The 115,343-nt window shown below is 41.8% G+C and carries 117 protein-coding genes, 3 pseudogenes, 1 riboswitch and 1 other annotated feature; of the genes and pseudogenes, 89 read left to right on the forward strand and 31 right to left on the reverse strand.

Annotated elements, in window-relative coordinates:
• Positions 1-281: 281 nt before the first annotated feature.
• The 18 genes and pseudogenes from IRB43_RS07390 to IRB43_RS07475 form a co-directional block, all read left to right on the forward strand.
• Positions 282-680 (forward strand): DUF4279 domain-containing protein, encoded by a 399-nt coding sequence (locus IRB43_RS07390; RefSeq protein WP_203362825.1) that lies wholly within the window; start codon positions 282-284, stop codon positions 678-680.
• Between the two features lie 125 nt (positions 681-805).
• On the forward strand, positions 806-1,306 hold the full coding sequence (locus tag IRB43_RS07395) for a hypothetical protein (RefSeq protein WP_203362826.1): 501 nt from the start codon (positions 806-808) through the stop codon (positions 1,304-1,306).
• A gap of 147 nt (positions 1,307-1,453) precedes the next feature.
• Positions 1,454-1,678 (forward strand): annotated as a pseudogene (locus IRB43_RS07400) (transposase); the annotation flags it as partial.
• A gap of 73 nt (positions 1,679-1,751) precedes the next feature.
• The gene (locus IRB43_RS07405; RefSeq protein WP_203362827.1) at positions 1,752-2,231 is read left to right on the forward strand and encodes a hypothetical protein; all 480 of its coding nucleotides are present in this window, start codon (positions 1,752-1,754) and stop codon (positions 2,229-2,231) included.
• Positions 2,232-2,604: 373 nt separating this feature from the next.
• Positions 2,605-3,483 carry a radical SAM/SPASM domain-containing protein gene (locus IRB43_RS07410; protein ID WP_203362828.1) on the forward strand — a complete coding sequence of 293 codons (879 nt, stop codon included), beginning with the start codon at positions 2,605-2,607 and terminating at the stop codon, positions 3,481-3,483.
• Positions 3,484-3,536: 53 nt separating this feature from the next.
• Positions 3,537-5,027, forward strand: a complete 1,491-nt coding sequence (locus tag IRB43_RS07415) for an MDR family MFS transporter (RefSeq protein ID WP_203362829.1) — start codon at positions 3,537-3,539, stop codon at positions 5,025-5,027.
• Between the two features lie 330 nt (positions 5,028-5,357).
• The gene (locus tag IRB43_RS07420) at positions 5,358-6,320 is read left to right on the forward strand and encodes an Rpn family recombination-promoting nuclease/putative transposase (RefSeq protein WP_203362830.1); all 963 of its coding nucleotides are present in this window, start codon (positions 5,358-5,360) and stop codon (positions 6,318-6,320) included.
• A 179-nt stretch (positions 6,321-6,499) separates the two neighbouring features.
• Positions 6,500-6,652, forward strand: coding sequence for a Fur-regulated basic protein FbpA (locus tag IRB43_RS07425; protein WP_203362831.1), 153 nt, complete (start codon positions 6,500-6,502; stop codon positions 6,650-6,652).
• Between the two features lie 80 nt (positions 6,653-6,732).
• On the forward strand, positions 6,733-7,347 hold the full coding sequence (locus tag IRB43_RS07430; RefSeq protein ID WP_203362832.1) for a PH domain-containing protein: 615 nt from the start codon (positions 6,733-6,735) through the stop codon (positions 7,345-7,347).
• A gap of 100 nt (positions 7,348-7,447) precedes the next feature.
• A riboswitch (cobalamin riboswitch) is annotated at positions 7,448-7,645 on the forward strand.
• Positions 7,646-7,868: 223 nt separating this feature from the next.
• Positions 7,869-8,093: a hypothetical protein gene (locus IRB43_RS07435; RefSeq protein WP_203363198.1), complete on the forward strand. Its 225-nt coding sequence runs from the start codon at positions 7,869-7,871 to the stop codon at positions 8,091-8,093.
• A complete protein-coding gene (gene mmgD, locus IRB43_RS07440) occupies positions 8,090-9,202 on the forward strand; it encodes a citrate synthase (protein ID WP_203362833.1) in 1,113 nt (370 codons plus the stop codon). The genes IRB43_RS07435 and mmgD overlap by 4 nt, the downstream gene beginning before the upstream one ends.
• 100 nt (positions 9,203-9,302) lie before the next feature.
• A complete protein-coding gene (gene prpD, locus IRB43_RS07445) occupies positions 9,303-10,739 on the forward strand; it encodes a 2-methylcitrate dehydratase (RefSeq protein ID WP_203362834.1) in 1,437 nt (478 codons plus the stop codon).
• A 39-nt stretch (positions 10,740-10,778) separates the two neighbouring features.
• The gene (gene prpB, locus IRB43_RS07450) at positions 10,779-11,687 is read left to right on the forward strand and encodes a methylisocitrate lyase (protein ID WP_203362835.1); all 909 of its coding nucleotides are present in this window, start codon (positions 10,779-10,781) and stop codon (positions 11,685-11,687) included.
• A 93-nt stretch (positions 11,688-11,780) separates the two neighbouring features.
• The gene (locus IRB43_RS07455) at positions 11,781-13,148 is read left to right on the forward strand and encodes a sigma-54-dependent Fis family transcriptional regulator (protein WP_203362836.1); all 1,368 of its coding nucleotides are present in this window, start codon (positions 11,781-11,783) and stop codon (positions 13,146-13,148) included.
• Positions 13,149-13,271: 123 nt separating this feature from the next.
• Positions 13,272-14,927, forward strand: a complete 1,656-nt coding sequence (locus IRB43_RS07460) for an acyl-CoA dehydrogenase family protein (protein ID WP_203362837.1) — start codon at positions 13,272-13,274, stop codon at positions 14,925-14,927.
• Between the two features lie 12 nt (positions 14,928-14,939).
• Positions 14,940-15,827: an NAD(P)-dependent oxidoreductase gene (locus IRB43_RS07465; RefSeq protein ID WP_203362838.1), complete on the forward strand. Its 888-nt coding sequence runs from the start codon at positions 14,940-14,942 to the stop codon at positions 15,825-15,827.
• Positions 15,828-15,842: 15 nt separating this feature from the next.
• On the forward strand, positions 15,843-17,297 hold the full coding sequence (locus IRB43_RS07470; RefSeq protein ID WP_203362839.1) for a CoA-acylating methylmalonate-semialdehyde dehydrogenase: 1,455 nt from the start codon (positions 15,843-15,845) through the stop codon (positions 17,295-17,297).
• 18 nt (positions 17,298-17,315) lie between these two features.
• Positions 17,316-17,603, forward strand: a pseudogene (locus IRB43_RS07475) (type 1 glutamine amidotransferase family protein); the annotation flags it as partial.
• Positions 17,604-17,691: 88 nt separating this feature from the next.
• On the opposite strand, the gene IRB43_RS07480 reads toward IRB43_RS07475, so the two are convergent.
• From IRB43_RS07480 to IRB43_RS07500, 5 genes are all read right to left on the reverse strand, one after another.
• A complete protein-coding gene (locus IRB43_RS07480; protein ID WP_203362840.1) occupies positions 17,692-18,735 on the reverse strand; it encodes an enoyl-CoA hydratase/isomerase family protein in 1,044 nt (347 codons plus the stop codon).
• A 14-nt stretch (positions 18,736-18,749) separates the two neighbouring features.
• Positions 18,750-19,535, reverse strand: a complete 786-nt coding sequence (locus tag IRB43_RS07485) for an enoyl-CoA hydratase-related protein (RefSeq protein ID WP_203362841.1) — start codon at positions 19,533-19,535, stop codon at positions 18,750-18,752.
• Between the two features lie 316 nt (positions 19,536-19,851).
• Positions 19,852-20,265, reverse strand: coding sequence for a MarR family winged helix-turn-helix transcriptional regulator (locus tag IRB43_RS07490; RefSeq protein WP_203362842.1), 414 nt, complete (start codon positions 20,263-20,265; stop codon positions 19,852-19,854).
• An 84-nt stretch (positions 20,266-20,349) separates the two neighbouring features.
• The gene (locus IRB43_RS07495; protein ID WP_203362843.1) at positions 20,350-21,078 is read right to left on the reverse strand and encodes an SDR family NAD(P)-dependent oxidoreductase; all 729 of its coding nucleotides are present in this window, start codon (positions 21,076-21,078) and stop codon (positions 20,350-20,352) included.
• A 15-nt stretch (positions 21,079-21,093) separates the two neighbouring features.
• Positions 21,094-21,843 carry an SDR family NAD(P)-dependent oxidoreductase gene (locus IRB43_RS07500; RefSeq protein ID WP_203362844.1) on the reverse strand — a complete coding sequence of 250 codons (750 nt, stop codon included), beginning with the start codon at positions 21,841-21,843 and terminating at the stop codon, positions 21,094-21,096.
• Positions 21,844-22,118: 275 nt separating this feature from the next.
• Between IRB43_RS07500 and IRB43_RS07505 the strand changes: the two genes are divergently transcribed.
• The 7 genes from IRB43_RS07505 to IRB43_RS07535 all read left to right on the forward strand — a co-directional run bounded on the left by IRB43_RS07505 (position 22,119) and on the right by IRB43_RS07535 (position 27,198).
• On the forward strand, positions 22,119-22,268 hold the full coding sequence (locus IRB43_RS07505; RefSeq protein WP_203362845.1) for a hypothetical protein: 150 nt from the start codon (positions 22,119-22,121) through the stop codon (positions 22,266-22,268).
• Between the two features lie 2 nt (positions 22,269-22,270).
• Positions 22,271-22,558 (forward strand): ABC transporter permease, encoded by a 288-nt coding sequence (locus IRB43_RS07510; protein WP_203362846.1) that lies wholly within the window; start codon positions 22,271-22,273, stop codon positions 22,556-22,558.
• A 21-nt stretch (positions 22,559-22,579) separates the two neighbouring features.
• Positions 22,580-23,143: an SF0329 family protein gene (locus IRB43_RS07515; protein ID WP_203362847.1), complete on the forward strand. Its 564-nt coding sequence runs from the start codon at positions 22,580-22,582 to the stop codon at positions 23,141-23,143.
• 28 nt (positions 23,144-23,171) lie between these two features.
• Positions 23,172-24,134, forward strand: coding sequence for a nuclease-related domain-containing protein (locus IRB43_RS07520; protein WP_203362848.1), 963 nt, complete (start codon positions 23,172-23,174; stop codon positions 24,132-24,134).
• 45 nt (positions 24,135-24,179) lie between these two features.
• A complete protein-coding gene (locus tag IRB43_RS07525) occupies positions 24,180-25,145 on the forward strand; it encodes a hypothetical protein (RefSeq protein WP_203362849.1) in 966 nt (321 codons plus the stop codon).
• A gap of 168 nt (positions 25,146-25,313) precedes the next feature.
• Positions 25,314-25,946, forward strand: coding sequence for a spore coat protein (locus tag IRB43_RS07530; RefSeq protein WP_203362850.1), 633 nt, complete (start codon positions 25,314-25,316; stop codon positions 25,944-25,946).
• 73 nt (positions 25,947-26,019) lie between these two features.
• Positions 26,020-27,198: a DEAD/DEAH box helicase gene (locus IRB43_RS07535; protein ID WP_203362851.1), complete on the forward strand. Its 1,179-nt coding sequence runs from the start codon at positions 26,020-26,022 to the stop codon at positions 27,196-27,198.
• A 93-nt stretch (positions 27,199-27,291) separates the two neighbouring features.
• On the opposite strand, the gene IRB43_RS07540 is transcribed toward IRB43_RS07535, so the two are convergent.
• The 5 genes from IRB43_RS07540 to IRB43_RS07560 all read right to left on the reverse strand — a co-directional run bounded on the left by IRB43_RS07540 (position 27,292) and on the right by IRB43_RS07560 (position 33,425).
• Positions 27,292-28,092 (reverse strand): PepSY domain-containing protein, encoded by an 801-nt coding sequence (locus IRB43_RS07540; protein ID WP_203362852.1) that lies wholly within the window; start codon positions 28,090-28,092, stop codon positions 27,292-27,294.
• A gap of 87 nt (positions 28,093-28,179) precedes the next feature.
• Positions 28,180-29,073, reverse strand: coding sequence for a PepSY domain-containing protein (locus tag IRB43_RS07545; RefSeq protein WP_203362853.1), 894 nt, complete (start codon positions 29,071-29,073; stop codon positions 28,180-28,182).
• Between the two features lie 12 nt (positions 29,074-29,085).
• Positions 29,086-30,450: an ATP-binding protein gene (locus IRB43_RS07550; protein WP_203362854.1), complete on the reverse strand. Its 1,365-nt coding sequence runs from the start codon at positions 30,448-30,450 to the stop codon at positions 29,086-29,088.
• Between the two features lie 4 nt (positions 30,451-30,454).
• Positions 30,455-31,138, reverse strand: coding sequence for a response regulator transcription factor (locus tag IRB43_RS07555; RefSeq protein ID WP_203362855.1), 684 nt, complete (start codon positions 31,136-31,138; stop codon positions 30,455-30,457).
• A 139-nt stretch (positions 31,139-31,277) separates the two neighbouring features.
• The gene (locus IRB43_RS07560) at positions 31,278-33,425 is read right to left on the reverse strand and encodes an MMPL family transporter (protein ID WP_203362856.1); all 2,148 of its coding nucleotides are present in this window, start codon (positions 33,423-33,425) and stop codon (positions 31,278-31,280) included.
• 323 nt (positions 33,426-33,748) lie between these two features.
• On the opposite strand from IRB43_RS07560, the gene IRB43_RS07565 reads away from it, so the two are divergent.
• The 6 genes from IRB43_RS07565 (at position 33,749) to IRB43_RS07590 (ending at position 38,326) form a co-directional block, all read left to right on the forward strand.
• Positions 33,749-34,192 (forward strand): MarR family winged helix-turn-helix transcriptional regulator, encoded by a 444-nt coding sequence (locus tag IRB43_RS07565; RefSeq protein WP_238941895.1) that lies wholly within the window; start codon positions 33,749-33,751, stop codon positions 34,190-34,192.
• 162 nt (positions 34,193-34,354) lie between these two features.
• Positions 34,355-35,305, forward strand: coding sequence for an ABC transporter permease (locus IRB43_RS07570; protein WP_203362857.1), 951 nt, complete (start codon positions 34,355-34,357; stop codon positions 35,303-35,305).
• Positions 35,298-36,248: an iron chelate uptake ABC transporter family permease subunit gene (locus tag IRB43_RS07575; protein WP_203362858.1), complete on the forward strand. Its 951-nt coding sequence runs from the start codon at positions 35,298-35,300 to the stop codon at positions 36,246-36,248. The genes IRB43_RS07570 and IRB43_RS07575 overlap by 8 nt, the downstream gene beginning before the upstream one ends.
• Entirely contained in the window at positions 36,242-37,000 is a 759-nt protein-coding gene (locus IRB43_RS07580; protein ID WP_203362859.1) for an iron ABC transporter ATP-binding protein, read from the forward strand. Before IRB43_RS07575 ends, IRB43_RS07580 begins: the two co-directional genes overlap by 7 nt.
• 12 nt (positions 37,001-37,012) lie before the next feature.
• On the forward strand, positions 37,013-37,954 hold the full coding sequence (locus tag IRB43_RS07585; protein ID WP_203362860.1) for a siderophore ABC transporter substrate-binding protein: 942 nt from the start codon (positions 37,013-37,015) through the stop codon (positions 37,952-37,954).
• A 216-nt stretch (positions 37,955-38,170) separates the two neighbouring features.
• The gene (locus tag IRB43_RS07590) at positions 38,171-38,326 is read left to right on the forward strand and encodes a DUF1540 domain-containing protein (protein ID WP_203362861.1); all 156 of its coding nucleotides are present in this window, start codon (positions 38,171-38,173) and stop codon (positions 38,324-38,326) included.
• A gap of 147 nt (positions 38,327-38,473) precedes the next feature.
• Here the strand turns inward: IRB43_RS07590 and IRB43_RS07595 are convergent, their stop codons facing one another.
• From IRB43_RS07595 to IRB43_RS07610, 4 genes are all read right to left on the reverse strand, one after another.
• Positions 38,474-39,892 (reverse strand): sensor histidine kinase, encoded by a 1,419-nt coding sequence (locus IRB43_RS07595; protein ID WP_203362862.1) that lies wholly within the window; start codon positions 39,890-39,892, stop codon positions 38,474-38,476.
• The gene (locus tag IRB43_RS07600; RefSeq protein ID WP_203362863.1) at positions 39,876-40,568 is read right to left on the reverse strand and encodes a response regulator transcription factor; all 693 of its coding nucleotides are present in this window, start codon (positions 40,566-40,568) and stop codon (positions 39,876-39,878) included. The genes IRB43_RS07595 and IRB43_RS07600 overlap by 17 nt, the downstream gene beginning before the upstream one ends.
• Positions 40,569-40,646: 78 nt before the next feature.
• Positions 40,647-41,018 (reverse strand): hypothetical protein, encoded by a 372-nt coding sequence (locus IRB43_RS07605; RefSeq protein WP_203362864.1) that lies wholly within the window; start codon positions 41,016-41,018, stop codon positions 40,647-40,649.
• A gap of 178 nt (positions 41,019-41,196) precedes the next feature.
• Positions 41,197-42,645: a catalase gene (locus tag IRB43_RS07610; RefSeq protein ID WP_203362865.1), complete on the reverse strand. Its 1,449-nt coding sequence runs from the start codon at positions 42,643-42,645 to the stop codon at positions 41,197-41,199.
• A 193-nt stretch (positions 42,646-42,838) separates the two neighbouring features.
• Between IRB43_RS07610 and IRB43_RS07615 the strand changes: the two genes are divergently transcribed.
• The 18 genes from IRB43_RS07615 (at position 42,839) to nagB (ending at position 58,270) form a co-directional block, all read left to right on the forward strand.
• Entirely contained in the window at positions 42,839-42,985 is a 147-nt protein-coding gene (locus tag IRB43_RS07615; protein ID WP_203362866.1) for a hypothetical protein, read from the forward strand.
• Between the two features lie 554 nt (positions 42,986-43,539).
• Complete coding sequence (locus IRB43_RS07620) at positions 43,540-45,048, forward strand: 4-hydroxyphenylacetate 3-hydroxylase family protein (RefSeq protein WP_203362867.1); 1,509 nt, start codon at positions 43,540-43,542, stop codon at positions 45,046-45,048.
• A 37-nt stretch (positions 45,049-45,085) separates the two neighbouring features.
• The gene (locus tag IRB43_RS07625; RefSeq protein ID WP_203362868.1) at positions 45,086-45,562 is read left to right on the forward strand and encodes a flavin reductase family protein; all 477 of its coding nucleotides are present in this window, start codon (positions 45,086-45,088) and stop codon (positions 45,560-45,562) included.
• 15 nt (positions 45,563-45,577) lie between these two features.
• On the forward strand, positions 45,578-46,402 hold the full coding sequence (locus tag IRB43_RS07630; RefSeq protein WP_203362869.1) for an FAD synthetase family protein: 825 nt from the start codon (positions 45,578-45,580) through the stop codon (positions 46,400-46,402).
• Between the two features lie 12 nt (positions 46,403-46,414).
• The gene (locus IRB43_RS07635) at positions 46,415-46,843 is read left to right on the forward strand and encodes a GlcG/HbpS family heme-binding protein (protein WP_203362870.1); all 429 of its coding nucleotides are present in this window, start codon (positions 46,415-46,417) and stop codon (positions 46,841-46,843) included.
• Positions 46,840-47,754, forward strand: coding sequence for a catechol 2,3-dioxygenase (locus IRB43_RS07640; RefSeq protein ID WP_203362871.1), 915 nt, complete (start codon positions 46,840-46,842; stop codon positions 47,752-47,754). Before IRB43_RS07635 ends, IRB43_RS07640 begins: the two co-directional genes overlap by 4 nt.
• Before the next feature lie 15 nt (positions 47,755-47,769).
• Complete coding sequence (locus IRB43_RS07645; protein WP_203362872.1) at positions 47,770-48,549, forward strand: 2-keto-4-pentenoate hydratase; 780 nt, start codon at positions 47,770-47,772, stop codon at positions 48,547-48,549.
• Positions 48,546-49,427, forward strand: a complete 882-nt coding sequence (locus IRB43_RS07650; protein WP_203362873.1) for an acetaldehyde dehydrogenase (acetylating) — start codon at positions 48,546-48,548, stop codon at positions 49,425-49,427. The genes IRB43_RS07645 and IRB43_RS07650 overlap by 4 nt, the downstream gene beginning before the upstream one ends.
• 12 nt (positions 49,428-49,439) lie before the next feature.
• Entirely contained in the window at positions 49,440-50,450 is a 1,011-nt protein-coding gene (gene dmpG / locus IRB43_RS07655) for a 4-hydroxy-2-oxovalerate aldolase (protein WP_203362874.1), read from the forward strand.
• 70 nt (positions 50,451-50,520) lie between these two features.
• Entirely contained in the window at positions 50,521-51,318 is a 798-nt protein-coding gene (locus IRB43_RS07660) for a 2-keto-4-pentenoate hydratase (protein WP_203362875.1), read from the forward strand.
• A 5-nt stretch (positions 51,319-51,323) separates the two neighbouring features.
• Positions 51,324-51,527: a 2-hydroxymuconate tautomerase gene (locus tag IRB43_RS07665; RefSeq protein ID WP_203362876.1), complete on the forward strand. Its 204-nt coding sequence runs from the start codon at positions 51,324-51,326 to the stop codon at positions 51,525-51,527.
• Positions 51,528-53,003, forward strand: coding sequence for an aldehyde dehydrogenase (locus IRB43_RS07670; protein WP_203362877.1), 1,476 nt, complete (start codon positions 51,528-51,530; stop codon positions 53,001-53,003).
• A 96-nt stretch (positions 53,004-53,099) separates the two neighbouring features.
• Entirely contained in the window at positions 53,100-53,360 is a 261-nt protein-coding gene (locus IRB43_RS07675; RefSeq protein WP_203362878.1) for a 2Fe-2S iron-sulfur cluster-binding protein, read from the forward strand.
• 28 nt (positions 53,361-53,388) lie between these two features.
• Positions 53,389-55,242 carry a XylR N-terminal domain-containing protein gene (locus IRB43_RS07680; RefSeq protein WP_203362879.1) on the forward strand — a complete coding sequence of 618 codons (1,854 nt, stop codon included), beginning with the start codon at positions 53,389-53,391 and terminating at the stop codon, positions 55,240-55,242.
• Positions 55,243-55,268: 26 nt separating this feature from the next.
• On the forward strand, positions 55,269-56,240 hold the full coding sequence (locus tag IRB43_RS07685) for a S66 family peptidase (RefSeq protein WP_203362880.1): 972 nt from the start codon (positions 55,269-55,271) through the stop codon (positions 56,238-56,240).
• A gap of 268 nt (positions 56,241-56,508) precedes the next feature.
• The gene (locus tag IRB43_RS07690) at positions 56,509-56,955 is read left to right on the forward strand and encodes an EVE domain-containing protein (RefSeq protein ID WP_203362881.1); all 447 of its coding nucleotides are present in this window, start codon (positions 56,509-56,511) and stop codon (positions 56,953-56,955) included.
• Positions 56,933-57,379 carry a MarR family winged helix-turn-helix transcriptional regulator gene (locus IRB43_RS07695; RefSeq protein ID WP_203362882.1) on the forward strand — a complete coding sequence of 149 codons (447 nt, stop codon included), beginning with the start codon at positions 56,933-56,935 and terminating at the stop codon, positions 57,377-57,379. The genes IRB43_RS07690 and IRB43_RS07695 overlap by 23 nt, the downstream gene beginning before the upstream one ends.
• 162 nt (positions 57,380-57,541) lie before the next feature.
• Complete coding sequence (nagB, locus tag IRB43_RS07700; protein WP_203362883.1) at positions 57,542-58,270, forward strand: glucosamine-6-phosphate deaminase; 729 nt, start codon at positions 57,542-57,544, stop codon at positions 58,268-58,270.
• A gap of 271 nt (positions 58,271-58,541) precedes the next feature.
• On the opposite strand, the gene IRB43_RS07705 is transcribed toward nagB, so the two are convergent.
• Positions 58,542-59,138 carry a nitroreductase family protein gene (locus tag IRB43_RS07705; RefSeq protein WP_203362884.1) on the reverse strand — a complete coding sequence of 199 codons (597 nt, stop codon included), beginning with the start codon at positions 59,136-59,138 and terminating at the stop codon, positions 58,542-58,544.
• Between the two features lie 162 nt (positions 59,139-59,300).
• Here IRB43_RS07705 and IRB43_RS07710 point away from each other — a divergent pair, with 162 nt between their 5' ends.
• Positions 59,301-59,612 (forward strand): winged helix-turn-helix transcriptional regulator, encoded by a 312-nt coding sequence (locus IRB43_RS07710; protein WP_203362885.1) that lies wholly within the window; start codon positions 59,301-59,303, stop codon positions 59,610-59,612.
• Positions 59,613-59,660: 48 nt separating this feature from the next.
• On the opposite strand, the gene IRB43_RS18185 is transcribed toward IRB43_RS07710, so the two are convergent.
• Both IRB43_RS18185 and IRB43_RS18190 read right to left on the reverse strand, forming a co-directional pair.
• Entirely contained in the window at positions 59,661-60,263 is a 603-nt protein-coding gene (locus IRB43_RS18185; protein ID WP_481748130.1) for a methyl-accepting chemotaxis protein, read from the reverse strand.
• Between the two features lie 174 nt (positions 60,264-60,437).
• Positions 60,438-60,971 (reverse strand): annotated as a pseudogene (locus IRB43_RS18190) (protoglobin domain-containing protein); the annotation flags it as partial.
• A 207-nt stretch (positions 60,972-61,178) separates the two neighbouring features.
• On the opposite strand from IRB43_RS18190, the gene IRB43_RS07720 reads away from it, so the two are divergent.
• Positions 61,179-61,580 (forward strand): hypothetical protein, encoded by a 402-nt coding sequence (locus IRB43_RS07720; protein ID WP_203362887.1) that lies wholly within the window; start codon positions 61,179-61,181, stop codon positions 61,578-61,580.
• A gap of 40 nt (positions 61,581-61,620) precedes the next feature.
• Here the strand turns inward: IRB43_RS07720 and IRB43_RS07725 are convergent, their stop codons facing one another.
• Positions 61,621-61,935, reverse strand: a complete 315-nt coding sequence (locus IRB43_RS07725; RefSeq protein ID WP_203362888.1) for a thioredoxin family protein — start codon at positions 61,933-61,935, stop codon at positions 61,621-61,623.
• 160 nt (positions 61,936-62,095) lie between these two features.
• Here IRB43_RS07725 and chrA point away from each other — a divergent pair, with 160 nt between their 5' ends.
• The 12 genes from chrA (at position 62,096) to IRB43_RS07785 (ending at position 75,862) form a co-directional block, all read left to right on the forward strand.
• Positions 62,096-63,265 carry a chromate efflux transporter gene (chrA, locus tag IRB43_RS07730; RefSeq protein ID WP_203362889.1) on the forward strand — a complete coding sequence of 390 codons (1,170 nt, stop codon included), beginning with the start codon at positions 62,096-62,098 and terminating at the stop codon, positions 63,263-63,265.
• 143 nt (positions 63,266-63,408) lie between these two features.
• Positions 63,409-64,575 carry an FtsW/RodA/SpoVE family cell cycle protein gene (locus IRB43_RS07735; RefSeq protein ID WP_203362890.1) on the forward strand — a complete coding sequence of 389 codons (1,167 nt, stop codon included), beginning with the start codon at positions 63,409-63,411 and terminating at the stop codon, positions 64,573-64,575.
• A 425-nt stretch (positions 64,576-65,000) separates the two neighbouring features.
• Positions 65,001-65,759: a FixH family protein gene (locus IRB43_RS07740; protein WP_203362891.1), complete on the forward strand. Its 759-nt coding sequence runs from the start codon at positions 65,001-65,003 to the stop codon at positions 65,757-65,759.
• 232 nt (positions 65,760-65,991) lie between these two features.
• Positions 65,992-67,206 carry an efflux RND transporter periplasmic adaptor subunit gene (locus IRB43_RS07745; RefSeq protein ID WP_203362892.1) on the forward strand — a complete coding sequence of 405 codons (1,215 nt, stop codon included), beginning with the start codon at positions 65,992-65,994 and terminating at the stop codon, positions 67,204-67,206.
• Complete coding sequence (locus IRB43_RS07750) at positions 67,181-67,870, forward strand: ABC transporter ATP-binding protein (RefSeq protein ID WP_203362893.1); 690 nt, start codon at positions 67,181-67,183, stop codon at positions 67,868-67,870. The genes IRB43_RS07745 and IRB43_RS07750 overlap by 26 nt, the downstream gene beginning before the upstream one ends.
• The gene (locus IRB43_RS07755) at positions 67,860-69,104 is read left to right on the forward strand and encodes an ABC transporter permease (protein WP_203362894.1); all 1,245 of its coding nucleotides are present in this window, start codon (positions 67,860-67,862) and stop codon (positions 69,102-69,104) included. The genes IRB43_RS07750 and IRB43_RS07755 overlap by 11 nt, the downstream gene beginning before the upstream one ends.
• Before the next feature lie 181 nt (positions 69,105-69,285).
• On the forward strand, positions 69,286-71,028 hold the full coding sequence (locus IRB43_RS07760) for an ABC transporter ATP-binding protein (RefSeq protein WP_203362895.1): 1,743 nt from the start codon (positions 69,286-69,288) through the stop codon (positions 71,026-71,028).
• A 185-nt stretch (positions 71,029-71,213) separates the two neighbouring features.
• A complete protein-coding gene (locus IRB43_RS07765; RefSeq protein ID WP_203362896.1) occupies positions 71,214-71,366 on the forward strand; it encodes a hypothetical protein in 153 nt (50 codons plus the stop codon).
• On the forward strand, positions 71,363-71,902 hold the full coding sequence (locus IRB43_RS07770) for a GNAT family N-acetyltransferase (protein WP_203362897.1): 540 nt from the start codon (positions 71,363-71,365) through the stop codon (positions 71,900-71,902). Before IRB43_RS07765 ends, IRB43_RS07770 begins: the two co-directional genes overlap by 4 nt.
• Positions 71,903-71,918: 16 nt before the next feature.
• On the forward strand, positions 71,919-73,001 hold the full coding sequence (locus IRB43_RS07775) for a CdaR family transcriptional regulator (RefSeq protein WP_203362898.1): 1,083 nt from the start codon (positions 71,919-71,921) through the stop codon (positions 72,999-73,001).
• Positions 73,002-73,124: 123 nt separating this feature from the next.
• Complete coding sequence (glcD, locus tag IRB43_RS07780) at positions 73,125-74,537, forward strand: glycolate oxidase subunit GlcD (RefSeq protein ID WP_203362899.1); 1,413 nt, start codon at positions 73,125-73,127, stop codon at positions 74,535-74,537.
• The gene (locus tag IRB43_RS07785) at positions 74,534-75,862 is read left to right on the forward strand and encodes a (Fe-S)-binding protein (protein WP_203362900.1); all 1,329 of its coding nucleotides are present in this window, start codon (positions 74,534-74,536) and stop codon (positions 75,860-75,862) included. The genes glcD and IRB43_RS07785 overlap by 4 nt, the downstream gene beginning before the upstream one ends.
• A 91-nt stretch (positions 75,863-75,953) precedes the next feature.
• On the opposite strand, the gene IRB43_RS07790 is transcribed toward IRB43_RS07785, so the two are convergent.
• The 4 genes from IRB43_RS07790 to IRB43_RS07805 all read right to left on the reverse strand — a co-directional run bounded on the left by IRB43_RS07790 (position 75,954) and on the right by IRB43_RS07805 (position 78,795).
• Positions 75,954-76,514, reverse strand: coding sequence for a hypothetical protein (locus IRB43_RS07790; RefSeq protein ID WP_203362901.1), 561 nt, complete (start codon positions 76,512-76,514; stop codon positions 75,954-75,956).
• Between the two features lie 15 nt (positions 76,515-76,529).
• Positions 76,530-77,291: a hypothetical protein gene (locus IRB43_RS07795; protein ID WP_203362902.1), complete on the reverse strand. Its 762-nt coding sequence runs from the start codon at positions 77,289-77,291 to the stop codon at positions 76,530-76,532.
• A 449-nt stretch (positions 77,292-77,740) separates the two neighbouring features.
• Positions 77,741-78,376: a FusB/FusC family EF-G-binding protein gene (locus IRB43_RS07800; protein WP_203362903.1), complete on the reverse strand. Its 636-nt coding sequence runs from the start codon at positions 78,374-78,376 to the stop codon at positions 77,741-77,743.
• A gap of 155 nt (positions 78,377-78,531) precedes the next feature.
• Complete coding sequence (locus tag IRB43_RS07805) at positions 78,532-78,795, reverse strand: CD3324 family protein (protein ID WP_203362904.1); 264 nt, start codon at positions 78,793-78,795, stop codon at positions 78,532-78,534.
• A gap of 249 nt (positions 78,796-79,044) precedes the next feature.
• Here IRB43_RS07805 and IRB43_RS07810 point away from each other — a divergent pair, with 249 nt between their 5' ends.
• The gene (locus tag IRB43_RS07810; RefSeq protein WP_203362905.1) at positions 79,045-79,575 is read left to right on the forward strand and encodes a TVP38/TMEM64 family protein; all 531 of its coding nucleotides are present in this window, start codon (positions 79,045-79,047) and stop codon (positions 79,573-79,575) included.
• A 43-nt stretch (positions 79,576-79,618) separates the two neighbouring features.
• Here the strand turns inward: IRB43_RS07810 and IRB43_RS07815 are convergent, their stop codons facing one another.
• Both IRB43_RS07815 and IRB43_RS07820 read right to left on the reverse strand, forming a co-directional pair.
• The gene (locus IRB43_RS07815; RefSeq protein WP_203362906.1) at positions 79,619-80,074 is read right to left on the reverse strand and encodes an N-acetyltransferase; all 456 of its coding nucleotides are present in this window, start codon (positions 80,072-80,074) and stop codon (positions 79,619-79,621) included.
• Positions 80,075-80,153: 79 nt separating this feature from the next.
• The gene (locus IRB43_RS07820) at positions 80,154-80,801 is read right to left on the reverse strand and encodes an NIF family HAD-type phosphatase (protein WP_203362907.1); all 648 of its coding nucleotides are present in this window, start codon (positions 80,799-80,801) and stop codon (positions 80,154-80,156) included.
• A gap of 214 nt (positions 80,802-81,015) precedes the next feature.
• On the opposite strand from IRB43_RS07820, the gene IRB43_RS07825 reads away from it, so the two are divergent.
• Entirely contained in the window at positions 81,016-81,534 is a 519-nt protein-coding gene (locus IRB43_RS07825) for a hypothetical protein (RefSeq protein ID WP_203362908.1), read from the forward strand.
• A 47-nt stretch (positions 81,535-81,581) separates the two neighbouring features.
• On the opposite strand, the gene IRB43_RS07830 is transcribed toward IRB43_RS07825, so the two are convergent.
• Positions 81,582-82,034, reverse strand: a complete 453-nt coding sequence (locus IRB43_RS07830) for an OsmC family protein (protein ID WP_203362909.1) — start codon at positions 82,032-82,034, stop codon at positions 81,582-81,584.
• Positions 82,035-82,092: 58 nt separating this feature from the next.
• Entirely contained in the window at positions 82,093-82,695 is a 603-nt protein-coding gene (locus IRB43_RS07835; protein ID WP_203362910.1) for a class I SAM-dependent methyltransferase, read from the reverse strand.
• Between the two features lie 262 nt (positions 82,696-82,957).
• On the opposite strand from IRB43_RS07835, the gene IRB43_RS07840 reads away from it, so the two are divergent.
• The 3 genes from IRB43_RS07840 to IRB43_RS07850 all read left to right on the forward strand — a co-directional run bounded on the left by IRB43_RS07840 (position 82,958) and on the right by IRB43_RS07850 (position 85,659).
• Positions 82,958-84,337: an MSCRAMM family protein gene (locus tag IRB43_RS07840; RefSeq protein ID WP_203362911.1), complete on the forward strand. Its 1,380-nt coding sequence runs from the start codon at positions 82,958-82,960 to the stop codon at positions 84,335-84,337.
• A 61-nt stretch (positions 84,338-84,398) separates the two neighbouring features.
• Positions 84,399-85,016: a class A sortase gene (locus tag IRB43_RS07845; RefSeq protein WP_203362912.1), complete on the forward strand. Its 618-nt coding sequence runs from the start codon at positions 84,399-84,401 to the stop codon at positions 85,014-85,016.
• Positions 85,017-85,095: 79 nt separating this feature from the next.
• A complete protein-coding gene (locus IRB43_RS07850; protein ID WP_203362913.1) occupies positions 85,096-85,659 on the forward strand; it encodes a PepSY domain-containing protein in 564 nt (187 codons plus the stop codon).
• 65 nt (positions 85,660-85,724) lie between these two features.
• On the opposite strand, the gene IRB43_RS07855 is transcribed toward IRB43_RS07850, so the two are convergent.
• Positions 85,725-86,534 (reverse strand): hypothetical protein, encoded by an 810-nt coding sequence (locus IRB43_RS07855; protein WP_203362914.1) that lies wholly within the window; start codon positions 86,532-86,534, stop codon positions 85,725-85,727.
• Between the two features lie 88 nt (positions 86,535-86,622).
• Between IRB43_RS07855 and IRB43_RS07860 the strand changes: the two genes are divergently transcribed.
• Positions 86,623-87,309, forward strand: a complete 687-nt coding sequence (locus IRB43_RS07860) for an oxidoreductase (RefSeq protein ID WP_203362915.1) — start codon at positions 86,623-86,625, stop codon at positions 87,307-87,309.
• A 50-nt stretch (positions 87,310-87,359) separates the two neighbouring features.
• On the opposite strand, the gene IRB43_RS07865 is transcribed toward IRB43_RS07860, so the two are convergent.
• Positions 87,360-88,211: a DegV family protein gene (locus tag IRB43_RS07865; protein ID WP_203362916.1), complete on the reverse strand. Its 852-nt coding sequence runs from the start codon at positions 88,209-88,211 to the stop codon at positions 87,360-87,362.
• 471 nt (positions 88,212-88,682) lie between these two features.
• Positions 88,683-88,933, forward strand: a binding site (T-box leader).
• A 131-nt stretch (positions 88,934-89,064) separates the two neighbouring features.
• Between IRB43_RS07865 and brnQ the strand changes: the two genes are divergently transcribed.
• The 7 genes from brnQ (at position 89,065) to IRB43_RS07900 (ending at position 95,136) form a co-directional block, all read left to right on the forward strand.
• On the forward strand, positions 89,065-90,387 hold the full coding sequence (brnQ, locus tag IRB43_RS07870; RefSeq protein WP_203362917.1) for a branched-chain amino acid transport system II carrier protein: 1,323 nt from the start codon (positions 89,065-89,067) through the stop codon (positions 90,385-90,387).
• Between the two features lie 29 nt (positions 90,388-90,416).
• Positions 90,417-91,040 carry an iron chelate uptake ABC transporter family permease subunit gene (locus IRB43_RS07875; protein WP_203362918.1) on the forward strand — a complete coding sequence of 208 codons (624 nt, stop codon included), beginning with the start codon at positions 90,417-90,419 and terminating at the stop codon, positions 91,038-91,040.
• Positions 91,041-91,055: 15 nt separating this feature from the next.
• Positions 91,056-91,208, forward strand: a complete 153-nt coding sequence (locus IRB43_RS07880) for a hypothetical protein (RefSeq protein ID WP_203362919.1) — start codon at positions 91,056-91,058, stop codon at positions 91,206-91,208.
• 133 nt (positions 91,209-91,341) lie between these two features.
• Positions 91,342-92,685: an MATE family efflux transporter gene (locus IRB43_RS07885; RefSeq protein ID WP_203362920.1), complete on the forward strand. Its 1,344-nt coding sequence runs from the start codon at positions 91,342-91,344 to the stop codon at positions 92,683-92,685.
• Between the two features lie 90 nt (positions 92,686-92,775).
• Positions 92,776-93,639: an HD domain-containing protein gene (locus IRB43_RS07890; protein WP_203362921.1), complete on the forward strand. Its 864-nt coding sequence runs from the start codon at positions 92,776-92,778 to the stop codon at positions 93,637-93,639.
• A gap of 91 nt (positions 93,640-93,730) precedes the next feature.
• Complete coding sequence (locus tag IRB43_RS07895) at positions 93,731-94,405, forward strand: DNA alkylation repair protein (RefSeq protein WP_203362922.1); 675 nt, start codon at positions 93,731-93,733, stop codon at positions 94,403-94,405.
• 83 nt (positions 94,406-94,488) lie between these two features.
• Entirely contained in the window at positions 94,489-95,136 is a 648-nt protein-coding gene (locus IRB43_RS07900; RefSeq protein WP_203362923.1) for a YczE/YyaS/YitT family protein, read from the forward strand.
• 108 nt (positions 95,137-95,244) lie between these two features.
• Here IRB43_RS07900 and IRB43_RS07905 read toward each other — a convergent pair whose 3' ends face one another.
• Positions 95,245-96,651: a sigma-54 interaction domain-containing protein gene (locus IRB43_RS07905; protein ID WP_203362924.1), complete on the reverse strand. Its 1,407-nt coding sequence runs from the start codon at positions 96,649-96,651 to the stop codon at positions 95,245-95,247.
• A gap of 226 nt (positions 96,652-96,877) precedes the next feature.
• Here IRB43_RS07905 and IRB43_RS07910 point away from each other — a divergent pair, with 226 nt between their 5' ends.
• From IRB43_RS07910 to IRB43_RS07960, 11 genes are all read left to right on the forward strand, one after another.
• Positions 96,878-97,654 carry an SDR family NAD(P)-dependent oxidoreductase gene (locus tag IRB43_RS07910; protein WP_203362925.1) on the forward strand — a complete coding sequence of 259 codons (777 nt, stop codon included), beginning with the start codon at positions 96,878-96,880 and terminating at the stop codon, positions 97,652-97,654.
• A gap of 30 nt (positions 97,655-97,684) precedes the next feature.
• Positions 97,685-99,073: an aminomethyl-transferring glycine dehydrogenase subunit GcvPA gene (gene gcvPA / locus IRB43_RS07915; RefSeq protein ID WP_203362926.1), complete on the forward strand. Its 1,389-nt coding sequence runs from the start codon at positions 97,685-97,687 to the stop codon at positions 99,071-99,073.
• Positions 99,074-99,102: 29 nt separating this feature from the next.
• Complete coding sequence (gene gcvPB, locus IRB43_RS07920; RefSeq protein ID WP_203362927.1) at positions 99,103-100,674, forward strand: aminomethyl-transferring glycine dehydrogenase subunit GcvPB; 1,572 nt, start codon at positions 99,103-99,105, stop codon at positions 100,672-100,674.
• A gap of 90 nt (positions 100,675-100,764) precedes the next feature.
• Positions 100,765-101,580 carry an ABC transporter substrate-binding protein gene (locus IRB43_RS07925; protein ID WP_203362928.1) on the forward strand — a complete coding sequence of 272 codons (816 nt, stop codon included), beginning with the start codon at positions 100,765-100,767 and terminating at the stop codon, positions 101,578-101,580.
• A 50-nt stretch (positions 101,581-101,630) separates the two neighbouring features.
• Positions 101,631-102,353: an amino acid ABC transporter permease gene (locus IRB43_RS07930; RefSeq protein ID WP_203362929.1), complete on the forward strand. Its 723-nt coding sequence runs from the start codon at positions 101,631-101,633 to the stop codon at positions 102,351-102,353.
• The gene (locus IRB43_RS07935; RefSeq protein ID WP_203362930.1) at positions 102,319-103,041 is read left to right on the forward strand and encodes an amino acid ABC transporter ATP-binding protein; all 723 of its coding nucleotides are present in this window, start codon (positions 102,319-102,321) and stop codon (positions 103,039-103,041) included. The genes IRB43_RS07930 and IRB43_RS07935 overlap by 35 nt, the downstream gene beginning before the upstream one ends.
• Before the next feature lie 49 nt (positions 103,042-103,090).
• Positions 103,091-104,794: a M20/M25/M40 family metallo-hydrolase gene (locus tag IRB43_RS07940; RefSeq protein WP_203362931.1), complete on the forward strand. Its 1,704-nt coding sequence runs from the start codon at positions 103,091-103,093 to the stop codon at positions 104,792-104,794.
• 23 nt (positions 104,795-104,817) lie between these two features.
• The gene (locus IRB43_RS07945) at positions 104,818-105,567 is read left to right on the forward strand and encodes a glucose 1-dehydrogenase (RefSeq protein ID WP_203362932.1); all 750 of its coding nucleotides are present in this window, start codon (positions 104,818-104,820) and stop codon (positions 105,565-105,567) included.
• Positions 105,568-105,666: 99 nt separating this feature from the next.
• Positions 105,667-106,614, forward strand: coding sequence for an acetamidase/formamidase family protein (locus IRB43_RS07950; protein ID WP_203362933.1), 948 nt, complete (start codon positions 105,667-105,669; stop codon positions 106,612-106,614).
• 12 nt (positions 106,615-106,626) lie between these two features.
• Complete coding sequence (locus IRB43_RS07955; RefSeq protein WP_203362934.1) at positions 106,627-107,967, forward strand: APC family permease; 1,341 nt, start codon at positions 106,627-106,629, stop codon at positions 107,965-107,967.
• Between the two features lie 86 nt (positions 107,968-108,053).
• Positions 108,054-109,541 carry an amino acid permease gene (locus IRB43_RS07960; protein ID WP_203362935.1) on the forward strand — a complete coding sequence of 496 codons (1,488 nt, stop codon included), beginning with the start codon at positions 108,054-108,056 and terminating at the stop codon, positions 109,539-109,541.
• A gap of 355 nt (positions 109,542-109,896) precedes the next feature.
• Here the strand turns inward: IRB43_RS07960 and IRB43_RS07965 are convergent, their stop codons facing one another.
• Positions 109,897-111,039 (reverse strand): S-layer homology domain-containing protein, encoded by a 1,143-nt coding sequence (locus IRB43_RS07965; RefSeq protein ID WP_203362936.1) that lies wholly within the window; start codon positions 111,037-111,039, stop codon positions 109,897-109,899.
• Positions 111,040-111,246: 207 nt separating this feature from the next.
• Positions 111,247-111,606, reverse strand: coding sequence for a hypothetical protein (locus IRB43_RS07970; RefSeq protein WP_203362937.1), 360 nt, complete (start codon positions 111,604-111,606; stop codon positions 111,247-111,249).
• Positions 111,607-111,837: 231 nt separating this feature from the next.
• On the opposite strand from IRB43_RS07970, the gene IRB43_RS07975 reads away from it, so the two are divergent.
• Both IRB43_RS07975 and IRB43_RS07980 read left to right on the forward strand, forming a co-directional pair.
• Positions 111,838-114,273: an AAA family ATPase gene (locus IRB43_RS07975; RefSeq protein WP_203362938.1), complete on the forward strand. Its 2,436-nt coding sequence runs from the start codon at positions 111,838-111,840 to the stop codon at positions 114,271-114,273.
• On the forward strand, positions 114,248-115,291 hold the full coding sequence (locus tag IRB43_RS07980; protein WP_203362939.1) for a 5-methylcytosine restriction system specificity protein McrC: 1,044 nt from the start codon (positions 114,248-114,250) through the stop codon (positions 115,289-115,291). The genes IRB43_RS07975 and IRB43_RS07980 overlap by 26 nt, the downstream gene beginning before the upstream one ends.
• The last annotated feature ends 52 nt before the right edge of the window (positions 115,292-115,343 follow it).

A 115,343-nucleotide genomic window follows, 5' to 3' on the forward strand; every position in this document is an offset into this window, starting at 1 on the left:
ACTGCTTCCATATGGGAGCGTCAGTCCCCAAGACAGACGAGGGTGTTGTATACGCCTATGGACATCGTCCAGCTTTTGATGTCTTGGGGATCGACAAGAAACCCCTACCTCAAGAGCGAAGCAATAGGTAGGGGAGGTTCATTAGACGGTAAAATAACTCATAAATAAAGGAGACAATATGTTTATAAGATTATATTTAAAGGCAAAAAACAAAGACCAAGCTCCGTACGTGGGGTCAGACCTCCACTCCTAAGTATCAAATAAAAAAGGAGTAAACAATAATGGCGACAAATGTTAATGCTGAATTTGTTATAATTGGTGATATTTTTGACCCTAATGTTGTTACACAGAGACTCGGTATTGAGCCTCATGGGTATTGGATAAAAGGGGAAGAAGTTCCGAAAGAACCCATCAAAAGAAAAGATACGAATTGGTGGATTCATACTGACTACGAACACTCTTTTGATATAATGTGTCAATTAAGTAAGCTCATAAATATTCTTCAAAATAAGAAAAATATTTTAAAAGAGCTAAAAACAACATATGATTTAGATTATTTATTTCTTGTTGTTATTAATGTTGAGGAAGATGAAAAGCCTGCTATTGCTCTAGATAGTAGCTTTATAACTTTTGCGAGTGATATCGGTGCAGAATTCGAGGTAGATTTATATATTTATTAAAAAATATTTATTAAAAAATATTTGATAAAAAATGATCACAAAATGAGCTATGGGATCAGACCCCATAGCTCTCAGAAGAACAAATATTCAAAGTATAAAGGTAAATGGAAAAGGGGATCTTCTCAATGGAGAGTAACAGTTTGGAAAGCAAAGGACCGATAATAAAAACAAACGAAACACATTCTTTTATCATATCAATTGAAGGTAAGACTAAAGAAGTAGAAGCAGTTTTTTGGGAGACAGCTAAAAAAATATACTATCAACTTTCTTCTAATTATTCACTTTATCAATATCAATTTGTTAGTAAGAGAAACAATGCTCAATTTGGTATAAAAGTCAGCGGTTTACTGAATAGATTAATTAAGCTTGATAAAGTTATCTTTTGCCCTTTGAAAGATATAAATTTAACAAAAGACTTAATAAAAGAACATTCAATTATTGGTTGTAAAAATATTGATTTGTTTTTACGTGAAGTAGAACAAAGTATAGAGGCCTCATTTGAACCCGCAGACTATTTGGGTGAAATTGATGATCCCTGCTTTGTATTAGATTTTTATTATCCAGATATGATTCGAGTTGACTGCAATAATTTATCAATACTTGAGGAAATTAAAGAAATTATTTAAAGCATCAAGTAGCCCCCACATGCTTAAATGGAGGGCACTGAAAAAGTCCATATTATTTAACTAAGCGAGCCTTTCCTCGATTTTTATCGAGGAAAGGCTCGCTAGTTTTGTTGTATAGTAAGTGTACTAGTTTCAGGTGATGTCCTGATGATTTCCAATCAAAAATCTTTCAATTTTAGCCCATTTATGGCGATTTGCGATATGGTTGTGCGAAAAGATAATATGCTTCGTCCAATCAATGAACTTGTCGACTTTTCTTTTGTGCTCGAAGAATTGAAAAATAAATATTGTCTCAATAACGGTCGCAATGCAGTGCTTCCGATTCGTATGTTCAAATATTTATTACTCAAATCCATCTTTGACCTATCAAATAAACATACATGGTCTTGGAAAGACGGAAAACCAAGTAGAAGTAAGTGGCATAAATAAAAAAGGGGGGTAAAAAATGAGATTATGTGTTGAAGGATCAGAAAGCTTCAATCCTTTTTATATAGATGAATTGTTGTCATTTTTAGGAGAAGAAATCAAAAAATTCAATTGGATTTTTACTGATATTCAAGGTTACGTTTTTCACGAAGGGGAAGAAATCATATTACCTGAATTTGAAAAAGAAACATTCATGTTAACGGGAAATGAACTTCATTCTATTATTCAAAAATATAACATACTGTTAGTATTTGGAGTTGTTATGTGTGTTAAACCTGATGTTAACATAACTGATATCGAGGAGTTTCCTTATATCAACAATAACAAGGAGTATTGGGGTAAAGGGTATAGCTCGCCATTTAAAAATACTGAAATAGAATTTGGATTTTTTGATACTACCGTCGTGATAGTGACTACTGATCATGCAGATTTAGTGGATAAGTTTAGAAAGAGTGTTCACGAAGTATCTACTTTAGACTCTTTTTTGGCAGAGAATTAAAAAAGAATGCTAGGAGATTATCCCGCATTAACGGGCTGTAAGACCCCCGCCTCAACATGGCAGAAGAAGCGCAGACGTGTAGGTGGGGGATCAACAGCCCGTAAACGCCCGATCCGTTCAACTAACAATCAGTGGGGGATGAAAAAAACCCCTACTGATTGAAGTTTCACTTTATTAAGGCTATACGTTGGAGGAGACTGATTGAAAAAATGAACGTTAATTTTTGGATTCATCATTTGCCTTCACATCAACAAACCCGTCATAATAATTAGCCCCCTTCAATAGATAACATTTTCTGAAAAAGTATGTTGTAATAGAGAGAGAACAATCTCTCATCCTGTTCTAAGTAGTCAAAAAAAGTGAGGAATGGAAGTTGAAAAAATTCAAGAAGTTTTATTTAGAGATTACAAGTGTATGTAATCTTGCTTGCAGCTTTTGTCCGCCGACAGAGCGGCAGAAGCAGTTTCTTTCTGTGGAGGACTTTTCTAAGAGATTAGATCAAATTAAGCCACATACAGATTATATTTATTTACATGTAAAAGGTGAGCCGCTGCTTCATCCTAAGATCGGACAGTTATTAGATATAAGTCATGAAAAAGGCTTTAAAGTGAACATTACAACGAATGGTACGTTGATTAATAAAAAGAGGGACAAGTTATTAAATAAACCAGCGTTAAGACAGATGAATTTTTCGCTTCATAGCTTTGATGGGCATGAAGGTTCTACAGATAAGGAAGGGTATGTGAGAAGCATCCTTTCTTTTATTAAAGAGGCAACGAGCCAGTCCGACATGATTGTTTCGTTGAGGCTATGGAATCTTACCCAAGACAATGCAACGAATCTTGAAAAACAACGAAACAGAGAATTACTTGAAATGATTGAGAACGAATTTGATTTAGACTACAAAATTGAAGAGAAGGTCGTACCAGGAAGTGGCGTGAAGATTGCGGAGCGCATCTACATTAACCAAGATTACGAATTTCAGTGGCCGGCATTGCATGAAGAAGAGGACGATGGAAAAGGCTTCTGTTATGGTCTTCGAAATCAAGCGGGCATTTTAGCGAACGGAACGGTCATTCCTTGTTGCTTAGATGGTGAAGGAATAATCAACCTTGGAAATATTAATGACGCCTCATTCTCTGAGATTATTGAAGGGGATCGAGCGAAAAACCTTGTAGACGGGTTTTCACGAAGAGAAGCAGTGGAAGAGCTGTGTAGAAAATGTGGATATCGTAAAAGGTTTGGAAAATAGGTAAGGTTGCTCCATTATTCCAATAAAAAACGCAATGGGGGAGAAGAAGAAACATGGAAGCTACTATTTCAAAAGCAAGCAAAACAACGAAACGCCCCCTTGTACTGGTTGCTGTGATTTTGGCGATGTTTATGGGAGCGATTGAAGCGACGATTGTTTCTACGGCGATGCCAGCGATTGTTGCTGATTTAGGCGGTTTTTCTTTATATAGCTGGGTGTTTTCGGCTTATTTGCTAATGAACGCAGCGACGGTGTTGATTTATGGAAAGCTGTCGGATCTTTATGGACGGAAGCCGGTGTTAATTACGGGCATCGTTCTGTTTTTAATTGGTTCTTTTTTATGCGGCTTTGCGGGTTCGATGGAACAGCTGATTATCTTTCGTTTGTTACAGGGGCTTGGCGCTGGAGCGGTGATGCCAGTGGCGACAACGATTGTGGGCGATCTTTATACGAAGGAAGAGAGAGCGAAAGTGCAAGGGTATTTGTCGAGCGTGTGGGGAATTTCTGCGGTGATGGGCCCAGCGTTAGGCGGCTTGCTCGTTGAACATGTCAGCTGGCGGTACGTGTTTTGGCTGAACTTGCCGCTCGGTTTGTTAACGATTGCTGGTTTGTTGTTCTTTCTACATGAGAATATTGAAAAGAAAAAGACCAACATCGATTATTTAGGGACCTTTTTGTTTTTAGCGGCGATTTCTTCTTTGATGTATTTACTAGTAGAAGGCGGCGTTCAATTTGCCTGGCTGTCCGCTTCTACAGCTCTATTAGTGGCTATTGTAGCGCTCGCCTTGTCGCTGTTTATTTGGCAGGAAAGACGAACGGCAGAACCGATGATGCCTTTTCAGCTGTGGAAAGTGCGTTCAATCTTGATTGCGAATATCGTTTCGTTCACGACAGGGATTATGCTGATTGGGATTTCGAGCTTTTTACCAACATACGTGCAAGGTGTGATGGGGGAAAATGCGACGCTCGCCGGTTTTACGCTGACAGCGATGTCGATTGGCTGGCCAATTGCCTCTACGTTATCGGGACGGCTGCTACTTTCCATCGGTTATCGCCAAACGACGATTATTGGTGGCGTGGCCTTAATCATTGGGAGTGGCATGTTTCTATTGATGACGAAGGAGTCAGGTCCATTATGGGCGGCAGGATCTTCCTTTTTCACTGGGATCGGCATGGGACTGACATCGACCGCATTTATTGTTTCCATTCAAAGCTCTGTGGAATGGGAGCAGCGAGGAGCGGCTACGGCAGCCAATATGTTTATGCGCAACTTAGGAAACACAGTAGGTGCCGCTTTGTTAGGCGGCGTGTTAAACAGCCAATTGCAAGCTTATTTGTCCAGTCAATCAGAAGAGCGTGTCCAGACGTTGTCGCTTGACTCTATTAATCAACTATTAGGGGATGGACAAAGCGGATTTTCTGCAGAAGTGCGTCACTTATTAACGGAAGGGCTAGCGGCTTCTTTGCATAGTGTCTATTTTGTTGTGTTTCTATTTGCGATTTTGTCTTTTGCTTTTTTACTGTTTTTGAAGAAGAGGGATTGAGGGGATAAATATGGAGCAAGAGAAGCTAGAACCACAAAGTTAATATAACTTAGGGGATAGCCTCGACCTCCTCACTCCACTTCCCAAGCCTTTTTCAACAATTGCACCCCTTCGACAATTTCATCAAATGTTAAGCTGCTGAAGCCTAGTTGAATCAGCGGCTCCTTTGTTTTTGCTTCGATAAAGTAGGGAGGAGTTTAGTGTGGAAGATGATCGTGAAGATGATATTTCAAAACGTTCTACAGTTATTACGTACAAGATATGGATCTTTAGTTTAAGTTGTCTTTTCAAAAACATGCTACAATAAAGGAAAGGAGGGATGGGAAAACGATGAAAACAAGGTTACTTAAAAGAGTTCCGTTAAATCAATTAATGGACCTTAAAATTGACTACGCATTTAAACAACTTTTTGGTACGGAAAAGAATAAAGATATTACAGTCGTCTTTCTGAATGCCATCCTCAATCGAACCGGACGAGAAAGTATTAAAGATATTACATTTAAGAACACAGAAGCTGGCGGGGAGTATCAAGAAGATAAGCAATCCCGCTTAGATATTTTAGCGATAACAAATGATAACGAATCAATCAACATTGAGATTCAATTTACGAATAAATATGATATGGTGAAGCGTTCGATTTACTATTGGTCAGGCATTTATCGTACACCAATGAAGAAAAACATGGCTTACAAGCAACTACAACCTGTGATTGCGATTAACATCTTGAACTTTGAACTGATTACCCAAACAGATCGTTTTCACACCTCTTATCACTTATATGAAGATCAAGAACAATTTAAATTAACTGATGTCATGGAATTTCACTTTCTAGAGATGCCTAAGCTCATTCGTGATTGGAAGCAAGAAAAGTTAGATCCGTGGAATGACGTGCTAGCCAGATGGCTGTTGTTGTTAGGTATTGTGGATTATAGAAATGGAACAGTTTATGAGGACATTTACAAAGAATTGGAGGAGATCGCTATGAAAGATGAAACCCTCAAGAATGCTTTTCAAGGCTGGGATTTGTTGAGCGCTACTCAAGAAGAAGTATTGGCATATGAAGCTCGTCTGAAACAAGTACTAGATGAAGAAGCCGCAAGAGTAGAAGCTGAATTGAGAGAAAAAGCAGCACTCGAAAAAGGGTTGGAGAAAGGACTAGCTCAAGGTCGTGAAGAAGGTGCAACTGAAGAAAAAAAGGCAACTGTACAGCGAATGCTCCGAGAAGGAATAGAAGTAGAATTAATTGCTAAGGTTACGGATTTAACGGTGGAACAAGTGAAAGCTATAAGATGAGGTGCCTGTCACTCCCCGAATTTTGTCGAAAAAAGATAGTGCTTCATTCTGTCCCTTTTGTAGTGTCACAATATGGAAGTCATTTTAGTTTGTCAATGAATTGTCATGTTTGATCGAGCGTTAGGCGGGAATAAAGAAAAGTGAGAGAATAACCTTGAAGAAAGGATTTGGAATGAAACATGGGAAAGTTTGATGATAGCAAAGATTATCTGATCGACTGGCTACTTGACCGTCAAGTGTATAAGGCGAAGGATGGCCGTCAATTATTTGAGCTATCTCGAGAAGAATTACGGCATTTGATCGAAAGAGTAGTCACTGTTCGTTCATCATAAAAATAAGTGTGAATTCTAAAAAAATTTGTTAAACTGAAAGAGTAATTGTAAATAAATGAGATCGAAGAAGGGATGAGACGATGTTTAAGAAAATTGCTGCGGATGCGTTAGGTTTGTCCGACATTGGAACGATTATTTCTCCAGCCGATTACGATAAAGCGGATGCTGACGATTATGTCATGCATGAGGATAATGAAAAGATTTATTTCTTGATTAAGACAAAAGCGGATGAGTATTGCTTTACGAATCTAGCACTTATTCATGTGGATGGGGAAAGTGCCGTTTCATCGAAGCGAACATTGAAGCGCTACCCATATGCCCAGCATAAAGTTTCTGGTGTCTTATTAGAAACGGCTGGAAAAATCGATATGGATGTCGAAATTAAGTTTATGATCGGCGGTCAGCCTTTCGATATCGATGTGAGAAAAGATCAAATCGAGCAGCTGAAAGATCTATATAAATCACTTCTTCGCATTGCTGAAATGACGTATGAGAACGGACTGCATATGGATATGGCAACACAAAGCTTAGACAAAGCAGCAATGATTTTGCAAAGCTCTAGAACGGATGATCAAAATTTAGCTGGTACGTATAAAGGACTAACTGATTTTAGCTTTGAATGGCTAACATCTGCCCATAATAAGTATCATGTGAAAGACTTTGGTCATGTGTTTGAGAAATATATTAATAATTAAATGAATGAGGGTACTGTTCAAATGTGTGAGTGAGCAGTACCTTTTTTTGATAAAGTAATTGTAATTTTCCAAAATCTCTGATACATTTAACCATGAAAGCTGAATATGTGTAGAAACAGGTGCGGATAAAGAAGTTGTGTTATCTGCTTAAAAGGGAAGTTCGGTTAGAGACCGACGCTGTCCCGCAACTGTAATTGGGAGCGATTCGAAAATGCCACTGTTTTCAGTCAATGAAAATGGGAAGGCTCGAAGCGCGATGATCATGAGCCAGGAGACCTGCCTGTTTTAGCACACATCAATTCCTACGAGGATAGGAGGTGTTAAGTGCGAGCGATTAGACATGGGGTTTTTATGCCTTTTCACATGTTTATTTGATGTTTCCTTCGCGCATTTAACAACTTCTTAAAGAAGTTGTTTTTTTTATTGCCTATTTCTTTACGGCAATGTGGCACTCGTACATCCTATACTTCTAAGTGGCTGTTTCACAATACGTCTTGGTCTTTGCGAGGAGGGGATTTACATTGTTTGGGACCGTTAGTTATTTTGTTAATTGCTTTAAAACATCGATTATGAACAACTACAGCTTAGTTCAATCAGAATCACTTGAAAGTATTGGTGATCAGCTAAGAAATGAAATTAATCAACAGCATGTAGCACCAGCAGAGCAAGAAACATTACTTATGAATCTTGAAAAGGCTTACAAGCTAATTCAAGAGGACATATTTGGATCGGAGGAAGAAATATGAATCAAGAGGTCAATTATTTTCCGGGTCTTGAAGGTGTGATTGCAGCTGAAACGAAAATTTCTTTTCTTGATACCGTTCAAGAAGAGATTGTTATTCAAGGGTATGATCTTATTGAGTTGTCGAAAACGAAAAGCTATGTAGATATTATTCATCTTTTACTTGAAAGTCAGCTTCCTGATGAAGAAGAAAAGCAAGCATTAGAACAAATGTTGAAACGTCATTATGAAGTGCCTGATGATATGTTTGAGATGTTCAAACTAATGCCGAAGCAAACGCACCCGATGGATGGCTTGCGGACGGGAATTTCCTTTTTATCAGGATATGATGAGAACATTGATCATCGTTCTGGAAATAAAGAGAGAGCGTATCAATTGTTAGGACAAATACCGAATATCGTCGCCAATAGCTACCGGATTCTTCATAACAAACAACCAGTTCTTCCAGATGAACAGTTAAGCTACAGTGCCAACTTTTATTACATGATTACCGGCAATAAGCCTTCTATACAAGAGGAAAAAATATTTGACCGCTCTTTATTACTTTATAGCGAACATGAAATGCCTAATTCTACTTTTACTGCTCGAGTCATTGCTTCCACACAGTCTGATTTATACGGTGCACTGACTGGAGCAGTTGCTTCTTTAAAGGGGAATTTACATGGTGGAGCGAACGAGGCGGTGATGCATATGCTTCTTCAAGCAGACAGTGCGGCTGAATTTGAACAATTACTAGCCTCAAAGCTTGCCAAGAAAGAACGGATTATGGGATTTGGGCATCGGGTGTATATGAAAAAAATGGACCCGAGAGCAACGATGATGAAAGAAGCATTGAAAGAGTTATGTGAACAAAAAGGGGATGACCGATTGTACTTAATGTGTGAAGCGGGAGAGAAATTGATGGAGAGAGAAAAGGGGCTTTATCCTAACTTGGATTATTATGCGGCACCTGTTTATTGGATGCTCGGCATTCCAATTCCATTGTATACACCGATCTTTTTCTCCGCTAGAACGGTTGGATTATGCGCCCATGTGATCGAGCAGTATGATAATAATCGTCTGTTCCGTCCGCGGGTAAATTATATAGGCGAGCGGCAATTGTTAAGTAACTAAAACAACTGGGGAGTTGTTTGATCGCCCACTCGCCAAAAGGATGTTCTGCTCAACATCCCTCACTATCATAAACAAAATTTGTTAGAAAGGAAAGGGTGCAATGTTAAAAGTACAAGAAACGAATCAAGTAGATGTGTTACTAGAGGAAATCGCTGATTATGTATTAACGAAGGAGATTACTAGTTCGGAAGCATTACAAACGGCACAATACGTGTTATTAGATACGCTTGGCTGTGGAGTTTTAGCATTGAATTACCCTGAATGTACGAAGCTGATGGGACCGATTGTACCGGGGACGGTCGTGCCGAATGGCTCGCGTGTTCCAGGTACGTCGTATGTGTTAGATCCAGTGCGAGGTGCATTTAACATTGGTTGCATGATCCGCTGGTTGGATTATAACGATACTTGGTTAGCGGCAGAATGGGGACACCCTTCCGATAATTTAGGCGGCATTTTAGCTGTAGCAGATTATGTGAGCCGCGTGCGTGTATCAGAAGGGAAAGAGCCGTTGAAAATGAGCGAAGTGCTGGAAGCAATGGTGAAAGCTCACGAAATTCAAGGGGTTCTTGCGCTAGAGAATAGTTTAAACCGCGTCGGACTAGATCATGTTCTTTTTGTTAAAATTGCGACGACCGCTGTAGTGACAAAAATGCTTGGAGGCAGCCGAGACGAAATTATTAACGCTTTATCGAACGCTTGGATTGACAACAGTAGCTTACGCACATATCGTCATGCGCCGAACACTGGCTCACGTAAGTCATGGGCAGCAGGCGATGCAACAAGTCGCGGTGTACACTTGGCATTGATGGCGTTAAAAGGCGAAATGGGCTATCCGTCCGCTCTATCTGCACCGGGCTGGGGATTCCAAGAGGTGTTATTTAAAGGTCAGGAATTAACACTCGCTCGTCCGCTTGATGCTTATGTGATGGAAAATGTGCTCTTTAAAGTATCATATCCAGCAGAATTTCATGCACAAACAGCGGCTGAATGTGCGGTTAAGCTTCATCCGCAAGTGCTAGAACGCTTAGATGAAATTGATCGTATTGCAATTACGACACATGAATCAGCCATTCGCATCATTGATAAGAAGGGACCGTTAACGAACCCTGCTGATCGTGACCATTGTTTGCAATATATCACGGCGATTGGTCTTCTTTATGGTGATATTGTCGCTGATCATTATGAAGATGAATGCGCTGCTGATCCGAGAATTGATCAACTGCGAGAGAAAATGTTGGTAGAAGAAGATCAACAATACTCTAAAGATTACCTCGATCCGAGCAAGCGCTCAATCGCCAACGCGGTTCAAGTATTTTTTAAAGATGGTACATCAACAGATAAAGTGGAATGTGAATATCCACTAGGTCATCGTTTCCGCCGTGAAGAAGCGATTCCAAAGGTGATCAAGAAGTTTGCAGAAAACATTAGCACCCACTATTCGCAAAAGCAACAACAGCAAATACAAGAAGTCTGCTTAGATTCGAAAAAAATATCTGATTTGTCAGTTAATAAATTTATCGAATTGTTTTTAATATAAGTCTCTGTTAAAGAGCCCAATACTAAAGGAGGAACTTTCATGGCTTGGATTGTGGATCAACCATCGACGCAAACGGAACTAGCAAATCGATTCAAGGAAGAGATGCATGCATCTACTATTCTGCAAATTCCGGGTGCGCATGATGCGATGGCGGCTCTTGTTGCAAAGCAAGCTGGCTTCTCATCCCTTTATTTATCAGGTGCCGCTTACACCGCTAGTTGTGGATTGCCGGATTTAGGAATGGTCACGTCGACGGAAGTCGCCCAAAGAGCAAGAGAAATTGTGCGGGCGACTGACTTACCGTTGCTCGTTGATATTGACACTGGCTTTGGCGGCGTGTTGAATGCCGCACGAACAGCCGTTGAAATGGTCGAAGCGAAAGTTGCTGCTGTGCAAATAGAAGATCAGCAATTGCCAAAGAAATGCGGCCATTTAAACGGCAAAAAATTGGTGACGACCGAAGAAATGGTGCAAAAGATTCGCGTGATGAAACAAACAGCTCCTTCATTAGTGATCGTCGCTCGCACAGATGCTCGTGCGGTCGAAGGCTTGGAGGCGGCGATTGAGCGAGCAACAGCGTATGTGGAAGCGGGAGCGGATGCTATTTTTCCAGAGGCGTTGCAGTCAGAGGAAGAATTCAGTCAGTTTGCTAGTCAAATTAAGGCTCCATTATTAGCGAACATGACAGAGTTCGGAAAAACACCTTATTATACAGCAGAGGAATTCGCTGAAATGGGGTATCAAATGGTGATCTATCCAGTGACTTCACTTCGTGTAGCAGCAAAAGCGTATGAGCGTATTTTTCAGTTGATCAAAGAAGAAGGCACACAAAAAGCTGGTCTTGAACAGATGCAGACAAGAAGTGAACTGTACGAAACGATTTCGTATCATCAATTTGAGGACTTGGATCAGCAAGTAGCGAAAACCGTATTAACAAAAGGTCAATAAACACATAAAAGCGATGACAGGCATCTTAGCATAATACGTTGTGCAATGTTTCCTGTTTCATCGCTTTTTTTACGGTGAAGGAGGCGTGAATAGATGGAGACTATTGATTACTACTTTGTTTGCAATTGGCTGAAGAAGGACCGCTGGGTGTTAAACAAAGAAGCTTCGATTAAGCAAGCGTTGCACTATTTTGTTCAATCTGAGCATACGGAACTTCCTGTTGTTGAGAATGGTTGTTTGCTTGGCATTATTACGTTGCAAGATTGTTTAAGTCGATTAGAGAAGCATGGAGACTCAGATGAAGTGATCGCTTCGATCATTCAAGAAAGTAAACATACGAAGCCAGCGACTTTCTCGATGAGGGAGATTGAGCGTATTCCGCTTTATGTGATTACTGACCATCAAGAATTTCTAGGGGCAATCGGAAAGCAAGAGCTTTTAGCTTTCCACAGAAAGAGTCAACCTGCTGATAAAAAATCGAACCGTTATACAAAAGGTGGTAAAGCGGTTTATTTTCAAGACATTTTGGGAGAGAGCCCTGAATTAAAGAAGACAAAGAAAATCGCCCAAAAAGCTGCGCAATCGCTCGCTCCAGTGTTGATTACAGGAGAAAGCGGAGTCGGCAAAGAACAATTTGCTCGTGCCATTCATTATGAGGGGATCACCAATACAGGGCCTCTTGTCAGTGTCAATTGTGCAGCGATACCGGAGAATCTATTGGAATCGGAATTGTTTGGCTATGCGGATGGAGCTTTTACTGGAGCAAAAAAGAACGGAAAGCCCGGAAAGTTTGAACTTGCTCACAAAGGCACTCTTTTTTTGGACGAGATTGGTGATATGCCGTTATTGACACAAGTGAAAATTTTAAGAGTACTTCAGGAAAAAGAAGTCGAAAGAATCGGAAGCACTCAACCTGTGTCTGTTAACTTTAGACTGATCACCGCCACAAATAAAGATTTGAAGGAAATGGTTGTGAGAGGAGAGTTTAGAGAGGATCTTTATCATCGGCTCCATGTCATTCCCCTCTATATTCCTCCCCTTAGACAAAGAAAAAGTGATATCCCTGAGATTATAGAAGCCTATATGGATAGTCTGTATCAAACATATCCGTTAGAGAGGAAAATAATAGACCGCGATGTGCTGTGCCATTTTTTCAAATATGACTGGCCAGGAAATGTTTGTGAATTAATGAATGTGGTGGAAAGAATGTTTGTGCTTAGCGATCATGCGCACATTGGTGTAAAGGATATACCTAATGAGCTTCTTCATCAGTACCAAAATCGTCGATTCAATCGTCTGCATGATCGGCAAAAACATCTCATGCTCGTTCAAAAGGAAGAAGAGAGAGGACTGATTGAGAGTGTTTTAAAAGATGTGAAGGGAAACAAGTCGCGAGCAGCGGAAATATTAGGGATCTCACGTGCGACGTTATACAACAAATTAGCCCGTTTTAATGCTTAATTTTGTCAAATTGTCCAAACAATTATACAGTACTCTTATTGATTTTCTCTGGATTTATACACCTTTTAGAGTGGCATAGAATTTGCTTATGTAAAGGTGAGAAATCCATAAAGGGGGATCGCAATGTTGAAAACAGATAACAAGCAGCACATATGGAATGTTTTCTCCTCTCCAACAAAAAATGCCTTCTTTTCACCGGACGACTTTGGAGAGGAAGAACAGCTTATCGCCAAAACAGCCGAGCAGTTCGTCCAAAAAGAAATCCTTCCACAAATAGAAAACATTGAACAGCATGATTACGATATTACTCGTCGACTTTTTAAACAATTAGGGGAGTTAGGCTTGTTAGGGGTAGAGGTGGCCGAAGAATACGGCGGATTTACATTAGGCAAAAGAGTATCAGGGCTAATCGCTGAAAAAATGGGTTATGGTGGTTCGTTTAGTGTTTCTTTTAACATTCATGTCGGAGTCGGTACACTTCCTTATGTCTATTTCGGAACAGAACAGCAAAAAAGAACGTATTTACCAAAGCTAGTGTCTGGAGAATGGATCGCCGGCTATGCCTTGACGGAGCCGGATGCAGGAAGTGATGCTCTTCAGGCAAAAACGAGCGCGACGTTAGCCACAGACGGTTCTTCTTGGGTATTAAATGGTGAAAAACAATGGATTACGAATGCAAGGATCGCCGATGTGTTTGTTGTGTTTGCAAAAACAATCGAAGGGATGACGGCTTTTATTGTTGAAAGAGGTCACCCGGGTGTTTCTGTTGGGCCAGAAGAAAAGAAAATGGGGATTAAAGGTTCATCGACCGCCACGTTAGTTTTAGAGGATGCGACCATTCCTGTTGAAAATGTGCTTGGTCAAGTAGGAAAAGGCCATCTCGTTGCTTTAAACATTTTGAATTTAGCTCGACTAAAGCTGGCATTTGCGAATATTGGAACAAGTAAGCAAGCAATCGAGCTTTCTGTCAATTATAGCAAGGAGCGAAAACAATTTGGCCAGCCAATTCAACAGTTTTCGATGATTCAAGAAAAGTTAGCCGATATGGCGATCAATGTATATGGAGCAGAAAGTGCCGCTTATCGAACAGCTGGCTTGATTGATGAGCAAGAAGCGGAGGCACACTACATAGCCAAATTTGCGATGGAATGTGCCATTAATAAAGTGCAAAGCTCCGAGATGTTGGGACGCATTGCCGATGAAGCGGTACAAATTCATGGCGGCTATGGCTATATGCAAGAATATGACGTGGAACGTTTATATCGAGATGCAAGAATTAGCCGAATTTTCGAAGGGACGAATGAAATCAATCGATTGACGATTGCCAAAGCGCTATTAGGAGATTGTCCTGCGATCGAACTAGAGGAGAAGCAAAATAGCCGAAATGCTCAGTTTATCTATTCTTCCAAACAACTTCTTCATCAAGGGCTAAAAGCGTTTTCTGATTGTGGGATCCAACGGGAAGAGCAGGAATACTTAAGATTGCTAGCGGATAGTATGATCGACATTTATGTGATGGAAGCGGCTTTCCTGCGGACAGAAAACAGCTTATCTAAAGACTGTCAGCAGCTGATGACTAATATGCTTTGCGAGGAAGGATATCGTCGTGTGAAATGTAACATCCTCTCTAGTCTTGCTAGCTTAGATGTCAATGAAATGGTGAAGCAAGCACTGTTGAATGATGCGCAAACAATCGATGTGCCGATGTATTATAACAGCATATTAACGAAAAGACAGATTGCTAAATATGTGATAGACAGTGAAAAATATCCGATTTGAAGGAGGAAACTAATGAATAAGATTGGATTTGTTGGACTAGGAAATATGGGTTTTCCAATGGCCGCAAACTTAGTCGAATCCGGTTATACCGTCTATGGAGTCGATGTCAATAAAGAGTCGGAAGCCGCTTTTAAACAAAAAGGTGGGATCGTTGATGTGGATCATTCCTTTTTAACCTCCACATGCGACATTATTTTCACGAGTCTTCCATCCATTCAAGCGGTGGAGCAAGTGTATTTAGGGGGAGCTGGTTTGATTGCACACAGTCAGCCGCATAATATTTTCATTGATACGAGTACCGTTTCGCCCCAGATGAATCAAAAGGTTTTGCAGGCCGCGAATGAAAAGAATACACGATTTCTAGCGGCACCTGTTAGTGGAGGAGTCGTAGGAGCGGTGAATCGAACACTTACATTTATGGTTGGAGGAGCTAAAGGCATCTTTACTCGTACTTTACCGGTGTTAGATGTATTAGGTGAAAATATTTTTCACGTCGAAGAGCGAATTGAAAGCGGCACGATCACGAAGTTGATTAACAATTTACTGATCGGCTTTTATACAGCGGGTGTGAGTGAAGCGTTAAATTTAGCTAAAAGAAATGAGATGGATCTAGATCGATTGTTTGATATTTTAAATGTGAGCTATGGGCAAAGCCGCATTTATGAACGGAATTATCAAAGCTTTATTGCGAAAGGTGATTACCAACCAGGCTTTGCCTTAAAGCTGTTATGCAAGGATTTAGGCTTAGCGATGGACTTAGCAGAAGAGAGTCAATTAGATTTACCAATGAGTCAAGCATTGTTTGAACGTTACCAAGAAGTCGAGCAGGCTGGTTTAGGTGAGGAGGATATGTCAGTCCTCTATAAAAAAGTAATGGAACAAACAATAACTATTAAATAAGAAGAGGTGGGCGAATTGTTAACGACAAATGTAAAAGTAATGAAGAATCATATTAATGGTGAGTGGGTAGATTCAACAGCGACAACATTTGAAACAGTGGTGAATCCTGCGACAGGTGAGGCGATTGCAAGCGTTCCTTTATCAACAAAAGCAGATGTCGATCAAGCCGTGAAAGCGGCAGAGAAAGCTTATGACGAATGGGCGGCTGTCCCGGTTCCAAACCGCACAAGATTATTGTATAACTATCTCCATTCATTAAAGGAAAATAAAGAAGAGCTGGCTCAAATTATTACATTAGAAAACGGGAAAACGATCGTTGATGCGACTGGAGAAGTACAGCGGGGGATTGAAGTCGTTGAGCTAGCTACTTCTACGCCAAGCTTAATGATGGGAGAGGCTTTGCCTAATATTGCAGGCGGAATTGATGGCTCCATTTGGCGTTATCCACTTGGAGTTGTCGCCGGTGTCACGCCATTTAACTTTCCGATGATGGTACCTTTATGGATGTATCCGCTAGCGATTGCATGCGGCAATACGTTCGTGTTGAAAGTGTCAGAACGGACGCCAGTATTAGCAGAAAGATTAGTCGAATTATTTTATGAAGCTGGATTTCCAAAAGGAGTTTTAAACCTAGTGCATGGCGGCAAGGATGTCGTCAATGGAATCCTTGAGAATCCAGCGATTAAAGCGGTCTCCTTTGTCGGGTCTGAACCGGTCGCGAAGCATGTGTATGAAACCGGCACAGCCAATGGCAAGCGAGTACAAGCACTAGCGGGAGCGAAAAATCATGCGATTGTTATGCCAGACTGCGACTTAGAAAAAACCGTTCAAGGGGTGATTGGTGCCGCTTTTGGCAGTAGCGGTGAGCGCTGCATGGCCTGCTCTGTCGTTGCGGTCGTCGATGAAATCGCAGACTCATTTATGGACTTGCTTCTTTCTGAAGCGCGCAAGCTAAAAACAGGCGACGGACGATTAAAGGAAAACTTTGTCGGACCACTGATTCGCCAGTCCCATAAAGACCGAGTCGTTAGCTATATTGAAAGCGGCGTCCAAGAAGGAGCTTCCTTATTAATAGATGGCCGTGAAGTAGAGAATGATGAGGGCTACTACGTAGGAGCAACGATCTTTGACAATGTATCATCAGAAATGAAAATTTGGCAGGATGAAATTTTTGCTCCAGTATTAAGTGTCGTCAGAGTCAAAAATCTAGAAGAAGGCATTCGTCTGACGAACCGCTCCAAATTTGCCAATGGAGCCGTCATTTATACATCAAGCGGAAAAAACGCCCAACAATTCCGCGAAAAAATAGACGCGGGAATGATTGGTGTTAACGTCAACGTTCCGGCGCCAATGGCCTTCTTCTCCTTCGCCGGCAACAAAGCCTCCTTCTACGGCGACCTCGGAACAAACGGAAAAGACGGCGTGCAATTCTACACCCGCAAAAAAGTAGTAACCGAAAGATGGTTCTAATAAAAGCGGAAGGAGCCGGCGAATAGTGGATACCTAGACGCTAGAAAGCATACAAGTAATAACTTAGATTATACTAAAATGGTCTGTCCTAATTATAAAGGTGAAAAATTTTATGGGATGGGACCTGTAGCATCTGATGAGAACTTGGTTACTGCATCAGGAGTAGCTCCTCTGGAATTTGCGATGGAAGTACTGAAAGTCTTAGATGTATTTGCACCAGATACATTGCATTCATCATGGTATAACCTAAATAAGATTCATCAACCTGAATACTTTTTTCAGTTAATGGATTCGATAAATAAATGACCCAAAAAATCAATATTGAGCGCTAATGGCTCTCTTACCCTATACAAAAAGACGGTGCCCCACAAGGATACCGTCTTTTTGTATTTATCTACAGCAGGAAGAAGCGATCTACAAATTCATCCGAAATATCCGATAGCTTTTGATACTGATAGTTTGGTGCATGGTCTTTATCAATTAATACAGAGCGAACTCCTTCATAAAAATCATTTTGCTTTAAGAAGTTTTTAGCAAGCGTGTAGTCCATTTGAAAGCATTCTTCAAGTGAGCTTTCTTTTCCTCTAATCAATTGTTGTAAGGTCACTTTTAGTGAGAGCGGGGCTTTAGACAATAAGGTTTCCTTTGTTTTGATCGCAAATTCACCTTCATCACTCTCAAGAGATTGCAGGATGTCATCGATCGTATCATGGGCAAAGTGGCGATCAATCTCCGCTTGCCATTTGGCCAACTCACTAGTGACTAACGGCTGCTCGGAAAAACTATTTAATAGTATTTCTAACGTCGTTCGTACATTTTCAGTGAGCCAGTTAGTCGCCTCTATTTTAGCTAATAAAGCGGCTAACTGTTCTTGCTGGATATAATAATCCGCTCCGTTGCTATACAGAACATCCGCTGCACGAATGACAGAGGCCGTTAAAGCTATGTAGCGACCGACATTTCCAGGGGCTTGATTTAAAAAATAGGCAGCTCCCACATCGGGAAAGAAGCCAATATTCATTTCAGGCATCGCCCACTTCGTTTTATCAGTAACGATTCTATGGCTACATCCGTATGTCAGTCCAACGCCTCCCCCCATTACAATGCCATCCAAACAAGCAAGAATTGGCTTCGGGTAGCGGTACATATATTGATCTAGTTCATACTCCTGTTCAAAAAATTGCATCGCTTTTTCATAAGAGGCATCACTCGATTTCGCTTCATACAATGTCTTAATGTCGCCACCGGCGCAAAAGGCTTTTGATCCGGAGCCTTTCATAATAATGAGTTGAATTTGTTCATCGTTTTCCCATTCTTTCAGCTTGTGAAAAATTGGTGCGATCATCGACAACGAGAGTGCATTCAAAGACTCCGGGCGATTTAACGTAATCATCCCAATTCCGCGATTATTAGTAGAAAACAACACATCTTGATTCATGATATTCCACCTTTCTAACTATGAATAAATTGAGGCTTTCTTTTTTCGATAAAAGCTTGAATGCCTTCTTTTGCATCTTCGGTGATGAAAAGTTCCGCGAATTTTTTCCGTTCTCTTTCTAAGCCCGCTTGAATCGGCTCTTTGTTTCCTTTCATAATGCATTCAATCGTGCGTGTTACACTTGTCATGCTTTTTCCATCAATGAAGCTTTTCGCTTTATCGATCGCCCTTTGTCTTACTTCTTCTTGAGGAACAACAGCTTGAATGATTCCCAAATGAAGTGCTTCTTCACTAGTTAACTGCTTGCTTGTTAAAATCAGATCCATAGCGATCGCTGTGTTCGTCATTTGCGTCAAACGTTGTGTGCCGCCGAAAGTAGGAAGCAATCCAAGTTTTAGCTCTGGGAGGCCGAGAATAGCCGATTCCGAAGCGATTCGATAATGGCAGCTCATCACGACTTCTAATCCACCTCCAAGTGCGGGGCCATTGATGGCTGCGATCACAGGCTTGTTCATCGCTTCAATTTCATCGCAGAGGGCTTGTCCAGCAGCAGCCATCATTAATCCTTGATCCTCCTTTCCTAGAGCAGAAACAAATTCTTTAATATCCGCTCCAGCAATGAAAAAGCGACCTGCCCCTGTTAACACGATGGCCCTTGTATCTTCGTCGTTGGAAAGAGAGTCGAAAATAGAGCGTAATTGTGCAATACAGGCTGAGGATAATGTATTGGCGGGTGGGTTACTGATCTCTACCATGGCAACAAAATTTTCTTTTGATACTGTTACTAAGTGGTTGTTCATAATGGATTCCCCCTTTATATATTTTTACCTTGCAATAACCGTGCCAATCTCAACGCCTATTGCTAAACAATTACGTAAAACTAAAACGTCAAAGTGTCTATACAAAATCGACAGTTTGGACACCTATTAATAAAGCGAGAATGCTCCATCATCATCCGCAGCTGCCTTTGTTTCAGGGGCGATCATCATTTGTTGTCCGAAATCGGCTGTATCGCGCATGAATTCCCCTCCTTTGTTCTATACATCATATTTGATAGAAGGGAGGAATATGTGTGGGAGCCAGCACAAAAAGAGCCCCGAATGGAGGGGGCTTCTGTTATTGGTTCAATTTATCATAAATGTTGAGCAGTTGCTCTTTTTCTTCATCTGTCAGTTTTTCAAACAGCTGTTTTCGTAATTTGATGCCTTCTTCTTGAGCTTTCTGCAAAATATCTTTACCTTTATCCGTAATGTGCAAATAAAGAATGCGGCGATCTTCTTCATCTGCTAAGCGAATCGCCAGCTCTTTTTTAATCAGTTTGTCTGATAAGTGAGTTAAAGAAGGCGGAGTTAAGCCAAGGCTTTTGGCGATATCAGAAGGGCGGCTTTTTCCATGCTCATTCAAGTGGCTTAATACGAGAATGTGGGAGATGCCGAGGTTTTCATTAAAGGTTCTATTCCAATTAATAATCATTTTATTCGTGACTTGCTCCATCGTGTGAATTAATTCAAAAATCGTTTCGTTTTCCATTGTATCCCTGCTTTCTAGCTGTCTATGTTTATCCTAGCATAATGAGAAAAAGCCCCAAAAGTAAAGGGCTTTTTCTCATTGTGCTTATTGAGCGGAGAATCCGCCATCGATCACTAATTCTGCACCAGTGACAAATGAAGCTTCATCGGATGCTAAGTAAAGCGCCGCGTTGGCAATGTCTTCAGGTTGTCCTAAACGCTGAAGTGGCGTCGCTGCTTCTAGCTGTTTCAATAATTCTTTTGATGTTTCCAATCCTTTTGTCATTGGTGTCTCAATGATACCTGGGAACAGGGCATTCACGCGAATGCCTGATCTTCCGTAAAATGTCGCTGCTGCTTTAGAAATCGCACGAACGGCTCCTTTAGAAGCAGAGTAGTGGTTCAAGCCCATGCCAATTTGAGCTGTAAATGAAGAGATATTAACAATCGATCCTTGTTCTTGCATATACGGAGCGACATGTTTCATGCCAAGGAACGGACCAAACGAGTTAATAGTCATCATTAATTGCCAATCTTTCTCTGTAATTTCTTCCATTGGTTTTTCAGAAGAAATGCCGGCATTGTTAATCAAAATGTCAATTTTGCCAAAGCGTTCGTTCACTTTTTTCGTTAAATTCGCCCAGCCTTCATCAGAAGAGACATCGAGCTTCATACCATATACATTTTCTTTTTGGCTTACTTTTTCTAACGCTGCTTCATTAATATCAGCGGCGATCACGATCGCTCCTTCTTGGCTAAAACGATCAACCATTTTTTCTCCAATACCAGAAGCTCCGCCAGTAACAATCGCTACTTTATTATCTAATCTTCCCATGTTGTTCATCTCCTATTATCGTAATTTAATGGATCCGCCATCTACCATAAATGTTTGGCCGCTAATATAATTTGCATCGTCGCTCGCTAAAAAGACAGCCGTTCTGCCGATATCCGCTTCTGGATCTCCAAGACGACGCAATGGAATTTTTTGAAGCATTGCTTCATATTGATCTCTACAATTGTCGCGCCATTGTTCAACTCCTGGCGTTAGTGCAATTGGTGAAATTATGTTGACGTTAATGCCATCTGGTCCCCACTCATTCGCGGCTACTCGAGAAATGGCGCGAATCGCTTCCTTCGCCGCTGCATAAGACGTTTGTGTCAACTGTCCTTCTATGCCGGCTCCTGAAGCGAAGTTGATTACTTTTCCTTTTGTTTTTTTCAGCTCAGGATAACAAGCTTTCATAAAGTTGAACGTTGGGTAAAATCCTGTATTAAATGAAAGATCAAAATGCTCCATCGTTGTTTCAGTGAAAGGAACATTTCTTGATGCGTGCGCATTGTTGACCAAAATATCGATTTTGCCAAACTGACGAACAGTTTCTGCTACAATTTCTTCTACATTCTCTTGAACTGAAATATCTTTAATGAGTAAAGAGCTCTTCGTCCATTGGTTCACTTCTTCTAACGTGGCCTTACCTGCTGCTTCATTGACATCGACGATCATAATGTGAGCGCCTTCTTTTGCCATTGCTAAAGAAATACCTCGGCCAATCCCGGAAGCTCCGCCGGTCACGATTGCTACTTTGTCTTTTAATCTCATTATCGAGTCCCTCGTTTCAATGTTAATATTTAAACACCTAAATATTTCACAACTAAATAATAGCAGATTTATTTTAATTAAACAATTTATATGCTTCAAATTAGTATGGCATCGTGACTATTTCAGTTGTTTAATATTATTCTTCACTATTGATCGGACGTTAACACGATCTTACTAGACTCTCATTGCCTATATTTTTGACGAATGAAACGGAATTTTGTTGGAAAATTAAGAGGAACTTCCTATGTGTCGGTAGAATAAGTGATTTAAGTAAGGTGCAGGGAGGCCGCTTTTATGAATCAGATTTCGATGAAATTATTTTTGTCAACAAGATGAGAAAATTGATGATGGCGAAAGAAACGATAGCCAATCAATATGAGCAGCTGACGGTTTCTCATGAGCAATTATTTGCATCATCGGCTTAGGCTTGTTGATCGCCAGTCTCGTTCAAACGGTCGAGCAACAATCCGCCATTGGGACATTAGTCATTGTCTCCATTTTCATACTTGGAGGCGTCTATTGGCCGCTTTCTTTAGTGCCAGACTTCATGCAAAACATCGCTCAATTTATCCCGCAAACATGGGCGATGAAAGGTTACACGGAATTAATTATTAATGAAGCATCCATTTCAGACATTGCACTGCCTATCGTTGTCTTGCTTAGATTTGCAGCGGTGTTTTTAGCGGTTGGAGTGGGGAGAGTGCGGTATGAGTGAGTATCATAAGGAGTGAAATGAATGCAAAGAAAATGGAGTAAGGTCAAAAAACAGTTAGATGGTCTGATTTGTGACAGTTTAAAGGGGCGCATTTTGTTCCAAGTCACAAATTATCGCAAAGCTCATGATCAAATGGGGAGAGTTTTTATTCAAATAGATCAAAAAGAAATAATGAGTTTCTGCTCCATTAAAACCGAGATGGAAATCATGGAGAGGGAGCGGCAGTTAAGACATATACACAGTATTGAATATGATATAGAAAACAAAGGTGAAAATATAAATATTTATGAACAAGCAAAAAAATGGGCGAATGAAGAAGGTTTCTTTGAACAAAGCGATTTCTTTGACGCCCTGGAGGAGTATTTTTCTGTGACCATTGAGCAAGCTCTTTCATCAACGAACCCTCTTGTTAGAATGCTAGCCGTAATTGATCGCAGAATGGGTAAACGCACGTTGTTAAAATTGCAGGACAACATGGAAAATGAACATCCGTTTGTGCAGGAGATGTATAAATGGAGAATGGAATTTAATAAAATTTTAACACAGGCGAAGCAGGAACAAAAAGGAAGAGAGGGGAATAGATGAATGAACAAAGCCAATAAGGAGTGATTCGATGATCGTGAAACAACGGATCGAGCCGCTGTCTCTACAGCAATTACAAGTATTAGAGCGACGGCTTCCTCCGCATCATGTTAAAAAAGAAGCAGTAGTGGATTGCCTTACGAAGGAGGCGGCGGGGTACAAAGGGGAGAAGTCTTTAGACTATCCGCTCAGCTTATTGCCGCCAAATGACTATCAAATTTTTCATGATTTGCGGTTGTTTGAGCAGATGAATTATTTTCAGCTGGATACCCTCATTGTAACCCGCCAATTTTTACTCATTTTAGAAGTGAAAAATTATTACGGTACCTTAATATTTGACTCCAATTTTCATCAAATGACTCGTTTGGCAGATGGCAAAGAAGAAGGATTTCCCGATCCGCTTTTACAGGTGAACCGCCAAAAGGAGCAGTTGAAAAGATGGCTGAGTCGCCACGGGTATGAAGATCTCCCTATTCAAACTTTTGTAGTGATTAGCCAACCGCGTACGATTATTAAAGCGAGTGCTCAAGTAGCCGAGCGAATTATCCACAGCGCAAGTCTTCCTCTGAAAATTCAACAACTAGAAATGAAGCACCCTTTTCCTATCATCGATTTCCAACACCTATCCAATTTATCCCACCAATTATTAAACAGCCATTGTCCACTTAGGACGGATATACTAAAAAAGTTTCACATTTCTCCCTCTGAGCTCATAACAGGTGTCCAATGTCCAAGCTGTTCCTCTCTCCCTATGATTAGGCGACAAAGAAAGTGGTTTTGTCCCCGATGTGAGCACACGTCTAAAGACGCTCATCTCTCTGCCTTGAAAGATTACTCCTTGCTAATTGGAAAGATCATCTCTAACCGACAGGCCAGAGATTTCTTGCAAATATCCTCTGAACATATCGCGAAAAAATTGCTAAAATCAACCGGACTTCCATACTCAGGCCAAACAAAAGCAAGAAAGTATCATTTGCAGTTTGATGAGAGCTGAAAAGCGAGCGGGAAGGCCGGAAAACGAGCGGGAAGGCCGGAAAAAGTGGGCGAGGGCCGGAAAACGAGCGGGAAGGCCGGAAAAAGTGGGCGAGGGCCGGAAAACGAGCGGGAAGGCCGGAAAAAGTGGGCGAGGGCCGGAAAACGAGCGGGAAGGCCGAAAAAAGTGGGCGAGGGCCGGAAAACGAGTGGGAAGGCTGGAAAAAGTGGACGAGGGCCGGAAAATGAGTGGGGAGGCCGGAAAAAGTGGACGAGGGCCGGAAAACGAGTGGGAAGGCCGGAAAAAGTGAGCGAGGGCCGAAAAATGAGTGGGAAGGCCGGAAAAAGTGGGCGAGGGCCGGAAAACGAGTGGGAAGGCCGGAAAAAGTGGGCGAGGGCCGGAAAGCGAGTGGGACGGCCGGAAAAAGTGCGCGAGGGCCGGAAACCGAGTGGGAAGGCCGGAAAAAGTGCGCGACGGCCGGAAAGCGAGTGGGAAGGCCGGAAAAAGTGCCCGAGGGCCGGAAAACGAGTGGGAAGGCCGGAAAAAGTGAGCGAAGGCCGGAAAGCGAGTGGGAAGGCCGGAAAAAGTGGACGAGGGCCGGAAAACGAGCGGGAAGGCCGGAAAAAGTGGACGAGGGCCGGAAAAAGAGTGGGAAGGCCGGAAAAAGTGGGCGAGGGCCGGAAAACGAGTGGGAAGGCCGGAAAAAGTGGACGAGGGCCGGAAAACGAGTGGGAAGGCCGAAAAAAGTGGGCGAGGGCCGGAAAACGAGTGGGAAGGCCGGAAAAAGTGGGCGAGGGCCGGAAAGCGAGTGGGAAGGCCGGAAAAAGTGGGCGAGGGCCGGAAAACGAGGGGGAAGGCCGGAAAAAGTGGGCGAGGGCCGGAAAACGAGTGGGAAGGCCGGAAAAAGTGAGCGAAGGCCGGAAAGCGAGTGGGAAGGCCGGAAAAAGAGTGGGAAGGCCGGAAAAAGTAGGCGAGGGCCGAAAAATGAGTGGGAAGGCCGGAAAAAGCAGGCGAGGGCCGGAAAAAGAGTAGGAGGGCCGGAAAACGAGTGGGAAGGCCGAAAAAAGTAGGCGAGGGCCGGAAAACGAGCGGGAAGGCCGAAAAACGGGATCGCCACATGAGTCATTTTTTCACGAATAAGCTTCAGATTATCACACATACTACCAAGGTACGGCTATCACTTACAAGGGGGATGAATCAATGCAATTTCAAAGTGGGCAAACTCATCAGAATATGGAAACTGGGGCCGTGTCTCCTCAATTAAATCATGGCGGTCATGAGGTAATGGATGTACATGAGGTGTTATCGGGTTCAATCGGAGCGATGAATCAATATACGATGCTGCGACAGTACGTGAAGGATCAGGAGCTGCTTGGTATTCTCGATCGACAATATCAATTTATGCAGCAGGAATACAATACCACGGTGGATTGTTTCCGTTCTGGTCAAGATCCGTCGATTCCGACACAGAGCTATCAGATGACTCAGGATAATGACTTCATTTATGGACTTACGCCAACCCAACCGAAGAAGCCGATACAGTCTATTTCTGAAATCACAGATGAGAACGTGTCCGGATTGATGCTTGGAGCGGTGAAAGCTTCAGCTGCCACAAAAGCAATGGCCGCTTGTGAAGTGACCAACCCTGTCGTTCGCCGCGTACTTGCCGATTCCGTACCGAACTGCATTGAAATGGCGTATGAAATTTCCATTTATCAAAACAAACATCATTACTATCAAGTGCCGCAATTCTCCCAGCAGGATATGCAGCAAATGGTTCAAGCCTTTGCTCCTGCTCAAGGGAATCCTCAAGGTAACCCAACCGCCCATTAAAAAAACAGAAACGCCGTCCTTTTTCGAGGATGGCGTTTCTGTTTACTGTTATAATGAACAAAGAGGTGAACTAATGAATAATTTTATCGATTTAGGAATTAACGAGCGCTGGGCGAAAAAGCTTAGCGACCAAAGCGTGACAGAACCAACTTCAATCCAGCAAGAAGCGATTCCATTTTTATTAAACGGAGAAGACGTCATTGCACAAGCCAAGACTGGTACGGGAAAAACATTTGCTTTTTTACTGCCGATTCTTGAAAAAATAGATACGGAAAAAAACTTCATTCAAGCATTAATCGTGACGCCGACGCGTGAATTGGCCCTACAAATCACGAGCGAGTTACAGCAATTAACGAAAGAAGAAGATGTGAATGTGTTAGCGGTGTATGGCGGACAAGATGTCGAGCAACAATTGAAACGACTGAAGCAGCACATACATATTGTTGTCGGAACGCCGGGTCGCTTGTTAGATCATATTCGCCGAGGAACGATTGATTTAACAGATGTATCGACACTAATTCTTGATGAAGCGGATCAAATGCTGCATATTGGCTTCTTCGATGAAGTCGAATCGATCATTCGCGAAACGCCATTCACAAGACAAACTGCTTTGTTTTCCGCAACGATGCCAAAAGAGGTGCGGAAATTGGCCAAACGCTATATGCGCGAGCCGCGTTCGATTCAAGTGCAAAGTAAAGAGATGACAGTGGAAAAAATTAGCCAGTATGTCATCGAAACGACCGATCGTCGAAAACAACAGGCACTTTGTCAAACAATCGATGAAACCCAGCCGTTTTTAGGCATTATTTTTTGCCGGACAAAACGCCGAGTCAGCAAGCTTTGCGACGAATTGAAAGCGAAGGGATACAACATTGACGAATTACATGGTGACTTATCCCAAGCCAAGCGGGAGAGAGTGATGAAGCGATTCCGCGATTGTGAGCTGCATTTGCTGGCGGCGACGGATGTAGCGGCGAGAGGGCTAGATGTTGAGGGAGTGACGCACGTATTTAACTATGACATTCCACAAGATGTCGAAAGCTACATTCATCGAATCGGACGAACCGGGCGAGCGGGGGAAGAAGGAGCGGCCTTCACCTTTGTCGCATTGAAAGACAAAGACTTATTGAATGCGCTTGAAACAGGGCTTGGTCGTAAGCTCGAGCGAAAAGAAGTCGAGGTTGGGGAGTTGCCGGTTGTTAGCAATCGGGCAAAACGTCCTTCTAGTAAAAGAAATAACCGTAGAAAATAAGCAAAACCAGCCCGAGGGCTGGTTTTATTTAGTAAACTTTTTCGCTTGTAGGTGAGATTTTACATATTGCAGTCCATCTACAGCCTTCTATCATTAATCATCGTATTCTTCGTCCCAGTCGTCATCGTCATACTCTTCGTCGTCATCCCAAAAATCGTCTTCGTATTGTTTGGATAGGACGCTTCCTGTTTGGGCATCAATGTAGATGTCTACCTCGCTTCTCGCTGTTCGTACTTCGACTTCATACACCCATTTTCCACGTTTATGATCTAGGTCGATTTCTACGACTTTTCCAGAGGCTTCTTTCAAAGCAATTTGTTTTGCTTGTTCACGTGTGATGCTCACTTGATCGTTTCGTGAATCGTTCCACTGATCATCATGCCAATCTTCATTATTCGTCGATAACACTTCACCCGTTTGAGCATCGATATATACTTCATTCTCGCCATTCTTCGTTCTTACTTCCACTTCATACACCCACTGGCCACGGGCAAGATCTAAATCAATATCTGCGACAGTGCCTTTTCTATGCTTTAAAGCAATTTGTTTCGCTTGTTCATAGGTAATTTTCACAGACGCTTTCTTATTGGAGTCAACTTTAGAAAGGATCTTGCCTGTTTGGGCATGGACATCAACTTCTCTTTCACCTTTTGTTGTTTTAATTTCAACTTCATATATCCACTCGCCATTGTTGCGTTCTAGATCAATATCTCTTACAGTCCCTTTCACTTCTTTTAAAGCAATTTGTTTCGCTTGTTCATGTGAAATTTTTACGAATGAATTCTTTTTGCTTGCTTGTTGATAGACAGCGTTGCTTTCGGCTGTAGCTGAATTTGCTAAGCCGCTCACTGTTAATACACCTACTAGTGCGGTTGTCCAGACTATTTTTCTCATTTCTTCGCCCTCCTTTTAAACTATCTTTATCATAAACAAGGAAGGTTAAAGAAAAATAAGGAAAAGATTAAAATTTGATGAGAATGGTTAATCCTCATCGTCGTCATCATCATCTGCTATCGTCGTGATGGATAAGACCTCTCCAGTGACGGAATGAACACGAACGTCGACTGTTTCATCATCATGTTCAATCAATACTTGATACACAGCTCCCTCGCTTGTTTCTAGCAGCTGAAGATAGGAAATCTCCTCTCCATCTGTACGTTTTAAAGCAATCGATTTCGCTTCTTGTTCACTAATTGTTGTAGCTGATGTTGGGAGTTGGTACGTTTGTTTGATCGTTCCGGTTGCTTCATCAATCACTACCATCGTTCTCTGTTGTTTCATTTGTTGAATTTCGATCAATAATAGTTGTTGATGATTCTCTTCTTTACGCGTGATATTTTGTATCACTCCCGGGACTTCTAGCAATGCCAATTCTTTCGCTTGTTGCTCCGTCATCCGCTCAGGCTGCGGCTGCGGATCTGACTGAGAAAGTAGTTTTCCTGTTTGCCTATCAATTTCTATCGTAACGATTTCTTTATTAGGTGTTTGTACCTTGATCATATACACAGTTGGTGACGGTGCTGTGACCGCTTGTATCGTTCCAGCCACTGTCCGTTGAGCAATTTGTTTCGCTTCTTCCTCTGTGATGGCTAATGATTGTTCTGTTAATTCCACCACTGTTCCTTCATAAGCGTCGACTGTTACTTGATAGATGCCTTTCTCATTAATTAGCTCCACTAAATAAACGGATTTTTTATCGCCTTGTTTCAATTGAATCGATTCAATCGTTCCAGGGTATTGCTTCGTGATCGTCTTCTTAATTTCACTGTCAGCTAAAAGGTCCGGTTTGAGTTTAGCCATCATTGGTTGAACACTAGCTATTAGAATGAGTAAGATCAAACTACTTGATATAATCAGGATTGATTTCCGCTTCATCATGACCTCCATTTACCCTTGGTTATGAGAAGGGATAAACACGGTCATTCGTGTCCATTGTCCTTCTTCACTTTCCACTTGAATCTGTCCGTCTAGTGCATCGACCATCTTTCTAGCAATCGATAGCCCAAGTCCTGTGCCACCTGTATCTCGATTTCGTGCTTTATCTACCCGAAAGAAACGATCAAATACATGATCTAGATCCGCTTTAGGGATGCCCATCCCATAATCCATTACGGACAAAAAGATGCCGTCTACTTGCTGATCCACCGTCAATTCAATGGATTTCGTGCTGTATTTAATGGCATTGTCTAATAAAATAACAAGAATTTGCTTTAGTTTTTGTTCGTCTGTAGTGATGGGAATGGTCTCGCTCGTTGTTTGCACCTGAATCGGGCGATGATAAGCCTTTTCTAACTGTTCAGCAGTCGACCGACAAAGGGAAACTGCATCGATATCTTTCATTTCCACTTTCCATTCAGCTTGATTATTAGCCAGCATTAACATTTGATTCGTCATTTGTTTCATCCGAACGGCTTCTGAATAAATAGCTTCCACGGCTTCTTCAAGGATTTCCGGCTTCATCGTCCCCCAACGCTTGAGCAATTTAGCATAGCTTTCAATAATCGTTAAGGGAGTTTTTAACTCATGAGAGGCATCCGATACGAATTGTTGTTGCTTTTCAAAGTTTTGTTGGAGTAAATCCATCATTTTATTAAATGTGTTACCCATTTTATACAGTTCATCTTGTGAACGTTTTTCTAATGGGATTTTCTTGAAGATGCCTCGCGTTGCAATATCTTCCATCGTTTGAATGAGAGAATTAACAGGGCGCAAAATGAAATTACTTAATAATCGGCCGGCAATAAACGTTGGGATTAAGACGACGAGTGAAGCGATCACTAATACATTTTTCAACAATGCTAAATTTTTTTGTGGTTCTTCTAGACTTTCAGTTACTTCTAATAAGGCGACTTTTCCATCCGACCAGATAATGGGCACGCGAACGAAGACATAAGCAATGCCTTTGTTTTCATAAATTCCATTTGTTGAACGGTGATCAAAGTGTGTATCTTTTACAGGGATAGGCTGTTGACTATCTACTTCTTGTCGAATAATGACTTTGGATTGTTGGTTAATGACACGAATCATTCCATTGGCAGGTAGAGATGGTTGTAATAACGTAGCTGGGTCAATCGTTTCGGCCCCTTCTTGGTTTAGACCTTCCATAATATGAACAGCCTCCCGTTTTAAACGGTCAAGCTCTCCTTGTTTAGTTACTTGATCAAATACAAAGTAAATAGATCCATTAATGATGATCAAGATTGTTAATAAAGCGATCGTCGTTAAAAGTTGGATTCTATGCTTAATTTTCACTTTTTTACTCCTTTAACATGTAACCAACGCCTCGAACGGTATGCAAAAGTGGTTTACTGAAGCCATGATCCATCTTCTTTCGCAAATAACGAATATAGACATCGACCACATTGGTATCCCCATAATAGTCGAACCCCCACACATCATTTAAAATTTGTTCGCGATTGAGTACTTGTTGTGGATGTTGAGCTAGAAATAATAACAGGTCAAATTCACGAGGCGTTAGTTCAATCGTCTGTCCTCCTCTTGTCACTTCTCTCGCTTTTTCATCAATCCGTAAATCACTGATTTGAATGTCTAGCTGTTTCTCTTGGTAAAGTAAGCTAGTCATACGCAAACACGCTCGAATGCGAGCTAACAGTTCTTCAATTTGGAAGGGTTTTGTCATATAATCATTGGCTCCGTGATCGAGCCCGTTGACCTTGTCAATGACAGAATCACGGGCAGTTAGTAAGATAACAGGAACAATAGAGTCGTTTGAACGGATGCGCCGCAATACTTCCATGCCGCTTAAGCCAGGAAGCATGACATCAAGTAAAATCAAATCCCATTGACCTTTATGAAATTTGTCCAAAGCCTCTGTACCTGTTGAAGCGGTTTCCGTTTCATAGCCTTCGTAAGTCAGTTCCAACTGTATGACGCGCGCAATTTTTTCTTCATCTTCGACAATTAAAATTTTATGTGACATGATTTACCTCTCAGTGGGTGACTATTTTACTATTAATTTTAGCAGAGATTATATGCATCTTAAAGAATAAGGACATATAGGCTATCAACTACGATGGGAATGGGGGTCGGAAGCAATGAACTTCCGACCCCCATTCGTCTTACAAGCTTTTCTCTTTTCTCTTCCCACCAAACGGATACCACCAGTTCCAATCACCCAACAGCTTCATCAAACTTGGCACGAGCAGCAAGCGGATGATCGTGGCATCAATGGCAATCGCAATGGCAATGCCGACGCCGATTTGTTTAACAGGGGTCACACCGGTGAAGGCAAAGGCGCCGGTGATGACGATCATAATGAGGGCAGCGGCAGTAATGACTTTGCTTGTATTCGCTAGCCCTTCGACGGTCGATGCGGTGTTGTCGCCTGTTTTTAAATAAAACTCACGAATGCGTGAAATTAAAAACACTTCGTAATCCATGCTTAAGCCAAACACCAGGCTGAACACAAGCACAGGTAACACTAAGGCAATGTCCATTTCGGGTAATCCGAAGTGACCTTCTTGGAAGATCCAGACGAGAATGCCGAATGTGGATGTTAAACCAACGACATTCATAATAATCGCTTTGAGCGGAATGATGATCGAACGGAAAGCGAGCATTAAAATGATAAACGTTGAGATTAAAATGATCGCGACCGCGAGTCCGATTTTATCGTAAATCTCGTCGTAAATTTCTTGGTTAAACTTCGGCTGGCCACCAAATTGGATATCAACTGGCCACTCTTTTTCACTCCAAGTGCGGGCGAGTGTTTGTGCTTTTTTGGAGCTTGCCTCGACACTTAAGTGAATCGGGATCAGCAATTTCTTTCCTTGCACAAATGGTTCAATCGCAGGTTCGAGCTGTTTCCGCATGGGCGGTTGGTCTAGTGCTGCCGCTAGTTGTGCAGGATCATCGATTTGGCTTGCGGCAAATAATGTATCGATCGTCGTTACTTCTTTTTCGCTGCTGAGCGTGTCTTGCAGCTGTTTCATCTCTTCTAATCCCGCTTCATTGAGCCAACCATCTGGCCGCTCGGCTATCGCATAAATGGTACTTTTATTTTCCTTCATAAATGTTTCTTCAATTTTTTCATAAGCAATGCGCGATTCAAAATGCTTTGGCAATGAATCCGTTGTCGGAATCGCTAATTGCATATCCCGAACAGGAAGCATACCGATGACTAAAATCGTGATCGCGGCAAGGGTAATCAACACCGGGCGCTTCATAACAGCTCCGGCAAATGTACGCCAACGCGCCTGAGTGTCGCGGTCGGTGCGAACGATACGCCATTTATGAATGCGATCGCCAAGCACATATAGCATCGCCGGAAGCAATGTTAATGATCCGAGCACCGCAATCGCGATGACCACCATGCCCCCAATGGCGACATTGGCGAAGATATCCACTTCAATGACAAGCATCGCGCCAAGCCCAATAAACACACAAACCGCAGAGAAAATAATCGAGCGACCCGCTGTTTGAATCGTCGTAATAATCGCTTCTGTTTTTGTTTGTTTCTTGAGCTCTTCTTTGTAGCGATTAATGAATAATAGCGAAAAATCAATCGAAAGCGCCAGCCCAATCATCGGCGTAATATTTAAAATGAAAATCGATAAGTTAACGTCTTTTCCGATAAATGTTAACAAGCCGAAACTAATAATAATCGTAATGGCCCCGACAACGAGCGGCAAAATCGAAGCCATAACGGTTCCAAAGGCAAATAATAAGACAACTAAAGCGACAGGAAGCCCAATTAATTCAGCTCGCTTTAAATCATCTTGACTCGCTTGGTTAATATCTTTGGACAGAACAGGCGAGCCAGTGACGGATACGCCCGCTTCATCCTTAATTACCTTTCTTACCTTTTGAATTTCATCTGACATATCCTCTAGCTTTTCATCAAATTGGAGAACGGCATAGGCCTTATCCGATTTCATTAAAGCAGGGTCTTTCAGCGGTGACTGAATCTTCGTTGTAGTTGTTTGTTCATCCAGAGCACTTAGCGTATCCTTGATTTTCGTTTGAAATTCAGTATCTGAGTTGTTCGTTTGTTTTTCGAATAAAATCAGTAAAGTAGACTCTGGAAACTCGAATGTTTTATTCAATTCTTTTTGAACTTGTTCAAACTCTCCATCTTTCCGAAACCCATCACCTTCAAGCAAAGAAGGCAGCTGAATGGCGAAATAACCCATCACTATGAAAAAAATAAGCCATAGCGCGAGCAGCCATTTATGGGAACGAACGAGGAGGGAAGCAATGTTGTTCATTATGATGTTCCTCCGATCTTTTTTGTATTGGCGTTGTTTCTTCGATGTTCTCGCTTTTCTTCTAATCATACGATACCGATGTTTGTTTGGAAAATGGTAAGTATTGATTTTTTGTGTTATCTGTTGACATTGATAATTGTTATCATTTAAAATGTATCTTGAGAATGAATTTCATTTGTGCCGAGGAGGGAGAATTCGTTGTTCGGGTCGTTAGGTCATTGAAATAGGGTTTGGTCCTTTTCTATTGTTTTCTTACAAGATACTTGCATAAACAAGTATATGTTTGTACAATGTGAGACGGATAGCTGTTAAAGGAGAAAGCAATGATGGAGAAGAAAGAGTATCGGTTAGAGGATTCTCTTGGTTATAAGCTTTTTCAAGCATCTCGCTTAATGACAAATAGGCTGAACCGTCATTTTAAAGAGAATGGGTTTTCGTTAACTCATGAACAATGGCAAATTTTGAGCCGGTTATATGAGAAGGACGGGCAAACGCAACATGCATTGGCTATATTGAATGAAAGAGACGAGCCGAGCGTGTCGCGCCTGATTGATAATTTGATCAAGCGTAACTTGGTTGAACGTAGAGCCCACCCGAACGATCGCCGCGTCAATTTAATTTATTTAACGGAGCATGGACAGCAAATGAAAGAAAGCTATACCATGCTGGCTGAGCAAACGATTGCTGAGGCTTCCTGTGGAGTCGATGACAAAGAGTTTGCGATTTGTTTAAAGGTGCTCGATCAAGTAAGAGCCAACTTAAAGTAATTTTTAAAAAAGAGGAAAAAAGCTGACTGATTTTTCTAAGTAAATACTTGTTGTGACAAGTATTGTCATAAGAAGAATTATTTTTTTATCCATTATTGATAATGAATATCATTTTCTGCTTTGAACAGTAAAAATCTCTGTAGGAGAGTCGCTACGATTGTTATGAAAAAAAGATATTTAATCATCGTGTTACTTGTATTATCGATTGCTTCATTGTTTGTGGGAGTTACACACATTTCTCCATTGGATTTATTCAACTTCTCGAATGAACAATCGCTTATTTTTTGGAAAAGCCGGATTCCCCGACTCATTAGTATTATTATCGCTGGAACGAGCTTAAGTATTGCCGGGTTAATTATGCAGCAATTGAGCCGTAATAAATTTGTTTCACCGACGACAGCCGGAACGATGGACTCTGCGAAACTAGGAATCTTAGTTTCTATGATCATCTTTACATCCGCTACGATGTTAGAAAAAATGATCATTGCTTTTATTTTTGCGATGGCTGGTACGTTTCTATTTATGAAAATACTAGACAAAATCAAAATGAAGGATGCCATTTTTATCCCGCTCGTCGGGTTAATGTTCGGGAATATTTTAGGTTCGATGACGACGTTTTTCGCCTACAAGTATGGCTTGATTCAAAATATTGCTGCTTGGCTACAAGGTGATTTTTCGATGGTAACTTCCGGTCGGTATGAGTTGTTGTACATCAGTATTCCGATGCTAATGATTGCTTATTTCTATGCCGATAAGTTCAATCTTGCAGGAATGGGTGAAGACTTTGCTGTTAATCTTGGGCTCAATTATAAGCAGGTTGTGAATATCGGTCTGACGATTGTTGCCTTATCAACGACTTTAGTTGTGTTAACAGTTGGGGTTATTCCATTTTTAGGATTAATTATTCCGAATATCGTCTCGATTTATCAAGGGGATCATCTGAAGAAAAGCTTAGCCCATACGGCATTGCTTGGTGCTGTGTTCGTTCTATTTTGCGATATTCTCGGCCGTATGATTGTTTACCCATACGAGGTTCCGATCGGGTTGACAGTTGGTGTAATCGGTAGCGGTATCTTTATTTACATGCTGATGAGGAGAAAAGCTTATGAATGAAAAAAAGAAATTATTAATCCTCGCGGTAACCGCGATTGCATGCATTGTCGCCTTTTTGTTTACGGATCTTGGGTACAATTGGGATTACGCTTTACCGAAGCGAGGCTGGAAAATTTTCGCGATTGTGTTAACAGGTGCATCGATTGCCTTTGCGACGTTAATCTTTCAAACGATTACGAATAACCGAATTTTAACACCGAGCATTTTAGGTCTGGATTCGCTCTATATGCTCATTCAAACTGTTCTTATTTTTATGTTAGGCTCCACCAACTTGACGATTATTAATAAGCAAGTGAACTTTCTAATTTCAGTGGTGCTGATGATGATCTTTTCTGGCATCCTGTATAAAATCTTGTTTAAAAAAGAAGGGGCGAATATTTATTTCTTATTGTTGATCGGTTTAATTTTCGGGACATTTTTTCAAAGCTTTTCCACATTCATGCAAGTGCTCATTGATCCGAATGAGTTCATGATGATCCAAGGGAAGATGTTTGCCAGCTTTAACAATGTGCAAACGGATGTGTTATCGTTAGCTGTTCTTTTGATTGTTCTTGTTTCTATGTACTTCGTGCGATTTATGAAATATCTTGATGTGTTATCGCTCGGGAAAGAACACGCGATCAATCTTGGAGTGGATTATGATTATATCGTGAAAAGGTTGCTCGTTGTTGTCGCGATTTTAATTTCAGTGTCGACGGCGTTAATTGGTCCTATTACATTTCTAGGGCTACTTGTTGTGAACTTGGCGTATGAGTTGTTTAAAACATATAAGCATTCTTACTTATTAGCAGGTTCGATCCTGATTAGTATTATTGCCCTCGTTGGCGGACAGTTCATTGTCGAGCACATCTTTACTTTTAGTACCACGCTAAGTGTCATCATTAATTTTATCGGCGGAGTTTATTTCATTTATTTACTATTAAAGGAGAATAAACAATGGTAGAAGTACAAGAAGTGTCCAAGTTATATGGAAGCAAAGCGGTGATTGATCAAGTATCTGTTCGTGTTCCTAAAGGAAAGATTACTTCTTTTATCGGTCCAAATGGTGCGGGAAAAAGTACGCTTTTATCGATGATTAGCCGTTTGATTACAAAAGATGAAGGTGACATTTTCATTGATGGGGAAGAAGTGGGGCAATCCAACAGCAAAGAATTGGCGAAAAAAATTGCAATTTTAAAGCAAACCAACCATGTCAACTTACGCCTGACTGTAAGGGAACTCGTTTCCTTCGGCCGTTTTCCTTATTCACAAGGAAAGTTAAAAAAAGAGGATTGGCAGCATGTTGATGAAGCCATCTGCTATATGGGACTTGAAGATATGCAACACAAGTATCTCGATCAATTAAGTGGAGGGCAGCGTCAGCGCGCTTTTATCGCGATGGTCATCGCTCAAGATACCGAATACGTATTGCTTGATGAGCCACTGAATAATTTGGATATGAAGCATTCGGTCCAAATCATGAAGGTGCTGCGCCGATTGACGAATGAATTAGGTAAAACTGTTATCATTGTCATTCATGATATCAATTTCGCCTCTTGTTATTCCGATTATATTGTTGCTTTAAAGGATGGAAAAATTGCCAAGCAAGGATCGGTCGACGAGATGATGGATCGTCAAGTGCTGAAAGATATTTATGAAATGGATATGAATATTGAAACCGTAAATAACTGCAAAATTTGCGTATATTTTAAATAGGAGTGAAACGATATGTGGAAAAAATTATCGCTATTATTAATGACTATGTTATTCGTTGTTGTTGCAGCGGCATGTAGTTCAGGAGCAAAAGAAGAAGAGAAAGCAAAGGAAGAAACAGAAACGATGAAGGTGACGCATGAATTAGGTGAAACAGATGTACCGAAAAATCCAAAAAACGTGGCAGTATTTGATTACGGTACATTAAGCACGTTAGATACATTAGGCATTGAGGTAGGAGGCCTTCCAAAAGATCCAGTACCAGGCTACTTATCAAAGTACGAAGATGAGAAGTATGAAAATCTTGGTGGATTAAAAGAGCCAGATTTCGAAAAAATTCATGCGATGAAACCAGATTTAATTATTATTTCAGGCCGTCAAGCGGATATGTATGATCAATTCGCTGAAATTGCTCCAACGATTTACTTAGGCGTAGATGAATCAGATTACATCAATTCTTTCAAGAAGAACACAGAAATGATCGGACAAATTTTTGGTAAAGAAGATGAAGTAAAATCAGAGTTAGCGAAGATTGATAAAGACATTCAAGCAGTAAAAGATCAAGCGACGAAGTCTGGAAAAACGGGTTTAATCGTTTTAGCAAGTGAAGGAGAAATCAGCGCTTATGGCCCTGGTTCTCGCTTTGGCATTATCCATGACGTATTAGGTGTGAAACCTGTAGACCCCAATATCAAAGTTGACAACCATGGAGATAAAATTTCATTTGAATACATCGTTGAAAAAGACCCAGATTACTTATTCCTAATCGACCGTGGAGCGGTAATCGGCGGAAAAGCGTCTGCTGAGCAAGTAGTAGCAAACGATCTGATGAAAAACACAAAAGCGGTTAAAAATGACAATGTTGTTTACTTAGACGGAAACTACTGGTACCTATCTGGCGGCGGTCTAGGATCTGTCTCTGCAATGGTGAAAGAAGTAGCAGAAGGATTGAAATAAGAGAAGAAAAGAGGCGCTCCTAGTTTGGGGAACGCCTCTTTTTTTTGAACCGGGAGTTTTTCGGCCGTTGCGCGGACATTTCCGCCGTTGCGCGAATAATCCGGCCGTTGCGCAAATAATCCGGCCTTTCCAACAATGCGTTGCCACTTCTTCAAATAGCCAAGTATCAGTTCCACAAAAACGGACAGTCTAATTGTAAAAGGGGGGTGAATTCCTTTGGCGAAAGACGTTCTTTGTGAAGTCAATAACTGCACATATTGGGCACAAGGCAATAAATGTGCCGCAGAATCGATTTATGTCGTCAGCCACCATGGCAAACAAGCGTCCGAATCAAAAGAAACCGACTGTAAAACATTCGAACCACAAATATAACAAGAAAAGCAAAGCCGACTGCCCAGACACGACAAGCAAATGCCAGAATGACGAAATGTCGCTTTTCAGCCATGCAGTCAGGCTGGCATTTGACTCGACTACCCAGACAAAAACAAAGCCCAGTGGCCATGACCACTGGGCTTTGTTTCATTCTTGATTCAGAGGCAGTTGCACGAGAAAGGTCGTGCCTAGGCTGGAGCTTTCTTTTAAAATTAAGTTGCCATCTAGCGCGTTGGCCAACAGTTTGCTGAAGGGAAGGCCGAGACCGAGACCGCGCACTTTATATTTTTTATTATCGCCTCGGTAAAAGCGTTCAAACACTAGCTCTTGTTCCGCGGCAGGAATGCCTGAGCCGTTATCTGTGACTTCAATGGATAAGACATGGTTTTTGGCTGTTAACTGAATAGTAATTTGCCCCTCTTCTTCAACGGCGTGTTTGGCGTTGTTTAATAAATTCGTGATAATTTGCTGCAGCCGCACAGGGTCTGTTTCAATGATCCGATCGCTTGTTAAGGGAGCTAAATCGACATGTATTCGCTCTAAGTCTTGTCCCATTTTCCATTGGTGGACAATTTCTGTCATCAGCTCATTCACATGATGCTCTTCTAAGGACACAGGCAAGGCATTCGCGGTGAAAGAGTTAAACTCCAATAAGTCATTGATCATTTTTTGCATTTTAGCTGTTTCTTTTAAGGATACGTGTAAAAATTCTTCCGCTTCCTCGCCGGTGACGACCCCATCTTTTACCGCCTGTAGCAAGCCGCTAATGGAGGTAACAGGGGTTTTCAGCTCGTGGGTGACCCCGGCTAAAAGTTCCGCTCGCAACGCTTCTAGTTGCTGCAGCTTTTGGGCCATCTCTTTAAATGAATGGACGAGATCATACACTTCTTGCTCTTTCGTATGTTCAGGGAGCTGCACGTTATAATTGCCTTCTTGAATTTGTTTGGCCGCTTTGGCCACTTGACTGATCGGTTTAGAGAGTCGGCGCGATAAAATATAAATCGCTGCCCAGCCAAATAAGCCAAGGCTGATGATTAAAATAGCCAATAAGCGATACTCGTCTGTTACATTTCCAAGTTCATTTTCTGGCTGAAGCATAATCACCCAACCAAACACGATATCCTCTACGTCAATCGGCTTTTTAATCATCCAAATGCGCGCCTCATCCGTCCCCGTCGGATATTTCAGCACATCACTATCCTTTTCGAGAAGAGAGAGAGGAAACTGATCCAAGCTGTATGGACCATCGGATTGATTCGTGGACAATACTTGACCGTTGGCATCGGTAATATAAATCGCTGGCGGCCGTTCAGACTGCAGAAATTTGTCGCGATTTTTCAACATATTTTTATCGATCGAAGGTGAATGGTTGGGTTGCTGACTACCGGCAATGCGGTTCGCTAATTCCTCTGCAATAAACTCAGAAACCTCTAAGCGATTTTCTAAAATCGTATGCTGGATCCAGGCAACGGAAAGGACAGTGACCACGATGAGACCGAGAACTAACGTGGCGACATAGCGAGTCGTCCAATATTTAAGTAAAGAAATTCTATTCGTCTTTTTCATAAATACAAAATTGATACCCCAATCCTCGCAATGTTTTAATTTCTCCTTCTGACTGCGGCCAGTTTTTTAATGACTTTCTGAGCCGTTTAATCGCTAAGTCAACCGCTCGATCACTGCCGTCATAGTCTTGTCCCCATACGTGTTCAATCAATTGTTCGCGCGTAAAAGTGCGGTTCGGTTGGGACGCTAAAAACAGCAGCAAAGACAAATCGCGCGGAGGCAATGAAATTTCTTTCTCCTTAATGGTTACTCGATGAGCCGTTCGGTCGATCGTTAAGCATCCATAACTTGTCACAGAAGAAGCCGTTTCGTCGCCTGTTCTTCTTAAGACGGCGTTCACTCGCGCGACAACTTCCTCGCCGTTGAAAGGTTTCGTAATATAATCGTCCGCTCCGCCATTTAAGCCGGATAGCCGGTAATTAACATCACCAAGAGCAGTGAGCATAATGACAGGACAAGAACTAGATTCACGAATCGTTTTTAATACAGTCCATCCATCTGCTTTCGGCATCATCACATCAAGCAGAACGAGGGCAGGTGGCTCTTGTTGAAATTGTTGGATCGCTTGTTCACCGTCAAACGCTTGCGTGACTTGAAACCCGCCTTTTTGCAAATACGCCTTTAACACTTGACTAATGGCCGGTTCATCTTCTGCTAATAAAATGGTTGCTGCCATTTGCTTCACCCCTTTTTTCTTCATTATATAAAAAAACATAAAGAAGCTGCCAATCGGACAGCTTCTAAAACATATCACTTAACGCTGCGCTTTTGCTGCTTGCTGCGCTTGTCGAACTTCTTTTGTTAATGTTTGATAATCTTTATGATCATGAGAAATACCGTACGCTTCTGCTTGCTGTTTCATTTTTGTTTCGCGCACTTCTTTCGCTACTGTTTCAAAATCTTTTCCGTTATGGTCAATTCCTAACTCCTCCGCTTGCTCACGGATGATCTCTGAGAAGTCTCGAATTTTTTTAATTTGTAAACCTTCCTTATATTTCAAAGAAGAAGCCTCCGTCTTAGTTACGCTAGTTGCTGGTCCTTCTGCCGCCACAATGCTATGCGCCGATCCTAAAATGCTAATGGAAAGGGCTCCGCTCATCACATAAGACATCGTTTTTTTCTTCATTTATTTATTCCTCCTATATCGGATAGACAGAAATCATTACTTGATAACTATACTGTATAGGAACAATGTGTCAGTAGAATGTCAAAAAGGAAAAAAATTATTAAATTTTTGTGGAAATAGTTAATAAAAATTTACAAATAAAAACGGCAGAGGATCGTATTCCCTCTGCCGTTAGCAACTATTTTTGAACAACAAGCTCTACTTTAGCTTGTTCCGCTAATGTTGTTCCAAGCTGCTCATCTGCTTGATAAAAATGAGAAATCACTCGTGCTACGATATCTCGATTCTCAATTTGTTTAAAATCATTGAGAATATTTTTAATCAGCGCCTGCTTCGTTGCCTCATCATAGCTGCGATAAATACGTCCTGCTTGTCCGAAATTATTTGTTTTTTCAATCGCTTGTCGGCCAGCCATTCCTTCCATTGGCTGAAGCGGTTCTTGGTATTGAGGTGCTTCTTTCGGCGTATCTTCATAGCTGTTTGGCTCATAATTAATCCGGCCTGTTTGCTGTTTCACCGGCATGTAGCCATCACGCTGATAATTATGAACATTCTTTTTCGGAGAGTTAATGTTTAGCTGCAAATAGTTCGGCCCTAATCGATGGCGTTGCGTATCAGAATAAGAAAACAGACGTCCTTGCAATAATTTATCTTCAGAAGGCAGCATTCCTGGCACAAGAACGCCCGGATTAAAGCCTACGGATTCCACTTCAGAGAAGAAGTCTTGCGTATTTCGATTTAAAGTCATCGTTCCAACTAGTTCCCATGGAATCTCTTCCTCTAACCAATCCTTCGTTGCATCTAATGGATCGAAGTCGAACTTATCCATATCAGCTGGGTCTAGCACTTGCACATATAAATCCCACTCAGGGTAATTGCCGCTTTCAATCGCTTCATATAAGTCGCGAGTAGCATGATTGAAGTCTTCCCCTTGGATTTTCGCGGCTTCTTCAATAGAAAGATTTTTAATGCCTTGTTTTGGTTGCCAACGCAATTTCACATACACCGTTTTTCCTTCTTCATTGAACCATTTAAACGCATGAACACTAGAGCCGCGCATTTGACGGTAGTTGGCTGGAATCCCTTCATCTGTGAATAAGTGGATGAGCATATTCGTTGCTTCCGGTGAAAGCGACATAAAGTCCCAATAGCGTTCAGGATGCTGAATATTCGTTACGGGATCGGGCTTTAAGGAGTGAATCACATCCGGGAATTTAATCGCATCACGGATGAAGAAGACAGGGAGGTTGTTCCCAACGAAATCATAGTTTCCTTCTTCTGTATAAAATTTAACTGAGAATCCGCGCGGGTCACGAGCTGTTTCCGGTGAATGCTTTCCGTGAATAACGGTAGAAAAGCGAGCAAATACAGGTGTTTCCAATCCTTCTTCTTGTAAAAAGGCGGCCTTCGTATATTTTTTCATGCTATTTTTTACCACAAATACCCCATGTGCGCCAGCACCTCTCGCATGAACGACACGCTCCGGAATGCGCTCGCGGTCAAAGTGGGCTAGTTTCTCAATTAATTGATAATCTTCTAATAAAGTAGAGCCTCGGCGTCCGGCTGTTTTAGAATTTTGATTATCAGCTACAGGTGCTCCTTGATTAGTGGTAAAATCTTTCTTCATTAAGAATCACTCCTTATTTATAATAATTATACTATAATCATTTATATTAAATAAGTCAAATGAAAAATAACTCTTTTGAATTGTTACAAAAAAAGGAAGATTTCATATGAATTCTTGGAAGATTCCTAACTTTGTTGTATGATAGGGCTGTCAGTAAATTGAAATAAATAAACCAATGATCGAGGTAGTGAACATGGTGCAAGAACAGAAACAGTTATTGTTACTCATGCAAGAAGCCATTAAAGAAGGGCATCGAGACGACAGCAAAGTAGAACAAGTCATGCACGTCATTATAGAAAGAATGCAAGAAATGTATAAAGAGGATCTACATAAACTTTGAAAGGAGCGGCCACTGTGCCGTTTTTTTATTTAAACGTACCGGCATACACTCGAAATTGACCAGTACCTCGCTAACCTCCCAGCTTCTCGCCCAACACGTATTATCCTTTACCCCCATTTACCGACAGAAAAACAAACCATTCGATCTTTAGACAAAAAATCCGACCTTCGTGTGAGAGAAATCGGCCGTCGCACGATTAATCCGGCCGTCGTGGTGAGAATCCGGCCGTCGCGCGACTAATTCGGCCGTCGTGGTGAGAATCCGGCCGTCGCGCGAAAAATTCGGCCTTCGCGGAAAAAATCCGGCCGTCGCGGAAGAAATCCGGCCTTCGTGGAAAGAATTCGGCCCTCGTACGAAAAATCCAGCCTTCACACTGGAGATTTGGCCGCTTCTTCCGCTCGCTAACACATACTAGCGAAAAACTTCTTTTTTTCTGACAGTTCATGTCATTGTTTCTTTCATTTCCAGAAAGTAAGATGGTACTCAAGAAATATTATTTGATATTTCAGAAAATACAAATGTAAGGGTTTACAAAAAAGGAGAGTGAATAATAGATGTTAAATGGTCAGGAGTATTTAGAGAGTTTGAAAGATGGTCGGGCGGTTTATTTGAACGGGGAGAAGATTTCAGATGTGACGGAGCATCCAGCTTACCGGAATTCGGCTCGTTCGATTGCTCGCATGTATGATGCGCTTCATGATCCGGAGATGGGGAAGATTTTGACGACGGAAACGGAGTATGGCGATCGAACACATAAGTTCTTTAAAACGCCGAAAAGTGCACAGGATTTGTTGGAATCAAGGGATGCGATTGCTCAATGGGCTAGATTGAGCTATGGGTTTATGGGACGCACCCCTGATTACAAGGCATCGTTCACTGCTCATTTAGATGCTTATTCCACATATTATCAAGGATTTGAGAATAGTGCAAAGGCTTGGTACAAAAAAGCGACGAAAGATGTGCCGTTCATCAACCACACGATTATTAATCCACAAGTCGATCGCTCCAAGCCGCTTCATGAAAATAAAGATGTCTTTGTTCGTGCCGTCAAAGAGCGGGATGATGGGATTGTCGTCAGCGGAGCGAAAATGGTCGGAACAGCGGCGGCGTTGACGCATTATAATTTCGTTTCCAATTATGGGCCGATGGATTTAGGTGATGGTGATCAAAGTCATGCCCTCATTTTCTTTGTGCCGATGAATGCACCAGGTGTGAAAATGATTAGTCGCCAGTCCTATGAACTGCAAGCCGCTGCGACAGGTTCGCCGTACGATTATCCGTTATCGAGCCGCTTTGATGAAAATGATGCGGTTATTGTTCTTGATGATGTGTTTATTCCTTGGGAAGACGTCTTAACATATAAAAATGTCAATATTACGAATAACTTTTTCGTTCAAACGGGCTTTTTCAACCGCTTTACGTTCCACGGCTGTACTCGCTTTGCTGTGAAGCTTGATTTCATGGCCGGCTTATTATTAAAAGCAACAGAAGCATCCGGTACGAAGCAGTTTAGAGGAGTGCAAGCCAATATTGGCGAGGTGCTGGCGCTGCGCAACATGTTCTGGGGACTTTCCACAGCGATGGCGACCGATCCGGAGTTTGGCATGGATGGAGTCGCGATTCCAAACGGTTTCTATGCGAACTCCTATCGTGTATTGGCACCGATGACATGGGTGCGCGTGAAAAATATTTTTGAACAAGTGGTCGCGGGCGGATTGATTCAGTTGCCTTCAAGCGCGAAGGATTTCTTGAGCCCAGAGCTTCGTCCATATTTAGATAAATATTATCGCGGTTCGGGGATTGACGCGGAAGAGCGCGTGAAGTTAATGAAAATGATTTGGGATGCGATTGGCACCGAGTTTGGCGGCCGTCATGAGCTCTATGAAGTGAACTATGCTGGCAACCATGAAAATATCCGCTTAGAGGCGTTAAAGCATGCGGAAGGAACAGGTGCAGCAAACCAATTTAAGTCCTTTGTAGATACAGCTCTCTCTGATTATGACTTACATGGCTGGACAAATTCAGTATGGCAAGCGTCTGATCAAAAAGTACCTGTAAAATAATTTTTCCTATATGAACAGTGTGAAAGGAGAAAAATAGATGGATGATCGACAGTTTCGAAATGCGATGGGCAAATTTGCGACGGGTGTGAACGTCATTTTAACAGAAGTAGATGGGGATGTGCATGGCATGACAGCGAACGCTTTTATGTCAGTATCACTCGACCCAAAGCTTGTTGTTATTTCCATCGGGGAACGAGCACAAATGCTAGAAAAAATTAAGCAAAGCCAAAAGTTTACCGTCAATATGCTAGCCGCTGATCAACAAGAGCTTTCGATGATCTTTGCTGGACAGATTAAGGAAAAGCGAGAGGTATCATTCGACCGCCTAGCGGATCAGCCAGTGCTTGCGGGAAGTGTCGCGCAAATCACATGTGAAGTAACGGCTGAACATGTCGAAGGGGATCATATATTATTTATCGGCAACGTAACGGCGATTGAACTCGCAGAAAGAGAGCCGCTTATTTATTTCAGCGGTCGCTACCGTTCATTGATGGAGGAAGTGCCAACGACTTAAAAGGGGGGAAGTCGCTTGAAAACCATTGTTTTAGAGCCACAAAAGTTAAGCGAGTGTCAGCAACAACGAAAACCTTGCGTCGTTGCTCTCGGATTTTTTGATGGCGTTCATCTCGGTCATCGCCAAGTGATTCATGAAGCAAAAAGCATGGCTCGCGAAAGGAGCGTCCCGCTGGCTGTGATGACTTTTTTTCCGCATCCGAAAACGGTGTTATCAAACGGAAAACAGCGAGTGGATTATTTAATGCCGGTCACGGAAAAACAGAGAATTTTTAAGGAACTGGGAGTGGAAATTTGCTACATCGTTCCTTTTGATCCGGCATTTGCTTCCTTGACGCCCGAGAGCTTTGTGCAGACCTATTTGTTTGAGCTTGGCGTTTGTCATGCCGTTGCAGGTTTTGACTTTACGTATGGCTGCCGCGGTGAAGGACATATGGATCGGATGAAGATGGATTCGGGCGGCCTTCTTGATGTCACAAAAGTGGAAAAAGTAGCGTGTCATGGGGAGAAAATTAGCTCCACGCTCATTCGTGAGAAAATCCGCACCGGAGCGGTAGAAGAGATTCCGGCTTGTTTAGGGGAAGCGTACCGTGTGGAAGGTCGTATCGAAGGGTCCATGATTTGTATGAAACCTTATTATATGCTGCCTTCCCCCGGACGGTATGCGGTAATGATTCACAGTCAAAAGCGGCCATTGTTGGCAGAAGCGGTAGTGACGGACGAGCCTGGATCTATTTTTTTACCGGATGTGGACAAGTTGGATGTGAGGCAAGGAGAGGATGTTTCCGTCGAATGGCAACGTTGTTTGTCTACAGTAAGAGAGGAACTGCTTGTTCGGTAAGGAGGAATGGAGATGTTTCTTGAGCAAAAAACGATTTCTAGAAATCTAGCGACTAGAATGATAGAAGCAGCTGTGGATAAAGCGAAAGAGTTGGGGATATCTGTAAATGTGGCGGTTGTGGATAACGGCGGGCATTTAATCGCTTTTACGAGAATGGATCATGCTCCGCTGTTAAGTGTGGATATCGCTCAAAACAAAGCGTACACAGCGGCGGCTTTCGGGTTGCCTACTCACGAATGGTACGAATTGATTAAAGATGAACCGTCATTAAAAACAGGGATTGTCCACACGGATCGGCTGACGGTGTTCGGCGGAGGCTATCCGATTCGCTGTGGAGATGCTTTAGCTGGCGGTATTGGTGTAAGCGGCGGTACATTAGCGGAAGATCAGGCTTGCTGTGAAGCGGCGTTAGTACAAATAAAGGAGGAGGTTAACAAATGAGCAGCATTGTGCGGATTGGACGATTGGAACTGAGAGTGATGGATTTGGAGGAGTCGGTGAAATATTATACCGACATTATCGGTTTGCAGGAAACAGGGCGAGATGGTGATCGCGTCTATTTAAAGGCATGGGATGAGTACGATCATCACAGCATTATTTTGCAAAAATCGGATTCGGCGGGCATGGACCATATGGCGTTTAAAGTGAAGGATGTGTATGAATTAGAGAAGCTCGAATTTAAAATCGAGCAATTCGGCTGCGAGCTTACGCGTGTGCCTCACAATACTAGATTAGCAGAAGGGCAGGCGATTCGCTTTACGATTCCAACGGGGCATGAGGTCGAGTTATACACAGAAATTGAACAAGTCGGCACAGGAACAGGGATCATCAATCCTCATCCTTGGCCAGATGGATTAAAAGGGATCGCTCCTCATCGCTTGGATCATGCGTTATTAACAGGGGATGATTTAGAATCAGCGACGCGCTTTTTTACCGAAGTGCTTGATTTCCATCAAACAGAAAAAATTGTCACTGTCGATGGCGAAGTGATGCTTGGAAGCTTTTTAGCGGCGACAAATAAAGCGCATGATATCGCCTTTGTGAAAGGACCGGATGCAAAGTTTCATCATGCGGGATTTTATGTGGATAACTGGTATGAAGTGTTAAAGGCCGCTGACATTTTAACGAAAAATGAAGTGCCGGTGGAGGTGACACCTACTCGTCACGGCATTACTCGCGGACAGACAGTGTATTTCTTTGATCCATCAGGCAATCGCAATGAAGCCTTTGCGAGCGGCTACATTTCTTACTCCGACTTTCCAACAATTACATGGACAGAGGACAAAATTGGTACAGGGATTTTCTATCATCGTCGTGAAATGCTCGAGTCGTTCTCGAAAGCATTAACGTAAAAAGGGGAGAAAACAATGACGGTTCAACAACGAGCAATCGCGCTGCTTGAAGCAGAAAAGACAAAGCAGCCGATCGATCCGTTTCCACCAATGACGGTCGAAGAAGCTTATCATACACAATTAGCGCAAATTCGCCAAAAAGTCGAAGCGGGCGCAAAAGTAGTGGGCAAAAAAATCGGTTTAACAAGCAAAGTGATGCAGGAGATGTTTCAAGTGAATGAGCCAGATTACGGTCATTTACTCGATTCAATGATGCATCTCGATGGAGAGAAAGTGTCGCTAGAGGATTTTATCCAACCGAAACTGGAATTTGAAATTGCGTTTGTGCTGAAAAAGGATGTAAAAGGGCCGGGTGTGACGATGCTTGATGTCATCGACGCGACCGATTATATTGTCCCGGCGATTGAAATCATTGATAGCCGGATTAAAGATTGGAAGATTCGCTTTGAAGATACGGTCGCGGACAATGGCTCTTCTGCTGGGGCAATCATTGGCGGCAAGCCAACGAAGCTTGATCAAGTCAACCTTTCTTCTATCGGTATGGCCGTGTATAAAAATGGTACATACTTCGATTCCGCCGCTGGAGCTGCGGTGATGGGAAATCCCGCAAGAGCAGTGGCATGGTTAGCAAACGCTCTCGGAGAATATGATATTTCTCTTCACGCTGGTGAAGTGATTCTCTCAGGTGCGTTATCAAAAGCGGTTCCAGTCGAAGCGGGTGATCAATGGACGGTCGAGTTTGACCACATCGGCTCGGTATCAGCCGCATTTCAATCAGAGGGGGTGCGCATGTGACCACATGTAAAGTAGGCATTATCGGTTCTGGCAATATCGGAACCGATTTAATGTATAAAATTGAGAGAAGCAGTTATTTACAGATGAGTGTCATGGTGGGGATCGATCCGGAATCAGAAGGGTTGAAACGAGCGCGTGAACGAGGCTATGAAACGATTGATTCAGGAATTGAAGGGTTGCTAGAAAGGCCGGAATTAGTCGATATCGTATTTGATGCCACAACAGCGAAAGCTCACCATATTCATAGCGAAAAGCTGGTGGCGCTTGGAAAAAAGGTGATTGATTTAACGCCTGCAGCCATCGGCCCTTTCACCGTTCCACCAGTGAACCTGAAGGCCCATCTTGCCGAACCAAATGTCAATATGGTCACTTGTGGCGGGCAAGCGACGATTCCGATTGTCGCGGCCATTGGCCAAGTGGTTCCTGTTGATTATGCAGAAATTGTGGCAACAGTCGCAAGTAAAAGTGCCGGACCAGGCACCAGAGCCAATATTGATGAGTTTACAAGAACAACGTCAAAAGCGATTGAACAAGTCGGCGGAGCCAAAAAAGGGAAAGCGATCATTATTTTAAATCCAGCAGAGCCACCGATTATTATGCGTGATACGATTCATGCCTTAGTGGCAGAGGAAGGAAAAGAAGCGGAAATTATCGCTTCCGTTGAACAAATGGTCAAAACGGTGCAGCAATACGTCCCAGGCTATCGCATGCGCGGCAAACCGCAAATCGAAGGGAAAAAGGTGACGGTTTTTATTGAAGTAGAAGGAGCTGGTGATTTCTTCCCTCCTTATTCTGGGAACTTAGATATTATGACAGCAGCGGCCGCCAAAGTAGGCGATGAGATGGCGAAGCAGTTAACAGCTGCGGCGTTGAAGTAGAGGGGGAGACGAATGGGCAAACGAGAGATTGAACTGGTCGATGTTACATTGCGAGATGGCAGTCATGCGATGCGGCATGCGTTTACCGAGGAGCAAGTAAGAGAGACGGCAAGGGGGCTCGATCAAGCCGGCATTCGCTATTTTGAAGTGTCGCATGGGGATGGATTAGGCGGTTCTTCTTTACAGTACGGCTTTTCAAAAGTAGATGAATTGAAGCTGATTGAGGCCGCTGCTGATGAATGTCAGCAAGCGCAAGTATCGGTCTTGCTTCTTCCCGGTATTGGGCTAAAAGAGGATTTGCAAGAGGCGGTTAAAGCAGGCGCGAAAATGGTTCGTGTCGCTACACATGTCACAGAAGCAGATGTCGCTCGTCAACATATTCAGCTTGGTCGAGAATTGGGATTGAAAACGGTTGGCTTCTTGATGATGGCTCACATGGCGCCTGTGGAGAAGCTGGTGGAACAAGCGAAGTTATTTGAAAGCTATGGGGCTGAAATTGTCTATGCGACCGATTCAGCGGGCGCGCTTTTGCCGCATGAAGTGAAAGAGCGAATCGGTGCGTTAAGAGACGCTCTTCAGTGTGAGATCGGTTTCCATGGCCATAATAACTTATCGATGGCCATGGCGAATACAGTCGCCGCTGTGGAAGCTGGCGCTACGTATGTAGACGGCAGTTTGCGCTGTCTTGGGGCGGGTAGCGGTAATACGCAAACAGAAGTGATGGCGGCTGTGTTTGATCGCATGAATATTGAAACAGGGACCGATCTTTACAAGCTGATGGATGTGGCTAATAACGTGGTCGCTCCGTTTATGCCTCGTCCGCAAGAAATTACCGGCTCTAGCTTAATTATGGGCTACTCTGGCGTGTACTCTAGTTTTCTACTACACACAAATGAAGCGGCGCGCAAATTCAACGTCGATGAACGAGATATTTTAGTCGAGCTCGGCCGGATGCAAGCCATCGGCGGGCAAGAAGACTTAATCTATGACATTGCCGCTCAAATTGCGGCGGCCAAAGGGTAAAAAATAAAGGCGGTGTGAGCGAAGCGTCTTTTGCCCAGCTCCGCCGGTTAACTAACAAGGGGGGAAATCGATGAAATCAATAACAGCTGAATGGATGGATCAAGTAGCAGAACAATTATTTGAAGCGGAAAGACAGGCGCAAGAAGTCGATAAAATGACCGCTCGCTTTCTGCAATTAAACGCCGAAAATGCTTACGAGATTCAAAGAAAGCTCATCGATATAAAGGAAGAAAGAGAACAAACGAGACGTTCCGGATACAAGTTAGGATTAACGAGCCGAGCGAAGCAGGAAATGATGGGCGTCCATGAACCTACATATGGCGTCCTGCTAGAAAATATGCAGTTGTTTGAAGGGGAACAAGTATCAATTGCTCCATTTATTCATGCCAAAATCGAACCGGAAATCGCCTTTATTTTTGATAAAGAAGTGAAGGGGCCAGCGATTTCAACAGCGGCGATTTTAGATGCAACCGCCTATATTGCACCAGCGATGGAAGTCATTGATAGCCGCTATCGAAATTTTAATTTTACCCTTGCGGATGTGATAGCCGATAATTCCTCCTCTTCCCGCTATATTTTCGGGGAAAAGCTGTACCGTCCAGATGAGGTGGATTTGCGGTTAATGGGCATGGTGTTTAAGAAAAATGGGGAAATTCAGTCGACAAGTGCAGGAGCTTCCGTGATGGGGCATCCGGCGAGAGCCGTTGCTTGGATGGCCAATAAACTAACGGCTGCGGGCCAATCGATTCGGCCGGGAGATGTTGTGTTATCCGGCGCTTTAGCGGGAGCGGTAACGATTGCGCCAGGCGATCATTTTTCCGTTCACTTCGATGGAATCGGTTCATTAGATATTACATTTAAGGAGTGAACAAAATGCCCTTGATTCAAGTGAATATGTTACAAGGTCGTCCACCTGAAAAAAAAGAACAGCTAATTGAAGAGTTAACGTGGAAGGTCGCTGAAATTCTTGAATGTCCTAAAGAGAACATCCGCGTAATGATCAACGAAATGCCGCCGGAACACTGGGGGATTGCCGGTGAATCGGTGAAAAAAAGGCGAGCAAAGGAGGAGAAATGAATGGAGAAGGTGCAAACAAAGGTAAAGGAAATTAAATTGTTCATTGATGGCGAATATGTAGAGTCGGGAAACGGTTCGCTGTTTGAAGTGAAAAACCCAGCGACGCAACAAGTAATCGCCCGCGTGCATGAAGCGACGAAGGAAGATGTCGATCGCGCGTGTCGTGCCGCTCGCCGTGCGTTTGAAGAAGGACCATGGCGGACGATGCCACTAGCGGAGCGCTGTGCGAAAATTCGCCGCATGGCTGAAATTATTTTAGAAAGAAAAGAAGAGCTCGCTCGTTTAGAGGCGTTAGATGTCGGCAAGCCTTATCCGATGGCGTTAGAACGGGAAATCCCACGCGCAGCGCATAATCTTAGTTTTTTCGCTGATTTTATGGAGCAGCAAGGCGGCGAAGTGTATCCGATGGGAGAAGAATATTTAAACTATACCCGCTATGAACCAGTAGGTGTGGCGGCGCTGATTACGCCGTGGAACTTGCCGTTTATGTTAACGACATGGAAGCTCGGTCCATGTCTTGCGGCCGGTAATACAGCGGTCATTAAACCAGCGGAGATCACGCCGATGACCGTTTCTCTTCTTGGAGAAATTGCGAAAGAAGCGGGCATTCCCGATGGCGTCATCAATGTGGTGCAAGGCTTTGGGCCGGGATCAGCCGGAGAATTTATGACGACGCATCCGGAAGTCGACCTCATTTCGTTTACGGGAGAAACAGCGACAGGAAAGGCGATTATGAAAAATGGCGCGGATTCATTGAAGAAGGTCGCGTTTGAGCTTGGCGGAAAAGCGGCGAATATCGTCTTTGAAGATGCCGATTTAGATAAAGCGATTCCCGTATCCATTCAAGCGGCCTTTTTAAACTCTGGGCAAGTGTGTCTCGCCGGATCGAGAATTCTTGTACAGCGCTCCATCTTTAAAGAATTCGTCGATCGCTTTAAAGAAGCGGCGCTGGCGTTAAAAGTCGGTGATCCGCAAGAGGCAGATACGAATATGGGGCCGGTAGTGAGTGAGGAACATTACCGCAAAGTCACAAGTTATTTAGAGATTGCCGAGGAAGAAAATTCGGAGCTTGTTTGCGGGGGAGCGCGTCCGGAACTACCTGATTATTTAAAGGACGGTTACTATTTAGAGCCAACCGTATATATTCAAGAAAATCCGCAAGCACGTATTTGCCAAGAAGAAATTTTCGGCCCGATTGTGACATTGATTCCATTTGATACGGAAGAAGAAGCGTTAGAGATTGCCAATAATACCGATTATGGACTAAACGGTGTCGTCTGGACGGATAACTTGCAGCGTGCTCACCGAATTTCTCACCATGTCCGCGCCGGTACGATTTGGGTGAATTGCTGGTTTGTCCGCGACTTGCGCGCTCCATTTGGCGGGTTTAAAAAGAGCGGCATCGGTCGTGAAGGCGGCCATCATAGCCTGGAATTTTTCTCGGAAGCAAAAAATATTTGTATCGCGTTAAAATAATAGTAGAGATGAGTGAAGGGCCGAAAACGCACTTTACTCATTTCTTATTTTTTGAATATTTCGGAATAATCAATTAAAATGAAGAGGTGGATAATTATGAAAGCGTTTACTAAAAATGTTACCGTTCAGTCGAGTGAAACAGACTCTTTATTAAAGGCCGCTTTAAAGCAGCAAGTGAGCATTCCTTACGCCTGCACAAAAGGCGGATGTGGCATGTGTAAAGTGAAAATCGCGGAGGGACAATTCAGCCTAGGACTATGTTCAAAGCGTGCCTTAACAGATGAGGAGCGGGAGGCAGGCTATGTACTTGCTTGTCAAACGTATCCTGAAAGCAGCACGACAATCATCCTTGCCTGACGAACTATAAAAAAGAAAAGGTGAGATCATGATGGAGACGGAGCAATCTTTATTGAAACAGCTGAATATTACATGCAAGGATGGAATGGTGTATGCCGATCATACCCGTTCCATTCTTATTTCTATTGAGGCGTTTGGCACATTGAGAAGGGATTTAATCGAAAACATCGGGTTGGATCGAATGAAGGCCTTCTTTTTTCGTTATGGCTGGCAAATTGGCTGGCAAGATGGCGAAAAAGCACTCGCTGCTGCGTTTGATTCGTTGGAGGAGCAAGTGAAATATGGCCCTGTGCTTCATTCGTTAAAGGGGCATGTGCAAGCGACGATGGATCGTATTCGGATTGTTGAGCAAGCAGGAAAAGTCCAGCAGTTTCATATGGAAGGCGTTTGGCGGCATTCGTATGAAGCGGTTGAGCATGTGACGCATTTAGGGTTGTCGGATGTACCTGTTTGCTTTACGTTAACGGGATATGCGAGCGGATATGTGACGCGTCTTGTTGGTGAAACAGTGATTTTTAAGGAAACGCAATGTATCGGAACAGGAGCGGAAGACTGTCGCTGGGTGGGCAAGCTTGCGTCAGAATGGGGGGAGGAAGCATCTGAGCAAATTGGCTATTGTGAGGAGCAGCCCATTTTAAGAGAGTTGGAGGTGGCGAATGAAAAGCTGTTAGAAGAGAAGAATCATTTGGCTAAAGTGATGCTTGTGCATAAACTGCTGACGGAGGAGATTATTAAAGGCAATCATCTCGACTCGATTGTTCAAGTGATGTATGAGCAAACTGGGATTCCTGTGTTAATTGAAAACATTCACCATCAGCCGCTCGCGTACAAAGGAATTCATGAGGAATGGTTACAGCAGGCGCAACAAGAGCTAATCGATCGAGTGCTTCTATTAGAGAAAACGAAATGGCTTCGAACAGCGAGTTGCTATCGCCTTATGTCTCCCGTCTTTTTACAAGGAAAGAAAGTGGGGTATTGTTCTTTCTTTTTAGAAGAAAATCAAGTCGCTAATCCAGAAATTTTGACGATGTTTATTGAACGGATGTGCTCGGTCTGTTCGTTAGTCTTGCTCAATGAAAAAACAAAATTTGAATCAGCCGAACGAATGAAGGGGCGCTTTTTAGATGAGATTTTGAGCGGCAAATACACCGATGAGCAAGAAATTGTCAAACGAGCTAGCCTCATTTCCCTCGATTTATCAAAAGCCTATTATTTCATCGTTGTTCATTATCAATTGGCGGCGAAAGATATTAAAAAAGAACTCACCTTCTACGAACAAATACTCGAAACGACGGCTAATTTTTTTAAACAAGCCGGCTTACACGCTCTCATTGGCCAGCGGGATTCGGCCATTATTGCCCTCGTATCCGACCCGAAAGGAGAGGTTGCTTCCCTTTGTGAAGCGTTGTTACAAGAACTGTCTAATCGCTGCGTCAAAGTGGAGTGCCAAGTGGGAATTAGCTTAAAAAATGATCATATTCTCCAAGCGAGGGAAGCGTATGAAGAGGCTTTGACGGCGCTAAGAATGGCATCGCGGCAACTGCCGATTGTTCATTTTGAGTCACTCGGGATCGTTGGAATGTTAATCAACAGCAACAATGAAGCGGCTATTGAGAAAATTGCGAAATATACGCTTGGTGCATTGTATGATACACTGGATGAGAAAAAAGTAGAGCTATTAAATACGTTGTATACATTTTTGCTCAATGGGGGCAATTTAGAAGCAACAGCCGATGAATTGGCCTTGTCTGTCAGCGGTTTGCGCTATCGCATGAGCAAAATTGACCAAATACTAGATGTGAGCCTGCGGGATGCAGAAGCGACCTTTCAGCTTTTGCTTTCCTTGAAATCTCTCAAATCCATCGGCAAGCTCGATTTGTGAGGACAGGCTAGTAAGGAGGAACATACATGCAACCTGCGCGTTTACAGCCTGGAGACGAAGTACGAATTATTGCCCCATCGACAAGCATGGCGGTAGTGAAAGGGGAACAAGTGAAGCTCGCGACCGAGCGATTAGAGAGCTTTGGCTTTCGCGTGTCGTTCGGTCGTCATGTGGATGAACACGATATGTTTTTTTCTACGTCTGTGGAAAATCGAATCGAAGACTTGCATGAGGCGTTTCGCGATCCCAACGTGAAAGCGATTTTTGCCGCGATTGGCGGCTATAATGCCAATCAGCTGTTATCGCATATTGACTATGAATTGATCAAAGCGAACCCGAAAATAGTATGTGGATATAGTGATATTACCGCTCTGCAGTTAGCTATTTATGCGAAAACAGGACTCATTACATACTCAGGGCCTGCCTTTTCAACTTTCGGCATGAAGCACTTGGCGGATTATGTCGTGCAAGGAATGCTCACCGCTTTAACCAATGATGCCCCATTTGAACTCGAAACGTCGGATCGATGGAGCGACGATAAATGGTATTTAGAACAAGATCAACGCACCTATTATCCGAATACAGGTCCTCTAATTATGACAGAAGGAAAAGCGGAAGGGCGCTTGATTGGCGGTAATTTATGTACGATCAATCTGTTGCAAGGAACGGAATTTATGCCTTCTTTGAAAGATGCCATTTTGTTTATCGAAGACGATAATGAGTCCCATCTCATGACCTTTGACCGTCAACTGCAATCGCTATTGCATTTGCCGGATGCGAAGGAAATAAAAGCGGTGCTCATCGGCCGCTTTCAAAAAGAGTCGAATGTGACGGAGTCTGCGCTTGTGGCCATGTTGAAAAACAAACCGGAATTAGCGCATATTCCAGTGGTTGCCAACCTCGATTTCGGCCACACCGACCCACTCGCTACGTTGCCCATCGGCGGCTTTGCGGAAGTGGTAGTCAAAAATGGGAAGACTGACATTTGGATTAGTTAATCGAAGCGGTTTTGTAAGGAAAAGAATTCTTTACAAAGCCGCTTTTTTATCCCGCATTAACGGGCTGTAAGACTCCCGCCTGAAAATCCGCGGGCGTATAGAGGGGATCCAACAGCCCGTAAAAGCCCGATCCGTTCAACTAACAATCATTGGGAGATGAAGAACACTCCCAATGATTGAAGTTTCACTTTATGTGGACATTATTTAATAAGTGTGCTTATTATATTAATAAGTGCACTTATTAAAAAGCGAAAAAGGGGAGAAGGCAATGAGTACGAAATTCTGGATTGGTGTCGTATCTGAAGAGCATGTTCACATAGGGGTGAATGGGGAGTTTGCTCAGCTTTGTCATGGAAAAGCAGCACCATTAAGAAGAATGAAGAAAGGCGATTGGATCATTTACTACTCTCCGAAAACTAGCTATCCTAATGGAAAGACATTGAAATATTTTACGGCGATCGGCCAAATTAAAAGTGGAGAGGTTTATCCATATGAAATGTCGCCTGAGTTCATTCCATTTAGGGTGGATGTTGATTATATCGAATGCAACGCAATGAGCTTTGATCAGATTAAATCGAAGTTGAACTTTTATCAGACGACTTCAAATGTTGGTTTATTATTTCGCAGGGGACATTTTGAAGTGAGTAAAGAAGATTTTCTAACGATTGCAAAAGAAATGGGGGTTAGTATTAATGAATTGGATGTCTACATTTGATGATCCGAATGAGAGTACAGGTTTTTTGCTGTGGCGTGTGTCTCAAGATTGGCAAAGAGCGATAACAAAGGAACTTTCCGAAGTAGGGCTTACTCATGTACAGTTTGTTCTTTTAGCCGCATGTGATTATCTGGCCACTTCAGAAGAACATGTTACTCAGAAAAAATTAGCTAGTTTCACAAAAACAAATATTATGATGGTTTCTGATGTCGTGAGGACACTTCAAACAAAAGGGTTCATAGAGAGAAGTAAAAATCCGCGCGATAAAAGAGAAATTCTGTTGACTCCTACGACAGAAGGGACTGAAAAAGTAAAAGTAGCGTTACCAATCGTAGAAGAAGTAGATCAAAAGTTTTTTAACGTTCTTCAAAATGCAAAGGCGGATTTCAATGAGCATCTATTGAAATTATTAGATGCAGAATAAGAAAGTGATATATTTCCCTTCAACGCATAGACAAGTCATTCGATAGATGCTATTCTTTTGGAAAAATGGAAAAGTTTTTAGAAAAAGTAAATGGTATACTTGTTAGTGTAATAAACATAGTGATCCGCAGCGAAGTGATTACATACAAAGGGGGAAAAGAGAATGAAAATTGTGAAAGTAAAAGATTACGAGGAAATGAGTCAAAAAGCGGCAGAACTGATTGTTGCCGAAGTGAAGAAAAATCCACAGATCGTGCTTGGGTTAGCAACGGGAAGCACGCCTGAAGGCTTGTATCAACGATTAATCGAAGACCACCAAACAAACGGAACGACATATAAAGAAGTGACCACATTTAATCTTGATGAGTACATAGGCTTGCCGAAAGAGGATCGCAATAGTTATTACACGTTTATGAAAACGCATTTATTTGATCATATTGATGTGCCAGTTGAGCAGGCTCATTTGCCGAGCGGGGAGAATGAAGACTTATCTGCTGAATGTGAAGCGTATGAGGCGTTAATTCATGAAGCAGGCGGAGTGGATATTCAAGTGCTTGGCATTGGTGGCAATGGACATATTGGTTTCAATGAGCCTGGCACATCGTTTGATTCACTGACACATATTATTGAATTGGATGAATCGACGAGAGAAGCGAATGCTCGCTTTTTTAATAGTTTAGAAGAAGTGCCGACTCAAGCAATTACGATGGGGATCCAAACGATTATGGCTGCGAAAAAAATTGTTTTACTAGCGTCCGGTTCGGCAAAAGTGGAAGCGATTTCGAAACTGTTATCGGGAGAAGTCACGGAGGCATTCCCAGCATCATGCCTGCACCAGCATCCTAATGTAACGGTCATTGTCGACGAAGCGGCCTTAAACGAAAATAAATAGTAAACCAAACTGTCGGGGGAGTGGCCCTCGGCAGTTTTTTAGTTGGAGGAAAGCGCGGGCAAAGTCAATGAAGCTGAAACAAGGCTGGTTCCGAAATCGGAGCTAGCCTTGTTTGTGTTATCCCGCATTAACGGGCTGTAAGACCCCCACCTCAACATGGCAGAAGAAGCGCAGACGTGTAGGTGGGGGATCAACAGCCCGTAAACGCCCGATCCGTTCAACTAACAATCAGTGGGGGATGAAAAAACCCCCTACTGATTGAAGTTTCACTTTATTTGAATAGTTTTACGCGTTCGTTAATTGGTTGGAACTCTTTGTCGCCAGCAGGAGCGGCTGGTTTGCCGAACGGCATTTGAGCAATCAATTTCCAGTTTGCAGGGACATTCCATTTCGTGCGCACTTGTTCGTCGATGAGCGGGTTGTAGTGTTGAAGCGTTGCCCCGAAACCTTCTTGTTCTAATGCTGTCCATACGATGTATTGAAGCATCCCTGAAGATTGCATTGACCAAAGAGGAAAGTTGTCTGCATAAGTTGGGAAACTTTCTTGAAGGCCTTTGACAACCGCTTCATCTTCAAAGAAAAGAACGCTACCGTATCCTGCCTTGAACATAGCCATTTTTTCTTCTGTTGGGCCGAATTGATCAGCGGGAACTATTTCTCTTAACGTGTCTCTGGTCAGATCCCAAAGTTGATCGTGCTGCTCGCCAAGAAGGACAACTACGCGGCCGCTTTGTGAGTTGAAAGCCGTTGGCGCATGCTTTACGGCAAACTCGATCACCTCTTGGATTCTTTCGTCTGAGACGGTTTGTTCTTTACTAATCGCATAAATAGAACGTCTAGCTTCTACAGCTGAATAAAAATTTGTCATGATTTTTTTCCTCTTTTCAATTATTTTTAATTTTATTGTTACATTTCGTAACCTAGTATAAAAATATTATATGATAAAGTCAAGTAACTTTATTTAAAAAAGTGTAAAGATATCTTTTTCGAGAAAAAAAGGGTATAATGAAAATGTAAAGAGGTGAAAGGCATGAAAGAAGTTGAGCTTTGTCCTAAGTTTGAAAAGGCGATGCAGATGATGGGAAAACGTTGGACAGGATTAATCATTCATCAGTTGTTGATGGGACCTCAACGTTTTTCAGAGATAAAATCAGGTTTTCCTATTAGCGGAAAATTATTAACAGATCGATTAAAAGAAATGGAAGAAGAGGGCTTGGTGACACGCCAAGTGTATCCTGAGGTTCCAGTTCGTGTGGAATATGAACTAACAGAAAAGGGACGGGCACTTGAAGCAAGTGTGAAAGAAATCGAGAAGTGGGCGCACCAATGGGTAGAACTATAACTAAAAAGAGAGGATGTCCGTTTTCGTTTGGACATCCTCTTTTTTTGTTCAGTTAGAATATAAATATTGCTCAGTGGAGTCGTTGAGTTTGACGGCAGAGTGCGCGACTTCTTCCGAGGCATGCTCAATTTCAGTAATAATGCTCGATAATTGTTGAAGCTGACCCTCGATATAGCGGTTTTGCTCTTTTGTGCCACTAATTAATTCAAGCAATTGATTGAAATCTTCATCAGTCTGTGCCATGCTTTTAATTCCTTTATGAACAAGGCTATTGACTGTTTCAACGGATTGACTGACTTGTCCGATGAGTGCATTTGTTTTTAAAATCAGCTCAGACACGCTTGAAGTGGATGTTTTTGTTTGATCAGATAGTTTGCGAATTTCTTCAGCGACAACGGCAAAGCCTTTTCCGTATTCTCCGGCGCGTGCTGCTTCGATAGAGGCGTTTAATGCGAGCAAGTTCGTCTGCCCAGCAATATTTCCTACAATTGTAATCACTTCTGTAATGCTTGAGGCGATTTGGTTTAATTCGGTTGAGAATGCCTGAATATCAGTAACTGCTTTTTGAATTTCAGACAGCTTTTGTCCTTGTTCTTTCAGCTGGTTTTGCCCTTGTAGAGAATGGCTCGCCGATTCATCTGCTAAGGACATGCCTTCTTTTGCTAAATGCAAAATCGAATCTGCTTGTGAACTAAGCTCTTTTAAAGAAGCGGATGTTTCTTCAGAAATGGCCGCTAACTCCTGTGAAATGGAATGGACTTGGTTTGTTAGGGCATCTTTGCGTTCGCTCTCAATAGAGCGGATGCGATCAAATTCAATTTCATACGCTTCTAGTACAAGCTGCTGTTCTAAATTTAATAGTTTAGACACAGCGCGCACAAGTTCCATTTGTTCTTCTTTAGAAATGTCCATTTCAGAAATAATACTAAAAAATGAATTTTGCAAATCTTGAAAGGCGGATAAATACCATTTCGTCTTTAGTCCGATTTTTACATGCATATTGGCAATATTGATTCGTTTTTGCAAAAAGACTTCATCAATCTCTCCATTAAACAGCTCTTGAATATGTCTTCTTAATGTTTTTTTGAGGCGATCGACGCTGCTATTTTCTTGAATGATATTCATCAAATTCGATTGCTGCATCAGTTTAGAATAAAAAGAATCAATAATCGATTCGAGATGTGTTTCAATTTGCGGGTGAAGGGATTTGATTGCCTTTAAATCGCGCTCTGTTAATTCAATCATTTTTAGTTGTTCATATAGTTCTGATCCCGGTTTGACGGATAATTTTACATTGGCTGTTGCAACGATCGATGAATGACTATAGTCATTAGACGTTTTTGATTTAAAAAATTTCATTTCCCCAACTCCTTGTATATCCCTATCTATCTATAAATTTATTTAAGTTTACCGTACTTTCAGCATTTGTGCTATGACATTTCGTACAGTTTATCAGTCCATTTACTGGGACTAAGGGATGATCGTCTACATGTTAGAAAGCTTGTATATATTCTTTTCTCTTCGTTCATGGCATACATTTTAGAAAATGAAAAGGGATGTGGTGTTATGAGACTTAGTGAATTTCTTTATAATCCATACATTGTGGGTGTGATGATGACCTGTTTGCTCACCTCATTTCTTGCTATTTTTTACGTAAGCTGGATGTTAGTCGGTGTTGCTTGTATCGGAGGAGGGTGTTTTTTTCTTTATATTCTAGCTGTTTATCGATTGGTTCTCTATCGAGGCCTTCCTAGGCATGGCAAGAAGGAAGATCATTTATTTATGTCGCTTTGGTATGCCTGGCCTTTATATGTATTAAGTACGATTGTTTTATTTTTGATTTTCGGAGAACTGGGGGCCATTTTTTATGCAGCGGGAGGATCGTTGGGCATTCTCATCAGTGAATGGAAGCAAGTGAAAAAGGTGGCGGAAAAAGCGGAGCAAGAACCGAAAGCTCAGGCGCAATAAAAATAGGGTCAGGTTTTCTCACTGACCCCATCATCAATCGTTAAACACTTTGCAGAAAGTCGATCACTTGTTCAGGTGATTTAGCATGAGCACTATGAAGGTGAGCGGTTTTTTCGCCATTTTTGTAAATCAAAAGACTTGGAATTCCCATCACTTCATACTTTTCAGCTAGTTCTGGAAATTCATCCCGATTCACTTCATACCAGTCGTATTGATTGTATTCCGCGATGATGTCATCAATGAACATGTCCATGCGGCGGCAGTCCGGACACCATCCAGCAGAAAACTTCATAATCACCGGTTTTTCCTGGGAAATTAATTGTTGAAATTGTTCTTCACTTTTCACTAGTTCCATTTGATTTCCTCCTTTGATTGAAGTTTCACTTTATTGTAGCGTTATCTTTTGAAGTGAACAAATAAAAGATTTCAATTATGTAAAGCTTTTGTTAAAGTGCTGAAATTAATGATTCATTTTTTTATACTGATGGTAATGAAAAAATAATTTTGGAGGGTATATGAGGAGATACGTAGAAATTTTTCTTGTGTCATTAAAGCTTGGCCTTACTTCTTTTGGAGGGCCGACGGCTCATCTCGGTTATTTCCAAGAAGAGTACATACGAAAAAAGCGTTGGCTAGACGATCAGCGCTATGCAGAGATTATCGCTATTTGTCAGTTTCTACCTGGTCCGGCCAGCAGTCAAGTCGGAATTGCGATCGGGATGATGCGCGGCGGAATGCTAGGCGGTTTTCTGTCATGGTTCGGTTTTACGATGCCGTCTGTTGTCATACTGATGCTGTTTGCGTTATTGTTGCAGCATTCTTCTTTTGATGCCAGCTATTTCATTTACGGGCTGAAAATTACGGCCGTTGCGGTAGTGGCTCATGCTCTGTCACAAATGAGTAAACAATTGACTCCTGATAAAGGAAGAAAAACAATCGCCATCGCTTCAGCTATTTGCATCCTTTTGTATCCGACAGCGATTGGGCAAATTGCCGTTATTTTGATAGCTGGAGTGGCAGGCGTGTTCATTTATAAAGAACAAAAATTGTCATCTGAGCTCTCCTTTGACTTTGGCATTGGCAAAAAAAGTGCGGCGCTCGCTTGGCTGTTATTTTTTGGATTGCTTATTTTACTTCCTCTTGGCCGAGAAAGTATGAATCAGCTATTTTACAGTTTGTTCGATACCTTTTTCCGAGCGGGATCAATTGTATTCGGCGGTGGACATGTCGTCATGCCGATGCTTGAGAGGGAAGTAGTTCCTTCAGGATGGATGACGGAAGAAACTTTTTTAGCGGGATATGGAATGGCTCAAGCTGTACCTGGCCCTCTGTTTACGCTCTCAGCTTATTTAGGGACAGCAGCAAGTGGCGTAGCAGGTGGGTTACTAGCGACAGTAGCTATTTTTCTGCCATCCTTTTTGCTGTTGATTGGGACACTGCCGTTTTGGGGATGGCTGCGACAAAAAAGCTATTTTCAAGCGTCCCTCATGGGGATTAACAGTGCGGTTGTCGGCATTTTATTAGCGGCGCTTTATGATCCTGTGTTCACCAGTGCGGTGAAGCGTCCGCTCGATCTTGCTTTCGTCCTTCTGATTTATGCGGCGATTGTGATTTGGAAGCTTCCAGTGTGGAAAATGGTTCTTGGAGTGCTCTCTGTTAGTTTATTGTTCACAGTTTTTGGATAATGACGCTGATCCTTTCTACATCAAGGGTCGGTAGGGTATTAGTCGAATAAAAGGATGTTTTAGCGGACGTTTCACTGTTGTTAAATTGCGTAATAAGGTTATAATGTAGTAGGCGTAATTTAATTAGAAAGAGGAATCGTTCGATGACTTCTCCAAATCAAAATTCTAGCCGACTTGATTTCGGTTTAATATTAATTCTTTTAATGATGTTTGTTGTAAGCTGTGTAGCGATTTACAGCGCGCAGACCACTGGACAGTATGGAAGTAATTTCGTTTTGAAACAGACGATTTATTATATTATTGGGATTGTGATTGTTTTTGTTGTGATTCGTTTTGACTCGGATCAATTATCAGCTATGTCATGGTATTTATATGGTTTTGGTTTATTAATGCTCATTGCTTTAATACTTGCACCAGATAGTATTGCACCGCGAATTAATGGAGCAAAAGCTTGGTTTAGATTTGGGCCATTGTCTATTCAGCCATCTGAGTTCGTTAAAGCATTTTTAATTTTGACCCTTTCAAGAGTGATGGTGACTCACCACCAAAATAATCCTGTAAAGACCGTTCAATCTGACTTTATGCTGTTGATTAAGTTAGGGCTTGTGACATTGGGTCCTTTGTTGCTTGTCATTAAAGAGGACCTTGGAACATCCCTTGTATTTATTGCCATTCTTTTAGCGATGATTTTTGTTTCAGGTATTTCGTGGAAAATTTTAGGCCCTTTATTTGGATCAGCTACAGCGTTCATTGTCGGTATTTTTTATCTTGTACTCTATAACCCTATGGTTTTAGAGAAATACCTTGGCGTGAAGCAATATCAATTTGGCCGTATTTATTCTTGGCTCGATCCATACAGTTATGAAAGTTCCACTGGCTTCCACTTGACGAGATCGTTGCTCGCCATTGGTTCTGGTCAAACAGCCGGGAAAGGCTTTGGTACTCGTGAAGTGTATTTGCCAGAAAGCCATACCGATTTTATCTTCAGTATTATTGGAGAAGAATTTGGTTTTATCGGGGCTAGCATTGTGGTCAGCTTGTTCTTTTTGTTAGTGTATCATCTAACCAAACTTTCACTGAATACGAAAATACCGTATTATTCGTATATGTGCGCAGGGATTATCGCCATGATCACATTCCACGTGTTTCAAAACATCGGCATGACCATTGGGCTTCTGCCTATTACGGGAATTCCGCTTCCATTCATTAGCTATGGGGGAAGTTCCCTTATGGGTGGGATGTTCGCCATGGGGTTGGTCTTCTCGATCACTTATAATGAACGTCGCTATATGTTTTCTTCGGATAACTAAGAGAGAGCCAGACTTGATGAAGGTCTGGCTCTTTCTTTTGCTTGTCGTGTCTAAACAGTCGTCTCCGCATTTCTTTGTCCAGCTGCAGGCGCTAGCGACTAGTGTACTTCCGCCATCCTCCTTACGATAAGTCAACATCGATTCACTAGCGTTCATCGTGTTTCCTTTATCTCATACGGCTGGCTGCAGTCCATACGTCGCTAAACAGCGCCTTCCGCTTTTCTTGTTGTCTAGCTCCGCCTCCTAGACACTCGAGTCAAATGCCAGCCTGACTGTATGGCTGAAGTACGCCATTCCGTCATTCTGTCATTTGCTTGTCGTGTCTAAACAGTCGTCTCCGCATTTCTTTGTCCATTTCATTTTTTTTTCACATTTGTGGGGTATAATGTCGGGACGCAGAAATTGTGAGGGAAAAGAGGGTTTATATGAAGAGAATGGTTGTTTTGTTAAGTGCTATGTTGCTTGTGGCGACAGGTTGTTCGAAAGAGGAGAAAAAGGTAGAAGAAAATAAAAGTGAAACTGTGGTTCCTTTAGAAGTAAAGATTCAACTGCCTGAAACGGTGAACGCTCATGAAAAGGTGAGCATTGAGGCTGTGGTTACACAAGGAAAAGAACAAGTAGAAGATGCAGATAAGGTCGAGTTCGAGGTGTGGAAAGGAGACGCGAAAGATCATGAGATGATCGCTGCGAAGCATCAAGGGGACGGCGTGTATGCCATTGAACAAGCGTTTGCTGAAGAAGGAAATTACTCCGTGATTGCGCATGTGACAGGGAGAGATCTGCATAATATGCCGAAAAAAGAGTTTGTTGTTGGAGCGCAAAAAACAGCGCCAAAAGCAGAGGAGACAGCGAAAAACACAGAAGAACATCAGCACGGTCATCATCATGGAAATGTAGCGATTGACTTTCATCCGGGTGATCAGTGGAAAGCGAATGAAGAAATTACCTTAACTACACATATTAAAAACGAAGGCGAACCGCTTCATGAAGCAAGAGTCCGTTTTGAAATTTGGCAAAAGGGCAGCGCGAAGCACACATTTGTTGATGCAACAGAAGGCGAAAATGGACAATACAATGCCCAAACGACTTTTGAAGCTGCTGGAGACTACAATGTCAAAGTCCACGTCGAAAAAGGCGAACTGCATGAACATATCGAAGTCGTGGTGCCTGTCACTCCCCGATAATTGTCGAATAGCAGGTCACATCCCCATCTGACTAGTTGGGGATGTTTTTTATCTGGATGTATCGATGCAGGTCTTTCATTAATCGGACATATTTTTAAATTATTTGTAATAAATAGAAGTGTTTGTTAGAATCATGTCGAAGCGGGTTTTTGGTTCGGAAAAAGATGGTGATAGTGGATTTTTGAAATTAATATATTAATAGGGAAGAAGATATTTAAAAGGAGGTAATTAAGTGAGTAAAAAGAAAAAATGGATCATTACGATTTCAGTCATTGTTATCTTAGGCTTAATCGTTGGTGGTTACATATTCGCAAAGTCTAAGTTTAATAGTGCTGAAGGAGAAGGGGAAATTTTCCCGATGAAGGTCAGCGATATGATGGGCGGAATGGAGGCCGGTTCAGGCGGTTTATTTGCCGGAGTGGTGGAGCCAAAGGAAACGGAGAAAATCTTTTTAGATTCTGAACGCGGAACGGTGAAAGAAGTCTTTGTGAAAGAAGGCGACGTTGTTCAAGCGGGCGCTCAATTATTTTCTTATGAGAATAAGGAAGGTGAAATGCAATTAAAGCAAAAGGGAATCGAGCTTGAAATTGCCAATAGCAGTGTCAAACAGAAAAAGAACGAAATTTGGCAGACGGAAAAACAAATTAAAAATGCATCTGCCGAAGAGAAAACGGCATTAAGACAACAAGTGACGCAAGCAGAAGGAGATTTAAAGCTAGCTCAATTTGAAGTGGAAAAAGCCAATTTAGAATATCAAGAAATGAAGAAAAAAGTGAACGATAACATTGTGAAGGCAAAAGTAAATGGAATTGTTCAAAAAATTGATGAAGAACAAAAGCAATCCACAGGTGCAAACAATCAAGGACAGCAGCAAGCTCCAGGCTCATTCATGCAAATTTACAACACAGATGCGTATTTCGTTAAAGGCACGGTGAATGAGTTAATTAAAGATGAACTTCAAGTAGGACAAGAAGTGAATGTTGTGAGCCGAAAAGATCCAGAACAAAAGTGGCCAGGAAAAATCATTGAAATTGGCAAATTGCCAAACGATGAAAATAGTGAAGAGATGGGCATGGACATGGGAATGGATATGGCGACGAATCCACAAGCATCGAACTATCCTTTCCAAGTCCAATTGACAGAGCATGAGGGATTAGAGTTTGGTTATCATGTGTTCATTGAATTAAAAGGAGAAGAAGAGGCGTCTCAAGAAGTCATGCTTCCAACGGACATGATCGTCATGGATGGCGAAAAGCCATACGTGTGGACGGTTGTGGATGAGAAGTTAAAGAAACAAGAAGTCAAACTGGGCAAAGAAATGCCAGAGATGATGATGACGGTCATTAAGAGCGGCTTAAAGAAAGACGATTACGTTGTGTATCCTGATGACACAGTAAAAGAAGGAAAGAAGGTAACTATTGATGATTCACTTGAAGAACATCAATAAATCATATTGGATTGGGAAGGAAGAAGTCCCGATCCTTCATAACATCAATCTGTCCATCGAAGAAGGCGAATACGTGTCAATTATGGGGCCTTCAGGTTCAGGGAAATCAACGATCATGAATATTTTAGGCTGTTTGGATACGCCGACATCAGGAGAATATACGCTAGATGGAAACAGCGTACTTTCACGCAAAGAAAATGAGCTTTCTAAAATTCGAAATGAATACATTGGTTTCGTCTTTCAAAACTTTAATTTGCTTCCGAGACTATCTGCGTTAGATAATGTTCAATTGCCGTTAGTGTATGCTAAGGTCAATAAAAAAGACCGACGAGAACTAGCGATTGAGGCGCTCACAAAGGTAGGGCTAGCGGATCGCATTAACTTTACACCTACGCAATTATCAGGTGGACAAAAGCAGCGGGTAGCGATTGCGCGGGCGCTCATTAATAAACCGAAATTTATTTTAGCAGATGAGCCGACCGGAGCGCTGGATACCGTTTCAAGTGAGCAAGTGATGAATTTATTTACTGAGTTGAATAAAGAAGGGGTGACTGTTGTTCTCATCACGCATGAAGAGGAAATTGCTCAATATGCCAAGCGGAGTATTTTTCTTCGTGATGGGGCGATCATCAAGGATGAAAGGAGAGAACCGCATGCTAGATAATTTAAAACTATCCTTTCAATCTATTTTTGCTCATAAAATGCGCTCTATTTTAACAATGCTGGGCGTTATTATCGGGATTGCTTCCATCATTGCGATTGTAGCGATGATTGAAGGCCAGAAAGAAAGCTTGAAATCGAGCCTTGTCGGAACGGGAAATAACTCGATTGCCATCATGTTCCAGTCGCCAGAAGCGGCCGCAATGGGTGGAGAAATGATGATGATGGGCGGCAGTGAAGAACAGCCGCCTGATGTCATCCCAACTATTACGGATGAACAGCTAGAAGCGGCGATGGTTCCCGACTTGGTGAAATCTATCGCTGTCTTTTACCAAAATTATACGCAAGCTTATCATTTAAATAATATGTCGGATTCTGAATTGTACGCGGTGGATGATAAGTATTTTTCTATTTTTCCAATTAAGATATTAGAAGGAAGAAAGATTGCGCCGGTTGAGCACGAGAATGGCAGCCAAGTCGTGATGATTAATGAAGCGGCAAGAGATGCTTTATTTCCTGAAGGAAGTGCGATTAATCAAGTGGTTGAGCTGAATAAAGTGCCATTTCGAGTCGTCGGCGTGTATGCAGAGGAGAAAAAAGAAGAGAATGATATGTTCATGATGGACATGGGAATGGGAAAAATCTTTTTGCCTAAGTCCGCATGGCCTCATTTAGGAAGCTTTAATGATATCCCTCAAGTGCTTGTTCAAGCCTATCACTCCGATGAATTAGAGGCAGCAGGGCAATCGGTGGCCGATTCTTTGAACAGTGAATTGCCTCCTACTTCTACTTGGCAGTACAGCATTCCTGACTTGCAGCAAATTATGGAAGATATCAATGAATTTAACCGCGCCTTTACGTTGCTATTAGGAGGAATCGCTAGTATTTCCTTGCTTGTTGGCGGCATTGGGGTCATGAATATTATGCTCGTATCTGTCACAGAAAGAACGAGAGAGATCGGCATTAAAAAAGCACTTGGAGCGAAGCGATCGGTGATTCTATGGCAGTTTTTAACAGAATCAGCCGTGCTTACAAGCATTGGCGGCATCATCGGTGTGCTCGTAGGGTTAGGTGGAGCTAAAGCGATTTCTTATTTTGCGAACTTGCCATTTGCGGCGCCAATCCCTGCGATCGTCGGGTCTGTTATCTTTTCCATGGCAGTCGGCATCATCTTCGGCTTAATCCCATCCATGAAAGCCGCGAAAATGAAGCCAATCGACGCGCTGAGATATGAGTAAACAGGTGCCTGTCACTCCCCGAGTTTTGTCGAACGAATATGTTTGAAAAAGCCAGTCATTGACCGACTGGCTTTTTTTGTATCATTATGTTGTTTTTGTTAGTGGGTAATGGTTCAATTAAAATGAATTGTGGTGTGTTTTTATTTTGTATCATCGCAGTAGAAAGGAGAGTGAGTACTGGATGATGAAACGCTTTTTTTCTTATTATCGCCCTCATCGGCGGTTGTTTATTATTGATTTCACGAGTGCGGTATTTGTAGCGTTACTCGAATTGGCTTTTCCGGTAGCTGTTCAGCGATTTGTGGACCAGTTATTGCCTAAAGGAGACTGGCCGATGATTGTGACGGTCAGCTGTTTATTGTTGGCTGTGTATATGTTGAGCACGTTTTTGCAATATATTGTGAATTACTTAGGGCATAAACTCGGTACAAATATTGAGACGGATATGCGCCAAGAGTTGTTTTACCATGTGCAAAAGCAATCATTTCGCTTTTTTGATAATACGAAAACGGGACATATTATGAGCCGCATTACGAATGATTTATTTGATATTGGCGAATTGGCTCATCACGGTCCAGAAGATGTGTTTATTGCTTTCATGACATTTGTTGGTGCGTTTAGCATCATGCTGACGATCAATGTGAAGCTGGCGATTGTGACCATGATTGTCGTACCGTTTCTTGTATGGGTCATGACTTTCTGCAATATTCGCATGAACCGGGCATGGACGGAGATGTTTGCGCATATTGCGGATGTTAATGCGCGAGTGGAGGATAGCGTATCGGGGATTCGAGTCGTTCAATCTTTTACTAATGAGCGCTTTGAAATGAAACGTTTCGATCAAGATAACGGAAAATTCCGATTAGCGAGATTAAAAGCATATAATGTGATGTCCTATGCGGTATCAAGTATGTACATGATGACTCGCTTTGTCACCTTGCTTGTGCTAGTTGTGGGCGCTTGGTTAAGTTTTCGGGGGGAATTGACTTACGGCGAACTCATTAGTTTTTTATTGTATGTCAATGTGTTAATGAAGCCGGTAGATAAAATTAGTGCTTTAATGGAGCTGTATCCGAAAGGGATGGCAGGTTTCAAACGGTTTACTGAATTAATCGATCAGCAGCCGGATGTTCAAGATCGAACAGAGGCAGTTGAAGTGTCCTCGTTAAAAGGAGATATTCATTTAAACGATGTTCATTTCGGTTATGAAGAGAAGCAGCCGGTGTTGAAAGGGATTAACTTAACGATTCAAGCTGGAAAAACCGTTGCTTTCGTTGGTCCGTCCGGTGCTGGAAAAACGACAATTTGTTCACTCATTCCGCGCTTTTATGATGTTACACAAGGAAGCATCTCGATCGATGGTATGGATATTCGCCAAATGACGAAACAGTCACTGCGGGAACAAATAGGGATTGTTCAGCAGGATGTTTTCTTATTTACTGGGACGATTCGCGAAAATATTGCTTACGGAAAGCTAGAGGCAACGGATGAAGAAATAGCGGAAGCCGCTCGAAAAGCTCATTTAGAAACCTATATTCTTTCCTTGCCAGATGGTTATGAGACACAAATAGGAGAACGGGGATTGAAGTTGTCAGGAGGGCAAAAACAACGGATGGCAATTGCGCGCATATTTTTGAAAAATCCGCCAATTTTAATTTTAGACGAGGCGACATCGGCACTCGATACAGAAACGGAAAAAATCATTCAACATGCCTTGAATGAACTAGCCGAAAACCGCACTACGCTCATCATCGCCCACCGCTTAGCGACCATCCAAAACGCCGATCAAATCATCGTCGTGACGGCAGACGGCATCGCCGAACAAGGAACCTATGAAGAACTCATCCGCCAAAATGGCATCTTCGCTAAACTCGCTGGAGAGGTGCCTGTAACTCCCCGAGTTTTGTCGAACGAATATGTTTGATTGTTGTCAAAACCTATGTGTTACTCTTAAAGAGTGTGCATAGGTTTTTTTCTATTGTATGATAGGTAAATTTCTTCATTGCTTTACTCGAAGATGCCACAATAAAAATGAATGAATGGAATATTTTAAATAATCAGAATTAATTTAAGTCGATCAATAGTTGACAATGAATAGGAGGCAGCACTATGAACAATGTAACAAAGCAGTCGATAGTGGATGAGAAAGAAAAGCAAAATGACAAAAGCGAGAAGCTGAAACAATGGGAGAAAGCTTTGCTGGATGACTCGCTTCGGTGCCTGTCACTCCCTGGAATTTGTCGAAGGGAGGATAAAGCATGATTGAATTCAGGGCGTTTGCTAGGGAAGATTTCAAGTGGTTGATCGAACATGTGGAAACGCCCGAGTTTTTACTGCAATGGAGCGGCTCGCAGTTTCATTTTCCTTTAACGGAGGAACAATTGGAATCGTATTGGCAGACTAGTCAAAAGGAAGAGGCGGATGTTTATATGTTTACGGTGCTGCATGAAGAACAGGGAACCGTGATTGGTCATATTTCCTTCAAAGTAGATCTCAGGAATCAATCGGCTAGAATCGGAAAAGTGTTAGTCGGAGACCCGCAGATGAGAGGGCAGGGGATCGGCACACAAATGGTGGAAAAAATATTGATGATTGCTTTTGAAGAGATGAATTTGCATCGCGTCAATCTTGGCGTGTTCGATTTTAACCATTCTGCTATTACTTGTTATGAAAAGATTGGATTCATAAAGGAAGGCTTGCTTCGCGAATGCAGAAAAATAGGCGAAGAGTATTGGAGTCAGTGGGAAATGGGGATATTATCAAGGGAGTGGAGAAAAAACAAACAATTGAATGACTAAAAGTGTGGTGTGAGGAATGATTCAACCGAAGCTGGCCCAAAAGATCATTTATGAAGTTCGGAAGTTGCTAGATGAAGAAATCATTGTCGTCAATACAGATGGTTGCATTATTGCTAGTACAGACCGCTCGCGCATTGGCCATTTTCATGAAGGCGCAGCCATGGTCAGTCAAACAGGGAATAAGCTGATCATTACAAAAGAAGACGAAAAACGATGGACAGGGGTGAAAACAGGGATCAATCTTCCCATTATGTTTCACGAGGAAGTCGTTGGGGTCATTGGAATTACCGGTTCTCCTCATAAAGTATCACGATATGGGGAACTGTTGCGGAAAATGACTGAGCTGTTTATTCAGGAAAATTATTATCACGAGGAAGAAGAATGGCATGCCCGTTCATTAGAAGCGTTCGTATTAGAATGGATCGAACAGACCGAGTGGAATGACTCCTTTCTTAACAAAGCGAAAGTGCTTGGAGTCGATGTCACCGTCATGCGTCAAGTCGTATTGATTTATTATCCAGATGTTTTGTTATTCAAGCCGGTTTGGCGCTCTTTTTCTGAGATGGTCCGGCAACAATCTCAGACGATTGTGATTCGTTGGGGAAATGACCGGTTAGCCGTGTTATTGGATGCAGAAATACATATAAAAGAATTGGAGAAATGGAAAAGCATGCTCGAAAGGCAATTATCAGGACACATCTCCATCGGCGCTGGCTCGTTCGTATCAGCGCGTCATATTCATACCTCTTTTCAGCAGGCAGAACGGGCATTAAACGTAGCGATGCTGAAGGAAGCGATTGTATTTGACCATCAATTGACGTTTGACTTAATTGCGAGTGACATTCAGCCGGACACGAGAGCTACTTACATTGAACGAACGATAGCGCCGATTATGAAAGATCAAGAATTAATGGATACACTTTCGGCTCTTTTCACCCATAATTTTTCGTATAAACAAGCAGCGGAATCGATGCCTGTCCACATTAATACGCTGCATTACCGATTGAAGAAAATCGAAGAGGCAACGGGATTAAACCCGAAAGTATTAGAGGAGCAGTTCGAGCTGTATCTCGCTTGGCGGCTATTCCATGAATCGTAGTTATTTATATGATCAAACAAAAAAGGCGGGTGAATGACCTGTTTTTTTGTTTGATCATATATAGTTTTCGTTCACAAAGCTGCCTTATACTGAAGGAAAACATGGTGAAAGGGGCTAGTTCTGATGTTTTCTCAAGAAGTAAAGCAAAAATTAGCGGCAATTGTTGGAGAGGAAAATATAGATGATTCGAAAGCGGGCCGTCTCGTTTATTCCTATGATGCAACGCCAAATTTTCAATCGATGCCCGATGCAGTGGTTGCTCCAAGAAATACGAAAGAAGTATCCGATATCGTAAAAATTTGCCAACAATACCGCGTTCCGCTCGTTCCACGAGGTTCAGGAACGAATCTCTGCGCCGGCACTTGTCCGACAGAAGGCGGTATCGTTCTCTTATTTAAACATATGAATCAAATCATTGAAATTGACGAAGAGAATTTAACCGTAACCGTACAACCAGGTGTCGTTACGCTAGATATGATTCATGCGGTCGAGAAGAAAGGCTTATTTTATCCGCCTGATCCGAGCTCGATGAAAATTTCGACGATTGGCGGCAACATTAATGAAAACTCAGGCGGTCTTCGCGGTTTAAAATATGGCGTAACTCGAGATTATGTATTGGCGCTAGAAGTCGTGTTGCCAAACGGGGATATTATCCGCACAGGAGGTAAGCTAGCGAAGGATGTAGCGGGCTATGATTTAACGCGGCTATTCGTTGGTTCAGAAGGAACGCTTGGTGTGATCACAGAAGCAACATTGAAGTTAATTCCGATGCCGGAGACAAAAAAGACGATGTTGGCTTTATATCAAGATTTAGAAGCAGCGGCGCGTTCGGTGTCGAAAATTATTGCGAACAAAATTATCCCAACCACGCTTGAATTTTTAGATCAGCCGACATTGCAAGTAGTGGAGGACTTTGCCAAGATTGGTTTGCCAACAGATGTGCAAGCGGTACTTTTAATAGAACAAGATGGACCAGAAGAAGTCGTCACTCGTGATATGAAAAAAATGGCGGATGTTTGCCGATCAGAGGGAGCTGTTTCTGTCGAAGTAGCAGAAACAGAAGAAGAAGCGAATGCGTTACGGACCGCTCGTCGCTCGGCTTTATCTGCTCTTGCTCGTTTGAAACCAACGACGATTTTAGAAGATGCGACCGTTCCGCGTTCGGAAATTGCGGCGATGGTTCAAGCGATTAATCAAATTGCTATTAAACATCAAGTCAATATTTGTACATTTGGCCATGCTGGAGATGGAAACTTGCACCCGACTTGCTTAACGGATGCTCGTGATCATGAAGAAATGAAACGAGTAGAGGAAGCGTTTGCTGAAATCTTTGCTCGGGCCATTGAACTAGGAGGAACCATTACGGGTGAACATGGCGTCGGCGTGATGAAAGCTCCATATTTAGAATGGAAACTCGGTGCAGAAGGGATTCAGGCGATGAAGGCGATCAAGCAAGCATTTGATCCTGATAATATTATGAATCCAGGTAAAGTATTTGCCAAAGATAGCCGCAAAAGAGTGGTGATCACGAAATGACGACAGTAAAAGAACAGCAACTAATTCAAACACAATTTCAATCACGAATGAATGAAGATGAATTATTGAATTGCATGCGCTGCGGCTTTTGTTTGCCTTCCTGTCCGACATATGTGGAATCGGGGTATAAAGAAAGCCACTCGCCGCGCGGACGAATTGCTCTAATGAAGGCAGTAGTAGATGGATTAATTGAGCCGGATGAAGATGTAGAACGTTCGCTAGAGTTGTGCCTTGGTTGCCGCGCTTGTGAGCCAGTTTGTCCATCAGGCGTGAAATATGGTCATTTACTCGAAGAAGCCCGCGATATTATTCAGCAGAACAAGAAACATTCCGCTCCCGTTCAAGTGTTGCGCAAGGCTGTATTTCAAGGCTTGTTCCCGCATCATGAGCGAATGATTACGGTGACTAGTTTGCTAGGCTTCTACCAGCGGAGCGGCTTGCAAACAGCGGTGAGAAAAGTCGGCTTTATGAACCTCTTCCCAGAAAACTTGCGCACAATGGAACGAGTGTTGCCGCAAGTGCCGAAGAAAAAAGACATGAAAAATCGCCCAGCCGAGCTGCAGGCAGAGGGAAAACAAGCCGTGGCGACGGTAGCCTTTTTCTCGGGCTGTTTAATGGATACGATGTTTATGGAAACGAACAATGCGACGATGAAGCTATTGCAAAAAGCAGGCTGCCACATTACAATTCCGAAAACGCAAGCTTGCTGTGGTGCTCTTCATGGTCACAGTGGAGAAAAAGAGGGAGCGAAGGAATTAGCTAGAAGAAATATTGCGGCCTTTGAAGCGTGCCAAGCAGACTATATTATTACGAATGCTGGCGGCTGTGGCGCTTTCTTAATTGAATACGATCATTTGTTGAAAGATGATCCTGAGTGGGCAGAACGAGCGAAAGCATTTGTGGCGAAAATTAAAGATATTACGCAAATTTTATACGAGTTAAATTTTCATAAAAAAGTATCGCTTCAGCTGAAGCAGCAACAAGTGATCACGTATCAAGACTCATGCCACTTGCGAAACGTCATGAACACATTCACCGCTCCGCGTGCGTTATTAACCGCAATTGAGAATGCCGAGTTCAAGGAAATGGAAGGGGCGGACAGATGCTGCGGCTCCGCTGGGATTTACAATATTGTGGAAGCGGAAATGTCCATGCAAATTCTTGATCACAAAATGGAGAAAGCGAAAGAGACAGCTGCCCATACGATCGTCACGGCGAACCCTGGTTGCTTATTGCAAATGAAACTAGGCATTGAGCGTGAAGGGCTAAGTGAAACCGTGCGTGCGGTGCATATCGTTGATTTACTTTTGGAAGCATTATCTTAAGATACAAAAAGAAAGAAGGAATTTGTCGGTTCCTTCTTTCTTTTTGTGCATATAGTCGCGTTAATAGAAGAATTGGTACGGTATTGTTTATCTATATTCTCCTATTTTCACTTTCCAGTTTTTTTAAAGTTTCTATACTAGAATGAAGAAGTGACTCTTCACTAAAAATTAATTCTTTTTCAACACAAAAATGTATAAAACCTTTATAACCTTTGAAAATGGCATCTAACAACTGTCTTGTAGGAATAACTGATGACTGTATAACTTCAGAATCCTCAACTATATCAAATTTTTTTACCTCAAAGACGTAACCATCATCTTTTTTTACCAAATCAAGTTTATTAAGATTATCTAATAATTCAATATGGTATTTTTCTTTACTAGCATGATCTTCGATAAAATAAGATAAGTCAGCCCAAGTTTCCAGTAGTTCTCCTGTTGATTCTTCTTCAGATAAAATGATCTTATTATTATAAACCACTTGTATATATCCTGGTAAATAATCATTATTCTCGTAGTTTAACAATTTTTCTGCTGCAAGTTCTGCCAAAGGATGAGTAATTTCAAGAAATTTGTCTTTCTTGTCAGTTAAAAATCCCAACTCCGGAATAAAATTAGAGATATAAGTTACCATTTCAAGTTTTCTATTCATATCAAACCACTCCGTTTAGCTTACTGGATAAGCACTACTAACATGTCCATCTTTATTAATGCGCACTTCATATTTAATGCCCTTTATTTTACTTTGAACATTAATGCCTTTACCTTGTTTTAAGCTACTATTTATTTCTTTTTTATTACTTCTAATAACATTTATTACAATATTCTTTATATCACTTACCGTCAGATCTGGATCAAACATGGACTTTCCCGTATTTCCCGTCCAATAATTAGGATGATGGTTTTTCAAAATATGTTCCATCTTTGCTTTTGTGAACTTGACATGTTTACTTCCTACATCTATTGATGCATCAACGAAGGTAGCAACAGCTTTTTTTGCTGCTTTACCACTAACAGCTTGATATGTTTTTTTCCCAATTTTAAAAACAAGTTTTTTCCCGACTTTGCTAACGGTGGCTTTAATAACAGCAGCTCCTATAATATACACAAGTACTGGTACCGCTGCCGCTTGCATTTTCCCAGTATTAATCTCGTGTTTTTTTCTAATATCAAGGTTAACCAATGTTCCTGTAAACATTTCACCATTTGCTTCAACTATCTTAACATCTAATTCTTCAAATTTACTAAATTCTGAACTTAAATCTTCAGATAGATCAGCAATATTTTCTTTAGGTACAATAATAATGGTTTCTTCACTGTTATGACTTTCAGCTTTAACTTGATTAGAGTTAGGTAATATCAAAACTAACATACACACTACAATAATCTGAATAATAAGTTTGTTGAGATGCTTATTAATATTCCTCATCAAATCACCTTCATGTTATTTTAAATAAAAGTTTTCCCTGATCTGGCTTTTTTATTATCGGTTCTTACGCTTTTTAGGTAAAGAAACTTACAATCCAAATGAGTGAAAGTAGATTCTGCGATTTTTATCTGTTCTCTTTACTTTAATAAAGAGACAACATGTGAAATCTACTTTTACGCATAAAGAATCTACTCCCTATGCATTCACCTGATGAATAAAAACCAAAAATAGGAAAAATATTAACGTTAATATAACATGTTTATCCAAATATTTCAACAAGTGTAATTGTGATTAATATAAACTCAGAGAATTTGCAGAAATACTTAATGCGTTCGTTAAAAAATTACAATAGTTTTTGTCATACAAAATCAATCTTTTTTAGTTTTATATATAATACATCTTTGGATAGTTAATATAAACATGGGTCTTTCACAGAAAGTCAGTTTTCCTTATTTATTTCTCGCTATGAACGCCTGTAATTGATCAAGCGTTTGTATATTTTTATTGCAAGTTTCTTGGTTTTGGCAGATGTAGTTTCCTCTTTTCACAAACGTTCCCGGTTGAGGTCCTTTGACTTCTGTCATAAACAGGCCGACCTCTTCATATTGATGGCAAATGGCGCAAATGCTTTTCTTCGTTACAGGACTGAATGTTCCTTGAATCCCTGTCAGTTTATTGTTGTATGGAGCAACAATAAATCTTTTTCCCGAACCAAGATCTTCCCAGCTTAAATAAGAAATCTCTTCCCAATGGACGTCCTTTAAAAAAGTCGTTTTCAGCTTCTTCGCTTTTGGGAATAATTTTTTCAGCGTTTGTTCGGTTACGGTTGGGAACGGAATGACGTAAAGTTTTAACTGCTCTAACAAGGCTTCAGCATCCGCTTTTTCCTCGATCGTCATAACAGGCGCGAGCACTTGCTGCTGTTCCTCATTCATCTCTGGAAACAAAGCGAAAATTTTCTCCTTTGCAAGAGATTTCAACGCTTGTAAAACATCTATATCAGACACGCTTGCATGGCCATTTATTAAAATTTGTGCCTGAGACTGAATGAAATGATATTGATCAATTCGAATAAACGGTTTCATAATTATCACTCCTCTTTCGTGTTAAGTGTAAAACATTGGATAACTTTTTGAAAGGGAGAAAATAAGTAAGAAACAAACTCGGCATAAAAAAGAGTGTCCAGAAAGTTAGTGAAAACGGATCTTCTGGACACTTTTTTTATTGCTCTTATGAAAAATCATTTCGTATACACGATTTTTTTAATCGTTTCTACAGAGAGGAAATAATCCTCGGCCAGCTGTTCTAGCGTTCGGCCATTTTGAAAGGCTTGTTGAATGGAGGCATTTCTATCATCGAGTGTTTTTCTGCTTCCCGAACGTGCGCCCCATCGTTGATAAGCTTTTTTTGGTTTAGGAATATAAATCGTTTCCCCTTGCACATATTTTTGAATTTCGATAATTAATTGTTCCGGTAAGACGTTAGTCGCTTTTACATAGCTCATTTTGCTCCGCTCCTTATTTACATAATGAAAAAATAAGGTGCAAAGCCAAATAGAATAGGCGATCATTAGTTAAATGAATGTCCACCCCATGCAAAGTATCGCCATGTTTCTATCAGGCTTTGCATGAGTCGCTCCAGACTGTGGTAAACAGAGATGAGTTACCATTTGACCACCTCCAAGGATTTTAATTCCAATTTATTATAAAATAAAATAAAGTTTTTTGCATCTTGCTAGGAAAGGAATTTCACAATGGAATCTATTCAATGGCTGCCTCATCATCCAGCGCTTTTGTTTCTATTAAGTATTGGCGTCAATATTGTGGTCGCGATTTCAGGGGTGTTGCCGAGTACATTTATTACAGCGGCCAATATCACTTTGTTCGGATTTAACGGTGGGCTTTTCGTATCGATCATCGGGGAAGCGGCAGGAGCAGTTATCAGCTTCACTCTTTATCGCAAAGGGCTGAAAACATTCAAGATCAAACGAGAGAACAAGTTTCTGCAAAGGCTCGAGCAAACAAAAGGGGGAGAAGCCGTCTTTTTCGTTCTGTTTCTACGAATTATTCCTTTTGTTCCTTCAGGTGCGGTGACATTGGCAGCGGCTTTTAGCCAAATGAGCTTGCTTTCTTTCAGCATAGCGAGCACGATTGGCAAAATTCCTTCTTTATTGATTGAAGCGTATTCGGTTCAGCAAGTACTGAAATTAACATGGCAATGGCAGCTCGGTTTGGCTACGTTGTTGGCAGTTAGTTATTTATTGTATAAATGGCGGAAAGGTTAATAGATAGAGAAAAAACGAACATCGGGCAAAAGCTCGATGTTCGTTAACGAATATATTTAATCATCGCTATTTCATCACAGCATTCTAACTTCGGACAGTTCATGCAATCAATCCACGTTTTTTCTGGAAGCTCTTCCCGATTAATGCGCTCAAATCCGCACTTTGTGAAAAACTCCGTTTCATAAGTTAACGAAATTACTCGCTTCACTTCTAATCTAGCAGCTTCATTCATGACATGATTCACTAATTTCCGGCCGACTCCCTTGCCTGCATGCTCAGGAGAGACGACTAACGAGCGGACTTCCCCAAGATCCTGACCTAGCACATGCAGCCCGGCTACCCCAAGAATTTGATCGCCTTCTTTCATCACATACAAGCTTTGGATTTGCTGATAAAGCGACAAAAGAGAACGAGGCAACACAATCCCCTTCTCCGCATACTCTTGAATTAACTCATAAATCGCTGGCACATCACTCGTTTTCGCATTCACAATATTCATCCTCATTCTCCTCATCGTCCGTTATAAAAAGTAATTATAATTATGCAACAAAATGATTTAATATGCAATAGGGTGCCTGTCACTCCCCGAATTTTGTCGATAATTTTTTTAGGTCGTCGATGACGAAATCGGCGTGATCGAGTTCGGCTGGTTGGGCAAAATCGAACTGTACACCAATCGCGAGTAGTTCATTGTCTTTTGCGGCTTGGATATCAGATAAACGGTCGCCTACTACCGCTCCAGAGGTAATCCCATTTTCTGTGATCACCTTCTTGACTAAGTCCGATTTATGCCCTGTGGCAATCGATTGAATACTGTATGTTTTTTTAATAAAACGATTCAACTGATATGTGTCGACAATCGCTTGTAAATATTCGACTTCTCCATTACTGGCGATGTATAAATCAAATGTTTTACTTAAATCAGCCAATGTGCTCTCTACATGAGGATACAGCGCGCCTTGATGATGTTTGATTTGTTCAATCAGTTGGATATGAAACCGTTGATTGCTTTGCTGACGAATATTTGTTGAATGCGCTGGGCATAACGTTTCCCACACCACAGGCAAAGGCACGCCCATAATTTTTCTATAGGTATCAATGGGAGTGGTGCCTTGCCATAATCCTTCTTTCCGCAATTCTGCAAATGTCGCTTCTAGCGCTGGTTCTAAAATTAAATTCGTTTGAAATAAAGTACCATCCATATCAAAAATAATAGCTGAACTCACAAAAAAGCCCCCTTGTTTCATTATTTGTAAATTGTAGCATAGGGAGGAAAGGAGGGAGTGAAAATCGAGGGATTCGGCAAAAGTAGTTAGCGTCTCAGCAAAAAAATCCCCCACCACCCATAAAGAGGATGATCATCTCGATTGGATTAATTTGTAAGAATCATATAAGTAAAGTATAATAGTGTTAAATTTTGTCATGGGAGGAGGAGAATTATTGAATAGGAAAAATAGCTTGATTGCCGTGCTTGTACTGACTAATATCATTTCACTTATATTTGTCGTTTATTTTTATCGAGAGAAGCAGTTTATTCATGATCCGGACAATGCTAGAATCATGCAAATTGCTGGTTCTAATGGAGAATGGGAAGTCGTTGGAGGGAATATCTTTTTAGATCCTACTAAATACTTAGTAACAAGTGGGGGTGTCGAATACATTGGAAATCAATCGATTGATATCAAAAGCATCGAGAAGAGAATGTTCATTATTAGAAAAGATGGAACAGAAGATTCGCTCCATACAAGTGCAGCTGAAGTGGAAGAAACGATCTCCAAAGGCTACAAAACTGGTACCGGTTCTGTCGGTGAATCACTCGATAAAGAATGGTATGAGAAAAGATTAAAAGAAAGTGGAAATGGCCAACTAGTTGTAGAGATTACATACGAAACAATGAAGGGAAAAAGAGTGACAAGCAAAATCATTACCCTTCCTTATGAATTAGTGCCATATGACTAGGGTGCCTGGCACGCCCCGAATTTTGTCGACTAGAAAAGCTCCTGAGGTTATTCAGGAGCTCTTTCGATTGTGGCTTCTAGTTGGAGGTCGACGTTGCCTTGGAGGGCACGGCTGATCATGCAGGATTGTTCTGCTTTAGCCGCTAGTTTTTCGGCTAAGGCGATGTCGCGATCGGAGGCGTCGGCTTTTAAAATTACTTTCGGACGATGGATGATGGTTTGATAGGTCACCACTCCACGCGTCACATCGACAATCCCTTCAGACTCCATCGTGAGCGACTCTTTCTCTAACTTATTGAACTCTAGCATTGCCGCAAGTGTGATCAAATAGCATGTTGAAGCCGCTCCAAGCAGCATTTCATCCGGATTCGTCCCAATCCCTGGTCCATTCATTTCTGTTGGAATCGAGACTTCTGTTTTTAAGTTACCTGATTCAATGTGTCCTACGCCATTTCGTAAACCTGGCCAGTCGGCTTTTAAATGAAAATGATGTTGTGTCATAAAAAACAGTCCCCTTTTCTTTTATTTCCACGGAAATAGTTGATTTCCGTCGATAACCCTATCCTCTTTTCACTCCATAAAACTGGATCACATGAGAAAGTCCTTGATGAAGACTTCCTTCTTGCCGTTCCACTTCTCCAACAAAAAAATGTTTGATCTGCCAGTTAGAGAAGGTGGCTAAAAATTCTTCTGGACGGTACAGCATGTTAATGTCGCGTGGTCCACCAGTTTTGTAGTGGAGTTGCTCAGTGGAATACACTTCGCAAAGAAAGCTGCCGCCTGTTTTTACCGCTTGTTCAATTTGTCTTAACGTGTTTATACGCAAGTCGTGATCGAAATGGCCAAATACACAAGTAATATGATCCCATGCGTCCTTTTCCCACGGTGCTTCCTGTAAATCCACCCATTTCGTTTCTACGTGGACCCCTTTTTCGGCGGCTAATGTCTTTGTTTTTTCTAAGCCGGCCATAGAATAATCCCAAGTAGTGATAGTGTGCCCCAAAGACGCTAAGTATACAGCATTTCTTCCTTCTCCCTCTGCAATCGCCAATACGTTGCCTTGGGGGAGAAGAGGAGCTTTTTCTCGAATAAAAGCATTTGGCTCTTTGCCATAAACAAATGCCTCTTGGCCGAACCGCTCGTTCCAATGTTCTTTCGTCATCTCAAAATACCCCTTTATGTATTTTGAAACTAGTATACACGATGCCAATTATGTCTGTCATTTTTTATGCCTTGTACAACAAATCCCTCAGCTGTAAGGACTATTTTCAAAGTTCCATTGGATGATGGGTAAATGTTTAGGAGATTCGTTTACAATATTTTTATATACTGATAAAATAATGTAATGAATGGCCTTTTAGTTTATGTTGTTCAGTTTGATTGATGTAAGGCAAAAGAGAGAAAAAAAGGGAGGGATGAGAAAGATGGCTACTATTCAAAAGAGGATGCCGGCAATCATCGGATTTCTTTTTGGGTTATGTATGATGATCAATGCCTTTCCACCTATGGCACATGCTCAAAAAACAGCGGCTGATGTGGTTAAGCAAATAAGATTATTAGACGCAAAGGGACAGTCAAAAAACAGTTTTCATGAGTATGAAGATGTGAAAATCGAAATAGAGTGGTCAGCAAAAGCAGCGCTGCAAGCAAAAGATCAAGTGGTGATTGAACTTCCAAAGGAACTAGAAGCGCATGTTGAAAAAGTTCCAATGAAAGATTCTACTGGAAAGTCGATCGGACAATGCACTTCTAGCAAAACGACCATTACCTGTGTATATGATGAGGCTGTAAAGGCAAATACAAAGGGAATGATCCTTCTTCCAGCAAAAATCAAAGAAGTGGAAGAACAAGAAGCTGACAAAAAATTAGCATTTAAAGTAAACGGTGAAAGTCAATATGTAGCCGTTCATCTCGTTGCCGATAATGGCAAGAAAGATGGAGAGAAAACGGCTGCTAAAAGCAGCAATCAAAAAGTGAAGCCGGCTGCTGTAACGGATGGAACCGTCAATGAAAACCCTAAGCCGCAAGCGCATATTCAAATTGTTAAAGTAGATGAGGAAGATCAGAATAAGCTGTTGGCGGGAGCTTATTTTGACCTTTTACAAAATGGCAAGATCGTTGATTCTTTAGTGACGGATGCTGATGGAAGAGCGACATCGAAGCAGCTTCTTGCAGGCACTTATACATTGAAAGAGACAAAAGCACCGACAGGCTATCAATTGCTGGGAAAAACAATCGATGTGAAGGTCGAAAGCGAGCGGGACGTTTTACTGATTGTTCCGAATGTGAAAGAGCTTGGCAGTTTAAAAGTGCTTAAGAAAGATGGTAAAACAGGTGCGCTCTTAAAAGGTGCCCAATTCCGATTGTATGATGAAGAGGGTCACTCTGTTTCACAGCCAAAAACAACAGATCAAAATGGAGTTGTTCTGTTTGAGAAATTAGCCTCAGGTCAATATTTATTAGAAGAAACAAAGGCGCCTGAAGGCTACAATGCTTCCAATGTGAGATACTCCGTCAAAATTGTAGCGGGAGAAGTGACGCAATTAGAAGTGAAGAATGAAAAGAAAGCCTCTCTTCCGAAGCAACCTATTTCCTCCCACGGAACAGGAGTGGGTATACCGGTAAAAAAACCAAATTCGTCCACAACAATCACAAAGAAGCCAACAACATCTAGCACAACAAAAAACAAACAGAAAAGCAATACGAATTCTTCAAAGAAATTACCTCAAACAGGTGATGCTGGCTCAATGGCTCCGATTCTTGGTGCGATCTTAATTGCAGCAGCAATTCGTTTGAAAATCTAAAAACATACATTCCCTCGTCCAATTACGAGGGAATTTTTTTCTTAAAGAAAGGAGAGAGACTATGCGAAAATGGATCGTCGGTCTATTATTCACAGCAGGCATTATTCTCATCATTTCCCCATTGATGAAGTACCAGCTCATTGACTTTAGTGCGTCGAAAGTATCGATGGATGAATATTCTGCGGAAGAATTACAACAAAATAACGAGAGGAAAGCCACATTTGACTATGAAGCGATTACTCCGCCCACTATGACAAATGTACTGAAGACCACAGTAAAGATGGATAATCCAGCCGTTATAGGGACGATTACCATCCCCGATGTAGATATCGAACTGCCTATACTGAAAGGAACAACGAATGCGAACTTGCTGATCGGTGCAGCGACGATGCGGGAAAATCAGCAAATGGGAAAAGGAAATTATCCGCTCGCCGGTCACCATACTCGCTCAAAAGAACAATTTTTTGGTCGTGTGCCGGAATTGAAAACAGGAGCCGATATCTATTTATCTGATAAAAAGAATAAGTATCACTACAAAGTGACGGAAAACAAAATCATTTCCGAAACGGAAGCCGATGTGATCAATGATACGGCGGAAAACAAAATTACGTTGATCACTTGTGATGTGCCAACAGAGACGAGTAAACGTGTGATAGTACAAGGTGTACTGGTTGAATAATTCTCATCAAATGTTAATTTTTCTCTGATTCTTTTTTTACCTTCTCCGATTATAATTAGTACAAAAGGAGGAGGATAAAATGAAGAGAAAATGGTGGACGCTCGCGTTAACAGGCGCACTCGCTTTAGGCGGCATGACGCAAACAGCGGAGGCAGCTACTCATAAAGAGAAAAACGCCGCAGTAAAAATTACGCGTGATCAAGCAAAGAAAATCGCATTAAAAAGTGTCAAAGGCAAAGTGACGGATGTGGATTTAGAGAACAAAAATAATCAATGGGCGTACGAAGTGGAAATCCGGACAGCTAAAGGTGACAAAGAAGTATCCGTCGATGCCCAAACCGGCAAAGTCGTATCAAAGAAAAACAATGAGCAACCAGCCAAAAACAAAATGAAAATCACGCGTGACGAAGCAAAGAAAATCGCGTTGGAACATGTCGATGGCAAAGTGACCGACATTGATTTAGATAGAAAAAACAACCAATGGGTCTATGAAGTAGAAGTCATCACAGTAACAGGTGAAGTCGAAGTGTATATCAACGCCCAAACAGGTGAAGTCTCATCTATTCGCCCTGAAGATGACAAATACAATGATGATCGCTATCAAGACCAAGATGATGACCATGACGAAGAAGATGATGATTGATCAATAGCCATTGCAAGAGGCGAACTTTTTGTTTGCCTCTTTTTGTTTGCGAAATTAAAAGTATTTTATGCTAAAAAAGGGTGTAGATGACCGCTGAAACAGACACACTCTTTTTCATAACCTGCTTCATCTAACACCTCGAAGTACTGCTCATCCAACAAACGATTGACGATTCCCCAGTAATAGCCAAATATTCGCTCGATCCGTTTTCCGCTTTTCAATTTGCGGAATAGAATGCTTAATGCTTGGCGACCGAGTTGAGCGCGGTTTTCTTCTGTGAAGTGAAAGTAAAATTTTGTGGATAACTGAACCACTCGATACCCTTCTTTAATCATACAAGGGTCATTCCAAATAGCTTTAGCGTAGGAAATAAATGATGCGGGTACATCGTGTAAACTACGTGTTTTTAAAGACTGATTAGTTTTTATAAGAGTACTAGTTTGAGGGGATGTCATTTGTGTCACGATTGTTTCTTGCTGTGGCGCAGGCTCGGCCGGTTTGCTCGCTGGGGTGGGGGTGTCATTCATCCAGCGCTGAAACACCCAAAGATTGCTTGATTGCGAGTGGTTCTTTCTCTCTGTGGCATGCACTTGTAAAATGCCGAGTTGGACCGCTTTTCGTCTCATGCGGTGAAACGTTGATTCAGACACGGGCCCGAATTTGCTTTTTGCCGCTTTCAATAATGTGGCAATCGAGGCGTTGCTGACACCTGCCACTTTCGCGCAAAAACGAATCAACGTTTTCAAGCAAATCAATTCACTTTTTGTAAAATCCCCTTTATGCTCAAATAAAAAGGCTTCCATGTGATGATTAAACTCTTGTAAGTTACGAAATTGGCTATGTGACTGAAATTGAGTAATTGGACCTGAACGCATATAAAGTGCCCTCCATTTTTATATCTTTATCCTTTATATAGAAAGAATGGAATGAAAAGGGCACCTTAATGAAAAAAGGAGAGTATCTATGGGAAAAATTGCGCTTGTGGCTGGAGCAACAGGATTGGTGGGAATGAAGCTTGTGCAGCAATTATTAGCCGCTCCAGAATATGAAAAAGTGATCACGCTCGTTCGGCGTGCGTCGGGAATGGCGCATGATAAGTTAGAAGAGCAAGTCGTCCATTTTGATTCTCTCAATCAGCTCATGTTGGATGGACGAGTGGATCATGCTTTTTGCTGTCTTGGCACCACCATCAAAAAGGCGAAAACGAAAGAGGCCTTTCGCGTCGTCGATTTGGATTATCCGCTACGGCTGGCTCAGCTGGCCAAAAGGCATCACGCTTCTCAATTTCTGGTCATTTCCTCGATGGGAGCGAGTGTAGCATCGCCGTTTTTCTACAGTCGGGTCAAAGGGGAGCTCGAACAGCGCTTGCAGACGCTCGAACTGAACGGGCTTCATCTTTTTCGGCCATCGCTTTTATTAGGTGAGCGCTCGGACTTTCGTTTCGGTGAAGCGGCTGCCGAAAAATTCTTCCAAGCGTTTCCGTTTCTATTTGCAGGCCCGATGAAAAAATATAAGCCGATTCATGCCGAGACGGTGGCTCGCGCAATGGTAGCGGCGGCGCTAACGGAGAAGAGCGGTGTGCATATATACGAATCTGACCAGATAGATGAAAAAAGGGTGTGTCCAAAAAGTGGGAGAAATCGCTCGTAAGGTCAAAGAAGCAGCCAGAAAGTCAGTTTCCTTGACTTTCTGGCTGCTTCTTACTCGTTTTCCCAAATGAGTGCAATCGTTCCTTCTCCTGCATGAACAGCGATGGTTGAGCTGATTTCGCCAATGACAAATTTTGCGTTTGGCAGTTCTTTTTCAAGCATTTGCTGGAAAGCTTGGGCTTTTTCTAAGACGTTGCCGTGCATAATACGAATTTCAGGGACGTGATGTGTTTCATATTTTTCCTTGACAATCTCCAACACACGCTTAAGCGCTTTCTTCTCAGAGCGCACTTTTTCGCATAATTCGAATTCCCCGTTGCTATTGACACAAATGATAGGTTTCACTTGTAAAATGGTACCGAGCAAATAGGATGTACCGGACATGCGGCCTCCTTTATAAAATTGCTCGAGGCTTCCTAACAGCACTAAGTTTTGTGAGTTAGCTGTTTCTTCATTCAGCTTTTCAGCGATTGTTTCTGGGTCTATATGCTCATCCGCATATGCCATTCCTTTATATATCAACGAAGTAATCGCATAAGACATCGATTTAGAATCGACCATATGAACGTCGATTCCGGCGAGTTCCGCTCCTGCTTTAGAAGTCGCATATGTGCCGCTTAGTTTACTAGAGACATGAATGGCTACCGCACATTCATACTCTTCTTTTAATCTTTCAAATAAATGAGCAAACACGCCCACTGGCGGCTGTGAAGTTTTTGGAATGTCCTTCTCCGCTTTAATTCTCGTATATAATTCATCGGTCGTTAACGTAATGCCGTCCTCAAATGCATCCTCACCGAAAATAATGCTCAAAGGAACCACATACACATCTGGATGATTGCGCAACTCTTCCGTAATAAAGGCTGTACTATCTGTCACCCAAGCAATCTTCTTTTTTGTCATATCTTCATCCTTTTCCAGGTACTAAATTCCCCGAATATTGTAGTATTTTGTAGAGATAATTATACCTTGATCGGGGAGTGCCTGTCACGCCCCGATTTTTGTCGATTCTGTTGACAAAATGGAGCGGTGCCAGAATTTTGATCTTCGGCTGTTGAAAGGATAAAGCTGTGGATAATATGTATGGAGGACTGGAGGGGAAGTGGGTGAAGAATAACATGTAGGTGGGGGCAACAGCCTATAAATGCCCGATCGGTTCGGGCCTGCACGATGCAGGTTACAAAAGTGTTGCAACTTTATCTTTTGTTCCTCTTTTCATCAGTGGGAGATGAAGAAAACTCTCATTAATTGAAGTTTCACTTTATTTTGATAGACAAGGTTTTTACTATATCGAAAAAATAATATTTTTTTAAATCTAAATTATTAAAATATATTGACATAATGATTAGTGTCTGATAATTTATTAATCAATTAATAAAGTCTATGACGAGAAAGAGTACGAGAAGACCCCTGTTCTCCAGAGAATCGGCAGTTGGTGAGAGCCGATGTTCAGGACTTGTCTGAAAATCATCTCTGAGATGCAAAGCTGAACAATAGTAAGCTTTGACGGGATTTCCGCCGTTATCATGGAGCGCGTATGATTGTACGTGACTGGAGAGCTGTTCGTGTCTTTACAGATATGAACGGAATAAGGGTGGTAACGCGAGCACAAACTCGTCCCTATTTTTGGGGACGGGTTTTTTTATTTTTCCAGAATCGGTACATACGCATTTTTTGTTCAGCTGCAGGTGCTAGCGACTAGTGGACAGCACCTTCCGCATTTCTTATTTCACAAAAACAAAAGGAGAGATCTGCAATGAAAAAATTAGACACTTTATTTATTGGCTTAATGTTATTTTCAATGTTTTTTGGAGCAGGGAACCTGATTTTTCCGCCTCATTTAGGGGCGCAGTCAGGCACATCTTACTGGCTCGCGATGGCTGGGTTTATTATCACAAGTGTTGGTTTGCCGTTTGCCGTCTTGTTAGCTGTCTCACTTGTGAAAGATGGAGCACCAACGATCGGCAACCGCGTGCATCCAGTTTTCAGTAAAGTCTTTATGTTTGGCGTGTACTTATCGATTGGTCCGTTTCTTGGCATCCCGAGAAATACGAACGTGGCGTATGAAATGGGCGTGAAACCATTTTTAAATGAAACATGGAATCCAGCATTGACATTATTTCTCTATACATTTGTTTTCTTTGCCCTTGTGTATGTGATCAGCTTAGACCCTTCGAAAATGGAAAAATATTTAAGCCGCTGGATCACACCCGTACTACTTGTGGCGATGGTTGTTCTTTGCGTCGTTGGCTTCATGAAATTAGATGCACCAATGCAATCACCAACAGCAGGGTATGAAAGTGGTGCGTTATTTAAAGGATTTATCGAAGGATACAACACAATGGATGCCTTAGCCGCTTTAGCGTATGGCATCGTCATTCTTACATCGATTCGCCAAAAAGGAATCACGGACAGTAAAGCATTAACGAAGTACACATTAAAGGCTGGGATGATCGCTGGCGTCTTGCTTTCATTAGTGTACATCAGCCTTGGTTTAATCGGCGGTAAAATGGCAGCGAGCGGCACTTTTGAAAATGGGACAGACATTTTAACAGCGACATCGGTTCTTTTATTAGGACAAAACGGCATGATCTTGCTTGGCTTGATTTTCACGTTAGCGTGCTTTACAACGGTTGTCGGTTTAACGACGTCTTGCAGCCAATACTTCGCCGAGCAATTTCCGAAAGTCAGCTATAAAACATTAGTGCTCGTATTAACGCTTGTTGGATTTACGTTAGCGAATTTAGGGCTTGCCCAAATTTTAAAAGTATCAGTGCCATTCCTTGTGACGGCGTATCCATTAACGATCGTGCTTATCGTCCTAACATTCTTCCACCGCTACTTTAAAAATACCAAGAAAGTATACGGAAGCACCGTCTTATTCACCGGGGTATTCGCTGTACTCGGAGGACTGCACACATTCGGCATGAACTTAGGGCCACTCCAAACCGTAAGAGAACAGCTTCCACTCGCCCAATTCGGCCTAGAATGGATCGTTCCAGCGTTAGTCGGTGCAGCTCTGGGATTATTACTAAGTCAATTTGATAAAAAAACAGACACAGTGGGAGAATTGGCCTAAGGTGCCTGTCACTCCCCGCAATTTGTCGAATGAAAAGCCAGGACATTGATCCTGGCTTTTTTGGCCTGAGGTGGCTGTCACGCCCCGAAGTTATTGGCAAAATCTATGTGGAAACGGAATGGATGCTTTACTTCTTGTCGTTTTGTGCTCTTGTTGGCGGATTTGCGGCTGCCTTTTTCGTTTATTTGTTAGCTATTCGAAAGGGCGAATTGCTTCCCATGAGTTTAATTTTGGCGGGAGTAGCAGTCACCACTGCTTTACAGACGGTCATTACTGTATTGCCGATTCAGTTAGCTTCAGGAAATTTTGAGTTTGCGAGGCAATGGTTGCTTAGGCCGTTGTGGGGAGTGAGCTGGAGCTTTGTTTTTGCTATTTTGCCGTGGATACTGCTCATTGTGCCACTGGCTTGGTATCGAATGACGATATGGCATTCGGTTGAAAAAGGAACGAAAACGGATCATTGCGATGGCCGTGATGCTAGCCCCTATATGTGTAGCTTTTGGGGGAGGCATCGCTTTCCTTGGATTAATTGCTCCGCATATTGCGAAAAGAACATGAAGAAAATCTCCGTTTTATTACTAACCTGTATTATAATAGGAATTGTGATGGATGGTTGCGGTGGAAAAGAAAAAGCGGCCAAAAAAGAAAATTGAGCGAAAGAAGAAACAGTGAAGGCGAATCATAAATTGGGGGAGGAAGATATTCCTGCTAATCCGAAACGCATTGTTGATTTATCAGGATCTGCTAAAGAATTAATGATTATGGGATTAACACCGGTCGCTCACTCCAATACATATAAAGAAAAAACATTTTTTCATTGAAAGATTCCATTCCTGTTGGTGATCCTTGGATGGGAGAAGCAAAAGTGGAAGCCAATTCCTGTTAAAGTAGGAATTTTCGAAATAATCAAATAAGAGGAAGCCGAGGGTTTAGCGGTGATAAGGATTATCGAAAATGAATGAAAAAAGATTAGAGCAACCTTTGTTGACATTAACTCATCGCCAATATTTAGCTGTGGCGTTGCCGTTCGTTTTTTTAAATTTAACGACGCCTTTATTAGGGGCGGTTGATACGGCTGCGATTGGCCAATTAAGAGAACCCGCCTTGATCGCAGCGGTAGCGGTCGCCACAATGATTTTTAATACGATTTTATGGTTGTTCGGCTTTTTGCGGATGAGTACTTCGGCCTTTGTGGCACAGGCTGTTGGAGCGAAAAAGAAAGAAGAGGAATGGTTTGCTGTTTCCAGACCTTTGCTTTTCGCTTGGATCATTTCGTTTCTAGTAGTCGTGCTGCAAGTGCCGATTGAAAAAGCAGCATTGGCATTGATGAATCCAGGTAATGAGGTGGCTGTTTATGTCTCCATTTATTATGGCATTCGGATATGGTCCATCCCGATTTCGCTTACGAACTATGTACTGATGGGCTGGTTAATGGGAAAGGGCTTGGTTAGAAAAACAGTCTTACTGCAAATCGGTTTGAATATGGTGAACATCGGCTTAAATATTTGGTTTGTATTAGGGTTAAACTGGGGGATTCAAGGTGTCGCTTGGGCGACGGTTGTAGCTGAAATGTTTGCCCTCGTGATCGGCCTTTTCTTTGTGAAACAGCAAGTATCGGCAGAAAGGCTGAACGTGTCCTGGAAAAAGACTTTCGATGTCTCTGCTTTATGGAACATGCTGAAAATGAACCGAGATTTATTCATTCGCACGATCTGTCTATTGTTTGTGTTTAATGTATTTACCGCTAAAGGAGCGGATTTTGGCACAGACATTCTGGCGGCCAACGCGATTTTATTGCAAGTTCATTTTTTAATGGCAGCTGTGTTTGACGGTTTTGCCAATGCGACAAGCATGTTTACAGGGCGGGCAGTTGGTGCAAAATCTAACACTCTCTATCGTGACATTTTGAAAAAGGCAGCGAATTGGTCTTGGATCAGCGGTGGAATCGTAGCGCTACTATTTTATCTCTTGCAACAGCCGTTATTGCAATTATTCACGAACACAGACGAGATCGTTATGCTTGCAGAAAAATATGCTTGGTGGATTGTGCTATTCCCGCTGACTGCAGCGAGCGGCTTAATATTTTTCGGCATATTTACAGGAGCAACATACGTCAAACCTGTCCGCAACTCGATCCTACAAGCCGCCGTTCTTTTCTTTTTAGTATACATACTAGCCATCCCACCTTTCGGAAACCACGGACTATGGTGCGCCTTCATCATCTTTAGTCTAAGCAGAAGCGTCTTCTTGGTGCCTGTCACTCCCCGGAATTTGTCGAATGAAAAGCTAGGATATTAATCCTGGCTTTTTTGTGTGCACCTACTTCGAAAATGTAGATAGGTGATATGTTATTGTGTAAGTATGAAAAGCAGAAAAGGAGGAGTTCATGTGACGAAATTGATAGAAAAAGCAATGGCGTTTGCGATTGAAGCTCATCAAGGACAAATGAGAAAACAATCAACGGTGCCTTATATTGTTCATCCGCTGTCTGTCGGAATGATTTTGCAAAAATATCGGTGTCATGAACGAACGATCGCGGCCGGAATTTTGCATGATGTGTTAGAAGATACGCAGGTGACGCGCGAACAACTCATTCACCATTTTGGCTATGAAGTAACCAGCTTAGTAGAAGAAGCTTCGGAAAAAGATAAATCATTGCCGTGGAAAATAAGAAAAGAGCAAACCATTCAAGGAATCAAACATCTCTCGAAAGAAGCCACGACTATTGTTTGTGCGGATAAACTTCACAATCTCTCCTCCATTTATGAAGATTATAAACAAATAGGTGATCAAGTATGGGATCGTTTTAACAGCGGCAAGGAGCAACAAAGCTGGTATTATCAATCATTGATCATTCAATTATTTCAAACGGATGTCCCTATTCAATTACTGTTGCAACTTGACCAAAAAGCACAAAGAGTGTTCGGGCAAAATCCGATGCTCCCTCGCCGGCAACTCGATGCCTATTTCCGCTTTCCTTATGGAATCAATGAGGAGCAAAGGAAATCTTGGGGAAAAGACCCGGAAAAACGAAAGCAACTGACGGTCTTCCACCGAATGGAAACACTCTATCGAACGCAAGATCCGCGAGTTCAAGATGTTTTGTCATTGCTAGAACAGCATGGAATCAACTGGCAAAGCAATTCAGATGGCCCTTTTTTGATCGCTAGCTTATGTTTGGCTATTCATGAACACTATCAAATGGATGAGTTAGAAATGGTAAGGCGTGCCTTTAGGAATTTGTGTAAATAAGATGCCTGTCACTCCCGAGTAAGTAAGCCTCTCCGTGATTGTAGGTGTAGAGGCTGTTATGTACTAATTTTATCAGAAAGGAATGTGAGCAATGGATTTGTCATACATACAACCACTAATCACCCATATGCAAGCTCAAGAAAATAAAGAGCGTGCGGAAAAAATGGCAGCGTATATGAAAGATCATTTCTCCTTTCTTGGCATTCCTGCACCAGAACGGACAGCGATTTTTCGAGAATTTCTCAAGGAATACGGGAAGCCGACAATGGAGGAGTTGCCGGAGACTGTTCGTACGCTTTGGGTGATGCCTGAGCGGGAGTATCAATATTGCGCGTTAGCTTTTTTGGAAAAAGCGTTGCGCCAGCTGACTCCAGAGCATTTGCCTTTACTGGAAGATATCGCTTTATCGAAGTCTTGGTGGGATACGATTGATTTGATTGCTTCTAAGTTAATGGGGCAAATTTTGATGAAATATCCAGATGAGCGAGCGGTTTGGGTATCGCGTTGGGATCAATCCGACAATATGTGGCTCAACCGAATCGCTATTTTGTTTCAATTGAAATATAAGGAAAAAACAGATGTTCATTTGCTCAAATCCATTATTCTCCATCACTCCGAACAGAAGGAGTTTTTTATCCAAAAGGCGATCGGGTGGGCGCTTAGAGAGTACGCGAAAACCAATCCTTCATTCGTATTACAATTTGTGGAGCAACATTCACTGCCTTCATTAAGCAAACGAGAAGCGGTAAAAAATCTCTTAAAATAATGAGGTGTATATGCTAAAGTGGATGAAGGAACTATTTCGGAATACTAAATAAAAAAGTATTCTGATCGGAATGGAGGTTGCGTATGCGCCGAGAATATCGTTTGCGATGGACTTTTTTTATATTAGGTTTGGTTGTGCTTTCATTGGGCGTGGCTTTAACGATTAAAGGCAAAGTGTTCGGCATTGGTCCGTGGGATGTGTTTCATTACGGTCTATATAAACAGCTTGGCTTAACGATCGGCACTTGGTCAATCCTTGTCGGCATCATTATTATTCTCTCCACATGGATTGGAACGAAAACTCCGCCGAAAATCGGGGCGATTGTAAATATGCTTTTGCTTGGTGTTTTTATCGATATTTTTAACGCCTTGTTGCCAGCGCCAGAGACGTTTGTTGTTCAGCTAGCGTTTTTCATCGTCGGGGTTCTGATTTTAGGATTCGGCATCAGTTTATACGTATCTGCCAATCTTGGAGCAGGACCGCGTGATAGTTTAATGCTGTTAATTGTGGATAAAACGGGCTGGAGCATTACTCTCGTTCGAAATGGGATGGAGATCACCGTCTTTCTTTTAGGTTGGCTCTTAGGGGGACCAGTGGGGGTCGGCACAATTTTCATCGCGTTATTTTTAGGAAAAATCATTCAAGTGACCTTGCCGCCATGTCAAAAATGGCTCAAGCAGCTGATTGAAAAAGACGAATCATTTTCTATACTGGAGAAAGACATCTTGTAGGGATACAAGGTGTTTTTTGTTTGCACTTGTCAAAATGAAACGAGTTAGAACAGAGAATGAACCGCCATGTGCAAGGTTGGAGGTTCATTCTCCTAAGAGGCCAGCTTTCTATCTAGCAGGTGAAGCGATTTTAAATTTATCTATTTTTCGATAGATGGTTCGGACACTCACTCCCAATTCTTCAGCAACCAATTTTTTGCCTTCGCGGTCATAGCCATATTGGTTCAGCTTTTCGATAATCATTTCTTTTTCCATATTGGTAACGGGGTCTTGTTCTTTTGGTGCATAATTAATGGTGTGATTCGTTCCTTGCAAAAAAGCAGGCAATGAGGAAGCGGTTAATTGGGTGCTTTTTTCCATGTTCATGCTGTATTCAATGACGTTTTCTAGTTCTCGGATGTTTCCTGGCCAGTGATGCTGTTTTAGTCGTTTTAAAAATTCCTTATCGAAAGCCTGAATAAACTTTCCTGTTCGGGTTTGCAGTTTCTCCATTAAAATCGGAACTAGTTCGGCAATATCTTCTTTTCTTTCCCTTAGAGGGGGTAAATGGATAGGAATAACATTTAGGCGATAATAAAGATCTGAACGAAACTGTTTTGAGTCGATGAGTTTTTCTAATGATTGGTTAGCAGCGGAAATGATTCTAACATTTACCTTTTTGGAAAGGGTGCCACCAATTCTCTGTACGATGCCATCTTGCAATACTTTTAAAAGCTTTGGCTGCATGTGGATGGGGAGGTCAGCAATCTCATCCAAAAAAAGAGTTCCTCTATCTGTCAGTTCAAAATATCCGGGTTTCCCCTTTTTTCTTGCTCCAGTAAATGCTCCTTCTTCATAGCCAAATAACTCACTCTCAAATAAAGATTCTGGAATGCTTGCACAATTGATCTCGATAAAGTTTCCTTTTTGAAACATGCTTTGTTCATGAATTAGTTTGGCGAGTAAGCTTTTTCCTGTTCCTGTTTCTCCTGTAATGACAATAGAAGAGGTGCTGTTAGCCAGCTGTTTAATGAGCTCTTTTAAGTTTTTTAATGTATGAGTGTTACCAAGAATATAATTGGTTTTTTCGTTGTCTTGCTTGATCTCTGGCCGAAATGCTCCACTTTCATTCAGTAGGTTAATGATGATGTCGCTTAATTGTGCCATCCAGTAACTGTACTCTTTTTGACGCTCCATTAACATCTTTTCCCCCTCTGGAGAAAAGCTTACAAATGCAAGGTAGCCGTATTGATGACTATCTTTCACCATGTTTTGTATGATTTCTACGGTGGAGGGGCAATTTTTTTGGAAGTGACATCCTTGACACATTTTCATATGTCCTGGCTTGTGTAAAAAGCTGATTGGATGCTCATACAGTTTCTTAAAAAAGGGCAAATGAACTCTCTTCCCTTTTCTTCTCTTATATTCTTCCGTTGAGGCAATCAGCACACCCTCATGATCAAAAAAAGCGATGTCAATTTGTAAAAGCTCTGCAAACGTGTGAATCACTTTGGAAATCGAGTTGATTGGTGACAATAGATACCCTCCCTTGTACTTTCATTCCTAGTTTTTGAGAATGAAAGAATGTTTATGTTTTTTGATTATAATTTTGAATATTAAAAATTGTCAATTTATTTTTGTTTTTGACATTTTTGTCAAAGAATTATGCCGTTAAGCTTTGAAATCATTGATTTTACCGCTCTATTAAGTTGGCATGCTTATTGCAATATTATTTAGCAACAACAGTAAAGGAGGATGTGTAATGGAAGTCGATTATTTTCAATTAAAAGATAAAGTCTCGGTGGTGACAGGAGCGGCATCAGGGATTGGGTATGCGACCGCCGAATTGCTAGCGGAAGTGGGGGCTACGGTTCTTCTTCTTGATATTAACGAAGAAAGTGGGGCTCAAGCGGCACAAGGTTTACGCGACAAAGGCTTCAATGCCGAATTTTTAAAATGTGATGTGACAAGTAAAGCAGATTGTGAAAAGGTCAACGAGTATATCGAACAAACATATAAACACGTAGATGTTCTCTTTAATAACGCAGGCATCATTAAAAGAAAAACTGTGGTGGAGTTAGAGGAGAATGAATGGGATTCAGTGATTGATGTGTCGTTAAAAGGTGTCTATCTGCTATCGAAATACTTAATTCCGCTCATGAGCAGTGAACGCGGAGGAAGCATTATCAATACTGGCTCAGGCTGGGGATTGAAAGGCGGAGACAAAGCAGCTGCTTATTGTGCTGCGAAAGCTGGGGTTGTCAATTTGACAAAAGCGATGGCGATTGACCATGGACCGCAAAATATCCGTGTGAATTGCATCTGCCCAGGGGATACCGATACCCCATTATTACGAGACGAAGCGAAGCAATTAGACGTGGAAGAGGGAGCATTTTTGAAAGGGTCAGCTACAGACCGCCCGTTAGCACGAATTGGTACTCCACGCGACATTGCAAAAGGAGTCTTATTCTTAGCAAGCGACCTCTCTGCTTGGGTGACAGGAACAGAGCTCGTTGTTGATGGAGGCGGCCTAGCGTAAGGAAGACAAAATTTTTTAGGAGGTATTATTATGACAAACAATGTACACCCTTACATACCAAATATGGTACCTAAGGTGAAAGAAGAAATGTTAAAAGAAATTGGTGTTCAGTCTACGATGGAGTTATATTCTTGCATTCCAGAGGAGCTTCATTTGAAAGAAGAAATGAATATCCCAGAAGCATTAACAGAATATGGCCTACGTCGCCATATCGAAGAGCTATTGAGTAAAAATATTAGCGCCAATGACTATTTGAATTTTCTAGGGGCTGGATGCTGGCAGCACTTTGTCCCTGCTGTTTGTGATGAAGTGAATCAGAGATCAGAGTTTTTGACGGCGTATGCTGGAGAACCTTATGAGGATCATGGGAGATATCAGGCGCTATTTGAATATCAAAGTTTGCTAGCTGAACTGGTAGATATGGATGTCGTGAATGTGCCTACATTTGACTGGGGACAAGCAGCCGCTACATCGATTCGAATGGCTGCCCGCATTACTGGAAGAAAACAAGTATTGATAGCCAATACGGTTTCTCCAGAACGGGCGAAAATTATTCAAAACTATGGTTCTCCAGATCTTGAATTTATTTTTTTACAGCATGATACCAATATGGGGCAATTAGATTTAGAAGATTTGAAGAAGAAAGCATCCGCTGATACAGCAGCGATCTATTTTGAAAATCCGTCCTATTTGGGCTTTATTGAGTCGCAAGGAAATGAAATCTCTGAAATCGCCAAGAAAAATGGCATGCTTGTCGTTGTTGGGGTGGACCCTAGTTCATTAGGGGTGATGAAACCACCAAGTCAATATGGGGCGGATATTGTTTGTGGCGATCTTCAGCCGCTCGGCATGCATATGAATTACAGCGGCGGTCAAGCGGGCTTTATCGCCACAAGAGATGAAGAAAAATTTGTGAATGAATATCCTTCCCGCCTGTTCGGGATCGTTCCGACAGTAAAAGAAGGTGAGTACGGCTTTGGCGATGTCGCTTACGATCGGACATCCTTTGCTTTACGGGAAAAAGGGAAGGAATCTGTAGGCACTCAAACAGCATTATGGGGAATTACAGCAGGCGTGTATTTGTCCTTGCTCGGACCAACTGGAATGTATGAGTTAGGACAAACCATTATGCAAAATAGTCAATACGCTGTGAAGCAATTGAATAAAATCGCGGGCGTAAAAGGCTCTAGATTAAGCTCGCCTTTCTTTAAAGAATTTATCGTTGACTTTAATAATACGGGTCTGTCCGTTGCAGAGATTAATAAAAAACTACTAGAGAAGAAGATTTTCGGAGGCAAAGATCTTTCTAAGGAGTTTCCAGAGTTCGGTCAGTCGGCTCTGTATTGTGTTACGGAAGTTCATACGAAGAGTGACATCGATCGTTTGATCACATCCCTACAAGAAGTAGTAGCGAACTAATTCATATAAGAGGAAAGGAGATTTTGAAAATGGAAAAGATCCAGAGAAAAAGCAAAGTGAGAGATTTTCACCAAGCAAAATGGAATGAACCAATTATTTTTGAACTGCATCAACAAGGAGAAAGAGGCGTTGAAATTCCATTACCAGATCCATTCGTTATATCAGAAGTTGGCGATGGCGTTTCGGCGATTCCGAACGAGATGGTGAGAAAAGAGAAACCGAAGCTTCCAGAGATCGGTCAGGCACGTGTGCTCAGACATTATGTGCGCCTATCTCAAGAAACGTTAGGATCAGATTTTAACGTTGAAATTGGTCAAGGCACATGTACGATGAAATACATTCCAAAGATTAATGAGCTATTAATTCGGAATCCGAAAATGATGGAATTGCATCCGCTTCAAGATGAAAGCACGGTACAAGGCATGCTTGAAATTATTTATAAGCTGGATTTATGTATGAGAGAAATTTCTGGAATGGATCACTTTTCTTTTCAGCCAAGCGGCGGCACGCAAGCGTTGTTTGCGATGGCTTCTATTGCGAGAAAATATCATGAATCTCGCGGAGAAGGCGATCAACGCGATGAAATCATTACAACTATTTTCTCTCATCCTTCACAAGCGGCAACAGCAGCAGTCAAAGGGTTCAAGATCATTACGTTGCACCCGGATGAAGATGGATTCCCAGACATTGAGAAATTAAAAGCGGTTGTGTCGGAACGAACAGCAGGGTTCGTTGTTGCCAATCCAGAAGATACGGGCATCTATAATCCGAAAATTAAAGAGTTTACTAGAATTGTGCACGAAGCAGGAGGCATTTGTTATTACGATCAAGCGAATGCCAATGGGCTCTTAGGGATTACTCGTGCAAAAGAAGCAGGGTTTGATATGTGCTTCTTTAACCTTCATAAAACCTTTGCGGCTCCGCATATGTGTGGAGGTCCGGCAACCGGCGCTCTTGGAGTTGTGGAAGAACTAAAAGAGTACTTGCCTGCGCCAATCGTAGAATTTGATGGAGAAAGATACTATCTGAATGAGGATCTTGAACATTCTATTGGAAAAGTACGTGCCTTCCACGGAGTGGCACAAACCGTTTTAAGATCGTACGCTTGGATTCGTGCGTTAGGTCCAGATGGGTTAAAAGAAGTAGCACAAACCGCTGTTCTCAACAACAATTATTTGTATCACAAAATCCAAAAGATTCGCGGGGCAAGCGCTCCTTATGTGAAAGGGCAGCGCCTTGAACAAGTGCGCTATAGCTGGGAGCAGATGACAGCGGAAACAGGTGTCACGACAGAGGATGTGCAAAGACGAATGACCGACTTCGGCCTGCATTATTGGACGAGTCATCATCCGTACATCGTGCCGCAGCCATTTACCCTTGAGCCGACGGAAAGCTATTCCAAAGCTGATTTGGATGAATATATTGCAGCCCTAGAGCAAATCTCAAAAGAAGCATATGAAAATCCAGAAGTCGTTCAAAACGCGCCATATAACAGCACCATCCACAAATTAGACGAGAGAGATTTTCTTGATGATCCAGAAAAATGGTGCATTACATGGAGAGCGTATCAAAAGAAAGTTAAACAGCCAGAGCGGATTTAACTTTGAAAGGGCAATCAAGCTTGCGTTTGATTGCCTTTCTGCCCTTCATTTTCTCTAAATAAGGAAAACTATTGATGAGAGGTGTTTTTAATGAAAAAGATGGCGTCATTAGCTTTAATTACTAGCTTGCTTTTCCTTTTTGTCTTGAGTGGTTGTGGATCTGATAATTCCAAAACGACAGGAGCAACGGACGAAAGAACGAAAAAGGATCAAGGAATGAAGCTCGTTAACGAAGGAAAATTAACATTCGCCATGAGCGGTTTGCTGAAGCCTCTCAACTACAAAGAAAAGAATAAACTAGTTGGTTTTGACGTTGAAATTGGTCATGAAATCGCCAAGCGGATCGGACTAGAGTCCAATCCTGTGACCAACCCATGGGAAACGATTTTGCAAGGTTTGAAAGGAAAAAAATATGATGCCATCATCGGCAGTATGACAGCTACGGAAGAACGAGCGAAGCAAGTTGACTTTTCTGATCCTTACTACATTTCTGGCGCTCAAATCTTTGTAGCTGACACAAATGAGACTTTGAAATCGAGAGCAGATTTGAAAGGTAAGAGAATTGGAGTAGTGCAATCTAGTACGTACAAACAGGACGCTGAGCAATACACGAAAGACATAAAGAGTTATCCAAGCGATGTATATGCTTTACAAGACCTTGCGCCAGGACGCGTTGATGCGGTTATTACAGATAAGATCGTTGGAATTAATGCTATGAAAGAGTCTAACTTAAAAATTAAGACAGTGGATGAAGTATTGAAAAAAGAGAACATTGCTGTTGCGGTAAATAAAGATAATCCTGAGCTCCTCAAGGAAATAAACAAAGCAATTCAGTCGATGATTGAAGATGGCACTTATGAAAAGATCAGCAACAAATGGTTCGGGGTGAACCTTTTAGAAAAATAAAACGTGTACCAACTTTAATGGAGTGAGTTGAATGAGGAGATGAGGTAACCTTGGATTTCATAACTAGTATAGTTTCTATTTTTCAAACGCATGGCTTCGAATTTCTAAAAGCTACTGTAATTACCGTGCAACTAACCGTGGTTTCTTTATTGATTGCTATGGTAATTGGTTTAGTCTTTGCCTTTTTTAAAGTTTCTAATATGAAGATTCTTCAAAAGCTGGCTGATGTCTATATTTTTCTTGTACGGGGAATGCCTTTGATCGTGCAACTTATGTTCTTGTATTACGGGATATCTAGTGTGTTTGTCTTATCAGATTTCACTGCAGGAGCCATCGCCTTAGGGATTCACTCTGGCGCCTATATAGCTGAGATCTTTCGAGGGGCGATTCAATCTATTGACCGCGGACAAATGGAAGCAGCTCGTTCCTTAGGAATGCCATATTCTCTTTCGATGCGCCGAGTTATTTTACCTCAGGCCTTTAAGAGGGCAATTCCATCATTGGGAAATCAATTTATTATCGGATTGAAAGATTCTTCTCTTGTGGCATACATTGCTGTTACAGAATTGTTCAACCATGCTCTCTCTGCACAAGCGGAAAACTATATGCCGTTTGAGACGTATTTGGTGGTTGGAATTTACTATTTGATTCTTGTTCTTATTTTCACGATAATTTTCAACAAAGTTGAGGGAAGGCTAGATGTTCATAAGCGCAGCAAGCGTAGAGGAGGAGAACCACTTGATCAAGGTACAACAGTTGTGCAAAGCGTTTGATGGGATAGAAGTGTTAAAGAATATTTCCGTCGAGATTAAAAAATCCGAGGTTGTCGTTTTAATTGGGGCGAGCGGTTCGGGGAAAAGCACTTTACTGAGATGCCTCAATTTCCTGGAGATCAAGGATAAAGGAGAAATAGAGATCAATGGACAGGTCATTGATATAAACAAAACAAATCTTAATAAGGTAAGGGAAGACATGGGAATGGTATTTCAGCATTTCAACCTATTTCCACATATGACAGTGTTAGCGAATGTCATTGAGGCACCTGTTCATATTAAAAAGAAAAGTAAACAAGCAGCCATTGAGCAAGCGATAGAGATTTTAAAGAGAGTGGGGATGGCCGATAAAGTACATCAATACCCCGAACAATTATCTGGAGGACAAAAACAAAGGGTTGCGATTGCTAGGGCATTGGCCATGGAACCGCAAGTGATGTTATTTGATGAACCAACCTCAGCATTAGATCCTGAACTTGTTGGCGAAGTACTAGAGACGATGAAAAGCTTGGCGAAGGATGGGATGACTATGGTGATAGTTACACATGAAATGGGGTTTGCACGCGAAGTGGCTGATCGAATAATTATGTTAGCTGATGGCAGCATTATTGAGGAGGGGTCTCCAACGGAATTATTTACTAAGCCGAAAGAAGAAAGGACACGCCGATTTCTCCAGCAAGTGTTATAAAGCGGCGGTATTTTTGAAATTTATATGATAACAAGGAGCGTGCCAATTCATGTTTTCTACTCGTGAAGAAATATTAGAATTAACAGATCAATTAGTCAAAATTGAAAGCGTTGTCAATACATCGGGAGAAGTGAATATCGCTAACAATCTATATCATTTCATAAGCATCTGGCCTTATTTTCAACAAAACCCTTCTTACCTCATTAAGTCAAGAACAGAGAATGATGAAATTGAGCGTTACAATGTCATGGCATGTGTGAAAGGCGCTAAGGGGGATAGTAATAAAACTGTCATTTTAATGGGGCATATTGACACAGTAGGAATCGATGATTATGGATCTTTAAAAGACAAAGCATGCTTTCCCACAGAGCTCATGAAAGCGTTATCTAATGAAGAGTTACCAGAACTTGTCCAACAACATTTAGATTCAAATGAATGGCATTTTGGTCGTGGGGTTCTAGATATGAAAAGTGGAGTAGCTAGTCATCTTTATCTACTAAAGTATTATTCTGAGCATCCTGAACAATTAGCTGGCAACTTGGTTTTGCTAGCAGAATGTGATGAAGAAGACAGCTCTCATGGCGTTTTATCTGCACTTAAAGATTTAAAGAAGTGGAAAGAAGAACATCAATTTGAGTATATCGCTCTGATTAACTCCGATTTTGTAGCTCCTCGATTTGCAGGGGATACGAAACGCTATATTTACAAAGGAACGGTTGGAAAAGTATTGCCTTCTTTCTTTATTACAGGAGCAGAAGCACATGCAGGTTCTTGCTTCGAAGGCTTGGATCCTAACTATATAGCGGCGGAGTTAACAAGACAAATTAGTTACAACCCGGAGCTATGTGATACGTCCTTAGGAGAAACTCCTGTTCCGCCCGTTTCCTTAAAGCAAACAGACTTAAAGCCAAATTACACGATACAAACAGCATTGTCTGCTTACGTATATTTTAACTTCTTTATTCAATCTTGGTCTCCTAAAGATGTACTCGTAACACTGAAGAAGCAGGCAGAAATTGCTTTTGATAACGCAATAACTAACTTAAAAGAGAAGCATCGAAAGTACTGTGAAATTAGCGGCAACCCTTACAGTGAACTTCCGTGGAAAGCTAGAGTGATCATCTATGAAGAGATGCAAAGAGAGTTAATTGAACAGCATGGAGAGCCGTTTACACAACATATGTCTGCATTTAAAGAAAAATTGCTGTTAGACAGCACACTAGATACGAGAATGTTTGCAGCACGAGTTGTGGAAGAAGAATGGAATTGGATGAGCGATAAAAGCCCAGCTATCATCTTATTCTATTCATCACTTTACTCGCCTCGAATCGAACTGACCGGCAAAAATGAATACGAACAAAATTTACTCCATGCACTAGAAGAAGCAGTGAAAGCTGTTCAGCCATATTATCCACATCCTATTGTCATAAGAAATTATTTTCCTTATGTATGTGACATGAGCTGTGTAGCACTCAGCGACGGGGAGGAAGGAATTAGAGCAGCTACTGTAAATAATCCAGGCTGGGGCACTAAGCATTATGTGAATTATAAAGCTATTCAAGAGCTTAATGTCCCTACTATCAACATTGGTCCATATGGATATGATGCGCATAACAGATATGAGCGGATGGAACTGAAATATTCGACAGAAATGGTTCCAAATATTACGAATGAAGTGATTGGAAGACTTTTGGATGTTGATAGAAATCGGACAAACGAACCGTTAGCTGAAAAAGCAATCCCCAATGATTAAATAGTGAAGGGAGAGGATGGTAAGTGGCTGCTAAATATTCAGATAGTCTGCAACAGAAACGCGTGGTAGTGACAGGGGGAGCAAGCGGAATAGGTCTTGCCACTGCTATTCGATTTGCGGAGGAAGGGTCGAACGTCACGATATTGGATAATAATCAAGCTCAGCTTCTTCGTACTCTTGAGGAATACCCGATCATTCAACATGGGCTATTAGTAGATGTCAGTCAGCCAAACGAAGTGAGCCATGCTTTTGATGAGATCGATTCGCTTATGAATGGGATAGATATTTTAATTGCGAATGCTGGAGTCAGTGAACGAACGAGCTTTGTTGATATTACTCCAGAGCAATGGAGAAAAGTGATGGGTATCAATCTCGATGGAATCTTTTTTACGGCGCAAGCAGCGGCCAAGCGTATGCTTTCTCAAGGAGAAGGAGTCATTTTGATGACAGCCTCTACGAACGGGTTAGCAGGACACCCTTATTATGCCGACTATAATGCTTCTAAGGCTGGAGTGAATTTGTTAGCACGAACCATGGCATTAGAGCTTGCGCCAACGGTTCGAGTCAATACGGTCTGTCCAGGATATGTGCTTACACCCATGCAACTCGCGGAATATACAACAGAAATGTTGAAGAAAGTCGATAAAACGATTCCTTTACAACGGCATGCTCAACCTGAAGAAGTCGCCAATTTATATGCTTTTTTAGCTTCTAAAGAAGCCGCCTATATTACTGGTCAAAACTTCCCGATTGATGGGGGTGAATTGGCTTAGAAAATGAACAAGATCGTTTATCAATCAAGCAGACTGCGGTGTGACCGCATCTACTTATATTTTTATAAAAAATAATGAAGAAATGAGAGGGGAATTATTATGTATCATGTTTCTAATGAAAAAAAGATTTATGCGATGTCACCAGTTAATCAGCCTGCATTAGTGGTCAATCCAGGGACTTTAGTGACGCTGGATACAAATGACTGCTTTGATAACCAAATTGACGCTGAGGATATTTTGCTCAGTGAAGTGGATTGGAATCGCTTGAATCCCGCAACAGGCCCTGTTTATGTGGAAGGAGCTGAACCGGGAGATATTTTATCTGTTCATATTCAGAAGATTGAACTGGCTGATCATGGATTTTCCTTTGCTGCACCTGATCTTGGTGTAATGGGGGATCGATTAACGACGAATACGATTAAGAAGTTGCCTATTCATAATGGAAAGGTTCTATATAATGATCGATTGCAAATCCCGTTGAATCCGATGATTGGTGTGATCGGAACGGCCCCAGCGAATGAATCCGTTTTAAATGATACACCAGGAGAGCATGGCGGGAACATGGACTGCAAACAAATTAAGGAAGGGGCAATCGTCTTTTTACCTGTAAATGTACCTGGTGCTTTATTAGCTTTAGGTGATTTACATGCTGCAATGGGAGATGGAGAAATTTCAAGCGGTGTAGAGATTGCAGGGAAAGTAACGCTCAAGATCGAGGTGATCAAAGATAAGGATTGGAAATTACCCTTAGTCATTACAGAAGAGAAGATGATGACGGTAGCTTCAGCGAAGACGCTAGATGAAGCAACAGATAGAGCGGTTAAAAATATGGTCGACTGGTTAGAAAAAGAGACGGGAATGAGCACGGTAGAAGCCAGTATGCTGTTAAGTATTGCAAGCGATTTGCGTGTATGCCAAGCAGTGAATCCTCTTAAAACGATGCGGGTGGAACTTCCGAGTTGGATGGTTGAAAAATATGGCGTGACATTAACCAAACAGATGGCTTCATATTGCGAGATTGAATCAACATCATTTACTAAATACTAAGGGGTGAAGGAGATGTCCATTGAACAATTTGGTTATAAAGAAGAGTTGAAGCGGGTGTTAACTTTTAAAGATCTGCTCATTTATGGATTGATTTTCATGCTGCCCATTGCACCATTTGGTGTATTTGGTTATGTGTTCGAGGTTTCTAATGGAATGGTTCCTCTCGCTTATATGATTGGAATGGCAGGTATGATATTTACAGCGATGAGCTATGCGCGAATGTCAGAAGCATTTCCTGTAGCGGGATCTGTCTATGCTTATGCACAGCGCGGCATCAACGAATATGTAGGTTTTATTTGCGGGTGGGTAATTCTTTTGGATTACATATTAATCCCTGCCCTAAGCTACATTGTCAGCGCTTCAGCTTTAACAGCCTTTATGCCATCCGTGCCTAAATGGATATGGCTCTTTTTCTTCATCGTTATTAATACAGTCATTAATATTAGGGGAATTGAATTTACAGCCAAAGCAAACAAAGTGATTTTAACCTTGATATTTATCGTATTAGCTGTTTTTATTGTCGTCGGTTTATCAGCTTTGTATGGCGGAGCAGGAGCAGGGCAGCTAACAATCAAGCCCTTTTATGATGTTGATGCATTTAGTTTGCCATTGGTGATGGGAGCTGTATCGATTGCCGTTTTATCCTTTTTAGGATTTGATGCCATTTCTACTCTGTCGGAGGAGGTGCAAGGCGGCAAGCAAACCGTTGGAAAAGCAACTATTGCTACATTGCTGTGTGTGGGAACACTCTTTATTGTGCAAACATGGATCGCCAGTGATTTGGGCAGAGGAATGACTATCAAAAATTTGGATACTTATTTTTATGAAATAGCAGGAGTAGCTGGAGGAACATGGTTAAAGAACGTAACGATTTTAGCAACAGCTTTTTCATGGGGAATTGCTTCCTCGTTGGTTGCTCAAGCAGCTATTGCACGTGTACTATTTTCGATGGGGCGAGATCGTAAATTGCCGTCTGTACTTGCGAAGGTTCATCCAAAATATAAAACTCCGTATGTTAGTACCGTTCTAGTTGCATTTGTTTCATTATTTGTTTGCTTTTTGTTCCAAGAACACACCGCTATATTAACGAATGTGGTTAATTTCGGTGCCCTGACAGCTTTTTTGATGCTTCATATTTCGGTAATTAACCACTTTATCATTCGGCAAAAATCAAAACAGTATATGAAATACCTTGTCTTACCTTTAATCGGAGCGATCGTTATTGGCTATGTGTTATACGGGATGGATATTTTAGCTATTAAAGTAGGACTGGGATGGACTATGTTAGGAATTGTTTATCTGGGCGTGCTCACAAAAGTGTATAAAGAAAAGCCTGCTTCTCTCGAGATATAGATGTATTTAAAGATCTAGTGGCCAAACAATTACACGTTAAATATTCAGAATAATCAATTTATTAATCGGAAGAAGGAGGGGACTCTATGAGTAATTTAGAAACAAAACCAAGTATGGAAAACGCTTCTGTTACCACAGGCGGTAAGTTAGAGCGAGGGCTACGTTCCCGCCACATAACCATGATTGCCATTGGGGGTGCCATCGGAACGGGACTATTTGTTGCGAGTGGTGCAACGATCAGTCAAGCAGGCCCAGGCGGAGCATTTGTTGCTTATCTCGCTATCGGCTGTATGGTGTATTTTTTGATGACAAGCCTTGGCGAGATGGCGACATATCTTCCCGTTTCCGGTTCGTTTGAAACATATGGGACTCGCTTTGTTGATCCCGCCTTTGGATTCACACTTGGGTGGAACTATTGGTTAAGTTGGTCCACGACGATTCCAGCTGAATTAGCTGCAGGAGCGCTAGTGATGAAATATTGGCTGCCTGGATCTTCGGATATTTTGTGGGGAGGGATTTTTTTAGCGTTAATTTTCTTGCTAAATGTCCTTTCTGTTAAAGGGTATGGGGAAGCTGAATTTTGGTTTGCCGGAATCAAAGTGATCACGATTATTGTGTTCCTGATCGTTGGAGTGGCAATGATTTTCGGTATATTTACGAGCCCAGCAGTTGGATTTGAAAATTTTACAAAAGGAGAAGCACCTTTTAAAGGAGGATTTCTCGCTATAGTAGGGATTTTCATGATTGCTGGATTCTCTTTCCAGGGAACGGAGATGGTGGGGATCGCCTCCGGGGAAAGTGAAGATCCTGAACGCAATGTTCCTAGAGCTATTCGCAGTGTTTTTTGGAGAGTCTTGATTTTTTATGTATTTTCTATCATGGTCATCGGGTTGATTATTCCTTATACAGACCCTAACCTTCTGAAATCAGATGTAGATAATATTACAATCAGTCCATTTACACTGGTGTTCCAAAAAGCGGGTCTTGCTTTCGCTGCCTCACTGATGAATGCGGTTATTTTAACATCGGTTCTCTCAGCTTGTAACTCAGCTACGTATGCATCCACGCGAATGCTTTGGGCGCTTGCCCAATCAGGAAAGGCTCCTAAATTTCTTCGCAAAGTGAATGCAAAGGGCGTGCCTATTTATGCTCTATACGCCAATATTATTTTTGGATTAGTTGTTTTCTTATCTTCCTTTATTGGAGATGGAGTGGTGTATTTATGGCTTCTGAATATGACGGGACTAACTGGATTTTTAACTTGGGTAGGAATTGCGATCTGTCATTATCGATTCCGCAAAGCTTACATCGCCCAAGGAAGAGACCTTAACGAATTAAAATTTAAAGCGAAATGGTATCCTTTTGGCCCTTTATTGACGCTAGTGCTATGTTCCGTCGTAATCATCGGTCAAGGGAGTGATGTGATTTCAGGAGATACAGTTAACTGGTATGGCATGTTAGTTTCGTATATTAGTTTGCCTGTGTTTATTATTCTATGGATCGGTTATAAGTTTATTAAAAAGACAAAAGTTGTGCCGTTGAAAGAATGCGACTTTAGCCGGGATGATATCTAATCGATTACTTTGTTTTTGAAGGTTGATGGGAGGGCGCCTTATTATGAATCGGAGGCGCCTAACCAAGATTCAATGACCCCAACCGTCTTACCCCTTTAAAAACTGATCACATTTTATGATTAATCGATTATAATCGATTAATCAATTCTATTGATGAAAATAAGTATCTGTTTCTGGCGGTGTGCTGGCTTGCGCCCGATTTTCCACTCAATCCGACCGAAAGTGGAAGTTAGGCGACCGATTTCGTATCAATTGCGACTGATTAGCTCTTCATCCCGACTAATCGTGTACTACAAAAGACCAATCCACTTCCCATCTAACAAAAAACACCTGCCATGACAGCAGGTGCGACACTTTATTTCTTTAAAGCCGCTTTTAGTTCTTCGCGTTTATTGATGAGCACATCCGCATAGCTAGATTGAGAAGTGGCGGCCGATGTATAGAGTGGTTCAGTGTGAATGATTACCGCTTGTGAGTGAACATTGTCATCGTTCACGGAAAGCAGGGCGTCATATCCAGACTTCTGCCAGTGTGTGACAAAGCGATTGGACGGATATTCTTCATCATAGTAGAAAAAGTCGTGTCCGAACTCTTTCACACCGCCGCGATGAAGCTCGCTATGAATGCCAGCTAACTCGCTTCTCGTATGGTAGGAGTCTTCTTCAGGAATGAAATTATAAGTCGCGAATATAAGCTTGTTATTTTCAAATAAATATTCTAAATGGGCATAGTAACCGTATTTTTCCACGCTGTAAATTAATATACCCAAGTGGCCGTCATGATCACCTAGTATTAAAGGACGTGTTTCACGATTTTTCACTTGTTGATACGTCATTCCCAATTTGATGTCTTTCATTAAGACAGGAGCTGTTTGTCCAGGTGATGGGGGAGCGACTTTGAAGCGATCATCCAAACAGCGGCTTAAAAAGACGGAAAACTGGGCGCGAGTGACGGTATCTTTCGGCTTAAAGGTACCGTTCGAATAGCCGGCGGTAATCCCATTTTCAGCGAGCAAACTAATGTATGGCTGGGCCCAATACGATGTAGACACATCTTTAAAAGTAATATTTTTGTTTCCTTTCAACGAATACGCATTGACTAGCATTCTAGCCATTTCCTCTCGAGTGAGCGGCTTATTCGGATAAAAATTAGTTCCTTTCGGATAAATGCCTTCATCCACAATCGCAGCAATATATTTATACGCACTGTGGGTAACAGGCACATCTTTAAAGCGAGGATTCGGGCGATTGTTCACATTTAAGTTCAAAGCGCGAGCAAGCAAAATGGCTGTTTGCCCACGCGTCACCGATGCATTAGGTTTAAACGTGCCGTCAGAAAAACCGCTAATGATCCCCTTATTCGTAAGAAACTCAATTTCTGTTCTTGCCCAATGATTATTCGTATCTTTGAATTTGCTGCTAGCTTCCGTTTGAGTAGCGGGAACAAACAAACTAAGTAACAGGACGAAAGACAACATCATTTTTAATACATACTTCATGGCGACCACTCCTTTGTTTATGAATAACCAAAAACTAGACAACGTAACGACATCCCCATCGATGAACCATGAATCGCCTCCTTCAGAATATCTCGAATTAATTCAATGGTAACATCTGGGGTATCTGTTTTTTTGGAGGGGTACTTGTGAAAAATGTACAAAAAAGACATCTTTTCGATAAATAAGATGTCTTTTTTCGCAGAAGATTTACCCTCTTTTATACTTTTTCGCTAAGTTCATCGCCATTCGCTGAGGAATTATATTTAACACACTTACTAATACCAACAAGTGAACAGGGGCCAGAGGTTTGAAATAACCACCCCATCGGTCATTCCCTGCCATTTGAGTGATGAAATAATAAGAAACGACAGCCGATACCAAATTTCCGATGAACACAGCCATGGTGTGATGAGAATATTGACCGATGAAAGCGAGAATCGAAGTGACGAGGATCATCAGTACATACCCGATCATTGAGCCATCCGCGAAGTCCTTATACATAGAAAAATAGACAAATGGAAAACCATATAAGCAGAGGATGAGGAGATTCATGGCTACTTTTTTCATAGTGTCGCCTCCCATTTTAGTAGATCAAGCGTGCATCAATATTTCCTTATCAATATATTTCCAATTGGTTGATGCTAGAATTGTATCAATGATTAACACGACTGTCACGTTCCTAAACTTGAAGTTTTTCTATGTTTTTTGATTTGAAAAAAATCATGTTAGGTTGTTCGTTTTTTTAGCTAGGTCTTTTGGTAGAATATTCATAAATACATATTGGTGAGGAGAATGAAGATGAATTATTGGCTCTTTCAAGGCAACCCAAAAGCCTTTGATGTAGATGACTATTTAACTGAAAATGAGGAGCTTACATGGAATGTACGGCAAGCGCATTATGTTTCTGATATACATGTTGGGGATCATGTCTTTATTTGGCGTTCAGATGGTGGTGTGAAATATTCAGGCGGAGTGGTTGCTCTTGCAGAGGTAATGAGTGAGCCATATGAAGGAGAGTCTGCTTGGGAAGTGGAACTTAAGGTACATGAGTATCGTCTGACGGAAGAGGAAGGCATGCTAATGCGCCATCAATTGATGGAATTGCCGATGTTTGACGATTTACCGGTTCTTCGTCTGAAGCAGAATACCAACTATAAGTTATCGGAAAAAGAATTTGAACGATTACATGCCTTTTGGCAGCGTCCAGAAAGGCTAGAAGAACAGTTGCAATTGTCCACACTTGATCAATATTTAGCTTTATTTAGCGAACAAGCGATGGATTGGTTTTCTGAAATGGACTACATTCATGACAATCATGCCTTTTTCCAAGAATTTAAAGGAAAGGTCGCACAAGGAGAGTTGGAGTGGGCATATATTCAAGAAATCGGTCAGCACATCAACGCGTTTATGAGCATGCCTCTTGCTCGGAAGCGGGCTTTAGGGAATAAAAACGCAGAAATTGAAAAATACCGGGACAGCTTTCGCTTTTTATTTTCCGCTGACGTACCTGTCGATGAGCGCATAGATCAATTTATTCATGCTGAAGACTACAAGCTGTTCGGCTTTGGTGAAAGTGTTGTTAGTGAAATTATTGGTAATGTCTATGCAGATGAATATTGCTTTTACAATCAACGCGATCGGGTCGCCTTAGAGAATATTTTGCAGATTCATCCTGATTATCAGCGAGGAGATACTTTCGGACAAAAGTTTCGCAAATTTCAAGAAGCCTTAGCTACACATCAAGTCATTGAGCGATATGAAGCGATTGTGGGCAAACAAACGGATCTGCCTATTTACTTAGAAATTGATCAGTTTTTCAGTTATTTATTTGAAACGTTTCAAGCGAATGAGGAAATGGAGCCAGAAGAGGAAGAGACGGCGATTCAGTATTGGGTACTTGCGGCTGGGGAGGATGGCAAACTGTGGGATCAATTTGAACGCAATCAGGAAATAGCGATTGGCTGGGCTAAATTAGGTGATTTGCGTCAATATTCATCTCGTCAGGAAGTCGGTCGAGTTCTACAAAATGTTGAAAATTTAAGCTATAAGCCTTGGAATAATGCCTATGCCAACTACAATTTTGCGAACATGATGAGCATAGGCGATATCGTCATCATGAAGAAAGGTCGCTCTGCGATCCTGGGCATCGGACGGATTACATCGGACTATCAATACGAAGCAAAGCGGGGAAATTATCGCTCTATTCGGAAAGTGGAATGGCTTCATTTAGGGGAACGATCCGTTGAAGGGTTTAAGTTGCCGATGAAGACATTAACTAACTTTACTTCTCATGAGAGGGAAGTAAAGCAGCTGCTCTCTTTATATGAAGAAGTCAAAATGATGGAAGAAACAAATGATCTTGCTTATACAAAGGAGGATTTACTAGCAGATTTATTTATCCCTGAGGATCAAGTGGATGCCATGATCGACATGCTTGATTATAAGCAAAACATCATTTTGCAAGGACCTCCGGGAGTGGGGAAAACATATGTAGCTAAGCGGCTCGCTTTTTATCATCAGTCAGCGAAAAAGGAAGACAATATCTTATTCGTTCAGTTTCATCAATCCTATGCGTACGAAGACTTTATCCGAGGGTATAAACCTCATGAGGCTGGGCATTTCTATTTGAAAAATGGCTTGTTTTATGAGTTTTGTCAAAAAGCAATGGCGAACCCTTCGGAGAAATACTACGTAATCATTGATGAAATCAACCGCGGCAATTTATCCAAAATCTTTGGTGAATTATTAATGTTGATTGAAACGGATAAAAGAGGGCCAAAACATACGATTCAATTAGCCTATCAAAAGGACGGGGAGTCAGGCTTTTATGTACCCGAAAATCTGTATATCATTGGAACGATGAATACAGCAGATCGCTCGCTCGCCATGGTTGACTTTGCTTTACGGCGCCGCTTTGCCTTCTTGACGTTAGAGCCTGCTTTTCATAGTGAAATCTTTCAGGAATATTTAAGGAAAAAAGGCATTAGTCAAGGGTTCATAGAGAAAATAGTGACTGCTATGCAGGAGATCAATCAAGAAATTGTGAATGACACGATCAATGCTGGACGCGGGTTTGAGATTGGCCATAGCTACTTCACTCCTTCAAAGGCCATGGATGAGGATGAACAAAGATGGTTTGATCGAATTGTTCGCCTTGAAATTGAACCGCTGCTGAAGGAATATTGGTTTGATCAGGAAGAGAAGGTGCGTGAGTTGCTTGCCAAGCTTCAATAAAGTTCCGATTAAAAATATTTATTATATGTTGATGTATGCTTGGGGGATCTTGCCAGAAAAAGATGCGCAAACAGTCGGTCAGGAGGATTACGCTGATATTTATTCGCTGCTGATCGATGTGCTGACAGACAAGCTTCCTGTGTTGATTCGAAAGGGATTGCACCGAGATTATGTAAATCATAAAGAGCTCACACCGACGCTGAAAGGACGAGTGGACTTTTCAGCGTCGCTTCATCGCCAATCTTTTCGGCAGGCAAAAATGGTCTGTGAATTCGACGAGTTGTCTCATGACATCTTGCTGAATCAAGTGATTAAATCCACGTTGATGGAAATTGGCAAGGTGAAAGAACTAGCACCACCTCTTCGCAAAAAAGTATTTCATGTGTTGCCCTATTTTACTGACATCACAGCCATTCCTCTAACACCTAGAGTATTTCAATCGGTTGTTATCGGCAGGAATACACGGCATTATCATTTAGTCATAAGCATTTGCAGACTGTTATTTGAGCATCTTCTTATTAATGAAGAAACAGGGGATCGCCAGTTTGTCAGCTTTGACCGCTCACAAAATCTAGGAAGATTTTTTGAGAAATTTATTTATCACTTTTACCGACTAGAGCAAAATGAATTTCACGTTTGCAGCGAGAATGTAGAGTGGGCCACAGATACAGACCAAACTCATCCGTTGCTACCGCGGATGACAACCGATCTCTCATTGATTAGCCCTAAACGGAAAATTATTATGGATACAAAATTTTATGCTAACTCATTGAGCAGTCACTATGGCACGGAAAAATTTCACAATCAACATCTGTATCAATTGCTCACTTATTTGACCAATAATCAAGCGGTCAAAAAATACCCGTTTCGATTAGAAGGCATCCTGCTCTATCCAAAAGTAGACAAACAGTTGAATGAACAACTAACCATTCACGGACACAGCATTCGAATATGTACATTAGATTTAACCCGTGATTGGCAATCGATACACCAAAGATGCCTGTCACTCCCCGGTTAATAAGCGAAAGAAATCGCTTTGGACTCTGGTTACTATAATGTCACTCTTGCCC

This window comes from Bacillus sp. REN10 (assembly GCF_016820555.1).
In the GTDB taxonomy this organism is placed as follows: Bacteria; Bacillota; Bacilli; order Bacillales; family Domibacillaceae; genus Bacillus_CE.

Coding starts and splice junctions, on each gene's coding strand:
- IRB43_RS07925 (WP_203362928.1), top strand. CDS start 100,765: ATGAAAAAGATGGCGTCATTAGCTTTAATTACTAGCTTGCTTTTCCTT.
- IRB43_RS07585 (WP_203362860.1), top strand. CDS start 37,013: ATGTGGAAAAAATTATCGCTATTATTAATGACTATGTTATTCGTTGTT.
- IRB43_RS07760 (WP_203362895.1), top strand. CDS start 69,286: ATGATGAAACGCTTTTTTTCTTATTATCGCCCTCATCGGCGGTTGTTT.
- IRB43_RS07575 (WP_203362858.1), top strand. CDS start 35,298: ATGAATGAAAAAAAGAAATTATTAATCCTCGCGGTAACCGCGATTGCA.
- IRB43_RS07640 (WP_203362871.1), top strand. CDS start 46,840: ATGAGCAGCATTGTGCGGATTGGACGATTGGAACTGAGAGTGATGGAT.
- IRB43_RS07785 (WP_203362900.1), top strand. CDS start 74,534: ATGACGACAGTAAAAGAACAGCAACTAATTCAAACACAATTTCAATCA.
- IRB43_RS07895 (WP_203362922.1), top strand. CDS start 93,731: ATGGATTTGTCATACATACAACCACTAATCACCCATATGCAAGCTCAA.
- IRB43_RS07795 (WP_203362902.1), bottom strand. CDS start 77,291: ATGAGGAATATTAATAAGCATCTCAACAAACTTATTATTCAGATTATT.
- IRB43_RS07840 (WP_203362911.1), top strand. CDS start 82,958: ATGGCTACTATTCAAAAGAGGATGCCGGCAATCATCGGATTTCTTTTT.
- IRB43_RS07855 (WP_203362914.1), bottom strand. CDS start 86,534: ATGCGTTCAGGTCCAATTACTCAATTTCAGTCACATAGCCAATTTCGT.
- IRB43_RS07675 (WP_203362878.1), top strand. CDS start 53,100: ATGAAAGCGTTTACTAAAAATGTTACCGTTCAGTCGAGTGAAACAGAC.
- IRB43_RS07665 (WP_203362876.1), top strand. CDS start 51,324: ATGCCCTTGATTCAAGTGAATATGTTACAAGGTCGTCCACCTGAAAAA.
- IRB43_RS07530 (WP_203362850.1), top strand. CDS start 25,314: ATGCAATTTCAAAGTGGGCAAACTCATCAGAATATGGAAACTGGGGCC.
- IRB43_RS07835 (WP_203362910.1), bottom strand. CDS start 82,695: ATGACGAAAGAACATTGGAACGAGCGGTTCGGCCAAGAGGCATTTGTT.
- IRB43_RS07545 (WP_203362853.1), bottom strand. CDS start 29,073: ATGAAGCGGAAATCAATCCTGATTATATCAAGTAGTTTGATCTTACTC.
- IRB43_RS07810 (WP_203362905.1), top strand. CDS start 79,045: ATGGAATCTATTCAATGGCTGCCTCATCATCCAGCGCTTTTGTTTCTA.
- IRB43_RS07790 (WP_203362901.1), bottom strand. CDS start 76,514: ATGAATAGAAAACTTGAAATGGTAACTTATATCTCTAATTTTATTCCG.
- IRB43_RS07540 (WP_203362852.1), bottom strand. CDS start 28,092: ATGAGAAAAATAGTCTGGACAACCGCACTAGTAGGTGTATTAACAGTG.
- prpD (WP_203362834.1), top strand. CDS start 9,303: ATGTTAAAAGTACAAGAAACGAATCAAGTAGATGTGTTACTAGAGGAA.
- IRB43_RS07830 (WP_203362909.1), bottom strand. CDS start 82,034: ATGACACAACATCATTTTCATTTAAAAGCCGACTGGCCAGGTTTACGA.
- IRB43_RS07695 (WP_203362882.1), top strand. CDS start 56,933: ATGAATTGGATGTCTACATTTGATGATCCGAATGAGAGTACAGGTTTT.
- gcvPA (WP_203362926.1), top strand. CDS start 97,685: ATGACAAACAATGTACACCCTTACATACCAAATATGGTACCTAAGGTG.
- IRB43_RS07425 (WP_203362831.1), top strand. CDS start 6,500: ATGGGAAAGTTTGATGATAGCAAAGATTATCTGATCGACTGGCTACTT.
- IRB43_RS07910 (WP_203362925.1), top strand. CDS start 96,878: ATGGAAGTCGATTATTTTCAATTAAAAGATAAAGTCTCGGTGGTGACA.
- IRB43_RS07670 (WP_203362877.1), top strand. CDS start 51,528: ATGGAGAAGGTGCAAACAAAGGTAAAGGAAATTAAATTGTTCATTGAT.
- IRB43_RS07500 (WP_203362844.1), bottom strand. CDS start 21,843: ATGAGATTAAAAGACAAAGTAGCAATCGTGACCGGCGGAGCTTCCGGG.
- IRB43_RS07685 (WP_203362880.1), top strand. CDS start 55,269: ATGCAACCTGCGCGTTTACAGCCTGGAGACGAAGTACGAATTATTGCC.
- IRB43_RS07950 (WP_203362933.1), top strand. CDS start 105,667: ATGTATCATGTTTCTAATGAAAAAAAGATTTATGCGATGTCACCAGTT.
- IRB43_RS07560 (WP_203362856.1), bottom strand. CDS start 33,425: ATGAACAACATTGCTTCCCTCCTCGTTCGTTCCCATAAATGGCTGCTC.
- IRB43_RS07750 (WP_203362893.1), top strand. CDS start 67,181: ATGATTCACTTGAAGAACATCAATAAATCATATTGGATTGGGAAGGAA.
- IRB43_RS07865 (WP_203362916.1), bottom strand. CDS start 88,211: ATGACAAAAAAGAAGATTGCTTGGGTGACAGATAGTACAGCCTTTATT.
- IRB43_RS07960 (WP_203362935.1), top strand. CDS start 108,054: ATGAGTAATTTAGAAACAAAACCAAGTATGGAAAACGCTTCTGTTACC.
- gcvPB (WP_203362927.1), top strand. CDS start 99,103: ATGGAAAAGATCCAGAGAAAAAGCAAAGTGAGAGATTTTCACCAAGCA.
- IRB43_RS07520 (WP_203362848.1), top strand. CDS start 23,172: ATGATCGTGAAACAACGGATCGAGCCGCTGTCTCTACAGCAATTACAA.
- IRB43_RS07815 (WP_203362906.1), bottom strand. CDS start 80,074: ATGAATATTGTGAATGCGAAAACGAGTGATGTGCCAGCGATTTATGAG.
- IRB43_RS07970 (WP_203362937.1), bottom strand. CDS start 111,606: ATGAAAAAAGTAGCCATGAATCTCCTCATCCTCTGCTTATATGGTTTT.
- IRB43_RS07430 (WP_203362832.1), top strand. CDS start 6,733: ATGTTTAAGAAAATTGCTGCGGATGCGTTAGGTTTGTCCGACATTGGA.
- IRB43_RS07395 (WP_203362826.1), top strand. CDS start 806: ATGGAGAGTAACAGTTTGGAAAGCAAAGGACCGATAATAAAAACAAAC.
- IRB43_RS07625 (WP_203362868.1), top strand. CDS start 45,086: ATGGATGATCGACAGTTTCGAAATGCGATGGGCAAATTTGCGACGGGT.
- IRB43_RS07955 (WP_203362934.1), top strand. CDS start 106,627: ATGTCCATTGAACAATTTGGTTATAAAGAAGAGTTGAAGCGGGTGTTA.
- IRB43_RS07555 (WP_203362855.1), bottom strand. CDS start 31,138: ATGTCACATAAAATTTTAATTGTCGAAGATGAAGAAAAAATTGCGCGC.
- IRB43_RS07850 (WP_203362913.1), top strand. CDS start 85,096: ATGAAGAGAAAATGGTGGACGCTCGCGTTAACAGGCGCACTCGCTTTA.
- IRB43_RS07735 (WP_203362890.1), top strand. CDS start 63,409: ATGACTTCTCCAAATCAAAATTCTAGCCGACTTGATTTCGGTTTAATA.
- IRB43_RS07720 (WP_203362887.1), top strand. CDS start 61,179: ATGAGACTTAGTGAATTTCTTTATAATCCATACATTGTGGGTGTGATG.
- IRB43_RS07405 (WP_203362827.1), top strand. CDS start 1,752: ATGAGATTATGTGTTGAAGGATCAGAAAGCTTCAATCCTTTTTATATA.
- glcD (WP_203362899.1), top strand. CDS start 73,125: ATGTTTTCTCAAGAAGTAAAGCAAAAATTAGCGGCAATTGTTGGAGAG.
- IRB43_RS07710 (WP_203362885.1), top strand. CDS start 59,301: ATGAAAGAAGTTGAGCTTTGTCCTAAGTTTGAAAAGGCGATGCAGATG.
- IRB43_RS07755 (WP_203362894.1), top strand. CDS start 67,860: ATGCTAGATAATTTAAAACTATCCTTTCAATCTATTTTTGCTCATAAA.
- nagB (WP_203362883.1), top strand. CDS start 57,542: ATGAAAATTGTGAAAGTAAAAGATTACGAGGAAATGAGTCAAAAAGCG.
- dmpG (WP_203362874.1), top strand. CDS start 49,440: ATGGGCAAACGAGAGATTGAACTGGTCGATGTTACATTGCGAGATGGC.
- IRB43_RS07740 (WP_203362891.1), top strand. CDS start 65,001: ATGAAGAGAATGGTTGTTTTGTTAAGTGCTATGTTGCTTGTGGCGACA.
- IRB43_RS07600 (WP_203362863.1), bottom strand. CDS start 40,568: ATGGCAGCAACCATTTTATTAGCAGAAGATGAACCGGCCATTAGTCAA.
- IRB43_RS07800 (WP_203362903.1), bottom strand. CDS start 78,376: ATGAAACCGTTTATTCGAATTGATCAATATCATTTCATTCAGTCTCAG.
- IRB43_RS07390 (WP_203362825.1), top strand. CDS start 282: ATGGCGACAAATGTTAATGCTGAATTTGTTATAATTGGTGATATTTTT.
- IRB43_RS07495 (WP_203362843.1), bottom strand. CDS start 21,078: ATGGGAAGATTAGATAATAAAGTAGCGATTGTTACTGGCGGAGCTTCT.
- IRB43_RS07480 (WP_203362840.1), bottom strand. CDS start 18,735: ATGAATCAAGATGTGTTGTTTTCTACTAATAATCGCGGAATTGGGATG.
- IRB43_RS07490 (WP_203362842.1), bottom strand. CDS start 20,265: ATGGAAAACGAAACGATTTTTGAATTAATTCACACGATGGAGCAAGTC.
- IRB43_RS07635 (WP_203362870.1), top strand. CDS start 46,415: ATGTTTCTTGAGCAAAAAACGATTTCTAGAAATCTAGCGACTAGAATG.
- mmgD (WP_203362833.1), top strand. CDS start 8,090: ATGAATCAAGAGGTCAATTATTTTCCGGGTCTTGAAGGTGTGATTGCA.
- IRB43_RS07680 (WP_203362879.1), top strand. CDS start 53,389: ATGATGGAGACGGAGCAATCTTTATTGAAACAGCTGAATATTACATGC.
- IRB43_RS07660 (WP_203362875.1), top strand. CDS start 50,521: ATGAAATCAATAACAGCTGAATGGATGGATCAAGTAGCAGAACAATTA.
- IRB43_RS07690 (WP_203362881.1), top strand. CDS start 56,509: ATGAGTACGAAATTCTGGATTGGTGTCGTATCTGAAGAGCATGTTCAC.
- IRB43_RS07535 (WP_203362851.1), top strand. CDS start 26,020: ATGAATAATTTTATCGATTTAGGAATTAACGAGCGCTGGGCGAAAAAG.
- IRB43_RS07775 (WP_203362898.1), top strand. CDS start 71,919: ATGATTCAACCGAAGCTGGCCCAAAAGATCATTTATGAAGTTCGGAAG.
- IRB43_RS07465 (WP_203362838.1), top strand. CDS start 14,940: ATGAATAAGATTGGATTTGTTGGACTAGGAAATATGGGTTTTCCAATG.
- IRB43_RS07705 (WP_203362884.1), bottom strand. CDS start 59,138: ATGACAAATTTTTATTCAGCTGTAGAAGCTAGACGTTCTATTTATGCG.
- IRB43_RS18185 (WP_481748130.1), bottom strand. CDS start 60,263: ATGTCCTTAGCAGATGAATCGGCGAGCCATTCTCTACAAGGGCAAAAC.
- IRB43_RS07770 (WP_203362897.1), top strand. CDS start 71,363: ATGATTGAATTCAGGGCGTTTGCTAGGGAAGATTTCAAGTGGTTGATC.
- IRB43_RS07415 (WP_203362829.1), top strand. CDS start 3,537: ATGGAAGCTACTATTTCAAAAGCAAGCAAAACAACGAAACGCCCCCTT.
- IRB43_RS07565 (WP_238941895.1), top strand. CDS start 33,749: ATGATGGAGAAGAAAGAGTATCGGTTAGAGGATTCTCTTGGTTATAAG.
- IRB43_RS07515 (WP_203362847.1), top strand. CDS start 22,580: ATGCAAAGAAAATGGAGTAAGGTCAAAAAACAGTTAGATGGTCTGATT.
- IRB43_RS07455 (WP_203362836.1), top strand. CDS start 11,781: ATGGAGACTATTGATTACTACTTTGTTTGCAATTGGCTGAAGAAGGAC.
- IRB43_RS07875 (WP_203362918.1), top strand. CDS start 90,417: ATGAAAAGCCAGGACATTGATCCTGGCTTTTTTGGCCTGAGGTGGCTG.
- IRB43_RS07940 (WP_203362931.1), top strand. CDS start 103,091: ATGTTTTCTACTCGTGAAGAAATATTAGAATTAACAGATCAATTAGTC.
- IRB43_RS07645 (WP_203362872.1), top strand. CDS start 47,770: ATGACGGTTCAACAACGAGCAATCGCGCTGCTTGAAGCAGAAAAGACA.
- IRB43_RS07485 (WP_203362841.1), bottom strand. CDS start 19,535: ATGAACAACCACTTAGTAACAGTATCAAAAGAAAATTTTGTTGCCATG.
- IRB43_RS07610 (WP_203362865.1), bottom strand. CDS start 42,645: ATGAAGAAAGATTTTACCACTAATCAAGGAGCACCTGTAGCTGATAAT.
- prpB (WP_203362835.1), top strand. CDS start 10,779: ATGGCTTGGATTGTGGATCAACCATCGACGCAAACGGAACTAGCAAAT.
- brnQ (WP_203362917.1), top strand. CDS start 89,065: ATGAAAAAATTAGACACTTTATTTATTGGCTTAATGTTATTTTCAATG.
- IRB43_RS07615 (WP_203362866.1), top strand. CDS start 42,839: ATGGTGCAAGAACAGAAACAGTTATTGTTACTCATGCAAGAAGCCATT.
- IRB43_RS07605 (WP_203362864.1), bottom strand. CDS start 41,018: ATGAAGAAAAAAACGATGTCTTATGTGATGAGCGGAGCCCTTTCCATT.
- IRB43_RS07580 (WP_203362859.1), top strand. CDS start 36,242: ATGGTAGAAGTACAAGAAGTGTCCAAGTTATATGGAAGCAAAGCGGTG.
- chrA (WP_203362889.1), top strand. CDS start 62,096: ATGAGGAGATACGTAGAAATTTTTCTTGTGTCATTAAAGCTTGGCCTT.
- IRB43_RS07420 (WP_203362830.1), top strand. CDS start 5,358: ATGAAAACAAGGTTACTTAAAAGAGTTCCGTTAAATCAATTAATGGAC.
- IRB43_RS07805 (WP_203362904.1), bottom strand. CDS start 78,795: ATGAGCTATGTAAAAGCGACTAACGTCTTACCGGAACAATTAATTATC.
- IRB43_RS07860 (WP_203362915.1), top strand. CDS start 86,623: ATGGGAAAAATTGCGCTTGTGGCTGGAGCAACAGGATTGGTGGGAATG.
- IRB43_RS07765 (WP_203362896.1), top strand. CDS start 71,214: ATGAACAATGTAACAAAGCAGTCGATAGTGGATGAGAAAGAAAAGCAA.
- IRB43_RS07900 (WP_203362923.1), top strand. CDS start 94,489: ATGCGCCGAGAATATCGTTTGCGATGGACTTTTTTTATATTAGGTTTG.
- IRB43_RS07620 (WP_203362867.1), top strand. CDS start 43,540: ATGTTAAATGGTCAGGAGTATTTAGAGAGTTTGAAAGATGGTCGGGCG.
- IRB43_RS07975 (WP_203362938.1), top strand. CDS start 111,838: ATGAATTATTGGCTCTTTCAAGGCAACCCAAAAGCCTTTGATGTAGAT.
- IRB43_RS07885 (WP_203362920.1), top strand. CDS start 91,342: ATGAATGAAAAAAGATTAGAGCAACCTTTGTTGACATTAACTCATCGC.
- IRB43_RS07460 (WP_203362837.1), top strand. CDS start 13,272: ATGTTGAAAACAGATAACAAGCAGCACATATGGAATGTTTTCTCCTCT.
- IRB43_RS07845 (WP_203362912.1), top strand. CDS start 84,399: ATGCGAAAATGGATCGTCGGTCTATTATTCACAGCAGGCATTATTCTC.
- IRB43_RS07595 (WP_203362862.1), bottom strand. CDS start 39,892: ATGAAAAAGACGAATAGAATTTCTTTACTTAAATATTGGACGACTCGC.
- IRB43_RS07570 (WP_203362857.1), top strand. CDS start 34,355: ATGAAAAAAAGATATTTAATCATCGTGTTACTTGTATTATCGATTGCT.
- IRB43_RS07965 (WP_203362936.1), bottom strand. CDS start 111,039: ATGAAGTATGTATTAAAAATGATGTTGTCTTTCGTCCTGTTACTTAGT.
- IRB43_RS07725 (WP_203362888.1), bottom strand. CDS start 61,935: ATGGAACTAGTGAAAAGTGAAGAACAATTTCAACAATTAATTTCCCAG.